The organism is Rhodoblastus acidophilus, assembly GCF_025961575.1.
Lineage (GTDB): Bacteria > Pseudomonadota > Alphaproteobacteria > Rhizobiales > Beijerinckiaceae > Rhodoblastus > Rhodoblastus acidophilus_C.
On sequence record NZ_JAOQNX010000023.1, the window covers coordinates 1 to 89,763 of the forward strand.

Genomic DNA, 89,763 nt, shown 5'->3' on the forward strand with positions numbered 1-89,763 from the left:
ATAGGCGCGCTCCTGTCAGCTTTCACGCCGCAAGAGTGCGCCAATTTCTTCGCCGCAGCAGGATATGATCCGGATTAAGTCGAATCCGCTCTAGATGCTTTAACGAAACCTGCGACGCCGCCTTTTCCCCTTGCGGGAGAAGGAGGCGCGCTCAGGCGCCGGCGCGTTGCTCCACCGCTTGCGCCACCGCCGCCAGGGCGGCGTCGGCGGCTGCGCCGTCGGGGCCACCGGCTTGCGCCATGTCGGGACGGCCGCCGCCGCCCTTGCCGCCGAGTTTTTCCGAGGCCAGGCGGACGAAATCCACCGCGTTGAATTTCTGCGTGAGATCGGGCGTCACCGCCACCACCACGCCGGCGCGGCCGTCGTCGGACACGCCGACAATGGCGACAATGCCGGAGCCGACGGATTGCTTGGCCTCGTCGGCGAGCGATTTCAGATCCTTCATCTCGACGCCGGTGACGGCGCGCGAGAAGAATTTGATGCCGCCGATTTCCTTGACCGGCTGTTCGGCGGAGGCGCCGCCGCTCATCGCCAGCTTTTTGCGGGCGTCGGTCAGTTCACGCTCGAGCTTTTTGCGCTCTTCCAGCAGGGCGGCGAGGCGCTCGGAGGCGTCCTCCACGGGCGCGCGGAGCAGGCCCGAGAGATCGCGCAGCACGCGCGCTTCGGCATTGAGATGTTTGCGGGCGCCGATGGCCGTTTTCGCTTCGATGCGCTGGACGCCGGCGGCGACGGCGCTGCGGCCGACGATCGAGACCAGACCAATGTCGCCGGTGCGGCGAACATGGGTGCCGCCGCACAGTTCCACGGAAAAGGCGTGGCGGTCGCCGTGGCCCATCGAGACCACGCGGACCTCGTCGCCGTATTTTTCGCCGAACAAAGCGCGGGCGCCGGATTTGATCGCCTGCTCCTGGTCCATGAGACGGGTTTCGACCGCCGCATTTTCCAGAATCACACGATTGGCGATTTCCTCGACTTCCGCCAGTTCCTGGTCGGTGACCGGCTTGGGATGGGCGAAATCGAAGCGCAACCGGTCGGCGGCGACCAGCGAGCCTTTTTGCGCCACGTGATCGCCCAGGACTTGCCGAAGCGCTTCGTGCAAGAGGTGGGTGGCGGAATGGTTGGCGCGGATGGCGGCGCGGCGCTCGATGTCGACCTCGAGCTCCAGCGCGGCGCCGACTTCAAAGGCGCCTTCCAGAACCTCGCCCTCGTGGACGAAGAGATCGCCGACTTTTTTCCAGGTGTTGTCGACGCGGAATTTCACGCCGGCCGCATGGAGAATTCCGGTGTCGCCGACCTGGCCGCCGGATTCCGCGTAGAAGGGCGTCTGGTTGAGGATGACAAACCCCTTTTCGCCCGCCGACAATTTTGTCTGCTCGGCGCCGTCGCGCACCAGCGAGACCACCACGCCCTCGGCGCGCTCGGTCTCGTAACCCAAAAAGTCGGTGGCGCCGACGCGGTCCTTGACGGCGAACCAGATGGTTTCGGTGGCGGCCTCGCCGGAGCCCGACCAGCTTTTGCGCGCCTCGGCCTTTTGGCGGGCCATGGCGGCGTCGAAAGCTTCCTTGTCCACGCCGATCTTGCGCGCGCGCAGGGCTTCTTGGGTGAGGTCGAGCGGGAAGCCGTAGGTGTCGTAGAGCTTGAAGGCGACTTCGCCGTTAAGGTTTTGTCCCGCGGTGAGGTCACGGGCTTCTTCATCGAGGATGGAGAGGCCGCGCGCGAGGGTGGTGCGGAACCGGGTTTCTTCCAGCTTCAGCGTTTCCTCGATCAGGGCTTGCGCCCGGACCAGTTCCGGATAGGCGGCGCCCATTTCGCGCACCAGCGCCGGGACCAGGCGCCACATCAGGGGATCGCGGGCGCCCAGCAATTGCGCGTGGCGCATGGCGCGGCGCATGATCCGGCGCAGCACATAGCCGCGGCCTTCGTTGGACGGCAGGACGCCGTCGGCGACCAGGAAGGCGGAGGCGCGCAAATGGTCGGCGATGATGCGGTGGCTCGCGCCCATCTGGCCGCCGGGCTCGACGCCGGTGGCGTCGGCGACGGCGCGGATCAGCGCGCGGAACATGTCGATGTCGAAATTGGAGTGCACGCCCTGCATCAGCGCGGCGATGCGCTCCAGGCCCATGCCGGTGTCGATGGAGGGGCGGGGCAGGGGGACGCGCTGGCCGGGCGCCACCTGCTCATATTGCATGAACACCAGGTTCCAGAATTCGAGGAAGCGGTCGCCGTCCTCGTCGGGGCTGCCGGGCGGGCCGCCCGCCAGCGCCTCGCCCTGGTCGTAGAAAATCTCGGAGCAGGGGCCGCAGGGGCCGGTGTCGCCCATCGACCAGAAATTGTCGGAGGTGGGGATGCGGATGATCCGGTCGTCGGAAAAGCCGGCGATCTTCTTCCACAGGCCGAAGGCTTCGTCGTCGTCATGGTAGACGGTGACCAGCAGGCGGTCCTTCGGCAGACCGAAATCCTTGATGATCAGCTCCCAGGCCAGCGCGATGGCCTGTTCCTTGAAATAGTCGCCGAACGAGAAATTGCCCAGCATTTCAAAGAAGGTGTGGTGGCGGGCGGTGTAGCCGACATTGTCGAGATCGTTGTGCTTGCCGCCGGCGCGCACGCATTTCTGCGACGAGGTGGCGCGCACATAGTCGCGTTTTTCCGCGCCGGTAAAGACGTTCTTGAACGGCACCATGCCCGCATTGGTGAACATCAGGGTCGGGTCGTTGCGCGGCACCAGGGGCGCGGATTCGACCTTGGTGTGGCCGTGCTTGGCGAAATGATCCAGAAATGCCGACCGTATCTCGTTGACGCCGCTCATGGACTGCCCAAACCTTTGCTTTCCGACTTGCCTCAACGTCGCGCCGGGCGGAACGGATGGCAAGCGGCTCTATCTAATGGAGGGGCGTCCTTAAGTCGAGAGGGGCGCGGCCGCGCATGGGCGGGATTTGCTGGCGGTTCAGGGCGGTGAGCGTGGGAGTGGGAAATTGCGCCCCCGGAAAGATGGAAAAGCCGACGCTTGTGGGCGTCGGCTCGGACTTTTGGGGATGGCCTATTCGTCGTCGGCGGAGGACGGGTCGGCGTTCTCCAGAATTTTTTCGGCGATCAGGCCGGCGTTCTCGCGAATGGTCTGTTCGATGCGCGCGGCGGCGTCCGGGTTCGCGCGCAAAAACGCCTTGGCGTTCTCGCGGCCCTGGCCGAGGCGCTGGCTGTCGAAGGAGAACCAGGCGCCGGATTTTTCGACCACGCCCGCCTTGACGCCGAGGTCGATCAACTCGCCCATTTTCGAGACGCCTTCGCCATACATGATGTCGAATTCGACCTGTTTGAACGGCGGCGCCACCTTGTTCTTCACCACCTTTACGCGCGTCTGGTTGCCCGTAACTTCTTCCCGATCCTTGATCGCGCCGATGCGGCGGATGTCGAGGCGCACGGACGCATAGAATTTCAGCGCATTGCCGCCGGTCGTGGTTTCGGGCGAGCCATACATCACACCGATCTTCATGCGGATCTGGTTGATGAAGATCACCATGGTCCGGGATTTGGAGATCGAAGCGGTGAGTTTGCGCAGCGCCTGGCTCATCAGGCGGGCCTGGAGGCCGGGCTGGACGTCGCCCATTTCGCCGTCGATCTCCGCGCGGGGCACGAGAGCCGCGACCGAATCCACCACTAGCACGTCGATTGCGCCGGAGCGGACCAGGGTGTCGGTGATTTCCAGCGCCTGCTCGCCGGTGTCGGGCTGGGAAATCAGGAGGTCGTCGAGCTGCACGCCGAGTTTGCGGGCATAGACCGGGTCGAGCGCGTGTTCGGCGTCGACAAAAGCGCAAACCCCGCCCTTCTTTTGCGCTTCCGCGATCGTGTGCAGGGCGAGCGTGGTTTTACCCGAGGATTCCGGGCCGTAGATTTCGATGATTCGGCCGCGCGGCAGGCCGCCGACGCCGAGCGCAATGTCGAGCCCGAGGGAGCCCGTCGAAATGGTCTCGATTTCCGTGGCCGGCTGGTTCTTGCCGAGCCGCATGATCGAGCCTTTGCCAAAAGCGCGTTCGATCTGCGACAGGGCGGCGTCAAGGGCCTTGGTCTTGTCCACGGAGGTTCCTTCCACGAGGCGAAGATTCGCTTGCGACATCGGACTGACCCTTCTGGCATGTTTGACGCGGCTGACGCAACCGCTGTTCAGGGCAATGTACAGCGTTTGTTCTGGTTCGCAAGTTCTTTTTTTGTTCGCGTTCAAGGTTGTGCGCCGCGGCCACCCGGCGGTTGCGGGCTCGCGCGACGGGTTCACGCGCGCTGTGGCGCGCGGAGGAATTTAAAGGCGCAAGGTCAGGCACTTGGCGGCGCCGCCGGCTTTCATGAACTGGGTGAGCGGCGCGCGCGCGAGCGTCAGGCCCTGCGCCTGAACCTTCTGCTCGAGCGCGGGGCTGGCGTCGTTGAGCAGCAGCATGTCGTCGAGCGCCACGGCGTTGCAGCAGAATCGCGTCGCGTCGGCCTCCTCGACGGCGATGCGCTGTTCGGGCGGGACGCGCGCGGCGATCGCCTCCTGCGACGCCTTGTCGAAGGCGGCGGGATAATAGAGCAGGGCGCCGCCCGGCAGCGGGCACAAGCAGGTGTCGAGATGGTAGAAGCGCGGGTCGATCAGGCGCAGGGGCGCGGTTTCACGGCCGAAGAGTTTGGTCAGCGCGGGCGCCATCCGCGCGTCCGAGCGAAAGCCATGGCCAAGCCAAATGAGATCGCGCGCCTCGTCGACGAGCGCGTCGCCGGCGCCTTCGAACTCTAAGGCTGGCTCGATCACTTCAAAGCCGGCTTTTTCAAACCAGGCGCGCCAAAAGATTTCTTCGCCCCGGCGCTGCGGACAGCGGAAGCGGCTGAGCAGGACTTTGCCGTCCAGCGCCAGGCCGGCGTTGGCGGTGAAGACCATGTCGGGCAGGCCGGCCTGCGGCGCGATCAGGCTGATGTCGGCCTTGCGCGCGATCAGGTTTTTCAGCGCGGTCCATTGCGCTTGCGCGGCCTCAGGCTGGGTGTGGCCCTGCTGGCCCTCCATCCAGGGATTGATGACATAGGACACGCCGAAAAAATCCGGCGGGCACATCAGGAACCGGGAGCGACTAAAGAGACGGCAGCTTCTCAAACCCGTACCACAAGGCTGACACCATCGGCATCAACAACTACTCGCAACCTTTTCCTTTAGTTTCGCTCTCCATGCGTCGCCACGGACGGATGCCGCTTCCGATGCGTCACGCGCGTCGACGACTCCCCGCTTGCTCGCCGGTGATTTCAGCCGTTCCTCTGTGCGACGTGCGATCTCCGCTCGGGCAGCTTCTGATAGTTGATGCGGACGATCGATTGGCATGTTCACCTCCCCTAAATAGTTCCGTTTAGCTTAGATTTAATTGCCTGTTCCATGACGCTACTTAACTCTAACGCATGCCGCTCAAGCGTTTGTATCAAGGATTGCTCTATGATGTAATTCACAGTTTCGTCAAAATCATGGTTAGCAAAAGCTATGCTCCCGTCAATTAAGAGAACAGCATGCACGAGGCCCGAAGCTCCGGTGTCGAAAAGATAGAGAAAGTCGTCATAACCATCGGTTGGGACTCTCTTGACATCACGTGGCTCGATTGTTGTGAAATGATAATCAAAAACGGGTAATACAAAGCAAAAATTTGGCCTATTATTGACAATCCTGCTTGCGTCGCAACTTAGGTGGGTAGGGTCCGATTGACGCACGGTTTGCATCAAGTCCATGCGGCAGTAAGCGGGAATTCCAGAATTCCGAATGATTCCGACAAGTTCTTCGTACAGCTTAATGATTGAAACATTCCGGCTTTGTGATACACATTGACGGCACTCGTAGCACAATATTGCGGGGGCATCGATTGAATTACGGTTCAGGTCCGTGTCTACGCACAGTATAACTCTAACGTAATCGTCTTTCGAGCCGTTCATCCGTTTAAGAACAGTGGAGTGAATTCGCGAAAATATATCATCGATAATCGCGCGAAAAGGCGCCAATTCAACGGTCGATCTCGTGCCAAAGGCGCAAGCGTGATCAACGGATTTTGTGTAAATCTCCTCGATAAGCTTACGGCATACCTTGTCAAATCGCAAATAGTGTGGCTGATCTGATGTATCTTGCTCGAGCAATGCAAAATAAGGCAAGTCGTTAGCTTGTGCCATTTCGACGCTATTCTTGGCGTCTCCACTAACAAGATGCCAGAGTTTCCTCATGTAAGTTGCCGAGGAGTCCGAGTCCTTCGTGGCTAAGCCGATTGTGACGAAGCTGGACGTTTTGAGGTCTCGAAACTCATCAGCATCAATCTCGGGATCGCTCAGGATTCTTCTTAGTTCGCTGTTGAGTTTCGCTGCTGGGAAATTCAGAAGAATGCCGCCATCTGAGTACCGTTTCGTTTTCCAGGCATCTCCGCGAGGTGACAATCGTTTTGGCCAAAATACCAGAGGATGACCAGCTGAAACCCGAACCAAACGAGATAATGGAATATCGAGGAAACGTTCTTCGAGGTTGTTGACAATAAGTAACTCTGCGCAATCGACACATGCTGCGGTAAGAAAGAAAGGTAAAAAGTAGGCGTCAGTAGCTGTAGGTTGATCATAAATCAGGTCAAAAATATTGTTTTTTCTTTCAAGATCGGGGGTGAATTTGATAGACTTCTTGTTTTTGTAAGCCTCCAGCTGGGGGTATCCGTCGAGCGCAAGTTGAAAGTCATTATGTTCAAAAGAAGAAATTGCATTTACCGTTCGAATCCAAACAACTACTTCTGCGATCTGCCTCAAAGTTAGATGTTTAGCATCTGGATGTATGTCGTGAACCAAATCTTTATGTATGTGTCTCCGCTCGAGGCCATACCAAACCATGTCATTGATAAAGCGCTCGAATTTTACGCCAGGGCAGCCAAGGTTCGCATTGAGTGACGGCGAGCGAAAATTATTGTTCGAGCCGAACGAGACAATACAAAATGTGTTTATTACCCAACCAACAAGGCTCAAAGTGGTATTTGCGATTAAAACTGCTGGTAATATAAGGATATAGCTCACGACGAGATGTAAAAAATCTCCGAGCGATAACATTGCAGGAAAAAGTCCAAAAAACCGGTTTGACCGCGATTTGATGAACTCAATTAGCTCTCGAGGTCCCAGGCCTGACCAAAGGCCAATGGCCACGAGCGCCCCGGCGGACGCGCCGCCGAGAGCAATGATCTTGTCCACACGATTCCGCGACAAACCGACGACATGGCCTGGAAAGAACAAGCCACGAATTCCCCCTCCCTGAAACACGAGAGCAGCGCGCAGAATAAAATTCGGATCCGGTTTCCAGTGAGTCATGTGAATGTGAGTCAGTTCGCAATTGAGCACGAACAGACGTCGTCGATTACGTATTGTCAAGTCGAAGTCGCTTGCGGCGATCACGCGGCTTCGGCTTGGGGGGCCATGCGGATCAGGTGGTCGAAGGCGGACAGCGCCGATTTCGCCCCGTCGCCCATGGCGATGATGATCTGCTTGTACGGCGAGGTCGTGCAATCGCCGGCCGCAAACACGCCCGGCAGCGAGGTCGCGCCGCGCGCGTCCACCTCGATCTCGCCGCGCGGCGACAGCGAAACCGTTCCCTTCAGCCATTCGGTGTTGGGGACCAGGCCGATCTGCACGAAAATGCCTTCGAGCTCGAGTTTTTGCGCGGCGCCGGTCTTTCGGTCCTTGTAGGAGAGGCCGACCACCTTTTCGCCGTCGCCATGGACTTCCGTGGTCTGGGCGGAGACGAGCACGTCGACGTTCTTCAGCGAGCGCAGCTTGGCTTGCAGCACCGCGTCGGCGCGCAATTGCGCGTCGAACTCGATCAGCGTGACATGCGCGACAATGCCGGCGAGGTCGATGGCCGCCTCGACGCCGGAATTGCCGCCGCCGATCACCGCCACGCGCTTGCCCTTGAACAGCGGGCCGTCGCAATGCGGGCAATAGGCCACGCCCTTGTTGCGATAGTCCTGTTCGCCCGGCACGTTCATCGAGCGCCAGCGCGCGCCGGTCGACAAGATCACGGTTTTTGCCGAGAGCGTCGCGCCGTTCTCCAGTTGCACGCCGACCAGGCCGTCGGCGCCGGCCGGGATCAGTTTTGACGCTCTTTGCAGGTTCATCACGTCGACGTCATAGGATTTGACGTGCTGTTCCAGCGCCGCAGCCAGTTTGGGGCCTTCGGTGTGCGGGACGGAGATGAAGTTTTCGATCGCCATCGTGTCCAGGACCTGGCCGCCGAAGCGCTCCGCGAGCACGCCGGTGGCGATGCCTTTGCGCGCCGCATAGATCGCCGCCGCCGCGCCGGCCGGGCCGCCGCCGACCACCAGCACGTCAAAGGGTTTTTTGTCCGCGAGCTTTTCGGCGGCTCTGGCGCCGGCGTTGACGTCGAGTTTCGCCAGGATTTCCTCAAAACCCATGCGGCCCTGACCAAAAGGTTCGCCGTTGAGGTAAATGGCCGGCACAGCCATGATTTTTCGGGCTTCGACTTCGGCCGGGAACAGCGCGCCGTCGATCGCCACATGTTTGACGCGCGGATTCAGGGAGGCGAGCAGGTTCAGCGCCTGCACCACGTCGGGGCAGTTCTGGCAGGAGAGCGAGAAGAAGGTTTCGAAGGCGAACTCGCCCTGGAGGCTTTTGGCCTGTTCGATGGCGTCAGGCGATTCCTTGGCCGCGTAGCCGCCGACATGGAGCACGGCGAGAATCAGAGAGTTGAATTCATGGCCCATGGGCAGGCCGGCAAAAGTCACGCGCGGCGTCTCGCCATCGCGGGCGATTCCAAAGCTGGGGACGCGGGGGTCGGCGCCGTCGAGCTTGAGCGTGATCTTGTCCGACTGGGCCTTGAGGTCTTCGAGCAGCGCCCGCATCTCTTGCGATTTTTCGTCGGCGCCCAGCGTCGCGGTGAGGGTGATCGGGGAGACGATCCGCTCGAAATAGGCGCGCAATTGGGTCTTGATGGCGTCGTCCAGCATGGTCCAGTCTCCAAAAGTTTTTCGCGTTTTCTTCTTGGATAAAAAGGCCCCCGGGCCATGGCCCGGGGGTTCTCAGCGCCGCAGGAGAGGGGAGACCGCGGCTCTGGAATTTCAGTCGATCAGATCTTGCCGACCAGGTCGAGCGAGGGGGCGAGGGTCTTTTCGCCTTCCTTCCACTTGGCCGGGCAGACTTCGCCAGGATGGCTGGCGACATACTGGACCGCCTTGATCTTGCGCAGCAGCTCCTTGGCGTCGCGGCCGACGCCGCCGGCGCTGATTTCGAGGATGGCGATCTTGCCGTCGGGGTCGACCACGAACGTGCCGCGGTCGGCGAGGCCGGCTTCCTCGATCAGCACGTCGAAGTTGCGGGAAATGACGTGGGTGGGGTCGCCGACCAGGAAGTAGTTGATCTTCTTGATGGCGGCGGAGGTGTCATGCCAGGCCTTGTGGCAGAAATGGGTGTCGGTGGAGACGCCGTAGATTTCCACGCCGAGCTTTTGGAATTCGGCATAGCTGTCGGCGAGGTCCTCGAGTTCGGTCGGGCAGACGAAGGTGAAATCGGCCGGATAGAAGAAGAACACCGACCATTTGCCCTTGAGATCGGCCTCGGAGATGTCAACGAATTTGCCCTGCTTGAACGCCGTGGCCTTGAAGGGTTTCACTTGAGTGTTGATGAGCGACATTTTGCGACCTCGAAATTGTTTATCCCGCCGTTCGGCTGGGGCTCGGCTTGTCGCCGGCAAACGCAAACTAGACGGAACCCATGATCGGGTAAAATGCAAAAAATGATTTTTATTGATCGAGAAAAACGATAATACGGATGGGTTCGCTCCTCGGCTATCCGTGGACCGCCCCCGCCCTTCGAGACGCTTGCTGCGCAAGCTCCTCAGGGTGAGGGCTACTGGGTGGCTCTTGCCCAGAGGGCGAAGCGAGAGGTCAAAAATGCGGAATCTGCCTACACTGCGCCAGCTTCGCTTCCTTGTCGCCGTTGTCGAGCGGCGGCATTTTTCCGCTGCGGCCGAAGAATGTCTGGTCAGCCAGTCCACGCTGAGCGCCGCCATTCAGGAGCTGGAGGAGCTGTTGGGCGTGCGTTTGCTCGAGCGCAGCCGGCGAAAGGTGATTCCGACCGCCATCGGGCTTGAACTCGCCGAGCGGGCGCAAAAATTGCTGCGCGACGCCGAGGAACTGGTCGAGGCCGCCGATTCCGCCCGCGATCCCCTGTCCGGCGCGCTGCATCTGGGGGTGATCCCGACCATCGGGCCGTTCCTCGCGCCGCGCATCATGCCGATATTCCGGGAGAAATTTTCGGAACTGAAGGTTTTTCTGCGCGAGGAGCAGAGCGCCCAGCTGTTGGCGCGGCTGAAGAGCGGGCAGATCGATGCGGCGATTTTCGCCTTGCCCTATCCGTGCGACGACATGGAGACCGCGGAATTCGCCAGCGACCGTTTTTATGTGGTCTGTCCGCCGCGCCACCGGCTCGCCGGGCGCATCACGGCGCCGCCGCAGGAACTGGCCGGCGAGGATTTGTTGCTGCTGGAGGAGGGCCATTGTCTGCGCGACCATGCGCTCGCCGCCTGCTCGCTGGAGGGGGCGCGGCGCAACGCCGGATTCCAGGGGACCAGCCTGCACACTTTGGTGCAAATGGCCGCCAATGGGCTGGGCGTGACGCTCGTTCCGGAAATGGCGGTGGTGTCGGGCATTTTGCGCGGGTTGGACCTTTCGGCGGTGCCGCTGGCGGAGGAGGGCGCCGCGCGGAAAATCGCGCTGATCTGGCGGCCGTCGTCGAATCGAAAGGTGTTGTTCCGCAGCCTTGCCGCCGTGCTGCGGCAGGAGTTGGCGGATGGCGCGGAGCAACGCTATGTCGCTGAAGCCCGCGCTCCAGCCCCTCACCTTCCGGCCTCTCCCCGCTAGAGCGCAGGGCTGTCCGGGGAAATTGTCGGTTCTACAGAGACGCGAATGTCCGCATTGCGATGCAACTCAATGTCATCATGGCCGGGCGTCGTCCCGGCCATCCACGCGGCGCCGCAATGCGAACTGCCGGAGGTTTTTCCCGGCGGGCCGGCGTGGATGCCCGGGACAAGCCCGGGCATGACGTTCTTGGGTTGAAATCGCGCTGGGAAACCAACCAATATTGTTTCCCTGGACAGCCGTGCGCTCTAGCGGGGCGAGTCGGGTCGAGGCTGCCGATCAGGCGGCGTCGCGGTTCTGCGCGGCTTCGGCAAATTGCGCCGCGGCGAAGCCCGGTTCGGTGCGCGCCACCTTGGCGCGCATTTTCGTCCCGTCCTCGAATTGCAGGGTGATGGCGTCGCCCGTCTTGAGGCGCCCCGACGCGGTGAATTTCGCGCCGTCGTCGGACAAATCCACCAATTGCGCCGCCTCGCTCTCGCCATTGGCGAAAATCACCAGCGCCTGGGTGGAGCGGCGGCGCAGGGCTTTGCGCCGCTCCTTGATGTCGCGGGTCAGGTCGACCAGAAACGTTTCGACCGTTCGCGTCAGCGTCGCTCCCGCATTCGCCAGTTCTTCCGTCACGGAGGCGACGCGCCCGGCCTCGACATTGGTCTCGCCGATCACCCGCGCCGCATGGGTGACGTTGTCGCTGGTCACCGTCGAGCTCTGCGCGGCGCGGGAGACGGCGCGGGCGATCTCCTCGGTGGCTTCGCTCTGCTGGCCGACCGAGGAGGCGATCGCGCCCGACAAAGCGTCAATGTCCTCGGCGGCGCGGGCGATCGCCTGGATCGCGGTTTCCGCCTGTTTGGTCGCCGCCTGAATGTCGCCGATCTGCGCGCCGATCTCGTCGGTGGCCCGCGCCGTATGCTCGGCCAATGTCTTCACCTCCGAGGCGACGACGGCAAAGCCGCGGCCGGCCTCCCCGGCGCGCGCCGCCTCGATCGTCGCGTTGAGCGCCAGCATGTTGGTCTGCTGGGCGATGCCGCGGATGATCTCGACAATGGCGCCGATCTTTTCGGCCAGGGCGACCAGCGCGCCGACGTGGCGATCCGTGTCGCGCGCCGAGGCGCTGGTCTGGTCGACGCGATGGCGCATGCCTTCGATCTGGCGGAGGATTTCCTGGATCGACGACGTCAGCTCCTCCGCCGCCGACGACACCGTCTGCATGTTTTCCGAGGACTGGCTGGCGGCGTCATGGGCCTCGCCGGCCGCGCCGCTGGCCTGGGCGGCGACGGAGCCGAGCTTTTTCGCGGTCTCGTCCATGTCGCCGGTGCGCGCGCCGAGCGTCGCGACAATGGCGTTCACGCTGGCGCGAAAACCGGCGCTCATCTGTTCGAGCGCGCGCTGGCGCTCCGCCTCGCGCGCCCGCTCGCTGCGGGCCTCGTCCTCCAGCCGGGCGCGCGCTTCCGCATTCTCGCGAAAGACTTTTACCGAGCGGGCCATTTCGCCGATCTCATTGGCGGAGTCGAGGCCTTGCAGGTCGAGCGCGGTGTCTCCCTTGGCGATGGCGTCCATGGCGGCGTGCAATCGGCCCAGCGATCCCGCGAGATAACGCCAGACCGCCACGGCGAGCGCGAAGGCCGCCGTCAGGGCAAGCGCGATGGTGGCGATCAGGATGCGAAGGCCATGGGCGGCCTCGGCTTCGTTTTCGGCGAATTTTTCCGCGCTGAGCGCGTCGGCGCGGGCGATGATGGCCTTGGCCCCGGTTTCGCAGCGCGTGTAATCCTCGACGACCCGCTTTTCCACGGCCTCGAGCGCCTGGGCCGCCTTGGCCCAGGCTTCGAAACGGGCGCTATAGACCTCGACGAGCGCGTCGAGCCTTTGCCGTTGCGAGTCCAGCTCCGCATCGGCGGCGATGGCCGTTTTCAGCTCCTGCGCGGTCTTGGCGTTGGCCGCGAGATATTTGTCCTGACGGCGCAGCATGAAATCCTTCTCATGGCGGCGCAGCGTCAGGACTTTGACGTTCAGCGTGGGGCGGTCCAGTTCGGTGAAGGCTTTTTCAAGCTCGTGCACGGCGGCGCGCAATTCGCCTTCGAGGCCCTTGTCGGGCGTGAGGCCCATGGTCCGCAGCGTCTCCGCCATATCAGCGAATGTGGCGATATATTGCCCGAGGGGCTTTTCGATCGAGGCCAGATCGCGGTTCAGCCCGGAATCGTCGAGCGGCTTGGCTTCCTCGGCGAGGGCGCGCCATTTTTCGCGCGCCGCCTGCGCCTGTTGGGCGTGCTCGGCGACCGCGGCTTCGTCGTGGCGCAGCAGGAAATCCTTTTCGCTGCGACGCATCTGCGACAGCAGCGCGCCGAATTGCGAGGCGTCGAGCGCGGTCTGCGCGGCGACGCGCGCCCGCGCCTGGGACACGCTTTGCGCCTGGAGAGTCCAGACCACGTTGACGAGGACGGCCCCGAACCCGAGCGCGGACACCAGCGCCATGGCGAGCAACAGGTGACGGATCTTGAAACGACCAAGCATAAGGAGCCCCAGAAATGCGACGGAACGGAGGCATCATTGTTTAATAAAATTAATGGACGAATAATGTGTTGGGCTTCGCGCGGTTTGTACGTAAATAGAGAGTGTATAGCTGACCTTGCGTCAGTAAAGATGTGCCGAAAATTGCACAAAAGACGTGCGAATTGAGCTGATCGTCAGCAATTGTGGTTGAGCAATTCCTCGGCATGGCCGTAGCCGCCGGCGTCGAGCAGCACGAATTGCCGCGCGCTGGCGTCGCCATAGCCGACCAATGCGATGGAATGCGCGCCCATATTGTTCCGCGCGCCCGGCGATTCCTCGGCGACGATCTTGAAAGGGTCGCGGTTCAGCCCGGCCTCGTCCAGGCGCTTGATCCGGTAGCGGTCGGCCCAGGGGGCGAGGTCGATGGTGGCCCATTTGCCGAGCGGCGGCGGCGGGTGGCGGGCGAGATAGCGCTTCAGCCGCGGGTCGATGCAGGAAATATGGATGTGCAGCTGGTCCTGGGTGCGCGCGCGGGCGGAATTGATCGCCAGGCCGTAATCGTCCCAGGCGAGCGGCTTGCCGGCGCCGTCGGAGACATAGCTGCGCTGGCTCCAGGCGTAGGCCCAGGGGTTGGGCGCGTCCGGCTTCAGCAGCAGCGGGCTCTCGATGCCGGGGATCTTGCGGATCGGCACCACCAGCACGCGGGCGTGGTCCATGGGGGCGCGCAGCACGATGAAGCCGGCGTCGCGATCGACCTTGAGGCAGGGCAGGGGCAGGCCGGTCAGCCGGTCCATCGCCGAGCAGAGATTGTGCGAGACCAGCCAGAGATCGCCGCGGTCGCTGGCGCGCGCGTCCTCGGCGCGGGTGACGCGATAGAAAGCCAGCCCGCCGAGCCCGACGACGGCGAGGAAGGACAGAAGGAAAGAGAGGCGAAGAAACCGCAGGAGCATGAAGTCGGGGCTATGGCTTAGACAAAGAGGAGCTTGACAGTTTGAACGGCGAAGCCGGCGAAAGTTTGGAGCTTCACCTTACTTCATATTGGCCTTCACCGTCTCGATCAGTTGTTTCAAGGTGAACGGTTTCGGCATAAAACCAAAATCCTCGCCCTCCGGCAGGTTTTTCGAAAACGCGTCCTCGGCATAGCCGGACACAAAAATCACCCGCGCCTTGATCCCGCGTTTGCGCAATTCTCCGAACATGGTGGGACCGTCCATTTCCGGCATGACCACGTCGGAGACGACAAGGTCGATGCGTCCGGGGTTCTCGTCGACGACGCGCAGGGCGTCGACGCCGCTTTCCGCCTCGAGCACGGTATAGCCGCGCGAACTGAGCGCGCGGGCGCCGAACGAGCGCACCGCCTCTTCGTCCTCGACCAGCAGGACGACGCCGGCGCCGGTATGGTCCGCGGCGGGCTTTTTCTCAGGGACCGCCGGCTTTTCCTCCTCGACGACGGTTTCGACGCCGGGGATGTGGCGGGTGAGGAAGATGCGGAAAGTGGTGCCGCGGCCGATGGTGGAATCGCAGTAAATGAAGCCGCCGGTCTGCTTGACGATGCCATAGACCATGGACAGGCCGAGGCCGGTGCCCTTGCCCACTTCCTTGGTGGTGAAGAAGGGGTCGAAAATCTTGTCGCGGATTTCGACGGGAATGCCGGTGCCGGTGTCCTCGACCTCGACCACGACATAATCGGCTTCGGGGAGCTGCTTGCAGGCATAGGCCGCGCATTCCGACGCCGCCACGTTTTTCACCCGCAGAAAAATCTTGCCGCCGTCGGGCATGGCGTCGCGGGCGTTGACGATCAGGTTCATGATGACCTGCTCGAACTGGTTGAGGTCGGCCTTGACCAGCCAGAGGTCGCGGGCCTGTTTGGAGCTGACCTCGATCTTTTCGCCGACCAGGCGCCGCGTGAGCATTTGCAGGTCGGAGAGCACGTCGCCGAGTTGCAGCACTTGCGGGCGAAGCGTCTGGCGGCGCGAAAAGGCGAGAAGCTGACGCACCAGGCCGGCGGCGCGGTTGGCGTTCTGCTTGATCTGCATGATGTCCTGGAAGGACGGATCGGTCGGCCGGTGGTTGGCCAGCAGCAGTTCGGAATAGCCCAGGATCGCCGTGAGCACGTTGTTGAAATCATGGGCGACGCCGCCGGCGAGCTGGCCCACCGCCTGCATCTTCTGCGACTGGTGCAGCTGCTCCTCGCGGTTGCGCTCTTCCGTCGTGTCAAGGACGAAGACCGAGGCGCCGCGCTCGCCATTCTCTTCGTTGGGGGTGACGAACAGGCGCGCGGACTTGCCGGTTTCGGTGAGCGCCGCATCGATCGGGGCGTTGTCCTCGCTGCCGCTGGAAGCATCCTGGACCGCGCGCAGAAGACCGCCGCGATGGGCTTCGGCGACGCCGGCCAGAACCGTGCCGACGCTGGCCGCGCCTGGCAGCAATTTGGCGAAGGCCGCGTTGGAGCGCTGGATTTTGCCCGCTCGGTCCACGGTGGCGATGGCCATCGGCGTGGAGTTGAAGAAGCGGGCGAAGCGCACTTCCGCCGCGCGCGCCTCTTCCGCCGGTTCGCCGCCGGGCGAACGGTTGAGCGCCAGGGTGCGCGAGGCGCCCGGCGCGCCGTCGACGCCGAAGGCGACGCGATGCAGCAGGCGCGAGGGCAGGCGCAGGCCGTCGCGGCGGCGCAGGTCGAGGTCGATCTGTTCGGTGCGCACCGTATTGGGCGTCCCGGAGCCGAACACCAGCAGCGAGGCGGAATCGTCGGCGACGATGTCGCGCAGGGCGAGGCCGCCCGCGCCCACCTGGGACAGGTCGAAATCCAGCCAGTCCGCCAAAGTGGCGTTCATGTAGGAAATATTGCCGCGCGCGTCGGTCGAGAAGAAGCCGGCGGGGGCGTGGTCGAGGAAATCGATGGCGTGCTGGAGCTCCTGGAAGACGTTTTCGTGGCGCTCGCGCTCGCGGGTGACGTCGGCGATGGTCCACAGGGCGAGCTTGCGCCCGTTGCGGCCCGCCTTGCCGAGCAGCCGGCCGGCGTCCGGGCGTTCGAGCGGGCGCACGCGAATCCGGTACCAGGCGACCTCGGCGTCGCCGATCAGGGCGGGGGTGACGCGCAATTCCTCGGCGCAGCGTTTTCCTTCGCGCGCGGCGGTCGCCAGACGGTAAAGCGGCTCCGCCACTTCGGGCGCGCCGGAAAACAGCCGGTCGACGGTGCGCGGGCCGCCGTTGCGCCCGCCCGTTCCCCCGGCCAGCGCCATATAGGCGTCATTGGCGTAAAGGATCGCGGATTCGCCCTCGGTCACCAGCAGGCCGTCGGGACTGGTGTCGGCGATGAGCCGGGCGATGTCGTCGCCGGCGCGCGCCGCGTTGGTGCGGAGAAAGCCGGCGGCGAAGCCGACCAGAGCCAGGACGCCGACGAAGGCCAGGCTCAGCAACAGGACAAGCAGGAGCATCGGGGTCTGTTCGTTGGGCAGCCAGGCAAAGCTCGCCATGATCGCGATGCAGGCGGCGGCCAGCGCCATGACCAGCATCGGCTGGCCCGCGCGTTCGCTCCGCTGCGCGGCGATGTGCATGGAACTTGGGCTCATGCGGGGCCTGTCGTAGGATGGTGGGGCGATGCCGCCGCTAACCGGAAAAAGCACCGGAATCGCGACGGGGTGACTGGAGTTTATAAGGATTCATCACAAATAACAGCTTAAGCCGGCCGAGGATTTCGTGGAAATTTGCTGCGGCCCGCAGCGAAAATTAACCAAACTTTAACCTTTGGCGCGCAGGCGCGCCGACGCTGCGTTATAGTTTAGGGTAAATGTGGCAAAGGAGCATGCGCCGCCAATGGACGAGTTTCTGCGTAGCCATCCCCTGGTGGCCTGGATCGGCGCCGGTCTTGCGTTCGTCGTCTTCGTCATTCTGCTCTTGCATATGGTGAAGATTCTTCTGGAATTGCGTCGCCGGATTCCGAGCGGCGAGCGCTCGCGGCAGCTGCGTCTGGGCTTTGTCGAGAATTTCGATCTCGACGGCGAGCGGCAATTGCTGCTGGTGCGCCGCGACAATGTCGAACATCTGCTGCTGATCGGCGGGCCGAATGACGTGCTGGTCGAATCCGGCATCGTCCGCGCCGAGGCCCGCGCGCCGCGCGGCGGCTTCGAGCCGGCGCAGGTCGCGCCGTCGCCGCCGTCCAGCCTGGTGCTCGCCCCGACGCCGGCCGCCGCGAACGAGGCCCGGCATGAGGCGCCCGCGCCGGAGCCGCGGCCCGAAGTCGTCCGCTTCGAGCCCAAGCCTGCTCCGCTCGCGACGCCGTTTGCGCCGAAGCCGCAGGCCAAGCCGGAGCCCGAGTCCGAGCCCAAGCTCGAGGAGCTGCCCGAGATCGATCTGGAGCAGGAGTTGAAGGCGGCTCTCGAAGCGGCGCCGCTGACGCCGCCCGAGCCCGAGGCCGAACCGGCCCCGGTCGAGCCGCCGCCCCCGCCGCCGCCGTCCCGGTTCGCGCCGCCGCCGCGCCCCACTTTCCGGGCGCCGCTGCCGCCGCGTATGCCGCAAGGCGGGTCCGGATTTCCCGGCGCCCCGGCGCCGGGCGGCGAGCAACGGCCGCGCTTCGTGATCCCGCCGCTGGCGCGCCGCACCCCGGCGCCGCCGCCGCCGCTCGAGCCGCCGCCGCTTCCGGTTGAACCGCAGGCCCCGGTCGAGCCGCCGGCCCCCGACCTGTTCGCGCCCAAGCTCGAACCGCATAGCCCTGAAGCGCACAAGCCCGAGCCGCATCAGCCCGAGCCGCCGCACAAGCCCGAGCCGGAGGCGCCGCAGGCTCCGCCGCCGCGCCCCGATCCGGAAACGCTGGAGTCGCTGGAAGAGGAAATGGCGAAGCTGTTGGGACGTCCGCCGAGACCCTGAGAAATCGAGACCCCGTGCGTTTGTATGGCGCCGGCCAGGCCGAACCCTCATCCGGCGCCATAGCCCGTCGAAAGACGGGCGTCTTTCGACGCCCTATGTCGCCACCTTCTCCCGCAAGGGGAGAAGGGCGGCGCTCCCGAGGCGCGAAAAAACAACGCCGCCTCGGGGGACCGGGGCGGCGTCTCTCGTGGAAAATCAGGCGCAAAAGAAAAAGATTTCGCCTGAAAATGTCTCAATCGTCGCGGTAGACGCGTTCGCGGCGCTCGTGGCGTTCCTGCGCCTCGATGGACAAAGTGGCGATGGGCCGGGCGTCCAGTCGCTTCAAGGAAATCGGATCGCCGGTTTCCTCGCAATAGCCGTAGCTGCCGTCGTCAATGCGCGCCAACGCCGCGTCGATCTTGGCGATCAGTTTACGCTGGCGGTCGCGGGCGCGCAATTCAATGGCGCGATCGGTCTCGGATGAGGCGCGGTCGGCGATATCGGCGTGATTCTCGCTCTCGGCTTGCAGGGCTGCGAGCGTTTCGCGCGCCTCCTGCAGAATTTCGTCCTTCCACTTCAACAGTTTTCTGCGGAAATATTCCTTCTGACGATCGTTCATGAACGGTTCGTCGTCGGACGGGCGGTAGTTCTCCGCTGCAATGTCCGCGGCCATGCTTGCATTCTCCCCAACCCTAAGGCGCGGCCTATATATATCGCGCTGTCTGCCGCGACAATCCGCGCTGGCGCCGGGGCTCGAGAAAAACGCCAAGGCCTGGCCTTTCCGGCTTGCCTCGCCTCAAAGGCCCTCGTTGCGCTCGTGCGCGCAAGGCTCGAACCGCAGCGCCACCCGGGCGCCGGGTTGCGGCAGGATCGACAGGCGCAGCGGCGGCAGGTCGTGGCCGCGGCGCAACCTTACGGTCCAGCCGAGCTCGCCATGGTCGAGCGCGCCGGAGGCGGCGACGGTTTTGGCGCGGATCGGCGGACTGGCGCGGAAAATCGGCGCGAGCAGGGCGAGAAGCTTGCTTTGTTTGCTTTCCCGGGGCTTGTTTTCGCGGGCCGGCTTCGGATTGATTGCGCCGAGTTCGGACTTGCTGCTCATCGACTGCCCCCCGCATGGCGCCGTTTGGCCGTAATTTGTAAAAATTGCGACCAATATGGTTAATTTACAGTTACCATCTTTAGTCGGAGGCGGGACGGCTGTAAAGATTACATTTGCGGATTGGCGCGGCGCCGCTAGGATTTTTTTCAAGGATTTTCCTGGCGGGGGTGCAGCTTAACCATAGGTCAGCTCCGGCCGGCGGAGGTCGAGGAGGGAAGGCAATGCGCGCGACATTCGAGCAGAACGGCGAATTCATCGCTTTGGCGGGGCGCGAGGCGCGGGAGGAGGCGCAGCGCCTGCTCGCCCGGCTCGAAATCCTCATCGCCGGCCTCGCCGCCAAGGACGCGCAGGCGGGCCTGGAGCTGCGCCGCGCCGCCGTTGAGTTCTTGGTCGCCTCGGGCGACCAGCCGCTGCGCTCCGGCCTGTCCGTGGTCGCCTCGGCGCGGCCCGCCGACCGGACCTCCGACAAGCACGGTGAACTCGAATCGTTTCTCCTCGAACTCGTCGAGGGCGAGGAGGCCGGCCTGCATGTCGACTCCTTGTTCGAATTGCTCACAGAAATGGGCGTCGAAGTGACCAAGGGAAATCTTTCTGTAAAATTACACCGCATGATCAAGGCGGGGCGGCTGGTGTCCACCGGCCGCGGCTGCTACGGCCTGTCCGCCATGGAGCGCGCGCGCCGCATGGCGGGGTGAGCGCCGGTCCCACGCTGCGCAGGCTAAAGCTGAGCTATTACAGATATTTGCGGGGTTGGGTCTGGCCTTTCTCATTTGCGGTCTCCCGCGGCTTCCGGCATGATCGCGCCACACGCCAACTCATGTGCGTGAGGAATGGGCGTAAGGGATGGGACTGCCGATGACCGGGCTGAATGCCGACGCAGATGCGGAACTCGCGCATTTGCGCCGCCGCGACCGCATGTTCGCGGAATTCGTCGAACATGCGCCGGCGGCCATCGCTTTGTTCGACTGCGACATGCGCTATCTCGCCGCCAGCGCCCGCTGGCGCGAGGATTACAAATTGCGGGACACGCCGCTCGGGCGCAGCCATTACGAGGTTTTTCCGGAAATCAGCGCGGCCTGGAAGGCGGTTCACCGGCGCTGCCTCGCCGGGGCCGAGGAAAGTTCTGATGGCGAGGCCTTCCTGCGCGCCGACGGCGCCGTGCAATGGGTCAAATGGCAGGTTCGGCCCTGGCGCGACGTCGACGGCGCGATCGCCGGGATCATCATTACGTCGGAGGACATTACCGCCCGCCATAAGGCCGAGGTGGGGCTGCGCGCCAGCGAGGAGGAGTTGCGCATCCTCGGCGACAATCTGCCGGGCCACGCCATCTACCGCTTTTCCCGCGCGCCCGACGGGACGCGGCGCTTTCTCTATTTCAGCGCCGGCATCGAGGCGATCAACGGCGTCGCGCTGGCGGAAATTCTCGCCGACCCCAACGCCGTCGACGGGCAAATCCCGCTTGAGCACCGCCGCCGGCTGCTGGCCGAGGAGGAGCGCAGCGCCCGCGAACTTAACGATTTCTTCCTCGAGGCGCCGTTCCATCACCCGGACGGGACGCAGACGCTGTGGCTGCGGTTCCGCTCGCGGCCGCGGCGGCTTGAGGACGGAACCGTGGTCTGGACGGGGGTCTGCGCCGACATCACCCAGGAACGCCGGGTCGAAGCCGAGTTGCGCGCCGCCTTGCGTGAGATCGGCGACCTCAAGGTGGCGCTCGACGAACACGCCATTGTCGCCATCACCGACCCGCGCGGCGTCATCACTTACGTCAATGACAAATTCTGCGCGGTTTCGGGTTTTTCACGAGAGGAATTGCTGGGCCAGACCCACCGCATCGTCAATTCCGGCGGCCATGCGAAGGATTTCTTCCAAAACCTCTGGCGCACGATCGCGGGCGGGCGCGTCTGGCGGGGCGAAATCCGCAACCGCGCCAAGGACGGTTCGTTCTACTGGGTGGAAACCACCATCGTGCCGTTTCTGGGCGAAGGCGGCCGTCCCGAGCGCTATGTCGCCATTCGCACCGACATTACCGCGCGCAAGGCCGCCGAGGCCGAGGCGCGCGACAGCCAGCGCCTGCTGGCAGCGACCTTCGAACATATGCCGGTCGCCATCGCCGTGCTCGACGCGCAGGGGCGAGTCCTGCTCAAGAACGCGCCCATGTCGCGGTTCGTCGGCGAGGTCGCGCCGAGCCGGGACGCGGAGGCGGCCGCGCGTTGGACTTCGTTCGACCCGCAGGGGCGGCGGGTCGCGGCTGCGGATTTCGCCTTCGAACGGGTGCTGCGCGGCGCGGACAGCGTGGCCTTCGAAGCTTTGTTCCAGCCGCCCGAGGGCGACCCCATCTGGACTCATGTCGCGGCAAAACCGCTGCGCGACGCCAGCGGCGGCGTGACCGGCGCGATCTGCGTGGTCCGCGACATCGATGCGGAGCGGCGCGGCGAAAATGCGCTGCGGGAGAGCCAGCAGCGCTTCCAGCTCGCCGCGGGGGCCGCGGGGCTTGGCGTGTGGGAATGGAACGTGAGCACCGGCGAGCTCGTCTGGGACGCGGAAATGTTCCGCATTTACGGGCTCGCGCCGACGCCGGACGGGCGCGCCCATTACGATCTGTGGCTCAAGGCGCTGCTGCCGGAGGAGCGGGCCGAGCAGGAGGCGCAGTTGTGGGCGCATGCGGAGAGGGGCGGCGTCGGCCGGCGCGAATTCCGCATTCGCCGCGCCAGCGACGGCGAAATCCGCGTCATCCAGGCGACGGAGACCTTGCGGGCCAATGCGCGCGGCGAAACCGAATGGGTGATCGGCACCAATCTCGACATCACCGAGCGCAAGCGCGCCGAACAGGCCCTGCTCGAAAGCGAGGAGCGGCTGCGCTTCGCGCTGGAGGGGGCGAGCGCCGGGGCGTTCCAGTGGGACATCCGCCGCGACGAGTCGGTCTGGTCGCCCGAATTTTTCGAACTGCATGGCGTCGATCCCGCGGAAAAGCCGGGTTATCAGGTTTGGCTCGACCGCGTGCTGCCCGAGGACCGCGCCCAGGCCGAGCAGGGCTTGCGCGACGCCCTCGCGCCCGGCGCCTCTTTGTGCGCGTTGGAATATCGGGTGGCGCTCCCCTCCGGGGACACGCGCTGGGTGGCCGCGATCGGCCGGATCGTGCGCGACGCCGACGGCGTCCCGCTGCGCATGTCCGGCATCGCCATGGACGTCACCGAGCGCAAGCGGGCGGAGCAGCGGCTGCGCGACAGCGAGGCCAATTTGCGGCTGAGCCAGAGCTATCTGAGCCACGCCGCCGACGCCGCGCGCCTCACCTATATCGAGATCGACCTGATCGCGCGGCGCATTCGTCCGGCGGAGAATTTCGAAAAGGTGATGGGCTATCGCCCGCTGACGCCGCTCGAGGGCGGCGCGTTCCAGGCGGGCTTCGCGCATTCGCTTGAGCGCATCCACGCGGAGGACCGGCCGGCCCTCCAGGCCTTTGTCGCCGCCTTGTTCGATCAGGGCGCCGATGGCCGGATCGAATTTCGCGTCGCCGGCGAGGACGGGCGCGAACGGGTGATCGATTGCAGCGCCCGGGTCGAAAGCGGCGCGGGGCGGCGGCCGGCGCGCGCCTTCATGACCTTCCTCGACATCACCGAGCGGGCGCGGGCGCGCGACGAGCTGGCCTCGGCCAAGCGCCGGGCGGACGAAATCCTCGACAGCATCACCGACGGGTTCTACGCGCTCGATGCGCAGTGGCGGTTCGTCTATTTCAACCGGCGCGCCGAGGCCATGCTGGAAAAAACCGCCGCGGAGGCGCTCGGTCGGGGTTTTTTCGATGTGTTCCCGATGGTCCGCGACTCCGAGGTCCACGCGCAATATCGGCGCGTGATGGCGCAGCGGCGGGCGGTCGATTTCGAGATGGTTTCGCCGATCCTCGGTCGCTGGGTGTTCTTTTCCGTCTATCCAACCCTCGAAGGCGGCCTTTCCGTCTATTTCCGCGACATTACCGCGCAGAAACAGGCCGAGGAGGCGTTGCGCGAGCGCGAGGCCGATCTGCGCGCCTTCGCCGACGCCCTGCCGCAGCTCGCCTGGATCACCGACGCCGACGGCTCCATCCGCTGGTACAACCGGCGCTGGTACGAATATACCGGGACCACGCCGGCGCAGATGGAGGGTTGGGGCTGGCAAAGCGTGCACGATCCCGAGGTGCTGCCGCAGGTGATGGAGCGCTGGTCGGCGTCCATCGCCACGGGAAAACCGTTTGATATGACCTTTCCGCTGCGCGGCGCGGATGGCAAATTTCGGCCGTTCCTGTCGCGCGCTGCGCCGCAATGCGATGCCCAGGGGCGGGTGGTGCGCTGGTTCGGCTCCAATACCGAAGTCACCGAGCAGAAGCGGCTGGAAGAGGAGATGCGGCTGGCCCGCGCCGAGGCCGAGCGCGCCAATGTCGCCAAGTCGAAATTTTTGGCCTCCGCCAGCCATGACCTGCGCCAGCCCGTGCAATCGCTGGTGCTGCTGCTGTCGCTGGTCGAGGGCCAGGTCAAGGACAATGCCCGCGCCGCCCGCACCGTGGACATGATGAAACAGGCGGTCGGCGGGCTGAACGGGCTGCTCACCGCCATTCTGGACATTTCCCGGCTCGACGCCGGCATTATCGAGCCGGTGCTGGAGCCGGTCGCCATTCCGGCCTTCATCGACCGGCTGGCGCGCGAATACCGCTCGAAAGCCGCGGCGCAGGGCTTGCGCCTTCGCGTGCGCGTGGCGCGGGGCGTGTGTTGCGTGCGCACCGACGCCGCTCTGTTCGAGCGCGCCTTGCGCAATCTGATCGAGAACGCCTTGCGTTATACGCCGCGCGGCGGCGTGCTGATCGGGGCGCGGCGGCGGGGCGACCGCATCCGCATCGACGTGATCGACACCGGCGTCGGCGTGCCCCGCGAGAAGCAGGCCGAAATTTTTGAGGAATTCCATCAGTTGCACAATCCCGGCCGCGATCTGGAGCGGGGGCTCGGGCTCGGGCTGGCGATCGTCGCCCGGTTGAGCGCGCTGCTCGGGGTCAAGGTCGACGTGTCCTCACGGGTCGGGCGGGGATCGCGGTTTTCGCTGAGCCTGCCGGAAGATGCGTGTCGGAGCGTCGAGCCGACGTCGCCCGAACCGTCGCCCTGTTATCGCGGCTGTGTGCTGATCGTCGAGGACAATGGGATCTTGCGGTTGAGCCTCGAGGAGACCGTGGCTGGGTGGGGCTACAAGACGCTGTCCGTCGAAAGCGGCGAGGCCGCAGTGGCGCAGGTGGCGGGCGGCGCCCATGTCGATGCGGTGGTCACCGATTATCGTCTGGGTGCGGGCCTCAACGGCATCCAGACCGCGCTCGAGGTCGAGCGCCTGTTCGGCCACGCCTTGCCGAAACTGATCGTCACCGGCGACACCGGTCGCGAGCGTCTGGAGGAAATTCGCGCCAGCGGCTGCGACTTCTTGCATAAGCCGGTGTCGGTGGAGGAGTTGCGGCGCAAGCTCGCCGGGATGTTCGCTGGCGTTTCAGTCGGAGGCTGAATCGTCCACGGGCTGCGGCGCCGGCTTCGGCGGCTTGATCCGCTTGCGGGTCTGCACCTCCTGGCGCGGGCCCTCGACCAGCCGCACCACCGCGCCCCAGAGCGTGCGCACGTCCTGCTGGGTGAGGTTCATGCGGTGGAACATGTTGCGCAGATTGCGCTGCATCACCGGGCGCTTCGAATCCGGCTTGAAGAATTCGGAAGCCTCCAGATGGCCCTCTAAAAATTCGAAGAAGGACAGGGTCATTTCGCGTTGCGCCGGGGGCGAACGCTCTTCCTGGGCGAAGGGGAGGACGCCGCCTTCGCGGGATTTGAAATATTCGTAGCCGCACAGCAGCACCGCCTGCGCCAGATTGAGCGAGCCATAGGCGGGATTGACCGGGAAGGTGAGGATGGCGCTGGCGAGCGCGACATCGTCATTGTCGAGGCCGGTGCGCTCGGGGCCAAACAAAATGCCGTGCTTTTCGCCTGCGAGCGTGGCGCGGGCGCATTCGGGCATGGCCTGCGCCGGCGTCTCCACGCGCTTGAACTGGCCGCGTTCGCGCGCGGTGGTCGCCCAGACGAAGTTCAGGTCGGCGACCGCGGCTTCGGTGCTTTCGTAGACGGTGGCCCGCTCCAGCAGATGCACCGCGCCGGCGGCGGCGGCATAGGCGCCTTTGCGGCGGGCGCCGGTGCGCGGCCAGCCCTCGCGCGGGCTGACGAGGCGCAGGTCGGAAAGGCCGAAATTGGCCATGGCGCGCGCGCACATGCCGATGTTCACGGCAAGCTGGGGCCGCACCAGAATGATCGACGGCCCGCCCTCGAACAAAGGCTTTGTGCGGTCCGTGCCTGCTCCAACCAAGATGGCCTCCAAACTATGCCGGGCGTCGTCAATCGGCCAACGAACTTGATGCCGTCATGGCCGGGCTTGTCCCGGCCTTCCACGCGGCGCCGCAGTGCGAGCTGGTGAAGAATTATTCCGGGCGGCCCGGCGTGGATGCCCGGCACGAGGCCGGGCATGACGTCCGCAGGTTGCGTCGGGTTTTAGGCGCGGGGGGAAGGGATGGCAAGGCGGGGTTGGTCGCGTCGGTTTCGGGGGTGTTCAACGTTCGCCGACCCAATTCTCAAAGATCAAGCCTTCAACGCGCTCGAATTCGCGCACATTGTTCGTGACCAGCACGCATCCCGCCGCCAATGCATGGCCGGCGATCATGGCGTCGTTGCCGCCGATCGGCGTTCCCTTGGCGGCGAGCGCCCGGCTGATGCGCATCGCCTGTTCGGCGGCCGAGCGGTCCCAGGGCAGGATGTCGGAGAGGCGGGCGACGAAGGCCGCGACCAAATCCGCATGCCGCGGCGACGCTTTTCGCCCGACGGTTCCGAGCAGCATTTCGTAATAGGTCACGACAGAAATCACGACGCTGTGCTGAGACTCGACGACCGTCTGCAAGCGCTCGAGAACGGCCAGGGGCCGCTCGCGCATGATGTAGGCGCAGATGTTGGTGTCGAGCATGAACACGGCGCTCATGCGTCGTCATTCAGCGAAAACCGCCCTTCTTCGATCACGTCGGGGCGTTCCCGCAAGAAATCTTCGCCCGCGGCGGGGGCGTCGCGAAATGAGGTCCAGCTTGGACGCAACGGACGCAGAATGATGGCGTCGCCCTGCTTCTCGATCGTCAATTCGTTGACGCCGGAGAATTCCATATCTTTGGGCAGACGAACCGCCTGGTTCCGATTGTTGCGGAAGATCGATACCGTTCTCAACGCCGCCTCCTGCTGGAGGTGATATAGCATATGCCAGGCATATGCTCAAGGCGCGCCGCGCTCTATCCGCCCGTCATCGGCGGGAAGAAGGCGATTTCGCTGACGCCCGCGATGGCCGTATCCGGCTTGGCGTGGCGCTTGTCCAGCGCGACGCGGGCGAGGCCGCTGGAAAACACCGCTTCGTAAATCTCGTCGCGTTTGGCGAGGAACGAAATCACGTCGGCCACCGTCCGCGCTTCGGGCGGCAGCTCAAGGTCTTCCTCGGTCAGGCCCAAGCGCTCACGCAGCGAGGCGAAATAGACGACCTTCACTCTTCCACCACATATTTGACCCCGGCCTTGAAATAATCGAAGCCGGTGTAGAGGGTGAGCAGCGCCGAAATCCACAAAAGGAACAGGCCGATCTGCACCGTGCCGGGCAAGACCAGCTCGCCCGCGCGGCCCGCGATCAGGAAGCCCAGGGCGATCAGCTGCACCGTGGTCTTCCATTTGGCCACCGCCGAGACCGGCACAGGCACTTTCAAATCCGCTAGGAATTCGCGCAGGCCGGAGACCAGAATTTCGCGGCACAGGATGATGATCGCCGCCCACAGCGACCAGCTTTTTATGGTGCCGTCCGCGACCAGAATCATCAGCACCGCCGACACCAGCAGTTTGTCGGCGATCGGGTCGAGCATGCGGCCGAGCGCCGACTGCTGGTCCCAGATGCGGGCGAGATAGCCGTCGAAGAAATCGGTGATCGCCGCCAGCGTGAACAGGCCGAGGGCCGTCCAGCGCAAGGCGTATTCGTCGGGCCAGAACAGGCAGGCCACCACCGCCGGGACGATCACCACCCGGCCGAAAGTGAGGATGTTCGGCAGGTTCATGGTGCGGGCGCGCGGGCGAGCGGCGTTGACGGTCATAGAGCGAGGAACACCTTTTTCGCGCGCGACGTCAAGAAAGAAAACAGTCACATCCGGCGGGAACTTCGCTCCAGCGCGGCCGGTTCAGCGCACCCCCAAAAACCGCTCCGCCAGTCCGATCAGCGGGTTGGTCAGGGGGGCCAGGGTTTTGCGCGCCTCGTCCAGACGATGCGTCAACATCTTGCCGCGCTCAAGCTCCTTGTCGAGCGCCGCCATGGTCCTGGCGAGGTCCTCGCTTTCGTCGGAGAGCCAGACATGGAAGACCCGCGACCACGCCATGGCGAGGCCTTGCAGTTTTACGGAGCCCAGCGGGCCCTCGCTGCTGCCGCCCGCGGCTTCGAGCATGAAACGCATGGAATTGACCGCGAGCCTGTTGATCTCGGCCAGCGCCAGGGGATCGCGCATCGCCCAGGCGTAAATGCTGTCCAGCGCGGTCTTGTAAGGCTTTAAGGCGTCGAAGCGGCGCATGAGCACGTCGAACAGCCGGTCCTTGACGCTCTCCGCGGCGAGGTCGTCGGTGGTCTCTTCGAGCACGATGCGGTCGATGCGGCGGGAAAAGCCGCCGAGAATCGCGCCCTTGGACGGGAAGGCGTCGCGGAACTGCGCCAGGGACAGTCCGGCTTCCTCGGCGACATCGGCGAGGGTGATGTCGGTCCAGGGCCGCTGCGCCGCCAGCGCCATCAGCGCGTCGATCGCGCGGTCGCGCGGGTTGTGCGACTTGTGATCGCCCTCGTCGTCCCTGTGCTTTTTCGAGTTCATGACCGGTCTCCTCGCCGAAAAATGGGGTCGTGCGGGGCGAGACGCAAGCCTGGAGTTTTTGCGCAGGTTCCTTTCGGGAAGATGCGCTGGAGCCTCCCCGGGTCAAGCCCGGGGCGGGCATGACGTCCGGGGTTAGCCGGACAAGTCCTCGGCGCGCTGGCGCGCCGCCGCCGTGGCGCGCGCCATCAGCGCGGTCAGGCCTTCGTCCGCCATTAACACGTCGAGCGCGGCCTGGGTGGTGCCGCCCGGCGAAGTGACGTTTTTCCGCAAAATCTCGGCGGAGGTTTCGGGCTGGCGGAACAACAGTTCGCCGGAGCCTTCGACCGTGGCGCGGGCGAGCCGCAGGGCGAGATCCGGGGGGAGGCCGAGTTCGGCTCCCGCTTGGGCCAGGGCCTCGACCAGATGGAAAACATAGGCCGGGCCCGAGCCGGAAATGGCGGTGACCGCGTCGATCAGCGATTCGCGCTCGACCCATTCGACGCCGCCGACGCCCGACAACAAGAATTCCGCCTTGGCGCGCTGGTCGGCGCTCACGGACTCGTTGGCGTAGACGCCGGTGACGCCGCGTCCGATCGCCGCGGGCGTATTGGGCATGGCGCGCAGGATGGCGGAAACCGGCAGGCGCGCGGCGAGATTGGCGACCGTCTTGCCAGCGAGGATCGACAGCAAAAACGTGTCGCGGCCGAACAAAGCCGAAATCCCCGACGCCACCGAATCCAGAACCTGCGGCTTGACCGCCAGGACCACGGCTTCGGCTGCGGCATGCGGCGGGTTCAGGGCAAATCCTTTTTCCGCCGCCAGGGTTTTCAGGGCGTCCGACGGGGCGGGGTCGTAAACGTTGACGCGCGCGGGGGCGAAGCCAGCTGCAAGCCAGCCGCCGAGCAGGGCCGAGCCCATTTTGCCGCCGCCCACCAGCGCCAGGGAATGCGGCGCGCTCATGCTTCGCCGCGCGTCTCGAACAGGGCGCTCGACAGCGCCTCTTCCGCCGTCTTGCCGGCCCAGACCACGAACTGGAACGCCTGATAATAGCGTTCGCAGGCGTCGAGCGCGGCCGACAGCATGGCTTCGCACTGGATCATGCTGGCCTGGACGCCGCCGGCGAGCGGCAGCGCATGGCGGAACATCACCACGCCGTCCTTCGACCAGACGTCGAAATGGCCGATCCACATCTGCTCGTTGATCTTCGAAACCAGACGCGCGGTTTCGGCCCGTCGCCGCTCCGGAACCTTTAAGTCGAACGCGCAGCCCAGATGCAGGGCCTCGCATTCGCCGAGCCACGTGAACGCAATATTGTAATCCGCCCACGAGCCCGCGACGGCCAGCGAAATCTCGTCCGCGTCGTCGCGGTCAAAAGTCCAGTCTTTCAAACAGGCGAGCCGTTCGATCACATCGACCGGATGTTCAATTCTCTCGCCATGGTCCAGTTCAGTAAGCAGCATTGATCGTTTCCGGCGCGCTGTGCGCGAAGGAGGGACAGACTGGCTATACTCGCGCCGATACTTTGTTGCCGCGCAGAACCCCGTGGCCACGCGGGAGAGCGGGGCGCGGGGCGGCGGCGAATCACCTGATGGGTTCAATATAGCTGCATTGAACCCGAAGGTGAATCGTCCCTAACGGCAGGACCAAACTGCTGGATTCGCGCTGCTTCGTCTACGCTGTCATAAAAAAGTCCACAGCTATCCTATAGTCAGCGTTTCAGGCGTCGCTCTCGCCGGCGGGTTTGGCGGCCAGTTTCGCCTCCAGTTCGGCGACGCGCTTTTCCAGGGAATCATTGGCGTTGCGCGCGGCGATGGCCATGTCGCGCACGGCTTCGAATTCCTCGCGGGTGACAATGTCCATGGTGGACAACAGCCGCTCCACCTGCGCCCGGATCATCGCTTCCGCTTCCTTGCCGATGGTCTTGGCGGCGCCGGCGGCGTCATTGAACAAGCGGGACATATCGTCGAAAATACGGGGGCGTTCCTGCATGGCGGGCTCCAAATTCTGATCCGGTTCAGATGGGGCTTTTCCGAGGGCAAAGCAAGTTTTTCGCGCGAGCTTCGCAAAAGCGGCCTAAGCTGGCCGCGCCGCGGGCTTGAGTCGCGCCGCGGCTTGTTTCCGGGTGACTTTTCGGTCGTATGCGCTAGGGATCGGTCATGCTCTACGTCCTTCCCTATCCCGTCATTGATCCGGTCATGGTCCAACTCGGGCCTTTGCCCATTCGCTGGTATGCCTTGAGCTACATCGTTTCGCTGGTCATCGGCTGGCTGATCGCGCGCCGGCTGGTGACGCGCGACGCGCTGTGGGGAGCGGTGGCGCGGCCCTCTGCGCAGAGCCTCGACGACCTCCTGGTCTATGTGGCGCTCGGCGCCGTGCTCGGCGGGCGGCTGTTCTATGTGCTGTTCTACAATTTCTCCTATTTTCTCGCCAATCCGCTGGAGATCCCGGCGGTCTGGCTGGGCGGCATGTCGTTTCACGGCGGCATGACCGGCGCGGCGTTCGGGGCGTTTTTGTTCGCGCGGCGCGAAAAAGTTTTGTTTCTGTCCGTGGGCGATCTGGTCTGTTCCGTCGCGCCGATCGGGCTTTTTCTTGGGCGGCTCGCCAATTTCATCAAGCCGGAGCTGTGGGGGCGCCCGACCGATGTGCCCTGGGCCATGGTGTTTCCCGGCGCCGGACCCGATCCGCGCCATCCCAGCCAGCTTTATGAGGCGGGGCTCGAGGGGATCGCTTTGGGCCTGCTGATGCTCGTCGCGGCGCGCGCCGGCGCGTTCAAGCGGCCGGGGCTGACCAGCGGGCTGTTCCTGACGGGATATGCGGCGGCGCGGATTTTCTGCGAGTTTTTCCGCGAGCCCGATCCGCAACTGGGCTTTCTGTTCGGCGGCGCCACCATGGGGATGCTGCTGTCGGCGCCGCTCGCTCTGGCCGGCGTCGCGCTGATCGTCTTTGCTTTGCGTCGGAATCGTTTTGCGCGTTTGGAGGCGAACCATGGATGATGCGCGCGACTCCGACGCTCACGCCCCCGGCGACCTCTTGGACGACATCCGCGACATCATCATCCATGACGGCCCGATCTCGGTCGAGCGCTTCATGGCGCTGGCGCTGACCCATCCGACCAAGGGCTATTATACCGCCCGCGATCCGTTCGGCGCCGCCGGCGACTTCACCACCTCGCCGGAAATCTCGCAAATGTTCGGCGAGCTGGTCGGGCTGTGGGCGGCCGATTTCTGGGAGCGCATCGGCGCGCCCGCCCAGGTGCGGCTGGTCGAACTCGGGCCGGGGCGCGGCGCGCTCATGTCCGATTTTTTGCGCGCGGCGCGGGTGGCGCCGGGGTTTTTCGCCGCGCTCGACGTGCATCTGGTCGAGGCCAGCCCCAAACTCGCGGATCGGCAGAGCGAGGCGCTGGCCTCGTGCGGGCGTCCGGTGAGCTGGCATCGCACCATCGACGACATTCCGCCTGGACCGGCTTTGTTCATCGCCAACGAGTTTTTCGACGCCCTGCCGGTGCGCCATTTCATGAAGACGCATGAGGGCTGGCGCGAACGCTTGATCGGCCTCGACGACGACGGGCGCCTCGCCTTCGGGCTCGGACCGGAGGTCGAGCCTTTTCTGCGCGCCGAGGCGGAGGAGGGGGCGATCCTCGAAATCAATGTGGCGGCGCAGCGGGTGATGTCGCAGATCGCGTCGCGCATCGTCGAACAAAATGGCGGCTTGCTGGCCTTCGACTATGGCTATCTGCAAACCGGCTTCGGCGAGACCTTGCAGGCGATCCGGGCGCATCAGTTCGTCGATCCCCTTGATGAGCCGGGGCTCGCCGACCTCACCACCCATGTCGATTTCGCCGCGCTGTCGCGCGCCGCCCATGCCGCGCATGCGCAGGTTCATGGGCCGGTGACCCAGGGCGATTTTCTGGTGAATATCGGCATTGTCGAGCGCGCCGAGGCTTTGCAGGGGCGCGCCAATTCGGACCAGAAGACCCAGATCGACACCGCTTTGGGGCGGCTGACCGATATGAGCGAGACCGGCATGGGGGCCATGTTCAAGGTTTTGGCGGTGACGCGCCGGGGCGTGGCCGGACTGCCGGGTTTTGAGGGAACGCATGACGGGACAGATTGAGGCGATCCAGGCGCAGGCGCTCGACGGCGTGCGCCACGGTTTTTTCACGCGGCGGGGCGGCGTGTCCAGGGGCGTTTACGCGTCGCTGAACGGCGGCGTCGGCTCGCAGGACGATCCCGCCGCCGTGGCGGAGAACCGCGCGCGCATGGCTGGTTTTTTGGGGGTCGCCGCGGAAAATTTTCTGGTGCCTTACCAAATCCATTCGGCGGATGCTTTGGCTGTTTCCGGGCCTTGGGCGCCCGAGGCGCGGCCGCGCTGCGACGGGCTGGTGACGGCGACCCCCGGCCTCGGGCTTGGCGTCACCGGCGCCGATTGCGGCGTGCTGCTGATGGCCGACGCCCAGGCGGGGGTGATCGGCGCCGCCCATTCCGGCTGGAAGGGGGCGCTGACCGGCATGGTCGAGGCTTTGGTCGCCGCCATGGAGGGTTTGGGCGCGCGGCGCGAAAATATCGCCGGCGCGCTGGGGCCGACCATTGCGCAAAAATCCTACGAGGTGGGGCCTGAATTTTATGCGCGCTTCCTCTCGGAGGATCTGAGTTTCGGGCGCTTCTTCCTGCCGTCCGTGACGGCGGGGCATTTCATGTTCGACCTGCCCGGCCTGATCGGCAAGCGGGTGGAGCGCGCGGGGATCGGGCGATTCGAAAACCTGCGGCTCGACACTTATTCGGACGAGGAACGGTTCTTTTCCTATCGCCGGGCCACCCATCGCCAGGAGCCGGATTACGGGCGGCTGGTGGCGGGGATTTCGCTGCCGGCGTAACGGCCGCGGCAAGCCCGGCGCGAGCGCCGGGGTTTATGAGGCGAGCGCGCGCCGCCCGTCTGGAATGAGGGACGTCATGGCTCTTCAAATCAATACTTATGCCGCGCTTGGCGTCGCGATCACGCTCGAAGTGGTCGCGACCACGAATTTGCAGCTGTCGGAGCAGATGACCAAGCTTGTTCCGACCGTCATCATGGCGATCTGTTATATTGGAAGCTTCTATTTCCTTTCGATCGCCCTGCGGACCATCCCGATCGGCATCGCCTATGCGATCTGGAGCGGGCTTGGCATCGTGCTGATTTCCGCCATCGGCTATTTCCGGTTCCGGCAGGTTCTCGATCTGCCCGGGATGATCGGCGTCGGCCTGATCGTGCTCGGCGTCGTCGTCGCCAATGTGTTTTCGAAATCCATGACCCATTGAGGGCAAGCGGGAGCGCCCATGTCCATCGTCAGGAGTTTTTGGATCGCCAGCGTCGTCGCGGCCTCGCTCGGCCTTGGCGTGACGGCGGCGCAGGCGCGACGCGCGCTGCCATTGCAGGAGGGGCTCTATGTCGAGGCGGCGCGGGCTTGTCCCACGCAGACGCTGCGGCGGATTTCCATGCCGCATCTGATTTTTAGGGATGGCGCCTTCGACGATGGCCATAGGGTCTGGCGCATAAGGGCGGTCCGGCGGTTCGAAGGCGCTTTTTTCGTGACCCTGGCCCGCGCGGCCGATGGCGGCGCTCATGGCCATAGGACCTCCGTGATTTGGCGGATCACCGTCGCCAATCCCAGCCATTTTTCGCTCAGCGGCCGGGACCACGGACATGATTGGAGCGGTCGCTACCGCTTGTGCGGCGGCGCCTGAGCGCCGCCGCCTCGGCTTTGGTCAGAGCGGCGGCACGACCACGTAATGCACGCCGCCGCCGCCATATTGCGGCTGCAGCCACTGGCCGCCGCAGACGTAATAGCCGGCGCCGTTGACGACCCGATAGCTGCAGGCCGGGGGCAGGGTGGCCAAAGTGGCGCCGACCACCAGGGCCGCGGCGGCCGCGCCGCCGACAATGGCCGCGCCGCAGCCGTAGCAGCCGCCGCCATAATAGCTGTTGACCACCGCCGGGCCGTGATAGCCGTAGCCGGCGCCCCAGGCGCCGCCGGCATGATAGCCGTCGGCGTGCCAGGTGCCGCCATTGCCGCCGACGCCCGCCGCGTGCCAGCCGCCCTCCGGGCCCCTGACGACGGCGCCTTCGCCGCCCGCCGCGCCATGGAAGGTGGCGCCCTCGACACCGCCGGCGTGGAAGCTGTCGAAGCCGCCGGCGTGGAAGCCGCCGAAACCGCCGCCGCGCCACGCCAGGGCCGGGGTCAAGGCCAGAGCGGATACGGAAGCCGCGAGAACGACGGACAAAATTTGACGTTTGATCATGGTGTTTTCGTCCCTGGCCCGAGTCACTTTTCCGACGACGCTTCAGCGCCGGCGGGCTTGGCGAATTTGATCCTTGCGGCCTTGGCCGCGGAGGCCGGCCGGAAGGCTTCGGCGGTGACCGGCGCGTTCAGCTTCCAGTTGGAGAATTCGATGACGCTGCGCGGCTTTTCCACGCCCTTGACGGGGTTGAGCCAGACCTGGCGCGGCAGCTTGTCTTCCGAGCCGATCCAGATTTGCGCCTGGATGTCCTTGCTGGCGATGGCGACAATGTCGGTCTCGACGCCGCCGACGACCTTGGACTTGCCCATGACGAAGGCCGATTTCAGCCCCTCGGTGATCGCCGCATAGGGATCGGCGACGATGAAATCGACGAAGGGAAAGTAGATGCCGGCCTTGGTGTAGGCGGCCTCGAGCATGTCGTCGAGCTTCGGCGGCGCGATTTCGACCGCGAGCAGGTTGTCGCTCGGCAGGAACACCGCCATTTCCTTGCCGTCGTAATAGAATTCCGACGCCGGTCCGTCACCGGGGGTGATGATCCTCAGCTTGTCCGGGCGCTGCAAATCGACGTTGGACGAGATCGTGTAGATCAGGGGCTGGCCGTTGGCGGCCGGCTCGTCGAAGGCGCGGCGCACATTGAAGGAGAGCGAATTCGCCTTGGCCAGGGTCTCGCTCATGTCCTTCAGAAGGGTCAGGGCCTTGGGGTCGACCGCCGGCGCTTTGACGCCGTGCTCATGCGCCGCCGGCGCATGTTCGGCGGGCTCTCCGGCAAAGGCGGGCCCGAAGGCGCAGACGCTGGAGAGCGCCAGCGCGGACAACCAAACCGATGATTTCAATGTCTTGACCATTCCATATTCTCCAGGACGATTTTGTTCGGCAAAGCTCAAGAAGTGCGGTTGAACGAACCCTCCACGAAAACGCGGCCTCTCCCTGTTTCTCAGCGATGTGGGTGAAGGCGCGTCGAAAACAATGCTGAGGCGGTGGCGATGACCGTCCGCTGGCGCCGCATCCGGCAATCCAACCAAGTTATGCTTTTATGAACAAAATAAAGCTCGTTCGTTTGATCTGAACCTGGCTGCGACTCGGATCGGCACGCGATTTTATAGCTGAGGTTGGGCCATGGCCTTTATCCTTTTACGACAGTCTCCGGTCACAAAAATATGATCCCCCGGAGTTTGGGCAAGGCCGTAAGCTGCAAAAGATTCGGCCTTTTTGAGCCGTAAAGTGAATCAAAGCTTTAGGACGCGCCGAGACGGGATCGCTGCAAGTTTTCATTGCGACGTTCATCTGCAAAACGGTCGAGACGGCGGCGGAGCCGCCAAGAAAAATTGATTAAGGACTTCATCAGGGAGTGCTGGCGATCCGCCGGCTTGCGCCGAATAATCGAAAAAATCTCTGTCCGTTCTCGCGGTCCGTCGTTCAGGAGAGTTCCATGTGCCGTGCTTGCGTCAGCACTCTGATCACCAACGCCCTGAATTCCGGATTTCAGGCGGCGACGCCCAGCCGGCGCCAGTTCATGGCCTATTCGGGCGCAGCGGCGCTGACGATGGCGGCCAGCCGCACGGCTTTCGCCGCCGAGGGCGGCGCCGACACGATCTTTAAAAACGGCACGATCCTGCCGATGGCCGGGCGCCATCATGCGGTCGAGGCGATCGCCGTCGGCGGCGGAAAAATTCTCGCGGTCGGGTCGGCCGCCGAAATCGACGGACTCAAGACCGGCGCGACAAAAATCGTCGATCTGCAGGGGCGCACGCTGCTGCCGGGCTTCGTCGATCCGCATCATCACACCTGCGGCGCGGCGCTGTTTGCGGAGCTGCTCACCGATGTCGGCTATGCCAAATATCCGACCCGCGCGGCGCTGACCGACGCTTTGCGGGCGATGGCGGCAAAAACCCCGCCCGGCCAATGGATCGTCGGCTGCAATTTCGACAATCTGCTGCAGGGCGGCGATTTCTCGATGGCGGAGCTCGACGCGATCTCCAGGGATCATCCGATCTTCATCTGGTATGTGAACATGCATGACGGCGCCGCCAATGCGGCGGCGTTCCGGCTCGCCAAAATTCCCGAAGACGTCGGCGTTCTGCCCGGCGGCGGCCATTTCGGCCGCGGCCCCGACGGCAAGTTCAACGGCCTCGTCTACGAGGAGCCGGCGATGCTGAAATTCGTCGAGATCGCCGTGCCGCCGATCACGCCGCAACTGGTCGGCAAGGCGCTGGTCGATTACACCAGGCAGGTCGCGGCGGCCGGCAACACCACTTTGCACGAGCCCGGCACGATCAAGCCGGAATGGGCGGAGCCGCTGGCGAAACTGTCGAATTCTTTGTCCATTCGCATGAGCGCCAGCCTGATGGCCGACGCGATCGAGGCGAGCAAGGCCTTCGCGGCGCTGGGCGTCGGCGCGAAGGCGACGCATTTCCCCAACAGCCGCTTTTCGCTCTACGGCATCAAAATCGTCGGCGACGGGTCGAACCAGACCAAAACCGGGGCGCAGACCAAGCCCTATCTGAACAGCGCGTCCAAGGGCGCGACCAATTTTTCGCCGGCCGAATTTAAAAACATGTGCGCGCAGGCGAAGGCGGTCGGCTGGCCGATCCAGATTCATTGCAATGGCGACGCCACCATCGACGCGGCGCTGGACGCGATCGAACAGGTTTATGGCGCGCATGCGCCGCACGGGATCAACCGGATCGAGCATGCGACCATGGCGCGTCCCGACCAGATCGCGCGCATGAAGGCGCTCGGCGTCGAGCCGAGTTTTTTGATGAACCACGTCTTTCTCTATGGCGCGGCCTATCGCGACCAATTGTTCGGGCCGGAACGCACGGAGTTCATGGACCCCGCGGGCGCCTGCGTGCGCGAGGGCGTGCCGTTCACGCTGCACACCGACGCGCCCTGTTCGCCGGTGGGACCGCTGCGGCTGATCCAGACGGCGGTGACCCGGCGATGCGAGGTCGACGGGTCGCGCGTCGGCCACGCCCAGGCGATTTCCGTCGCCCACGCGCTGAGGGCGACGACCATCGACGCCGCCCGGCAGATCGGGCTGCACGACAGGATCGGCTCGCTGGAAAAGGGCAAGGAAGGCGATCTCGTCATTCTCGAGAGCGATCCGTTCAAGGTCGATCCGGAAAAAATCATGGCGATCAAGGTCAGCGAGACCTGGGTCGCGGGGGAGAAGACTTTTGGGTGAGAGGGCGGGCCCGATGGGAGCAGGGGACAGGACCGCGTTGCGCCCACGGATCCTATCAAATCCGGAAGACCGGGAGCGCAACGCGATCCAGTCCCCGACCGAGCGCGCGACCCAAGCTTAGTTCTGCTTGCGCCAGCGCTCCAGCGCGGCTTCGTCGGCGTCCTTGGCCTCGACCCAGGCGCCTTCGGTTCCGTCGGCGCGGTGCTCCTTCTTCCAGAAGGGCGCGCGGCTCTTGAGGAAATCCATGATGAATTCGGCCGCCGCGAAAGCCGCGCCGCGATGGCTGCTGGTCGCGCCGACGAAAACGATGGGTTCGCCGGGCGCGATCTTGCCGTAGCGGTGGATCACTGTGAGCCCGAGCAGCGGCCAGCGGGCTTCGGCTTCCGTTGCGATGCGCTCCAGTTCGGCTTCCGCCATGCCGGGATAATGCTCCAGCTCCAGCGCCGCCAGGGTTTGCGCCTCGTCGCGGCACAGGCCGACAAAGGTGACGAGCGCGCCGACATCTTTGCGCCCAAAGGTGAGGGCGGCGGCGGCGTGGCCGGCGTCGAAGGCGTGGGGCTGAACGCGAATGTTTTTGGGGATCGACATCTGGCCTCGGTCAAAAAGCTGCGCGACTATCGCGCAATCGCCGGTTTCGCTCAATCCGCTTAACCCTTGGGCAAGCCGTGTCGTCTAGCGTAAAAAACTCCCTTCAGGACCGCCGATGACCGACACACCCGACGCTCTGCGCCTGCGCAATCTGCAAAAATCCTTTGGCAAAAAGGCCGTCGACGGGCTCGATCTGACAATCCGGCCGGGCGAGTTCTATGCGCTGCTGGGGGCCAATGGCGCGGGCAAGACCACGACCTTGCGCATGGTCGCCGGCCTGTTGCAGCCGGATGCGGGCGAGATTTTCGTCGACGGGATCGATGCGCGCAAAAATCCGATCGAGGCCAAGCGGCGCATCGCCTGGCTGCCGGACGAACCGCTGCTCTACGACAAGCTGACGCCGCTTGAATATCTGGAATTCGTCGCGGGCCTGTGGGGCATGCAGGCCGAGGAGGCCGGGCCTCGCGCGGAAAATCTGTTGCGGCGGCTGAACCTCTGGGAGCAGCGCAACCAGCGCTGCGAGGGGTTTTCGCGGGGGATGCGGCAAAAAACCGTGCTCGCCGGCGCGCTGATCCATGCGCCGCGCCTGCTGATGCTGGACGAGCCGCTGACCGGGCTCGACGCCGGGGCGGCGCGGCAGGTGAAGGACATTTTGCAGGAACAGACGCGGGCGGGCGTCGCCGTGGTGCTCACCACCCACATTTTGGAAGTGGCGGAAAAGCTCGCCGACCGCATCGGGATCATCGCCGACGGCAAACTGATCGCTGAGGGCGACCTTGCGCATCTGAAATCGCTGGGCGCGGCGCAGGCGGCCAGTCTGGAAGAGGTTTTTCTCGATCTCACCGCCCGGGGGGCCGCCGCGTGAGCCTGTCGCTGCCGCGCCTGCTGCGCCATGATCTGCGCCTGTCCTGGCGGCGGACCTGCGCTTTTTTGCGCGTGAAGAGCGATCTGCAGGGCGTGCTGGTGATCGCGGCGATTGTCGTCGTCCTCCATGTCGTGGGCTGGTGGTTCGCCACTTCGCTCACGCAATGGGCGCAGGAGGGCCGCATGGTCCAGCTGACCGCGATGGGCGTGGTCATCATCCTGCCCTGGCTGTTTTCGCAAGGTTTGACCGGCGCCACGCGCGCGCTCTACTCGCGCGGCGATCTGGACCTGCTGTTCGCCTCGCCGCTGCCGCCGTCCAAAATCCTGACGTCGCGGGCTTTTGCCGTCGCGCTCGAAAGTTTTGGCGCGGTCGGCATTTTTCTGCTGCCCATCGCCGTCGACGCGGCCTTGCAGGGCCAGCCGGCGTGGCTGGCCGCGGCGCCGGCGCTCGCCGCCACCGCGCTGCTCACCACCGGACTGGCGATCGCCGCCACGCTCGGCCTGTTCGCGCTGCTCGGCCCCAAGCGGACCCGCAGCGTCGGGCAGGTCTTGGCCACCCTGGTCGGCGCCTGGTTCGTGGTCTGCGCGCAGATTTTCAATTTTCTGCCCACCGACTGGCGCGCCGCCTTGAGCGCGCAGATGGACCATCCGGCGCCCGGCGGCTTATTTGACCCGGCCACGCCGCTGTGGCTGCCGGCGCGCGCGGCCGCAGGCGAGGGGTTGGCCCTGGCGCTGTGGAGCCTGCTCGGGCTTGGCGTGTTCGTCGCGGCCGTCGCTCTGCTCGGCCGCGCCTTTGCCCGCGGAGCCCTGAGCGCGGCCGGGGAGGCTCAGCTCGTTCAGGTCGAGCGGCGTGATCAAAAATTTCGCTGCGACCGCGCCGGCGCCCTGCGGCGAAAGGAATGGCGGCTTTTGGCGCGCGATCCCTATCTGGTTTCGCAAGTGCTGCTGCAATCGCTCTACACCCTGCCGATCGCGCTGGTGATCTGGAAGGCGCTCGGCGCGGGCGGGATCGCCGTTTCGGTGTCGCCGGCTTTGGTCGCGGTGGCCGCGCAGATTTCCGCGGCGCTGGCTTTTCTCGCGGCCTCAAGCGAGGAGGCCGGCGATTTCGTCGCGACGGCTCCGGTTTCGCCGCGCGAGCTGTTGTTGCGCAAGCTGGAGGCGGTGGCCGCCCCCGTCGCGCTGTTCCTGGTCCTGCCGCTGGCGGGTTTGGTCTGGGCCGACGCCTTTGTCGGCGCGGTGACGATCGTGTTCGCGACCTTGGCGGCGGCCTCGACGGCGGCGCTCAATTTCTTGAAACCGCTGCAAAACCGGCGCGGCGACCTGATCAAGACCCATGCGCAGAACAAGCTGGTCGGTCTCGTCGAGCACGGGCTGGCGCTGTGTTGGGCGATCGCCGCCCTGCTGGCCTGCCTGCGCCAATGGGAGGCGGCGCTCCCGGTTGGCGCGGCGCTGGTGCTGCTGGCGCTCAACGCGCCGCGCAAGCCGCGGACCGCGCCCCAGCCCGTCTGAGAGTGCAGCTCCCTGAAAATGAAAGCGCTTCGCGCCCGCCTCTCGCGCGGGTTCGCGCCAGTTAACGTAGCGTTATCTATTCGCGACATTCGAACGAATTCGGCAAGACCTCGTTAAGCTCGGCAGTCGATGTTGACGTGCGTCAACTACCAAAGCCATCGATCGGATTGCGCTATGAAAATCCATGCCGCCCCCCTCCTGCTCCTGTCCCTGGGCTTGAGTCTGGCGGGCGTGAGCGGCGCCGGCGCCGTGGACTGGTACACGGGCGACAAGACCTCGGAGCCCGACTACGCGCCCTCGATCGTGATCGACACGTCCGGCTCCTTCGCCAGCACCAGCGATTTCGGCGCGGTCGCCGTCACCGGCGCGATCGACGGCAACCTGCGCCAGAGCGGCTTTCTCGGACGCGCGGAATTCGTCGGCGGCGGCTATCGCTACGACGCCACCAATGCCGGCGTCACCCAGCTCATCCACGCCACGCAGATTTCCGGCGGCGCGCTGGTGGGCTACAATTGGGTGTCGCCGAACTGGACCTTCGCCTTGTTCGGCGGCGCCCAGGTGGTCAATACGTCGCTGAATCCGTTCGACCCCAATAACGCCACCAACGGAACCCATGTCGGCGCGAAATTCGTCGGCGAGTTCTATGGCAATCCCACGGATAAAACCATGTTCAGCGGCTACGCCTCCTATGGCACGGCCATCAACGATTATTACACCCGCTTCAAGGCCGGCTTCGCCATTGCCCGCCAGGTGTTCATCGGTCCGGAATTCCTGGCCTTGGGCAACCAATTCTACAACGAATACCGCGGCGGCCTGCACCTGAGCGGTTTTACCCTGGGACAGTTGACCTTCGGCATTTCCGGCGGCTTCTCCAGCAACAGGGTGACGGGATCGGGCGCCTACGGCATCGTCGATGCGCGTCTGGGTTTCTGACCGTTTATATCGAAAACATTGAAGACGCGCCGACGCATGATAGTCGGCGCTTTTATTTTGAGGCGAATGCGGAAGAAATAAATTATTAATTATAACGCCGATACACATTTTAGGCTAACCATCAAATTAACCAACAAATAATTGTCACCCTCTAGGTTGCTGACCTAGGGGAATGCAATGTCCGTTAAGTTACGTGTCCTGACCTGGCTTTCAGCCGCCTGTGGCGCCGCGCTGGTGCTGACCCAACCGGTCAGCGTCGAAACCGAGCGCGTCTTTGGTCTCTCCGCGCTCGCGGCCATGGCCGGCGTGTGGATGTTCATGCGCGGCGCCCTGGCGCGGCAGCTGTTCATCGGGCTCGGCGTGTTCATCGTCGCCCGCTATTTCGTCTGGCGCGTCACGGAAACCCTGCCGCCCGCCTCCGATCCGGTCGGGCTGTTCTTCGGCCTGATCCTGCTCGCCGCCGAAGCCTATTGCGGTTTCATCTTCGCCATCAGCCTGACCGTGAACGTCGATCCGCTCAAGCGCAAGGATCTGCCGCGCGATCCCGACCAGGACCTGCCCACCGTCGACGTGTTCATTCCCACTTATAACGAGACCCGCGACATTATCGCGGTGACCGTGGCGGCGGCGAAGTCGATGGACTATCCCGCGGAGAAGCTGAAGGTCTATCTGCTCGACGACGGCGGCACCGACCAGAAGTGCAATGACGAAAACGCCGAAAAAGCCGCCGCGGCGCGCGAAAGACGCGCCGAATTCCAGAAATTGTGCAAGGAGATGGGCGCGACTTATCTCACCCGCGCCCGCAACCAGCACGCAAAAGCTGGCAATCTCAACGCCGGCCTGAAACATTCGTTTGGCGAAATCGTCGTGGTGTTCGACGCCGACCACGCGCCGTTCCGCGCCTTCCTGCGCGAGACCGTCGGCCATTTCCAGCGCGACGAAAAACTGTTCCTGGTGCAGACGCCGCACGTCTTTCTCAATCCCGACCCGGTCGAGAAGAACCTGCGCACCTTCCACGAAATGCCGTCGGAGAACGAAATGTTCTATTCGACGACGCAGCGCGGCCTCGACAAATGGAACGGCTCGTTCTTCTGCGGCTCCGCGGCGCTGTTGCGGCGTTCGGCGCTGGAGGAGGCGGGCGGCTTTTCCGGCGTCACCATCACCGAGGATTGCGAGACTGCCTTCCATCTGCACGGGCGCGGCTGGACCAGCGTTTTCGTCGACAAGCCGCTCATCGCCGGCCTGCAGCCCGAGACCTTTTCCTCCTTCATCGGCCAGCGCTCGCGCTGGTGCCAGGGCATGATCCAGCTCATGCTGCTGAAGAATCCCTTCTTCGCCAAGGGTTTGGCGCCCATGCAGCGGCTCGCCTATCTGTCGAGCATGACCTTCTGGCTGTTTCCGTTTCCCCGCCTGATCTTCATGCTGGCGCCGCTTCTGTATATTTTCTACGACGTCAAAATCTTCGTCGCCAATGTCGAGGAGGCCATTGCCTATACGGCCATCTACATCGTCGCCAATATGATGATGCAGAACTATCTCTACGGTTCGCTGCGCTGGCCCTGGGTCTCGGAAATCTACGAATATGTGCAGGGCGTCTTCCTGTTCCGCGCGATCATTTCGACCGCGATGGCGCCGCGCAAGCCGACCTTCAACGTCACCGCCAAGGGCGAGACGCTCGACCACGATTTCCTCTCCGAACTGTCCTGGCCGTTCTTCCTGATCTGGGGGTTTCTCGTCGCCGGCGAAGCGGTGGCGATCTGGCGCTACATCTACGATCCCGACGCCAATTCGCTGATGCTGGTGGTCGGCCTGTGGACCGCCTTCAATCTGGTCATCGCCGGCGCGGCGCTGGGCGCGGTCTCCGAGCGCCGCCAGCCCGACCGCTACCCGCGCTTGGGCGTTGACCGCCAGGGGGCGCTGGAGGTCAATGGCGAACTCCATCCCGTCCTCGTGAAAAACGTGTCCGCCGGCGGCTGCGCCTTCGCCTTCGCCGACGAGGCGCCCTATCGCTTCGGCGCCAGCGCCGCCCTCGCGCGGCTCCATGTCAAGCCGATGCCGGGGGCGCCCCTGCCGGCGCAGGCGCTGAGCCTGCCGTTGCGCATCACCCGCGGCGGTCCCGGACCGGACGGGCTCCATGGCGCCGTTTTCGACACGCTGCGCGACCGCGACTATTTCGCTTTGGCCGAATTGATGTACGGCGATTCCGAGGCGCTGCCGCGCTTCCTGATGAGCCGGCGCCGCCACAAGACCATTCTCGCCGGCACGGCGCGGGTGATGCTGTGGGGCGTGCGCGAACCGTTCCGCGCGCTGCGCTATGCGATCTGGCCGTCTGGGGAGAGCAGCGGCCAGGAGGCGCCCGCGCCGTCGCCCGCGCCCAATCCCGGCCGGCGCGCGCCGGTCGACGCCGCCTATGCTTCGGAAATTTCCGCCGCTCTGTTGCGCCAGACGCTCGATCTCGCCGCGGCGCGCATGGCGCGCGAGGCGCCGCGCAAGAAGGGGGAGGCGGCCTGATGTTGTTCCCAGCCAAAAAGCTTTCTTTTTCCGCGCTGGCCGCCGTCCTCTCGCTCGCCGCCGCGGCCGCCCAGGGGCAAAGCCTGATGGCGCCCGCGCCGCTGTCGCAGCTTCCGCTGATCGGGGCCGCGCCGAAATGGGCGCCCGCGCCCAGACCGCCGTCCGCGCCTTCGTCGCAACAAATCGATTACGCGCCGGTCTCCGCGATCCTCGACCCGCATGTCGGCGAGGCCGTGCTGCGCCATCTGCCCAACAACATCCAGGGGTTTCGCCTGCAAGGCGAAAGCGGCGCCTCGGAATGGCCGATCTATCTGTCGGAAACTCAGGCTTTGCGCAAACTGTCGTTCCGCATCGGCTATCTCTCCGCGGTTTCGGTGATGCCGGAGGCCTCGACCCTCACGGTGTTCATCAATGACGTCGCCATCGGCCAGACCCATATCAACGCCCCCAACAAGGCCGAGCAGGTCGATTTCGCCGTGCCCCCGGAACTGCTGCGTCCCGGATTCAACGCAGTGCGCGTCGGCGTCGACCAGCGCCACCGCGTCGATTGCTCGCTCGCCGCCACCAATGAATTGTGGACCCAGATCGACCCGTCGCGCACCGGCCTGCTGATTCCCGGCGCCGAGGCCGGCGTGCGCGACATCGCCGATCTGCCCGCGCTGCCGCCGGACGCGCAGGGCGCCCTGCCGATCCGCGCCGTGCTGCCGGGCCGCACCAGCGCCGCCAATGTCGAGCGCATGATCCGCGCCGTCCAGTTCATCTCGACCCACGGCCGCTTCGAGCAGCCCTCGGTCGATGTCGGCCCGATGGCCTCGGGCGACTATGGCGTCAATCTCGTGGTCGGGCTCTACGAGGATGTGGCGAAACTGGCCGATCTCGACGGCGATCTCTCCGGCCTCGGCCCCGTCGAAGGCCCACGCCTCGCGCTGCTGGCGGCCACCCCGTCGCGTCGCGCCACCATCGTCATCACCGGCTTGACCGAGGATGACGTCAACCACGCTTTGGCGGATTTCGCCCGTGAACCGCCGCGCAAGGGTTCGCCGGAAGGCTTGCGCGCGGCGCAGAGTTTTCCCGGCTATCGCATCGGCGGCGGCCAGACTCTTCGCCTGCGCGATCTCGGCCTGCACAGCCAGGAGTTTTCCGGCCGGTTCTTTCGCGCGGGTTTCAATATCGTTCTGCCCGCCGATTTCTACCCCGCCAATTACGCCAAGGTTCCGCTCAATCTCTCCGGCGGCTATGTGGCCGGCCTGTCGCGCGGCGCGCAAATCCTGATCTCGATCAACGGCCGCGACGCCGTGAGCGCGCCTTTGCCGGCGAATGGCGGCGGCGTGTTCAAGGACAAGACCCTGCCGCTGCCGCTCGGCTTTTTCCGGCCGGGATTGAACCGTATCGAAATCGCCGCGCAGGCGCCAACGCCCGAGGACGCCGTCTGCGACCCGGTGAAGATGCTGGATGCGAAAAAGCGCTTCCTGCTGCTGGATTCCACGCAATTGCGTCTTCCCGATCTCGCCCGCATCGGCCGCTCCCCCGATCTGGCGGTGACCGCGACTGGCGGCTTCCCGTTCATCGGCGCGGGCAAGCAGCCCAAAATGTTCCTGCCCGCGCCCGACCGCAATTCCATCGCCGCCGCCGCGACGCTCGCCGGGCGCATGGCCGCCTCGGCCGGGCGCCCGATCGACTTCCGCCTGACCTTGACGCCGCCGCCGGAAGGCTCGGGCGCGACGCTCGCCATTCTCGACGGCCGAACCCTCGACGACGAGACCGCGCAAAAATTCGGCGTCGACGGCGCGCGCCTGCGCGAGGCCTGGCGGGAGCGGTTCGACGCCAGGGCGTCCGTGGCGGAGGAAAGCCTGTCGGATTTTGAATCGCGGGCGCGCAACCGGTTGGTGCTGCAGAAAAACCTGCCGGCCGCATGCCATATGAGTAAGCGCGCGGTCGCGGCGGCCAGCGCCGCGGCGCCGCCGGAGCCGCCGCCGACGATGGAGGACGCCCATGCGCAGGGCGGCGACGGCGAGCGCGATCTGGTCGCCGCCTGGGCGCGCGACGGGGCAACCGAAGATTTCTGGCGCCGGACCGGCGCGGTTTTCGGCGCCGCGAGCGATGGTCTCGCCCGGCTGACGCGCGGCGCCTGGAACGGCGCCCGCCATTTCGCCGCCGGGGGCGGGGAGGAGCGCGCCGCCAAGCGTGTCTACCGGCCGAGCAATTCGCTGGTCATCGCCCAGGTTCCGCTCGGCGCCGGCGCCGACGACATCTGGACTTTGGTGACGGCGCCCAATGCCGCGTTGCTCGCGGAATCCGTCAATTGCCTGTCGGATCCGCGCGTGTGGCGCCAGGTCGAGGGCCGGGTGGCGGCGCTCGACGCCTCGAGCGGCGAGATCGCCCATCTCGAGCCGGGAAGCCTGCGCTTCGTCGCCACACAGCCGCTGTCGGTCTCCAACCTGCGCCTGATCGCGGCAAGCTGGCTGTCGCTCAATTCCGCCGCCTATGTCGCGCTGGCGCTGCTCGCGGCGCTGCTGTTCGGCGTCGCGACCTTCGTTTTCGTCCGCTCGGTCGGCAGGAGGCAGGAATGCGACTGATCCGCCTGGCCATGCTGGCGCTCGCCGCCGCGCTGGCGTTTTCGCCCGCCCACGCGCAACCCGTCGAAGACGCGCCGCTCGATCTCGACGCGACGGAAAAGAAACTCGGCGGCGCGCTGAAGGCGCCGGAGCTTTGGGCGCTCTACAAGGCGCGGTTCATCTCCGAGAGCGGGCGCGTCATGGACAGCGCCAATGGCGGGATCAGCCACAGCGAGGGCCAGGGTTATGGCATGCTGTTCGCCGTCGCCGCCGACGACCGCGCCGCCTTCGACCGCATCTGGGGCTGGACCCGCGCCAATCTGATGGTGCGCGACGACCAGCTGCTGGCCTGGCGCTGGGAGCCCAATGCGCGCCCGGCGGTCGCCGACATGAACGACGCCTCCGACGGCGACATTTTGGTCGCCTGGGCGCTGGTGGAGGCGGCCGAGCGCTGGAACGATCTGTCCTACCGCATCGCCGCCCGGCGCGTGGCGGTTGAGGTCGGCCGCAAATTGCTGTTGCTCGGGGGCAAGGACGGCCCGCTGCTTTTGCCTGCGGTCGCCGGTTTTTCCAAAGAGGATCGCGCCGACGGACCCATCGTGAACCTGTCCTATTGGGTGTTCCCCGCTTTCGCCCGGCTGCCGCGCGCCGCGCCGGAAGTCGATTGGGCCGGCCTGACCCAGTCGGGCCTCGCCCTGTTGCGCGCGTCAAAATTCGGCGCCGCCGGACTGCCCGCGGACTGGCAGAGTTTTGTCGACGGCGTCCCGGCGCCCGCAAAAGGCTTTGCGCCCGCCTTCTCCTATGATGCGATCCGCATTCCGCTTTACATGGCCATGGCCGGGGTGGGAGAGCGCGCCGCCTATGCGCCCTTCCTGGCGTCGTGGGAGCGGACCGGCGCCGTGGCCGCCGTCGATCTCGGCGGCGGCGGCGAACGGGCCTTTGGCGAGCCCGGCTATGAGGCGGTCGCGGCGCTCGCCCAATGCGCCGTGCAGGGCAAGAAACTGCCGGGCGATTTCGCCGCGCCGCGCCCGGGCCAGAACTATTACCCGGCGACCCTGCAAATGCTGGCGGTGATCGCCGCGCAGACGAGGTACGCATCATGCGCAAGAAGCTGACTCTTCTCGCGGGCGTCGCGCTCGCGCTGCTGGGCGCATCCCCGTTCGCCAGCGCCCAGGGGTCACGGGTCGAGGGATCGCGCGTCGAGGGGTCGCGGGTCGAGGGGTCGCGGGTCGATGAGAGCGCGCTGCGCTATTACGCCTCGACCGGGCAGGCCGAGCGCGCCCAGGCCGAAATACGCCGGCTGCGCGCGCTCTATCCCGCCTGGACGCCCCCCGACAATCTCTCGGAAAAGACGGCGGCCGGCGGCGCCGAAGAAGATGATTTGTGGGACCTGTTCGCCGCCGACAAGCTGCCGGAACTGCAGGCGGCGATCCTGGCGCGCCGCGCCGCCGAACCGGGCTGGGAGCCCTCCGCCGACCTGCGCGCCAAATTCCGCGCAAAATTGTTTCGCGCCCGCGTGCTCGGCATGGCCCGCGACGGCCGTTACCTCGACATCGTCCGCGAGCTGAAGAGCGGCGGCATGCGCATCGAGGGCGCCGATGTCGAGACGCTCTGGGCGGTGGCCGACGCCTGGCGCGCCAACAGGCAGAACGGACAGGCGCTCGAGATCTACAAGGGTATTCTCAGGGATGCGGTCGAGCCCGGCCCGCGCCTCGCCACCGTGGAGAAGGCGATCGCCGGCCTGCGCATGGAGGAGGCGGAACAGCTGATCGCTTTGGCCAAAAAGGGCGAGCTGGAGCCGATCTCCGTCGACATCGCCCGCGCCCGCATCGCCGCCTTTCTGCATGACGAGCGCAAGCCGGCGGTGGAGGAGGCCGATCTCAAGCTGTTCGCCGACTACGCCAAGAGCGACAAGGGTTTGAAGGATTCAAACCAGCCGGCGCTGCTCGGCTGGTATCATTACAAGCTGAAAAGCTACCAGGAGGCGCTCGACTGGTTCAAACTGTCGCTCGAACATGGCGGCGACGCCATGGTGGCGCATGGCCTGGCGCATGCGCTGCGCTATCTCGGCATGAAACGCGAAGCCGAGGAAGTCGCCTATGCCTGGCGCGAGCCGCTGGTCAACAATTCCATCCTGTTCATCGACATTCTCGAGCGCGACCTGACCCGGCCGATCCCGCCCTATGTCGAGCCGGAGCGCCTCGCCCGCTATGGCGAGGTCACCCTGCAGACGGCCTCGGGCGAGGGGGCGCAGGCGCTGGCCTGGTACGCCTATAATTCCTGCCAATATGACGCGGCGCTGCAATGGTTTACGCGCGCCGTCGCCTGGCATCCCAAGGAGCCGACCGTCTACGGGCTGGCGCTGACGCTGTCGCGGCTGAAGCAGGAGAAGGAGGCGATGGTCTGGATCAACCGCTATGACGGGCTGTTCCCGCTGGCGGTCGAGATCATTTTTCCGACGACGGCCAAGCCGCCGACGCCTTGCGACCAGCGGCTGGACCAGGTCGCCGCCTTCCGCTCCGGCGCTCCGGGCGTTCCGGGCGATCGGGGCGCGCCGCTTCCCTATGGCGCCGATCCGCGCGCCGTCTCCGATCCCACGGGACGCTATGCCTGGGGGCGCGTGACGCTCCCCGGCGCCGCCGGCGCCACGGGCGCGCCCGTGGCCAAACTCGCGCACGCCTTCCCGATCGCGGTCGCGGCGGAAAATCCGCTGCGTTTCGCCGCGGCGGGGCAGGGCGCGCCGCTCGGGCCCGCCGGCAGGGTTTCGGGTTTTGCGCAGGACCGCTTTGCGCAAGACCGCTTTGCACAAGACCGCTGGCAGACTGGCTTTCCCCTGGTCGCGCGGCGTGTGCCCGGCGTCGGCGCTATGCCCTACGAGCGCTACGGCTACGCGCTGCTGCCCGGCTACAATGGCGTGACGACCTCTTCCGCGCCCAAAGCCTCGGATCAGCTCGCGCCCGCGGGGACGCTGTGGTCGAAGGAGCCGCCCGACGAGTCCGCCTCCGACACGCCCGCCGCCGCGCGCGTCGACCCGCGTCCGCCCGTCGAAACCCGCGCCCCGCGCAACGGTTAAGGAAGATCAGACATGAAAGCCAAACTCGTCCTTCCCCCGCTGCTCCTTGCGTTGGCCGGCTGCAACACCTCCTCCTCCGGTCCGAGCCTCGACATGATGGCGCAGGCCGCCGGGCCGGCCGCCCTGGTCCACGCCACGCCGCCGCGCGCCGCCTCGCCCGACAGCGCGCTGGCGCGCCTGCCCGACGCGGCGGGCGCGATCAAGGCGGTGCGCGAGCGCCACTACCCCAACGGTTATGGCCAGGACATCGTGCTGGCGAGCGATGCGCCGGGCGGGGCCAGCCATATTGCGGTCTCCATCCAGAACGGCCCCGCTTCTGCATCGACGGAAAAGGCGCCGGTGTGGAAGCCGGGCGAGGCCGGAATCAAGGCCGAACTGGCGCGCGAATTCCCGGGCCTGGCGATGCGGGTGGTGGTCAACGGCGGCTATGAGAACCGCTATGGCCGGTTCGGCGTCGCCGTCGGGCGCGACGGCGAGGCCCTGCGCTGCATCTATGCCTGGCAATATGTCGACGACGCCCGCCGCAGTTTCGGACATGGCGCGCGCATCACCCTGGCGGGCGGCGAGGCCGCGCCGGCGGCGATGCGCATAAAACTCTGCCGGACCGATCTCACGGTGGACGAGCTGGTGGCCCAGGTCCAGGCGCTGCAGGTCGATATTCCCGAGGGGTACGAATCGGCGCCGGTGGCGCTGCGCATCGCGCCGGAGCAGGCGCCGCGCCTGCGGGTCGCGCGCGCGCCGGCGCGCCCGGCCGCAGCCCGGCGTCCCGCCCGCCCGGCGCAAGAGTCGCCGAGCCAGGAGCCCGTCGGCTATCAACCCTACGCCACACAGCCGGCGCCGGCCTATGCGCAGGCTCCGATGGCGGCGCCGGCCGCGCCCAGCTATGGCGGGGTTCCGCCGGCCCCGGCGGCCTCTGGGGGGCCGCGCTATCTGGCGCCGGTTCCCGCCGCAATCGTGGGAACGGGCGCCGCCAATCTCAATCCCAGCCTGCCGCCGCAAGCCTATCGGGGGCCGACCTCGCGCGGAACGGGGGAGGCCGCGGCGTCGACGCAGAATCCCTATCGGCGCGACGGCGCCCAGAGTTATGACGGCGCTCCCGTCAGCGCCATCGCGCCGGTTCGCGCCGCTGAAGGCGCCCCGCGCGTGCTCCCCCTGGCGGCCGGCGACAACTGAATTCGCGCATTGACGGACAGATCATGTGCAGGACGCGCGGCCGAAAAGTCCGCGCGTCCCTGTCTTGTCGCGGCGGAAGGTCCGCCAATGCATGGAAAGAAACCATGCATAAATCATTTTCACTACGTAATAGAGTGATTGTTGCGAATATGAACATTTTAATATAATCTATACATTGATTGCAGGCGCGATTAAAGTGTTGTTTAGGGCTACATGCCTAGTCTTCGGGCGCTTTCATGAGGAAGGCGCCACGAAGGAGCAGAGCATGAAGCTCGCCTACTGCAAACCGGCCGGTGCAGCGCCGGACTTCAAGCCGCACCAGTGGACCGACGTCCGGCTTTGCCTCGAACAATGTCGCGCCAGCGCAGCGCACCAGCCTGAACGGGTGGCGCGGCGCCTGGAGCAGATGTTGCGGCGTTTCGCCGGCGCCCTGGAAAAGGACGCCGTGGAGCAGAACGGCCATGACCTGTTCGCGCAGGCGCGCCGTCTCGAGGAAATGGTCGCCTGGCTGGTCGACATGCGCCGGACGCACGAGGAAACCCTGTGTCTCCAGCGCAATCTGACCCGATTGATGCACGAAGTGTTCCGCACGCCGGAATGGCGGCGGTCGCAGATCCAGGGCCTGTGACGCAGATTTCCCTCTCCCCGTCGCCGGGGAGAGGGACGAAGTCCGCCCCTGATCATAAAGCTGATGGAAAAACGTCTCGGCTCAGCTGCGCGAGGCCATGAACAGCAATTGGGTGTCGAAGGCCGGCACCTTGGTGTAGCCGAGCGCGCGCAGGGCGCGCGGCGCCTCCACGTCGACCACGGAATAGCCTTCCGCCGCGCTGCGCTGCGTCAGTTCGCTGGTTTCCTGCGCAAAGCTGCGCACGGGATCACTCACATTGGTCAGGTCGTCGGGCGACCATTTGGCCGCCCATCCCCATACGGTGTCGTGCCCGGGGGGCAGGTCGTGAGAAATGAAGTCCTGGGGCCGCGACGCGCCCCGGGCGAAAATGTTCATAATGTCCTCCCCTCCACGTCCGGTCCGGGTCGCCGTCTTGCGGCCGCCGCTTTTGCGGCTGTCCCGATCCTGACCTTGGAAAGGATAGGCCTTTAGCACTAGACGCGCAACCGGGAATTGATCTGCCTCAAGAGGGCGCCGACAAGGTGCCGTGCGTCACGCGTCGGAGGCTTCGGGGGCGGGGATGCGATAGACGGTGGTCGCCTTGATCCGCTCCATGGCGAAGCGCGAGGTGACCTTCTTCAGCGGGACGGCGGCGATCAGGCGCTGGTAGAAGGCGTCATAGGCGGCCGTATCCGGAACCACCACGCGCAGCAGATAATCGACGTCGCCGGCCATGCGATAGACATCCATCACCTCGGGCATGGCCGAGACGGCGGAAGCGAATTTCCCCAGCCAGGGCTGCGAATGGTCGTCGGTCTCGATCGAAACGAACACGGTCAGGCTGAGCCCGACCTTTTTTGGATCGAGCAGGGCGACGCGCCCGGTGATGACCCCCGCCTTCTCAAGCTTTTGCACCCGCTTCCAGCAGGGGGTCTGCGAAAGGCCGACGCCGCGTGACAGATCGGCGAGCGCGATGGTGGCGTCCTCCTGGAGCAGTCCCAGGATTTTCCGGTCGATGGCGTCGAGGCCCTTCATCCTACTGCTGGGTCTGCCAGCTGGCCTGTCGGGCGGCGGTCACTTTCAGGCGCGTCTCCACCGTCGGCTCGGCATAGCCGGAAAAGGCCTGGCGCCAGGGCGCCGCGGCCCAGTAATCGACGCCATGGGCGAGGCGCAAATGGGCGTCGCGCGGGCAGAACCCCAGCGCCGCGTCGAAAGCCACCCAACCGATGTTTTCGACATGGGCTTCCGCCCAGCCATGAAAGGCGGCGCCTTCGGCGCCGTCGAGCAACAGGCCCGAGACGAAACGCGCCGGGATGTTTTGCGCCCGCGCCGCCGTCACAAAAATCTGGGCGATCTCGCGCGCGCAGCCCTTGCCCTCGGCGAACACCTCCGCGGCGGCGCGCGGCGCCGAATCCGTCGGCGCGAAGGCGATTGTTTCGTTCAGCGCGCCCATCAATTGGTGCAGGCGGCTCAGCCGGTCGGCTCCGTTGATGGTCTTGGCGAAGTCGACGATCTCCGCGCCGGGCCCATCGTGGCAATGGCGCAGGAACAGATCGAGCGGCTGCTTTTCGTGCAGCCCGTGGGCCACGCCCGCCGCATCCTGGGTTTCGACCTGGCCTTCCGCCGTAAGGACGATTCGCTCCAGCGGCCCCGCATGGGAGCAGCTGTGCGACAAATTGCCATAGCCGTCCTCGCTGCGGCGCAGGGTGGCCACGGGCTCGACGCCGACGAACCAGTCGAGCACATGCAGGCTATCGAACGACCGCGGCGTCAGCCGCAGCAGCGTGTTCGCCGACCGCACCGGTTCGGAAAAAGCCACTTCGATTTGCAGGGTCACTCGCGCGCGCATGGTCGCACCTTATCCGAGGAGATATTGTTCGGCTATGGCGTTGGCGAGGCCGTTGTTCTCGGTGATGAAGCCATCGACGAATTCATGCAGCCCCGACTGGAAGATCTCCTTGATCGAGGCGTTCTCCAGCTTGCGCTGGATGGCGCGCGCCTGGCGCTGGGCATTGCCGTGGCGGCCGTACTGGTTGCCGATCGCGTCGAGCCAGCGCACCACCTCGCTGGTGCAATGGATCAGCGAGCGCGGCATTTCCTGGCGCAGGATCAAGAGGTCCGCGACGTTCCACGGCTTGATGCTCTCGCGATAGACCCAGTGATAGGCGGTGAGCGCCGACACCGAACGCAAAATGGCGCTCCACTGGAAATAGTCGACGGAGCCGCCGAGCGGCTCATGCTCCGGCAGCAGCAGCTGATATTTCACATCCAACACCCGCGCGGTATTGTCGGCGCGCTCCAAGGACACGCCGAGCCGGGCGAAATAATAGATGTCGTTGCGCAGCATGGTGCGATAGCCGAAGCCGTCATAGAGGCTCGAGGTCTCCTTGACGAAGTCGAGGAAGCCGATCAGCGCTTCGCGGTCGATGGCGGTGGGGTCGCTGTGCCTTTGCTCGAAGGCCTTGAGCTTGATCCAGGCGCTGTTGATATGCTCCCACATTTCCACCGTCAGCGCGGTGCGCACGGCGCGGGCGTTGGTGCGGGCGAATTCGATGCAACTGCGGATGCTGGAGAGATTGCGCGGGTCGAACGCCAGATAGGCGATGACATTGGCCTCGTTGGCGACGTCGAAATGTTTGGGAAAGGTTTCGTCGGCGCCGGAGGCGATCAGCACGCTGGTCCATTCGTCCTGCTTGGCCGCATAGGTGGTCGGCAAAGCGGAAATGCGGTTCGACGCTTCGATCAGGCGCGCCAAAAAGTCGGCGCGCTCCAGATAACGCGAAACCCAATAAATATTGTCGGCGGTGCGGGCGAGCATTTGTGATCCTATTTCGCGTTGGTCGCCAAAACCCAGGTGTCCTTGGTGCCGCCGCCCTGGCTGGAATTGACCACGAGCGAGCCCTCCTTCAGCGCCACGCGGGTGAGGCCGCCGGGGACGATGCGCACGCCATCCGCGCCGGAGAGCACGAAGGGGCGCAAGTCGACATGGCGCGGCGCAACGCCGCCCTGGAAGGAGGTGGGGCAGGTCGACAGCGACAGAGTGGGTTGCGCGATGAATCCGTCGGGATCGCTGAGCAGCTTTTGCCGGAACGTCTCGATCTGCTCCTTGCTGGCGTGCGGGCCCACCAGCATGCCATAGCCGCCGGAGCCGTTGACCTCCTTGACCACCAGTTCGGACAGGTGCTCGAGCACATATTTGAGCGCGTCCTGTTCGCGGCAGCGCCAGGTCGCGACATTCTTCAGCTTGGGCTCCTCGCCAAGGTAGAAGCGGATGATGTCGGGCATATAGGTGTAGACGGCCTTGTCGTCGGCGACGCCGGCGCCGGGCGCATTGGCGAGCGTGACATTGCCGGCGAGATAGGCGCCCATCAGACCGGCGGCGCCCAGTACGGAATCCGGCCGGAACACCAGCGGATCGATGAAATCGTCGTCGACGCGGCGGTAGATGACGTCGACGCGTTTCTCGCCTTCCGTCGTCTTCATATAGACGATGTCGTCGCGCACGGTGAGGTCGCGGCCCTCGACCAGTTCGACGCCGAGCTTGTCGGCGAGGAAGGAGTGCTCGTAATAGGCGGAGTTGAACTGGCCGGGCGTGAGGATGACGATGCGCGGATCGTCGGCGCAATGGGGCGGGGCGGCGGAGCGCAGCGAAGCCAGGAGGTTGTCGGGATAATTGTCGACCGGCAGCACCGCATGGCCGGCGAACAGGCCGGGCAGCAACCGCATCATCATCTCGCGGTTTTCCAGCATGTAGGACACGCCGGACGGGGTGCGGCAATTGTCTTCGAGGACATAGAAATCCTCGTCGTCGACGCGGACGATGTCGATCCCCGCGATATGGGTCCAGATGTCGTGCGGGGCGCGGTGGCCCTGCATTTCCGGCCGGTAGCATTCGTTGCGGAAGACGAGGTCCGGCGGAATGATTCCAGCTTTCAGCACCTCCTGGCGGCCGTAGATGTCGGTCAGGAACATGTTCAGCGCCTTGACGCGCTGGATCAGCCCGGCCTCGAGCCGCGCCCATTCGTCGGCGCCGAGCAGGCGGGGGATGATGTCGAACGGGATCAGGCGTTCGGCCGCCTCCTTGTCGCCATAGACGGCGAAAGTGATGCCGATCTTACGAAACAGCAATTCCGCCTGTTCGCGGCGGGCGTCGAGAATTTCGGGCGGCGCGGCGCGCAGCCAGTCGGCGACCCCGCTGTAGATGGCGCGCGGGTCCGTCGCGCCGTTGGTCATTTCATCAAAAAAGCCCTGGGACATCGGCCGCATCGCCCTCGGAAAATCATTGTTTTGCAAGGAAGGCGCCGCGCGAGTCGCCTTGATCCCCTTGCGCTTGAACCTAGCTTAAATGTCTTGGGAGAGGCTGTGGTGTCTAAATTTTATGCAGATTGCGCCGAAACGGCGCAATTCGTGAGCGAATGCTCGGAATTGCCTAATCGTCAGGCTTAACCTAAGTCAAGACGTTTGCCGCGAACTCCGTCGTCACGGCGCGTTGGCGGCGCGCCGGGTCGCCAGCAGCTCGCCGCGCCGGTCGAGGATCGGATAGGCGGCGGCGATGATGTGGCCGTTGACCTGTTTCAGGCCGCGCACCAGTTCGAGCCGCAGCGCGCTGGCCTCGGCGGGATCGTCGGTTCGCGCCGCGAGCGCGTTGAAATGGGCTTGCGTCGCCTGCGCCTCCAAATCGCGGAACAAGGTTTTTTCGTCGAGCAGCAGATGGGCGGCGCGAACGTCGTCACTCATCAGCAGCGCGCAGGCGGCGCGCACATTGGCGGCGGTGCGGTCGAGCATGGCCAGAATTTCGCCGCGCAGCGGTTCGGGGACCGCGACGGTTTTCTTCAGATGTTTTGTCACGGCGCCGATCAGGTTTTTCGATAATCCCGCGCTCGCCTGCTCCATTTGCGCGACAAAGGTGAGGAGGATGCGCAGGCGCTCTTCGTCCTCGTCTCGCGAGTCCTCGCTGTCGAGCGAGGCCAGATAGGCGCGGATGGCGGCCGCCAGGCGCGCAACCGTCGCGGCGCGCCGGCGCGTGTCCGCGAGTTGGCGCCGGTCGCTGTCGCGCAGGCCCGCCTGGGCGCCGGCGATCATCTCCGTGACCAGATCGGCGAGACGGAGCGCTTCGCGCGCCGCGGCGCTCAGCGCCAGGGCCGGGGACTCGCGCGAGGGCGCGTCGAGATAGAGCGGCAAAGCGGGATCAGCGGGATCGGATTTTTGCGGCAGCAGGCGGCGCAACAGCGCGGCAAAAGGGGTCAGCAACGGGAAGACAACGAGGGCGATCGCGAGATTGAACAAAGTGTGGAAATCGACGACGACGCGGGCGATGTCGGGCTGGAGCGTCACCATGAACCGCCCCAGCGGCGCGAGCAGCGCCAAAGCCAATGTCCCCCCGACGAGCCGGGTGAGCAGATTGCCGACCGGAAGCCGCCGCGCCGCGGGGTCGTCGCCGCGCACGCCTTCGACCAGCGGATTGATCGCCGCGCCAATGTTGGCGCCGATCACCAGGGCGAAGGCGGCGTCCGGCGGGACGACGCTGCGCGCGGCGAGCGACATGGTGAACAGCACGGTGGCGACGCTCGAATGCGAGGCCCAGGTCAGCGCCGCGCCGAGCAGGACATCGACTGCCGGCTCCGCGCCGATGGCGCCGAACAGCAGGCGCAGATTGGGTGAATCCTCATAATGGGTCATGATGTCGAGCAATTGCCCGAGGGCGAGGAACATCAGGCCAAGGCCGATCAGGGCGCGGCCGGCGTCGCGGTTTCGGCCGCCGTCGCGCCGGAACAGCATCACGCCGATCAGCAGCAGCGCCGGCGAGACAGCCGCGATGTCGAAGGAAAAAGCTTGCGCCACGACGGTCGTGCCGACATTGGCGCCCAGCATCACCGCCAGCGCCGCCTCCAGTTCGACGGCGCCGGCGGCGCACAGGCCCGAGGTCATCAGCCCGGTCGCGGTGCTGCTTTGCAACAGGGTGGTCACCCCGAGGCCGGCGGCGAAGGCGCGGAAACGGTTGCGCAGCGCCGAACTCAAGACATCGCGCAGGCGCGGCCCAAAGGCGCGCTGCACGCCGGACTGCACCATATGCGAGCCCCACAGCAGCAGGGCGACGGCGCCGGCGAGATTCAACAAGGTCAGCGGAAAGGTCATCATGTCCTCCGCGCGGAAAAGTCTAGTTGTGCTGTAGACTATTCGCAAACAAGCCCAGCATCAAACCGGGCCTGTCGCCGAAAGTTTCGCGCGGAATGGATCGGCCTTAACCGCGGGCCGCTTTTCGGTCCCGCTGCTCGCTCTTCGGCTTGTCGGTCTTCGTCTTGTCGGTCTTGGCGTCCGGCGCGGCGAGGCCCCAGCGCATCAGCATGATGAGCGTGCCCGCCGCCGCCGCGATGCAGACCAAAGTGGCGAACAGCGAGCCGTGGTCGCTCTCGGCAAAGGGCAGGTTTTTGGTGTTCATGCCGAAATAGCCGGTGACAAAGGTCGCGGGCAGCAGCACGGCGGTGACCAGGGTCAGTAGATACAGCCGGTCGTTGGTCTCGAGCGTCAGAATGGCGTTGATCTCGTCCTGCAACATGCGGGCGCGATCCTGGAGGTTGTTGACGTCGCGGGTCAGCGAGGCGGCGCGCTGGCCCAGGCCCGAGGCGATGGCCGCGAATTCCTCGTCGCGTTGCTCGTCCGCTTCCTCCTCCATGCGCTCGAAGGTCGAGTGCAGGCCGCTGACCTGCCGCGCCATGCGCACCGCCTGGCGCCGCGCCCGGCCGAGCCCGGCGCGCTGGTCGCGACCGCGTCCCTCGATCACCACATTGTCCTCGATCTGGTCGAGGGTCTTGGCGATGGCGCGGCACATTTTCATCGTGCAGTCGCAGATGTGCGACGCCAGCATCTCCAGCAGCACGCCCGGGCTTTCGACCTTGGCGCCCTGGGCCAGCGCCCGGCGGGTGGTCTGCGCCGAATAGAGCGCGGCGCGCCGCGCCGTGATGAGAAAGCGCGGACCGCAGGCGAAGCGCAGAAAATCGGAGTCCATCCGCGCGCCGTTGATGTCGATCTGATGGTCGATGATCGCGCCGGAGACGACGCCCTCGGCGCGTTCGACGAACTGGTGGTCGACCTGACCGCTGAGCGCGTCGCGCGCTTCCTGCGACAAAGTGGGGATGTGGTGGAGAATGTCGTCGATCCGCCGGTCGACATGGTCGAGATGCGCCCAGATGAACCCTTCGGCGTCCGACGTGCCGAGACCGCGCAGGTCGTCGGCGGTTCCAGGCTCGGCATGGCCGGAGGCGTCGAAGCGGATGATCCAGACGCAGCCGGGAAGGCCGGTTTCCAACGCGGGTTTTAGTCGGTCGACGGACATGGATTTGCGCCTTTGATGGCGGGCGCGCCGGGCTTGAGGCCCGGCGCGAAACAAATTTTCAGCGAACCAGGATGTTGCGGAACTGCCAGGGATCGCTCTCGTCGATGTCGTCGGGGAAGAAGCCCGGACGCCCCTTCAGCGGGGTCCAGTCGGTGTAGACGCCGATGACCGGGCCGAGATAGGGAGTCTGGACTTCCAGGCAGCGCTTGTAGTCGAGTTCGTCGGCCTCAAGAATGCCGGCGTTGGGGTTTTCGAGGGCGTAAACCATGCCGGCGAGCACGGCCGAGGAGACCTGCAGGCCCGTGGCGTTCTGGTAGGGGCACAATTGCCGGGTCTCTTCCACCGAAAGCTGCGAGCCGTACCAATAGGCGCCCTTGGCATGGCCGAACAGCAGCACGCCGAGTTCGTCAATGCCGTCGACGATCTCGTGCTCGTCGAGAATGTGATGCTTCTCCTGCACCACGCCGCCGGCGCCGAACATTTCGTGCAGCGACAGCACCGCATCATCGGCGGGGTGATAGGCGTAATGGCAGGTCGGGCGATAGACCGCCTCGCCCTTGGCGCCGCGCACCGTGTAATAATCCGAGATCGAGATGGACTCGTTGTGGGTCACCAGAAAACCATATTGCGGGCCGGGGGTCGGCGCCCAGCTGCGCACGCGGGTGTTGGCGCCGGGCTGCAGCAGGTAGATGGCGGCGCCGCAGCCGGTCTCGTGCTTGCGGCCGTTGTCCGGCATCCATTTTTCATGCGTGCCCCAGCCCAGTTCCGCCGGCTGCATGCCTTCGGAAACAAAACCTTCCACCGACCAGGTGTTGACGAACACGCCGCGCGGTTTGGGATTGCGGGCGCGCTGGGTGTCGCGCTCGGCGATGTGAATGCCCTTGACGCCGAGACGCTGGGCGAGCGCCGCCCAGTCTTCGCGCGTCTTCGGCTCGGGCGCCGTGTCGCCCAGATCCTTGGCGAGGTTCACAAGAGCCTGCTTGACGAACCAGGAGACCATGCCCGGATTGGCGCCGCAGGTGGAAATGGCGGTGGGGCCGCCGGGGTTTTCGCGCTTGGACTTCAGCAAGGTCTCGCGCAGCGCATAATTGGTGCGGTCGCTCGCGCCGAGCGTCTTGTCGAAATAGAAGCCGGCCCAGGGCTCGACCACCGTGTCGATGTAGAGCGCGCCGATCTCGCGGCACAGCTCCATGATCGCCACCGAGGAGGTGTCGACCGACAGGTTGACGCAAAAGCCCTGGCCGCCGCCCTTGGTCAGCAGCGGCGTGAGCAATTCGCGATAATTGCACTTGGTGACGGCGCTGTGGACGAACTCATAGCCGCGCTCGTCCACCAGCTTGCGATCGGCGTCGGACGGATCAATGACCGTCAGCCGGGCGTGGTCGAATTCGAAATGCCGCTCGATCAGGGGCAGGGCGCCCTTGCCGATGGAGCCGAAGCCGATCATCACGATCGGGCCGCTGATGCGGCCGTGGATGGGCGATTTGGTCATTTTTCGTCCTTGTGCGGGAAAGTTTGCCGGCTAGATGGCAAAGGCGAAGGCTGGAGTCAAACTCCAGCCTTCGCCCCTGTTGCACAGCTTTGCGACAGTTCCGTGAGAGTTTTAGGCCGCCTTGCGGCGCGCCGCGACCGGCGCCGGTCGCCCCGTGGCCCGCAGCACGCCGGAAGCGCCCTTGAGCGCGCCCTCGCGCAGCTCGAGGCCTAAAAAACGCGCCTTGTCGACGGGACCCGGCATGTCCAGCGCCTCCATCGGGGCGCAGGAAAAACCGAATTTTTTGTAATAGGGCTCGTCGCCCACCAGGATCACGGCGTCATGGCCGAGCGCCGCGGCCTTCTCCAGCGCCATGCGGATCATCCGGCCGCCAAGCCCCTGCGAGCGCATCGAGGCGGAAATGGCGATCGGGCCGAGCAGCAGCGCCTTGCGGCCGTCGCCGGTCTCGATGTCCCACAGCCGCAGCGTGCCGACCAGCACATTGTCGCGCATGGCGGTGAAGGCGAGGCCCTCGGCGGGCAGGCGGTTTTCGCGCAGCCTCTCGCTGGACTTGCGGGCGCGGGTGAGGCCGAACGCTTTGTCCAGCAGGACTTCGCGGGCGAAGACGTCGCGCGGGACTTCGTCCCGGATCAGGATTTTTTCGCCCTGGGGCAGGGGGAGCGGATGCATGGTGACCTCCCAAGGTCAATGTGGCGTCGAGAGTGCGCTCCGACGGCCCAAGAGCCGGCGGGAGGAGGCGTCACGCGAACTGAAATGTCAGATTCGGGAGGGGCTCATCGAGAGCAGGTCGGTCTTGCGATGGCGCGAGTCATCGCGCGCATCGCCATCGTCGCGACCTCGGGAGGTAAGACAGTTCATGCATCGCGGCATCCCTTCGAAGGGCGCTTGAGCGCCACAGACCAACTTCGAGCGGATGAGCCCTGAGCCTTAATCTGCCCGCGCGATGGAGACGCGAACGCATTGTTTTCAAGGTCATCCAGGGTTTCCCTGGCGGAAAACCCGGTGCTGCGCCGTGTGCGATGGGAGGACCCACGCGCGTGCGGCAAGAGAGACAAGCCTCTTCGGTACGCCGGCTTTGGAGGCCGACAGAGACGAAAAAGCCCGGTCCGTCGTTGCTTCAAGTCGCGATCCCCCGAGGGGTCCGCCGGTTCGCATCCGGCCGCCGGTTTTTCAACCGACGCGCAACCACAGGCACGTGCGATTTGGGCAAGCGGAGAGATAGTCCAAATGCGCTGGGATGCAAGGGAAAAAATGCCGCAGCCGCAACTCTTTCGCGCCGCCGCCGCCCGCGCGCGCGGCAGGACGGCGCGGTATGGAGAAAATGTCATCCCCAGGGCTGCGCGTGCGGGCGTCAACGCCTTGCCGAACGCCGAAAAGCCCGCTACCAGCAAGACAATAGTATTGTATTGCCCCCGAGTCGCACATGCCCTCCCTTGATCGCCGTTTCGTCCTCAGCGTCCTCGCCGCCACTGGGGCCGCCGCGCTGGCGCCGCCGGCTCTGGCCAAGCCCGCCTATGCCCAGCTCGGCCCCTCGGACAAGGGCCAGCCGCCGCAGCCGCAGAAATTCACTTTCGAGGACGTGCTCAAACGCGCCAAGGAACTGGCCGCCGCCCCCTATGACGCCATCCCGCCGAAATTGCCGGAGGCTCTGGGGAAGCTCGATTTCGACTCCTATCGCGACATTCGCTTCAAGGCGGAGAAATCGCCGCTCAATGTCGGCCCGTTCCGCCTGCAGCTGTTCCATCCCGGCTTCATTTACACGCGGCCCGTGGTGGTCAACACCATCCGCGACGGCATCGCCACGCCCATTCCCTATTCGGCCAACCTGTTCGACTACGGCCGCAACAAGTTCGACCACAATCTGCCGGTGAATCTGGGGTTTGCCGGCTTCCGGCTGCACTACCCGCTCAACTCAGCCAAGGGTAATGACGAACTCGTCTCCTTCCTCGGCGCCACCTATTTCCGTTTCCTGGGACGCGGCCAATCCTATGGGCTTTCCGCGCGGGGGCTCGCGGTCAATACCGGCGGCGACGACGAGGAATTTCCGCTGTTCCGCGAGTTCTGGATCGACGTGTCCGACGGGGCCGAGCGGGCGACGATCTACGCGCTGCTCGACAGCGCTTCGGTGACGGGCGCCTACCGCTTCGACCTCTATCCCGGCGTGGAAAGCGTGATGGAAGTGACGGCGGCGATCATTCCGCGCCGCCCCGACGTCAAATTCGGCCTGGCGCCTCTCACCTCCATGTTCTTCACCGGCGAGGACAGCCCGCGCCCGCCCGAGGAATACCGGCAGGAGCTGCACGATTCCGACGGACTGCTCATGCATACCGGCGTCGGCGAATGGATTTGGCGGCCGCTGCGGGCGCCGCGCATCGGCGGCATGTCGACTTTTGAGGACAAGTCGATCAAGGGCTTTGGCCTCGTCCAGCGCGACCGCAATTTCGACCGCTACCAGGACATCGAACTGTCCTATGAGACGCGTCCGACCTATTTTGTCGAGCCGCACGGCGACTGGGGCGAGGGCCGCATCGAACTGCTGGAGCTCGCGACCAAGGACGAGACGGCGGACAATATCGTCGCCTACTGGACGCCGCAGAATCGCCCGGAAGCCGCAAAACCGTTCTACTATTCCTATCGCATCCGCTCGCTGCTCGAAGCCGCCGATCTCTCGCCCAACGGCCGTCTGGTCAATGTGTGGAAGACGGTTCCCAAGGCTTTGGGCTCGTCGGAGCAGGTCGGCGTGGGCTCGCGGCGGTTCATCCTCGATTTCGCCGGCGGCGACCTCGCTTATTTCCTCAGCGATCCCAGCCAGGTTGAGGTGTCCGCGACCGCATCGCGCGCAAAAGTGTTGCGCACGTTTATTGCGCCCAACCCGCATGTGCAGGGGTTTAGAGCGATGATCGACGTGCAGACCGATCCGGGCGTGTCCGTGGAAATCCGCGCCTTTTTGCACGCGGGGCCGCGCGCGCTCACCGAGACCGCGCTGATTCCCTGGATCGCGGAATAGGGCGGCTTTTTCCGGGAGCCTCGATCCTTGCCCTGGTTGCGGCGCGGCTTCCACGCCGGCCCGCCAGGAAAAACCCTCCGGCAGGTCGCATTGTGGCGCCGCGTGGATGGCCGGGACGACGCCCGGCCATGACGACATAGAGTTGCATCGCAATACCGACATTCGCGTCTCTGTGGAACCGACACTTTCCGCGGGCAGCCGTCCGCCCTGGCGCAACTTGCGGATCAGCGGTCATTCAAGGCAATTTATTCTCAAGCTCATATCTCGCTTGCAAGACGCGCGATCACATCGGCCATTCTGGTCGGAATGGAACTGGAGCCGGGCGCCCACTTGAGGCGCCCGTCAATGTATTGGAAGCCTGTCAGGCGCTCCCGCTCAGCGCTTGCTGAGTTTGTCGCGCAACACGGCGCGCACGACGCGGCCAAATTCGCGATCCTTGCGCCGCCGTTCGGCCAGACTGGCGGAATTGAACGCCTCCTCTGCGACCAGCTTTCTCCAGCGCGCAAGCCGTGCGGAATCGACTTGGCCCGCGTCGATTGCGGCGCGGACAGCGCAACCGGGCTCCGTTTCGTGCCGACAATCCGAAAACCGGCAGTGGCGCGCGGCCTCATCTATGTCCGCGAAAACCTCCGCGAGGCCGGCGTCGACGCTGGTCAGTTGCAGCTCGCGCAGGCCTGGGGTGTCGAGCGCCGCCGCGCCGCAGGCCAGAAAGCGCAACCGTCTGTGCGTGGTGGTGTGACGTCCCGTGTCGTCCCTTTCGCGCACCCCGGAGACCGCCGCGACCGGCTCACCGCAGAGCGCGTTGACCAGTGTCGATTTGCCCACGCCGGAGGAGCCGAGAAACGCCAGCGTGCGCCCCGGCCTCAGCCAGGGGGCGAGTTTTTGCGCAGGGTCCGGCCCGCGCGCGTCGAGCGCGACCACGCAGGCGCGCGGATCGATCGCCGCCGCCGCATCGGCGAAGGCGCGGGGATCGGCGATCAGGTCCGCCTTGGTGAGCAGGAGGACGGGCTCGATCTTCGCCTCGAAAGCCAGCGCGAGATAGCGTTCGAGCCGGGCGACGCTGAAATCCTGATTGCAGGAGGTGACGACGAAAAGCGTGTCGATGTTGGCGCCGATGAGCTGGACATCGCGACCTGTGCCGGGCGCCCGGCGCGCCAGAACGCTTTTTCGTTCAAGCAGACGGCTCGCCATCGGCCGACCCCGGTCGACCAGCAGCCAGTCGCCGACTGTCACATCCGGGCGCGGCGGCAAAAAAACCTCGAAATCGTCGCCGCGCGCTTCGAGGCCACTGCGGTGAACGGCGACGACGCGGGCGGGCGGCATGCGCGCCAAAACCTCGATGTCGATCTGGCTGGAGAAACTGGCGCTCCAGCCCAGCCGCTGCAAGGCCGTGGGCTCTCGATCCAGAGTGTTGCGATGAAGCGTTGATGGAAATGTGCGAAAAACGTCTCGCGCCATGGCGGCGAACTTTCAACTCTGGGCAACGCGCCGATGTCGGACCGGCGGTGCGGCTCCGAGGCGGTTGCGGCATGGGGGGATAATGGAAGGACACAAACGATCTCGAGCTCGCAGATCAGCGAACGTCACGATCCGATCGTCTTGATGTCTTGGGAGGACCCTCGTCCTCCCCGCCTCAGCGGGCCATACAATCTCCACAGGCAGAGTTGGACTGATTCTGTTCCTGACTACGCGCGAAGTCAATTGCTTCATACGCGCGGGCAGGACGTTTCCCATTTCTCCGACCTATTGGGCGTTTGGATCATCCTGTGAGCTGAACGCCATGAACAGGACGAGCGAGCGGATGTGCTGCGGCCAATCCGCAAGCTCTTGCGAACGCCACCGACGAAGGTGTTGCCGTCGAACATTAACCACGACGTTCTCGGCAGCGTTTCTTCTGTCCGCTTACGTCCACAACACCCCGTGAGCTTCCATTAAGCCACCGCCCGCAAACCGCCGATCAGGAGCGTAGAGCCTTGAGCGTCGCGGGGTCGTTGCCACGGTGACGGTTCTACGTTCGAGTCCGGCTCGAAGGGGACATTCCTGATAGGATCGGTGAGCGTCTCGTCGTGAGCCGAGATCTGCCGGTCGTATGGCAATCTGTAAGATACCCACGAGGCGCTGGCGAATGGCGCTGCGACGCAGGCCGATCTTGTGCGCCGGTTCAACGTGTCGCGCAGCACGACTTCGAGGTTAGTCCAATAATCTCGCGCTCGGCGTATCCAATCGACAAAATCGCTTGCGAAAATGACAAAATGTCGTCATGAATCGCCTGATTTGACGAAAGAGAACGACATGCTGGCAGAAAATGAGATTGACGAAGGCGTAGGCTTCTTCAAGGAACCTCTAACCCACGAGGAAATCGCCGAGGAATGGCGGACAGCGCTTGCCGAACTCGGATTAAGCCCAGTCGAGCTTGCTGATTACATGAAGAAACAGGGAGGGGATTACAGGCCCTATCAAACCATCCTGCGCGGCATACAGCGGATGATCGCCGGTGAAACGCGTGTCTCAGGCGAAATGTTCGTCATCGTGCGCATGTTGCTCAGGCAACATCGCCGCCTCAAGGCGCGACATCCGAACGTGGAATGGAGCCGAGTTCCGACCGGCGCTGTTTCTGCGCAGGTCGAGGGCTACACCGTGTTCTTGTCGCCGCAGAGCAAAGGACGTTGGATTGTCAGCTGCCGTGACGAGGCAGGTTTCAGCCCCGAATTCGGGCGTTGGCAGGATAGTCTACAGGCAGCAAAGAACAAGGCGCTCGTCTGCGTTGAAGAAGGCATGAGCGACATCGCTTATCTAAGGGCGGAGCAAGCAAAGGAATGACAAGGGCGGCCTGCGCCTGAGACCTGGGCTAGCTATCACGAACGGAGCGGACGCGGAGTTTCCAGTCTGGCTTACGGATTTCTCGCTTGCAAGAGATAGACCTTTTGCAAGCCGACGGGGCACCATGACGAAGGACGGTTTACGGTGGCAAACTGACCTGTTGCGGTGGCGCTCCTGTTCGTCCGCTTCCCGCCGATTCCAGACCGGCGCCCAAAGCTTTTCTGTGATCTTGTTTTGGCGCTGTTCGCTGGCGCTCCGAGAGGCTGTTTTTTGGGAATTTCTACCAAAAGTTGAAATCCGCACGAAAGAATTGATCGGAAATCGTGTTGTTTTCCGCATTTTCATGCAAAAAACGCGCAAAAAACGTCGGTTTTCGCGCATGCAACTCCGAGGTTGTTGCGGCGACCGGGGTGTGGCGGTTTCGGTGGGCGTCGAATAAAGCTTATATTATTCAATGGATTATGCAAAAACGTTTCACGTGGAACATAACAGGAACAAAAAAATTGCGTTTGTCAAGCGTGGGGGATTGGTTTTCACTTTTTACAAAATTGCGGGTTTTGGGCCCGTCTTTCGCGAAACGCAGTCGTCGCTCGCGTGATGCCTGGATTGCTTCGTCGCTGCGCTCCTCGCAATGACGGCGTCGAGGTCTTAAGCGCTCCGCGTTTGGTCGCGCGGCTTGGCGTCGCGGCTTGGCGTGGATGCCCGGCGCGAGGCCGGGGCATAGGACGGGAGTTAAAACCCGATCGCCAGCAGCAGGCCGATCGTCGCCAGCGTCACGGCGGCTGCGACGCCATAGGTCCCGAGTTTCAGCACGAGGCTCGGCCCGGCCTTCATGTCCTTGAGCGTCAAAAAAAGCCTTTCCGCCCCGTGCCAGAAAAACAGGGCGATCACCGCCAGCAAAACCAACTTTCCGATCGGGTTTCGCGCGAAGGCGAGCGCGTGGTCGTAGCTCAAAAAACTTTCGGGAATCCCTGTTCCGGTCGGCGCGAGCAGGCCGGTGATGAGAATGAGGGCCGGTCCGAACAGAGCCGAAACCATGCCGCCCGCGCCGAACAGCAGCCAGAAGATCGGCGAGATGCTGCGGGGATTGTCTCTGGCGGGTCCGCTCATCGAGTCACTCCCAGCACAACGAGCACCAGAGCCAGCGAGGTCGCGCCGGCGAGCAGGGTGGCGAGTCCCGTGATCTTTTTCGCCGGAACCGCCTCGCCGTTGACGATCAGCTTCGGCATGGTTTTGGGGAGCGTCTGGAACCAGGTGATCACGTGATAAACCACAGCCGCCAGCAGCAGCACATGCAGCGCCAGCGAGGTCGGGCTTTTCAGAAAGCCGACATAACCCGCCCAATTCTCCGGGCCGCGCGCAAGGCTCACGAGCCCCGCGAACAGCACGCCGCCATAGATCGCGACCGCCACCCCGCTCAATTCGCGCGCGGTATAGGCGCGATAGGGCGGCTTGGCCCACCAATTCCCCGGCTGCGGGCGCCGGTAGGGTCGGCTCTCGTTCATGGGGCTATTCCTTTCGCAGGAAGCGGAGAAAAAAGTCGAAGGCGCTGTTGGTCTTGTTCTGATTGACGGCATTGGCGGGGTCCACGCTCTTCGGGCAGACTTCCGAGCAAATGCCGACGGCGGTGCAGGACCACACCCCGTCCTCGCCATGAATGGCGTCGAGGCGCTTTTGCCGCCCGGCGTCGCGCGAATCCCCGTTGTAGCGCTGCAGCAGCGCCATCGCCCCGGGGCCGATGAAATCCGGGTTCTCGCCGAACTGCGGACAGGCGGCGTAGCACAGCATGCAATTGATGCAGTCGCTGAAGGATTCATAGGCCGCCAATTGCGCCGGCGTCTGCAGATACGGACCCTGCGCGATGGTCCGCGGCTCCTTGGGGATGATGTAGGGGTAGATGCTCTCGATCTTTTTGACGAAGCCGCCGACGCTGATGACGAGGTCGCGCTCGATGGGAAAATTGTTGAGCGGCTCGACGGTGACCGGGCCGGGCGGCAGGTCGCGCAAAAGCGTGGAGCAGGCGAGTTTGGGCGCGCCATTGATCATCATGCCGCAGGAGCCGCACACCGCCATGCGGCAGGACCAGCGGAACGCCAGCGAGCCGTCGAGCGTGTCCTTGATGCTCTGCAACGCCTCCAGCACCGACAGGTTTTCGGCGTTTTCGACCCAAAAGGTTCCGAAGGCCGGCGCCGCGTCGACGCCCGGCTGGTAGCGCAGGATGCGCAGCTCTCTCTTGGCGGGGTCAGGCATGGGTCCCGTCCTTTTCCAATTGTTCGCCCAGCGCGCCATAGGCGCGCGTCCCCGGCTGAGATTTGGTGATCTTGACCGGCCCATAGCTGATCTCGGGCGGCCCGTCGCCGCGGTAATGGGCGAGGCTGTGCGCCAGATATTTGTCGTCGTCGCGCTTTTCGAACCCGTCGAGCCGCTGGTGGGCGCCGCGCGATTCCTTGCGCTCCAGCGCGCTATGGGCCATGGCCTGGGCGACGTCGAGCTGGTAGCCGAGTTCGATGGCGGCGAGCCAGTCGGTGTTCCAGACGTCGGAATGGTCGTCGAGCGTGATCGCCTTGGCGCGCTGCTTGAGTTCGGCGAGTTTGTCGCAGGTCTCCTGCATTTCCGTCCCGAGACGATAAATGCCGCAGCCCCGCTCCATGGTCGCCGCCATTTCCTTGCGCAACACGGAATGGCGCTCGCCCCCGCCTTTCTGATCGCGCAGCGCCACGGCCTTGGCGGCGGCGGCCTTGGCCTGATCGACGAGTTTGTTCGCAACGACCGCCGGCGCCTCCTTGGCGAATTTCACCGCCTGCTCGCCCGCGACCCGGCCGAATACGGTGAGTTCGCCCAGGGAATTGGAGCCGAGCCGGTTGGCGCCGTGGATGCCGACGCTGGAACATTCGCCCGCCGCGAACAGGCCGGCGAGCGGCGTGGCGGTCTGGATGTCGGTGATGATGCCGCCCATGGTGTAATGCACGGCGGGACGCACCGGGATCGGCGTGTCCGCGGGATCGATCCCCATGAATTCCATGGCGAGGCCGCGAATGAGCGGGAGGCGCTCCTTCAATTTCGCCAGTCCGAGATGGCGGAGGTCGAGATGAACCGCGGATTCGCCGTTCGGCGTGGTCAGGGTGCGGCCCTTGCGCTCCTCCTGCCAAAAGGCCTGGCTGAGCCGGTCGCGCGGGCCGAGCTCCATGGTCTTGTTGCGCGGCGTGGTCGTGACCGGGCCGAGACCGTAATCCTGCAGATAGCGATAGCCGTCCTTGTTGACGAGGTAACCGCCTTCGCCGCGGCAGGCCTCGCTGAACAGGATGCCCGAGCCCGGCATGCAGGTCGGATGATATTGCACGAATTCCATATCGCGCAGCGGCACGCCATGGCGGTAGGCGAGCGCCATGCCGTCGCCGGTGACGATGCCGCCATTGGTGTTTTGCCGGAACACGCGTCCGGCGCCGCCGGTCGCCAGAATGACGGAGCGCGCCAGGATCGTCGTGAACGCGCCGGTCGAGGGCGACAACAGGACCGCGCCCTGCGCGCGCCCGTCGGCGACCAGCAGGTCGAGACAGAAGGCTTCGTCGAAACGCTTGATCTGCGGATATTTGGTCGAGGTCTGGAACAGCGTGTGGAGGATATGAAACCCGCTGCGATCCGCCGCGAACCAGGTGCGCTCGATCTTCATGCCGCCGAAGGCGCGCACGTTGATCTCGCCGTCTGGCTTGCGGCTCCAGGGACAGCCCCAATGTTCGAGCTGGATCAGTTCGGGGGTCGCCTGGCTGACGAAATATTCGACCACATCCTGCTCGCACAGCCAGTCGCCGCCATGCACGGTGTCGTTGAAATGGTTCTCCAGGGAATCGTGCGCCTGGATCACCCCGGCGGAGCCGCCTTCGGCGGCGACCGTGTGGCTGCGCATCGGCAGCACTTTCGAGGCGAGCGCGATGGTGAGCGAGGGATCGGCGAGCGTCGCGGCGATCGCCGCCCGCAGGCCGGCGCCGCCCGCGCCAATGATCAGGACGTCAGCCTCAAAGATCTCCACGGCGGGCTCCGTTCACAAAGGGAAGGCGCTGTCCCGCGGAGCGGGCAGTGACCGGGCGATCATAACAGGCCTTTCCGGTTTCTCCAGAAGGCTGAGACAAATGAAAAAGGTATTTCTACAAAAATTCACGTCGCTCACGCGCTCAAAAGGTGTCGGCGGTTTTCATGAAGGCGCGCAGCAGGCGGCGCATCGGCACCAGGGCGGACAAAGCGTTCTTTTGAATTTCGGCGAGGCTGGGCGGCTCCGAGGCCTGCAATCCCGTGGAGGAATGCGACGCCGCCACCACCGCCGCCGCGCGCAAGCCAAGGGCGCGCGCCACGATGATTTCGGGCGCGACGCCGAAGCCGATGGCGTCGGCGCCCATCTGCCGCGCCGCGCGCGCTTCGGAGGGCGTGGGGAAGGTCGGCCCGGTCGTCCAGAGGAACACGCCCTCCTGGATCGGCGCGCCCGCGGCGGCGGCGGCGCGCTTGATGCGCCGTTGCAGGCGGGCGTCATAGGCGTCGTGCAGCGAGAACACGTTGTCGTGGCCGGCGAGGCCGATCAGCGGATTCAGGCCGAACAGCGCGATATGGTCGGTGACCATCATCAGATTGCCGGGATAAAGGTCGGCCCTGGAGGAGCCGGCCGTGGCGAAGATCAGGAGATATTTGGCCCCGAGCGTTTTCGCGGTTTCCAGCGGCGTCAGCATGCAGGTGGGGTCGCCGGCGCCGTAGAAATGCGCCTGCCCGTGCAGCATCATGACATTGGCGCCCTCGACCGCGCCGATGCTCACGCGTCCGGTCACGCCGGGTTCGTCGGCGGGGGAGAAACCGGGGAGTTCGGCATAGTCGACGCTCACCCCCCCGGTCGGCGTTTCGGAAAATCCCCCCAGCCCGAAGCCGAGGAGAACGGCGAAATCGACGGGCGCGACCGCTCCACGCGCGCGCAAAATGGCTGCGGCCTGTTCAGCGTTATTCGACATCGGCGTTCCCGTTGAGATCCTCCGGCCCGAAAGCGTGGGGCAGCAGTTCGGAAAGACTGTGACGGCTGCACGCCCCAGACGCGTCCGCGAGATAGACTAGCATCGAACCCTTAGCGAATTCGGACATGCGCTGCCGGCAGGCGCCGCAGGGCGCGATCCGTTTGGGCCCCAGAACCAGCATCTCCAGAATCTCCCGGTCGCCGCCGGCGACCATGGCGGCGATCGCCGAGGTTTCGGCGCAAACGCCCAAGGGGTAAGCGGCGTTTTCGACATTCGCGCCGGAATAGACGGCGCCGCTCGCCGCGCGCAGCGCCGCGCCGACCTGGAAACGCGAATAGGGCGCATGGGCGCGTCCGCGCGCCTGTTTCGCTTGTTCGAACAATTCAGCCAGAAATTCGTTCACGCGCAAATCCCGTCAGAATCGGCGCCACAGTCCGATCAGCGCGCCATATTCGCGATAGGCGTTGACGCCGGCAAGGGTGGCGAAGCCGCCGAATTGCACGCGCCAATTTTCGTTCAAGGCGTAGACGAGGCTCAGTTGCGCCTTCGACTGCGCCCAGCGCGGATAGGACGGGCTGCTGGAGGGCCCCGACACAACATTGAAACTCTGCGCCAGCACCATCAAATCAGGGCGCGCGTAAACACCCAGGCTGACATCGGCATGGACTTCGTTGGGCGGCGGACCGCCGCGAAAGCGATAGCCCAGGGCGACATCGACGAAGGCCGGCAGCGCGCCGATGGAGAAATTCTTGCCGCCGAGAAAACGAAAATCGAAATCGACGTTCTGCGAACCGCTGAGCGAGGCGTTGGCGGCCCCGCCTGTGCCGGGAATCTGCGCCTGGGCCTGAACCGAGATCACCGAGACATCGTTCCGCCAGACCCGGCCGCGCACGCCGATTTCGCTGTTGCCCAGGCCGGTGAATGTCTGGTTGTCCGGCGCGCCGAGCGTCGAGCTCTGCACCGAGGGCTTCACCGTCGCGGCGAGCCAGTCGGCGAGCCCGTAATCCAGATAGATCGACGCCTGCAACGAGCGGTATTTTGGCGTCGGCGTGAATTGGCCGACCTGGTTGAAGCCGGCGTTCGACTGGTCGAACAGGGTGGTGACGATCACCTCGCCATGCCCGGCCTCCGGGGTCCAGGCCCCGGCGAGCGCCGGCGCCGCGGCGAGACAAAGGGCGCACGCACAGACGGGCGCGAACACTTTTCCACGTGAGCGCGGATCGCCAAGGCGCATGGGTCGCGTCCTGTCTTGGTGACGCAGGTGAAAGCGTCTACAGAACTATGGGCTTCCCTGAAAAACGGACAAGCGTGAATGCAACCTGTTTTTGCAAATGCGCGCAATACAACCTTGCGATGCGTAATCCAAAGGCGCGCCTGCGGCCTTTTCGACCTTTGCTTCGCGCGCCTGCGCCGCTATGGTTTCTGGTCGCGGAGCTGGGGGGCCGTTGCGCGCGGGGCGATCTCGCGCGCGCAGGTTTCGCGCGTCCGGCGATGGTTTGCAGCGCCCCGGCTTGTCTCAGGTCCGGCGCGGGTATTTCGGTCGGGTGGACGCACATGGCGAGCGGGACGCGAAAGGCCAGAAAGCCTGAGGCAAACGGCGAAGACGTCGTCTACGGGTTCGGCGATACGGTTCTGGGTTCGGCGCTGGCGGCCGTTTCGCCGCGCGGCCTCTGCGCCCTGCTGTTCGGCGAGCAGCCCAAGAAACTGACGAAGGAATTGCGCGCGCTCTATCCCGGGGCGCAGCCGGCGCCCGAGGCGACGCTGCAACCGGCCATCAAGGCCGCCCGCGACATCGCCGAGCAGCCCTGGCGTCCCTTCGCCCTACCGCTGGACATAGAAGGCACCGAGTTTCAGCTTCGGGTCTGGACGGCGCTGCGCGACATTCCTCCGGGCATGACCGTCAGCTATGCCGAAGTGGCGCAACGGATCGGCGCCCCCAAGGCCTTGCGCGCCGTCGCCGGCGCCTGCGCCGCCAACCATCTCGCCATCGTCATCCCCTGCCACCGGGTGCTGCGGCTCAATGGCTCGCTCTCCGGCTACCGCTGGGGCCGGGAGCGCAAGCTGCGCCTGATCGAACTGGAGAAAGGCGCGGGCCCGCCTGCGCCGGAGGCGCGCGTCACCGCAAGTCCATGATCGAGCTTGGGCCGGTTTTCCGCCCGCGCGCGCCGAGCACCACGGACGCGGAGGCGGGATCGGCGGCGGCGCCCGCGGCGTCCTGTTCGTCTTCGGGCCAGGGCAAGCGGACGAACGAACGCCAGGATGGGCCGGCGTCGACGAATTCGACGCTTCTGTCGGTGAGGCGCGGCCGGGCGCATTGTTCGGCGCGCGGCGCCTCCTCCGTTTCAGGTTTTAACGCGCGACAGACCAACTCGCCTTGTCGGCGCCACTCGCCCATCCACAGGCTCACCGTATGGCGCGCCAGCCGGGAGGCCTGGAAAACCTGCCCGTTCGGCGCGAAAAAAGTCACCTGACGGTCCGCGTCGCGGCGTTGACGCGCGAGCAGGACGCCGACGAAGCTGCGCGCGCCAGCAGCCGCGTCCGGCTCCTGGGTCCATTCGGCGCCGGGCTTGCCTTCGAGCAGCGGGATGAAGCCGGGGACCTCCAGGAGGTTGCCGCGCAACAATTGCGCGGTCGCGCCCAGGCCCTCGACCGAGCCGATCGGCTCGCCCTCCTTCAAGGCGGCGATCCTCTCCGGCAATTCGCTCGGGGCGCCTTTCTGGAGCTGTTCGTTCAGGCGAACGACGAGATAGAAACATTCGCGCTTGTCGTCGCCCAGGCTGCGGCACAAGCGGTCGTCGTCCCGGCTCCAGAGCCGCGCCTCCAGGTTCTTGCCGCCGGATTCGGCCACGATTCCGCGCGAGGCGAAATAAAGACTGCGATTCTCGTCGTCGGGGGCGGCGAATTCCAGCGTATTGTCGACGACGATCCCGACGGCGTCGGCGCCCTGCAGCGTCGCGGGCGTGACCTCCTGGGGCGACGCGAGCTTGGCCTTTTCCGCCTCCGCCTTTTTCGCCGCTTCGTCGTCGCGCGGTCTCGGCTCGGCGGCCGCCTGAGCGGGCGGCGGCGCCTCGGCGGCGCCCCCCGCCGGTCCCGCCTCCTCGCCCATGAAAGCGTCCGCGTTGCCGGCCGCCCTCGCGCCATGCTTTTTCTTCGGCTCATGCGACGCCAAGACGAAGGCGCCGGGCGCCTGGTATTGCAGGAACATGCCGCCGACAAAGCCGACGGCGAGCAGCAGGGCGACGGCCCGGAGCTTGTAGGGGTCTTTCTTCATGCTCCCCTGTCCCGAAGAGGCGATTTCCAAGCCCAAACTAGTTCCCAAGCGTAAAATTTGGGTTGAACGCGCCGTTTGGCGCCCGAGGCGAGAGGCCTTAAAATTAATTTCAGCTTTTGACGGTTTTCTTGGGCAAGCCCGAAGAGGAACCTGCCGTGGACCAGCCTCAGACCGCAACGACCAATGATCTCGCCCTCATCCTGCCCTTGATCCTGCTCGCCTTATTGGCCGTCGGTTATGCGCTGAACGCCGTTCTGCGCGACAAGGGGCTCGGCATTTTCGGCAATGGCGCGGTGATGATGGTTGGCATGGTGGGCGGGGTCCTGTTCATGAACTACATCCAGTCCTTAGGCTGAAGATATTGGGCTGAAGAGCCGAAAGCGCCGTCGCTTTCCCTCGGCGGCGATTTCCTGTAGACGCGCAGGCAATGTCTCGTGTCTGCGGAGAAGATCGTTGAGCTCCACCTCACGCCACGCCAAGGTCATCATCATCGGCTCCGGGCCCGCCGGCTATACCGCGGGCATCTACGCCGCCCGCGCCATGCTCAAGCCGCTGCTGATCTCCGGCTATGACGCCGGCGGACAGCTCATGATCACCACGGATGTCGAGAATTATCCCGGCTTCGCCGAGCCGATCCAGGGCCCGTGGCTGATGGAGCAGATGCGCGCGCAAGCCGAGCATGTCGGCGTGGACTTCGAATCCGACCATATCGTCGCCGCCGATTTCTCCAGCCGGCCGTTCCGGCTCACCGGCGATTCCGGGACCGTCTACACCGCCGATGCGGTGATCATCGCCACCGGCGCCAAGGCGCAATGGCTGGGGACGCCGACCGAAGAGAAATTCAAGGGGTTCGGCGTGTCGGCCTGCGCCACCTGCGACGGTTTCTTCTTCCGGGGCAAGCCGGTGATCGTCGTCGGCGGCGGCAATTCGGCGGTGGAGGAGGCGCTCTACCTCGCCAATATCGCCTCGAAGGTCACTCTCGTTCATCGCCGCGACTCCCTGCGCAGCGAAAAAATCCTTCAGGAGCGGCTGTTCGCGACGAAAAACGTGGAAATCCGCTGGAACCGGGTCATCGACGAGATCATCGGGTCGGAGTCCCCGCTTTCGGTCGAGCGCGTGCGGCTGCGCGACGTCGTCAGCGGCGCGACGGAGGAGGTCGCGGCGGAGGGCGTGTTCGTCGCCATCGGCCACAAGCCGGCGACCGAGCTTTTCGCCGGCCAACTGGCGCTCAAGCCCGGCGGCTACATCAAGACGGCCCCGGATTCGACCGCGACCAACATTGCGGGCGTGTTCGCCGCCGGCGATGTCGCCGACGACAAATACCGCCAGGCGGTGACGGCGGCCGGGCTCGGCTGCATGGCGGCGCTGGAGGCGGAGCGGTGGCTGGTGGCGCAGGCCTGAGGTCACTGAGTCGACGCTACGTCAAGTGGCGAAGGTTAGGAATATTCTGGTTTCTTTAACGGTTCTTCGCGCATGATCGCGCCAGAATAGCGCGGAAATCCGCGTGAAAGGCATGCGTCCAGCGAGGCGCGTGCGGGGCAAGCCGGGGCGCACGTGATGAAACAGGGGCTGGTCGTCGACGATTCCGCCGTCATCCGCAGGGTGACGGGCCGCATTCTCGAAATGATGGGCTTCGACAGCACGGAACTCGACGATGGGGCCAAGGCGCTGGACCATTGTCTGGCCGCCATGCCCGACGCCATTCTGCTCGACTGGAACATGCCCAATGTCGACACGATCGAACTGTTGCGCAAGCTGCGCCGCGTGCCCGGCGGAAACCAGTGCAAGATCCTGTTCGTCGTCACCGAGAACGATCCGATGCTGATCGGCCGGGCGCTGCGCGCCGGCGCCGACGACATTTTGCTCAAGCCCTACGACCATCACGCGGTGCAGGAAAAATTCGAGGAGCTGGGTCTGATCGAGCGTCAGGCGCAAGCCTCCTGAATTTTCGCGGGTCGCGCGCAAAACCTTGGCGCTTGCGCCGAAGCTTCCTATCTGTGCTTTAATGCCCGGGCGCGTGGCGCATCGGCGCGCGGTCAGGAGGCTGTCATGATCGGATTTCTGCTTCGCGCCCTCGTGGTCGCATTCGGCCTGGCGGTCGCCTCGCGGATCATTCCCGGCGTATCCTACAGTTCCACGGAAAGCCTGCTGTGGGCGGCGGTGCTGCTCGGCGTCGCCAACGCCATCATCCGGCCGATCCTGGTCGTCCTCACCATTCCCATCACCATTCTGACGCTCGGCCTGTTCCTGGTCGTCATCAATGGTCTGATGATCGAACTGGTCGCCCATTTCCTCGACGGTTTTGCGGTCGCCGGGCTGGGCTCGGCCATTCTGGCGTCGCTGGTGGTGAGCGTGGTCAGCTGGCTGGTCTCCTGGTTCGTCGGCCCGCGCGGGCAGGTCGAGATCATCGTCGTGCGGCGCTGAACGGTATGGACGCCTATCTCGTCAACGGCGTTCTCGCCGCGGGCCTGGCTGTGATCCTGGCGCTGGTCGTCAGCTCTTTCTTCACCGTGCAGACGGCTGAAATGGCGGTGATCACCCGGTTCGGCCGTTATGTGCGCAGCGCCGAGGCCGGCCTCAACTGGAAGATTCCGCTGATCGAGAGCGTCGCCGGGCGCATGAGCCTGCGCGTCAACCAGATCGCGCTCACCATGGAGACCAAGACCCGCGACAATGTCTTCGTCACCATCCCGATTTCGGTGCAGACGAAGGTGCGCGCCGAAAAAGTCTTCGCCGCCTTTTACAGCCTGTCCGACCCGGAAGCGCAGATCCGCGCCTATGTCGAGCAGGTGGTGCTCGGCCACGTCCCCGGCATGACGCTCGACGAGGTGTTCGCCAGCCAGTCCGGCATTGCGGCGGCGGTGAAGCGCGAACTCGATGTCGACATGGCGGCGTTCGGCTTCGAGATCATCAATGTGCTGGTCACCGACATCATTCCGGACGCCAAGGTGAAGTCGGCGATGAACGATATCAACGCCGCCCAGCGCGAGCAGGTGGCGGCGGCGGCGCGCGGCGAGGCCGAGAAGATTCTGGTGGTGAAGAAGGCGGAGGCCGAGGCGGAATCGAAAGCCTTGCAGGGCGAGGGCATCGCCAACCAGCGCCGGGCGATCATCGAGGGTTTGCGCGGCTCGATCGAGGATTTCCAGAAATCGCTCGGCGACACCAGCGCCCGCGAAGTCATGCAACTCGTTCTGGTGACCCAATATTTCGATACGTTGAAATCCATCGGCGAGCTGAACAAGACCAACACTTTGTTCCTGTCGCATTCGCCGAGCGCGGTGCAATCGGTCTCCGACCAGATCCTGCAGGCGATCCTGGCGGGGGAGAAGGCGAAGGGCTGATTTCGCGCGCGACTCTATGCCATTTGAGACAATCGGACGGAAAACGTTCCTGCTAAGCTCGGACGATGTGTTTGCGCGAAGGAGGACGAGCGATGCACGCTGTCGGCGGAGCCGAGCACGGTGAAAAATCGGACGAGCGATATTTTGTTTGCGACGGCGGCTATCGCGTGGGCGAGGCTGCGACGTTCGAGGAAGCCGTGACGCTCGCGAAAAGATTGCGTTGGTTGTCGCCGGACGGCGCATTTTCCATCTATGAAGTTCGCACGGGGATACATTTCGAAGTCCCGAGAAGCACGTTCACCGACGATCTCGCTCGTCTCGCCTCGCCGAGCCCATGGCTCCGCGACAGGCCGGTCGCCGACGGCGCGGCCTGACGCTCAGCCCTCGAAGCGGCTGACGAACGCCGCCAGTTCGACCTGGCTGTGCACGCCGCATTTTTGCATCGCGGCCTTCAAATGGTTGCGCGCCGTCCCTGGGCTGACGCCAACATGGTCGGCGATCGCCGCGATGGAAAGACCGGCGGAAATCAGTCCGGCGACCGTCGTCTCCCTGTCGGTCAAACCGGCGGCCATTTGCACGCGCTGCAAAATAGCGGGATCGAGTTGGCTCTTCCGCGAGGGGTCGATCAGCACGCCAATCGCCGCCACCGGCGCCATGACGTCTACGGCATCTCCCCGAATGGGCGTGACCATCAGGAAAAACGGCGCGCCATCGCGTCGACGCGTCAAGCGCGTGGCGCCAGCGACCGGGTCGGGCGCCACGGCGCGCGCGATGACGGCTTCGAGTTGGCGCTGTTCGGCCGCCATGGCGCAGACCAGGCGGCCCCGGAGGATGGAGAGGGGATCGCCATGCGCGACGATGTCCTGGGCGCCGGCCTCGGTCGGCCTGCCGGCAAAATCAATGTCGAACATGAATTCGCCGCGCCGCCGGAACAGCACGGATTGTTCGCGCGCCTGTTGGCCAAGGCCGAATACGGCGAGCTGAGCCGACGACCGGATCGAGGGAAGCACGGAATTCAACCGCTCCACATCCCGCGCATCGAACGCGCCTTCCTTGTCGCCGCGCCAGAACGATAATTTCAGGCCGGTGCTGTCACGCGGCCCGAGCAGCGAGGCCGAGGCCCGATAGGGCACGTCGGCGATCGGCTTCATATACTCGCGGAAGAACCGTTCCCGCTCCAGCCGCTCCCGAATGCGCGCATGTCCGTCCGAGACGAATCCCTTGGCGTTGGAATTGAGAATCAAGACTTTGGAGCTGTAGGGCGGCGTTCTCCGCGACCTGATGTCCTGATAGGGCTCCGCCAGCCCCAGGGATGGCAGCATTCTCAGGTCCGTTTCGGTCGACCGGCTGAAGCAGACCGCTTTGGCGCCTGCGGCGGTCGCAAGCTGTTCAAGCGCTTGCGCCCAGGAACGCCCCAAAATGATGGCGGAATTCAATTCATCGCTGGCGCGAATCAATCCCGCGACGTCAACCGTCACCTCATGCCGCCTTTTCAAGAAAATAGAAAAATTTTCTTTTGGTCATGTTGGCCTGTGCGACGGCCATATATCCTTAAACGCATGCCGTCAACGCGGCTGCTTGTCGCGCATTGCGGGGCGCGCCGGCGCGGCGGCCGTCACTTGCCCTTGACCACCACCCCGATCATCGGCCCCAGCGGCAAGGTGAAATCGTCGCGGCCGAGTTCCGGCGCATAGAGCGCGGAGACCGAGCCGTCGAGAAACAGGGCGTTGTCGCAGCGTAGCGTCTCGCGGAACAGATCGGCGAAGGCGTGGAAGGTCACGGGTTCGTTGGAAATGGCGAAGACGGCGAGCCCCTCGTGATCCACGCCCACCCCGTTGCGTGACTTCTCCGAGACCCCGTCGGCCTGGATCTTTGGGTGGATTTTGCCGGAGACCACCAGCATGGGACCGGACTGGGTGGCATAGTCGGCGGCGGGGTGCTCCTTGAGGAAGGTCGAGGTTTCGACAACGCCGGCGCGGCCGTGGCCGACGAAAAACACGCCATTGGGCTTGAGGTGAAAATTCCCTGCGCCGGCGCGGGTGTTGGCCCTGCGCAGCTCCTCGCCCCTTTCGATGTACAGGCCGACCGGCGCGTTGTCCCTGTCGTACATGCCGGCGTTCATGGCGAAGACCAGCTTTTCGCCGGATTTGAGCGAGGCGGCGACGCCCGAGAACGAACCGAGCGGGGCGCCATTGTCGCCGCGCCAGAACGTCCGGATGTCGTCGCGACGCGGATCGAACTTGCAGACGGTGTAGTGCTTGCCGTCGCGACTCATGTCCTCGCAGGCCTTGGCGAGGGCCGGCCCGGCGCTCAAGCCGGTTGCGAGGCAGAAAAAAACCGCTCTGTGCAGATGGGGCCTGTCGAACAGCGATTTTAGTATTGCTAAAATCGGCAAAAGCTCTAGCCTCTTGCGCCATGAAACTGGCGGATTGGTTGCGCAAATCCGGCGTGAGCCGAATCGAATTCTCCAGGCGGCTCGGCCTGACCCCTGGCGCCGTGAGCCAGTTGTGCAATCAGGAGAGCGTGTGGATGTCGCGCGAAACGGCGCAAGCCATTGCGCGCGAGACAGGCGGCGCGGTGACGCCGAACGACTTTCTGCACGAATTCTCGGCAGACAACAAGAGGATGGCATCAAGCATGACTCATTCGGTGAATGAGGCGATCGAGGCGATCAAGCGCGGCGAAATCGTGATCGTCACCGACGATGACGACCGCGAGAACGAAGGCGATCTGGTGATGGCGGCGAGCCTGTGCACGCCCGAGAAAATGGCCTTCATCATCCGCAATTGCTGCGGCATCGTCTGCGCGCCGCTGACGCTCCAAGAGGCGCGCCGCCTCCATCTGGCGCCGATGGTGGCGGAAAACGACGCCCCGCTCGGCACCGCCTTCACCGTTTCGGTGGACGTGAAGCACGGGCTGACCACCGGCATTTCGGCGGAGCAGCGCGCCAACACCGTGCGCGGCCTCGCCAACAACAATCTCGGCTCCAATGATTTTGTGCGCCCCGGCCATGTGTTTCCGCTGATCGCCCGCGAGGGCGGCGTGCTCATGCGCTCCGGCCACACCGAGGCCGCCGTCGACCTTTGCAAGCTCGCCGGCCTGCCGCCGGTCGGCGTGATCTGCGAACTCGCCAATGACGACGGCACGGTGATGGTCGGACCGCAGATCGCTGAATTCGCTGAGAAGCACAAGCTCAAGCAAATCTCGGTCGCGGAGCTGATCGCCTACCGCCAGGCGCGCGAGCATCTGGCGCAGCGCGTCGCTGAATTCCCGGTTCAAACCAAGTTCGGCACGTTCAAGGGCTACGCTTACGTCACCCCGTTCGATCAGGTCCAGCACTTCGCCCTGGTGGTCGGCGATGTCGGCGACGGCCGCGACGTCTGCGCGCGCCTGCATCGCGCCGACCTGCTCGGCGACGTGTTCGGCGGCGGCGCGATGATCAATGCGGCGCTGGAAAATTTCGCCAAACAGGGTCGCGGCGTGCTGGTCTATCTGCGCGACGGCGCCGTGGGCGTGCCCGCGAATATTTTGGGGCAGAAGGAAGAGACGGCGGCGGAGAGCCAGCGGACCAAGAACTGGCTCGACATTGGCCTGGGCGCGCAGATCCTGCGCGATCTCGGCGTGGTCTCGATCCGCCTACGCACCAAGGCCCCGCGCCGTTACGTCGGCCTGTCCGGCTTCGGCATCGAGATCACGGCGTTCGAGGAATGACAGGCGGATTCCGCCCCAATTCTCTCGCATGTGTGGGCCGTCATGGCCGGGCTTGTCCCGGCCATCCACGCGGCCCCGTGGCCGCAATGGTCGACGTTTTTCGCAGGCGGAGGGGCGTGGATGCCCGGCACAAGGCCGGGCATGACGCGCGTGAGGTTGAAAGGCGGAGGCGATGACCCCCGCCCTCATGTTCCAGGGCACCGGCTCCGATGTCGGCAAGTCGCTGCTGGTCGCCGGCTTTTGCCGGGCCTTTGCGCGCAAAGGTCTGCGGGTCGCGCCGTTCAAGCCGCAGAACATGTCCAACAACGCCGCCGTGACGGCGGACGGCGGCGAAATCGGCCGCGCCCAGGCGCTCCAGGCCCGCGCCTGCGGCCTGCCCCCCAGCGTGCACATGAACCCGGTGCTGCTCAAGCCGCAAAGCGAGATTGGCGCGCAGGTCATCGTGCAGGGAACAATGGCCGGCGAGGCGCGGGCGCGCGACTATCAGGACCTCAAGCCGAAGCTCGCGGGGGCGGTTGCGCACTCCTTCAATCTGTTGCGCGAAAAGGCCGATCTGATCCTGGTCGAGGGCGCGGGATCGCCGGCCGAGGTCAATCTGCGCAAAGGCGACATCGCCAATATGGGCTTCGCCCGCGCCCACAATGTCCCCGTCGTGCTGATCGGCGACATCGACCGCGGCGGGGTCATCGCCCAGATCGTCGGCACCAAAAACGTGCTCGACCCCGAAGACGCGGCCATGGTGCGCGGTTTTCTGGTCAACAAGTTTCGCGGCGACCCGCGACTGTTCGACGCCGGCCTCACCTTTATGGCGGAGCGCACCGGCTGGGCCTCGCTCGGCCTCATCCCGTTCTTTCCCCGCGCGGCGCAATTGCCCGCCGAGGACGCTTTTGCCTTGGGCGGGAGCCGTCAGGGCGCCGGCAAGCGCATCGTCGTCCCGTTGCTGCCGCATATCGCCAATTTCGACGATTTCGATCCGCTCAAGACCGAGCCGGGGGTCGAACTCGTCATGGTCGCGCCCGGCCAGCCCTTGCCGCTTTGCGACCTCGTCATCCTGCCCGGCAGCAAGACGACCATCGCGGATCTCGCCTTCTTCCGCGCCCAGGGCTGGGACATCGACCTGTTCGCCCACGCCCGGCGCGGCGGCAAAATTTTCGGGATTTGCGGCGGCTACCAGATGCTCGGTGAAACCATCGCCGATCCGCTCGGTCTCGAGGGGCCGCCGGGCGTGGCGTCGGGGCTCGGGCTGCTGGCGGTTGAAACCGAATTGGCGGGGACCAAGACTTTGGCCGCCTGTTCCGGCGTCTCGGCTGGCGGCGCCGCATTTTCGGGCTACGAAATGCATGTCGGCGTCACCAAGGGCGCGGATTGCGCCCGGCCCATGCTCCGCTTCCCCGGCGGTCGGGTCGATGGCGCGCAAAACGGCTCCGGCGCCGTGCGCGGCGCCTATGTCCACGGCCTCTTCGGCTCGGACCCGTTTCGCGCGGAATTCTTGCAGTGGATCGGGGCTGAGAGCGCCGGACGCGATTACGAAGCCGAGATTGACCGCATTCTCGATGAACTCGCGGATCATCTCGCCGCCCAGGTCGATCTCGACGCCTTGCTGGCGCTGGCGCGGTAAGCCCCAAAATAAAAGAGCCGGCCCAGGGGCCGGCTCCTCAAGATGGAATGTCGGTTTCTTAGAAAACCAGCACCAGCAGGATCGCCAGAACGCCGATCTGCACGAAGCAAGCCTTGCGATACAGCGTCAAAGCGCGCTTGACGTCGGCGAAGTTCAGCTCCGATCGGCCATTGCCCATGGTGGCGTCTTCAATGGTCTCGCCATTGTAAACGCGCGGTCCCGCGAGCTTGTAGCCGAGCGCGCCCGCGACGGCCGCTTCCGGCCAGCCGGCGTTGGGCGAACGATGGCGGTTGGCGTCGCGCAGCACGGCATCCTTGGCGCCGCGCCAGTCGGCGCCGGGGGTCAGCGCCGCCGCGATCGACAGCCAAACGGCGGAGATGCGGGAGGCCGGCAGGTTCAGAATGTCGTCAAGCTTCGCCGTGGCTTCACCGAAGATGCGATACTTGTCGGTCTTGTGGCCGATCATCGAGTCGGCCGTGTTGACCGCCTTGTAGACCGCGCCGCCGAGGACGCCGAACAGAACCGTGTAGAACGCGGGAGCGACCACGCCGTCCGAGAAATTCTCGGCGAGGCTTTCGATCGCGGCGCGGGCGACGCCGGCCTCGTCGAGATCGGCGGTGTCGCGGCCGACAAGCTTGCCCACTTTTTCGCGGGCGGCCGGCAGGCCTTCAAGCTGGAGCGCGCGGGCGACGTCCTCGACGTGATCGTAGAGGCTGCGCTGCGCGACCAGGCTCGAGGCGACGGCTGCCAGCAGCACGAAGCCGATGATGCCATGACCGGCCCAATCCGAGAAGAAATAAGCAACGGCGCCGGTGACGATGACGACGATCGCAATGGTGGCGATGCCGCCATTGCGCTTGGCGTCGGGCGTGGCGCTGGACGTGTTCAGCTTGTCGTCAAGCAATTTAATGAGCGCGCCGATCCAGCCGACCGGATGACCGATTGCGGCGTAAACTTTTGGCGGATAGGAGAAGAAGCCCTCGAGCAGCAATGCGGCGAGGGCGAGGGCTAGAGTGAAGGCGGATATTATCATGGCGAATCCCTGTGACGCGCCTCATTATCATGGCGGGAGACTTTTCGCCGCAACAAAAAAATACCCTCTTGCCCCCAAGCCCTGGCTTGACCTTTCGACGGGAATCAATTGCGTTGCTTATCCGTTCGTTACGCCAGGCCCCGAAGCCTACGCTCGGCTGCCCGAACCGGAGGCTGCGGAGGCCCTCGAATCAGCCGCGGCGCGGTTTTTCGGCTTGGGTGATTCGCAGTGCTGCGTCGCCGCTCCGGGCACGCAGGCCCTGCTTCAGGCGCTGCCCCGGCTGATTCCGGCCAAAACCGTGGCTGTGCTGGGCTTTTCCTACGCCGAGCATCGCCGCTGCTGGGCGGCGAGCGGCGCCGAGGTTTTTGTCGTCGAACATTTCGACGGCCTGCTCGCGGCGGAGGTCGCCGTGATCGTCAATCCCAACAATCCCGATGGAAAACTGCGGCAATTAGCCGCGCTTCGCGATCTCGCCAGCCGGCTGGCGGCGCGGGGCAAATGGCTCGTCATCGACGAGGCTTTCGCCGATCTCCTGCCCGGCGCCAGTCTCGCCCCGGACCTGCCGCTGCCCGGCGTGGTCGTGCTGCGCTCCTTCGGCAAATGTTTTGGCCTCGCCGGGGTGCGGCTCGGTTTTGCTTTGGGTCCGCAGCCTTTCGTTCGGCGGTTGCGGCAGGCCCTGGGGCCCTGGGCGGTGAGCGGCCCGGCGCTCGAGATCGGCCAGCAGGCCTATGCCGATTCCGACTGGATCGCGCAAAGCGCCGCGCGGCTGGCGGAGGACGGCGCGGCGCTCGATTCGGTGCTGCGCGACGCCGGTCTCGAGACGATCGGCGGAACGCCTTTGTTCCGACTGGCGCGCCACGAGCGGGCGGCGGAGATTTTCGAAAAACTCTGCGGCGCCGGCGTTCTCGTTCGGCCCTTCGAGGAAAAGCCGGGCTGGCTGCGCTTCGGCATCCCTCACGGCGCGCAGGATTTTGCGAGGCTGCGGGCGGCTTTGGGCTAGCCTTGGGCTAGTCCTCGCTGTCCTTGTCTTCCAGCGCCTCGGTCAGCTTGCCGATCAGGGTCGCGCCGGAGCCGAGATCGGTGGGCGCGTAGCGCATGACGACGCGCATGTCGACGCGGGTCTGCTCGTCCGCCGGCTTGATGCGAATCGAGACGGCGATGGGAATGTGCAGCGCGGGCGACCAGGTGAGGGCCTCGAGCCGGCCCTCCGGCCGCGCCTCGCCGCCGGGACGGACCTCGTCGAGCACCGTCCAGCCCAGGGCCGTCACCGCCTCGCGGGTGGCATTAAAGGCTTCGTCGGTTTCGAGATCGAGCAGCACCGGCTTCACATCCGGATAGGCGGCGACCTGCTCCTGCGCCCGGCCGGGGTCGAGCGGTTTCGGCGCCCAGCCGCGCGCCTTTTCGATCGCCGGATCGGCCGAAAACGCCGGAGGATCGACGTAATCGGTCGAAATGTCGGCGAGCAGCGCGGGCGAGCCGGTGGAATAGGCCAGCCAGGCGGGATAGGGGATGAACAAAGTGAGCAGCAGCAGGGCGACGATGATCTGCTTCGCCCCGCGCCGGCCATTGACCCAGATCGAGCCCATGGCGGCGAAGGCGGTCAGCAGGGCGCCGGCCGCGATGACCAGCGCGATCAGGAACAGCAGCAGGCCGAGCCCTGGGGAGGGCGCGCGGGTCGGGCTGAAGGTGAGCACGGCGACAAAAGCCGCGAGCGGGCCGCGCGCGTGGCTCGCGGCCAGCGCCAACAGCGCCACGCCGATCGACGCCAGCGCGAGTTTTTTCGCCAAGATCGCCGTCCGCGACACCGGCTGATCAGACGCCAGCCGCCGCAATGCGCTTCCCGCCATGGCTCCCCCTTGTTCGGGAAGGGGTAACAAGGCTTGGCGTTCCCCGCAATCCATGATTATTACGGCGCATGTCTCACAACACTTTTGGACATTTGTTCCGCGTCACCACCTTTGGCGAGAGCCACGGCCCCGCGCTTGGCTGCGTCGTCGACGGCTGCCCGTCGCGCCTGCCGCTCGAAGCCGCCGAAATCCAGAAATTTTTGGACCTGCGCCGCCCCGGCCAGTCGCGCTTCACCACCCAGCGGCAGGAGCCCGACGCGGTCAAAATTCTGTCCGGCGTGATGACCGATGAGACGGGCCGGCAACTCACCACCGGAACCCCGATCGCGCTGATGATCGAAAACACGGATCAGCGCAGCAAGGATTACGGGGAGATCAAGGATTCGTATCGGCCGGGACACGCCGATTACGTCTATGACGTCAAATATGGCATCCGCGATTATCGCGGCGGCGGGCGTTCCTCCGCCCGCGAGACCGCGGCGCGCGTCGCCGCCGGCGCCGTCGCGCGCAAAGTGATCCCGGGCGTGACCATCCGGGCGGCGATGATCCAGGTGGGGCCGCACAAGATCGATCGCAGCCGCTGGGACTGGGCCGAGGTGTCGAACAACAGCCTGTTCTGCCCGGACGCGCAGGCCGCCGCTTTGTGGGCCGATTATCTCGACGACATCCGCAAGAAGGGCTCGTCCATTGGCGCGGTGCTCGAAGTGGTTGCCGAGGGGGTTCCTCCCGGCTGGGGCGCGCCGATCTATGGAAAACTCGACGCCGATCTCGCGGCGGCGCTGATGTCGATCAACGCGGTCAAAGGCGTGGAGATCGGCGACGGCTTTGACGTCGCCGCGCTCACCGGCGAGGACAATGCCGACGAAATGCGGGCCGGCAATGATGGGCCGCATTTTCTGGCGAACCACGCCGGCGGCATTTTGGGCGGCATTTCGACCGGCCAGCCGATCGTCGCCCGTTTCGCGGTCAAGCCGACCTCCTCGATCCTGACCCCGCGCCTGTCGGTGAGCCGTTACGGCGACGAGGTGGAATTGCGCACAAAAGGCCGGCACGACCCCTGCGTCGGCGTGCGCGCCGCGCCGATCGCCGAAGCCATGGTCGCCTGCGTGCTCGCGGACCATTTTTTGCGCCATCGGGGCCAGCAGGGCGACGGATTCTCCTGGCCGTTCCCGCGATGAGCATGGCGCGCCGCCCCCAGAGGCGGCGCGGCCGCGTTCTCTGAGCTTCATGCGGATGTCACCTAATTTTCATAGGCAGTCGAAATTGCCTCGGTTATCGGGAGTTCGACATGTCGCATATGCTGGCGTCGGCGGAGCAGCTCAACGCGCGAAAAACTTACGAACGCATCGCGTTTCTTTATGATCTGCTGGATGCGCCCTACGAGATCGGCTGGAAGCGCGCGCTGCGCCGCCGCATGTTCGAAGGCTTGACGGGCGCCATTCTCGACGCCGGCGTCGGCACGGGCTGCAATTTCGTCGCCTATCCCGCGGGCGTGCGCGCCTCGGGCTGCGACGCCAGCGTCGCCATGCTGGAGCGCGCCCGCGTCCGCGCCGAAAAACTCGGCGTCGATGTCGAACTGCGCCGCTCCGATCTCACCCGCCTTGACTGGCCCGACGAAAAATTCGACGGCATCGTCGCCACTTTCGTCTTCGCCTGCATCGAGGACCATGAACAATTGGCGGCGCTCAAGGAATTGCGCCGCGTCTGCAAGCGCGGCGGCGAAATCCGCATCGTCGATTACCGCCTCTCCGCGCGCCCGCTGGTGCGCAAGCGCCAGCAGGTGATGTCGCGCTGGCTGAGCGGCGCCTTCGCCGCCACCTATACCCCGACCACAGAATCCTATTTCGCCGAAGCCGGGCTTGAAGTGATCGAGGAGAAATTCCTGCGCGGCGACATCCTCAAGATGATCCGGCTGCTCCCGCGCCAATTGTCATGAAACTGTCGTCGGCGCGTCCGATGAAGCGGCATGTCCTATCTTCGCGCGCTCGCCTTCGTCCTCGCCCTGACCCTCTCGCTGATCTTCGCCGCGCCGCTGCAATGGCTGGCGCGGCGTTATAACTGGCCGCTCCAGCATCGCATCCAGATGGCGTTCTGCCGCCTGATGCTGGCCGCCATGGGCGTCCGCGTCGAGGCCCATGGAACAATGCCCAGCGCGCGCCCGCGCTTCGTCGTCGCCAATCACGTGTCCTGGACGGATATTCTGGCGCTGGCGAGCCTGCATCCGCTGGTCTTCCTCGCCAAGAAGGAAGTGTCGAGCTGGCCGGTGCTGGGTTTTCTCGCGCGCCTGCAAGGCACTTTGTTCGTCGAGCGCGAGAACCGGCGCGCCATCCCGCTCGTCAATGCGGCCTTGTCGGAAAAGATGCGCGGCGGCGAGGATGTCGTCGTCTTCGCCGAGGGCACGTCCAGCGACGGATCGACGGTCCTTAAATTCAACGCCGCGCATTTCGCCATGCTCGCCGATATGCAGGCGGCGGGCGAGGCCTTTGTCATCGCGCCCGTGGGGATCGCCTATTCGCAGGATGTCGGCTGGTACGGCGACATGACTTTTTTGCCCCATCTGTGGAGCCTGATGAAGACGCGCGGCGGCGTCTCCTGCCAAATCTTCTTTGGCGATGCGGTCGACGCGTCAGGCCGCGACCGCAAACAACTTGCGGCCGAGACCGAGGCGCGGGTGCGCGACCTGCTTCAGGCCGCGCGTTCGGAATCGCCGAAAAATTCGAGATAGCGCGTGTCCATCTCGGCCACCGGCATGACGACAAAGACGTCGGTGGTGTTGAATTTCTTGTCGACCACGGCGCCGTCGCCGAATTTTGCGCCGACGCGCAAATAGCCCTTGATCAGCGGCGGCAGGCCGGCGAGCGCCTTGCGCTGGTCCAGCGCCGACTGCTCCAGCATGGCCATGGGCACATGCAAGCCGTTGCGCGCGCAAACCCTCCAGTCCTCGCCCGCGCCGGCGTGATGCGCCAGAAAACTCAGGGACACCGCATGTTTCAGCGGATTCGCGCCCTCAAAGCTGGCGCAGCCGATCAGCGCGTCCATGTCATAGGCGCGGATATAGGCGAGCAGGCCGCGCCACAGCAGTTCGATGGTTTTTTTCCCGCGATAGGGTTTGAGGACGCAGGAGCGGCCCAGCTCCAAAAACCGCTTGTCGGGATGGCGGGCCAGAAGCGGCGCCAAATCGTATTCGCCGGATGAGTAAAACCCGCGTTTCTTCGCCGCGACATCGCTGCGCAGCAGGCGATAGGCGCCTACGACGGTCGGCTTCTTCTTGCCGGTGCGGCTGCGCCCCTCATGGTCGATGACGATGAGATGATCGCAAAAGGCGTCGAACTTGTCGGCGTCGCGCCGGGTGAGCGCCGCCCTGGCGTCGGGAATCGCGCCGCCTTCCTCGAAAAAAACCTTGTAGCGCAGGCGTTGCGCCTTGGCCACGTCCTTGCGGGTGGTGGCGAGGCGGACCTCCAGCGAACCGATGCGGCCCAGCGATCCCGACAAAGTCACGGGAAGGACGCGGAACGGTTTTCGGAACGCGCCGGCTATTATTTTCTTGCCGACTACGGGCGCTAACCCCCACATCGCGACTCTCCAAAGCTAGAACCAAGTATTCGCTTCAAAGATCACATTGGGGCGAAGCTTTTGTGACGATTAGAGCATTTAGATCGAAGCGGATTCCGGTTCGCGTGAAGGAAATGCGTCAAATCAAAGAACTAGATCGCGTTCGTAACGTGAGTTCGCGGAACGTGCTCTAGAGCGCGTTCGGCGGCTTCAGATTCAATGGGGGATTCCCAACTGGCTTGAACAATGCGATTCTTTCTTCGTGATTGCGAGGGAGGAATCCC

81 protein-coding genes are annotated in these 89,763 nt (G+C 65.1%); 35 read left to right on the plus strand and 46 right to left on the minus strand.

The features are described 5' to 3' along the window. Window positions 1–151: 151 nt before the first annotated feature. The 6 genes from alaS to ahpC all read right to left on the minus strand — a co-directional run bounded on the left by alaS (window position 152) and on the right by ahpC (window position 9,658). A complete protein-coding gene (alaS, locus tag M2320_RS15985; RefSeq protein ID WP_264598128.1) occupies window positions 152–2,806 on the minus strand; it encodes an alanine--tRNA ligase in 2,655 nt (884 codons plus the stop codon). 231 nt (window positions 2,807–3,037) lie between these two features. Continuing rightward, the gene (gene recA / locus M2320_RS15990) at window positions 3,038–4,111 is read right to left on the minus strand and encodes a recombinase RecA (protein ID WP_264598129.1); all 1,074 of its coding nucleotides are present in this window, start codon (window positions 4,109–4,111) and stop codon (window positions 3,038–3,040) included. 180 nt (window positions 4,112–4,291) lie between these two features. Continuing rightward, the gene (locus M2320_RS15995; protein WP_264598130.1) at window positions 4,292–5,047 is read right to left on the minus strand and encodes a dimethylarginine dimethylaminohydrolase family protein; all 756 of its coding nucleotides are present in this window, start codon (window positions 5,045–5,047) and stop codon (window positions 4,292–4,294) included. A gap of 296 nt (window positions 5,048–5,343) precedes the next feature. After that, window positions 5,344–7,323, minus strand: coding sequence for a patatin-like phospholipase family protein (locus M2320_RS16000; protein ID WP_264598131.1), 1,980 nt, complete (start codon window positions 7,321–7,323; stop codon window positions 5,344–5,346). 80 nt (window positions 7,324–7,403) lie between these two features. Continuing rightward, window positions 7,404–8,975 carry an alkyl hydroperoxide reductase subunit F gene (ahpF, locus tag M2320_RS16005; protein WP_264598132.1) on the minus strand — a complete coding sequence of 524 codons (1,572 nt, stop codon included), beginning with the start codon at window positions 8,973–8,975 and terminating at the stop codon, window positions 7,404–7,406. 119 nt (window positions 8,976–9,094) lie between these two features. After that, on the minus strand, window positions 9,095–9,658 hold the full coding sequence (gene ahpC / locus M2320_RS16010; RefSeq protein WP_184427183.1) for an alkyl hydroperoxide reductase subunit C: 564 nt from the start codon (window positions 9,656–9,658) through the stop codon (window positions 9,095–9,097). Between the two features lie 259 nt (window positions 9,659–9,917). Between ahpC and M2320_RS16015 the strand changes: the two genes are divergently transcribed. After that, window positions 9,918–10,886, plus strand: coding sequence for a hydrogen peroxide-inducible genes activator (locus M2320_RS16015; protein ID WP_264598133.1), 969 nt, complete (start codon window positions 9,918–9,920; stop codon window positions 10,884–10,886). 276 nt (window positions 10,887–11,162) lie between these two features. Here the strand turns inward: M2320_RS16015 and M2320_RS16020 are convergent, their stop codons facing one another. The 3 genes from M2320_RS16020 to cckA form a co-directional block, all read right to left on the minus strand. Beyond that, window positions 11,163–13,388, minus strand: a complete 2,226-nt coding sequence (locus M2320_RS16020; RefSeq protein WP_264598134.1) for a methyl-accepting chemotaxis protein — start codon at window positions 13,386–13,388, stop codon at window positions 11,163–11,165. Window positions 13,389–13,561: 173 nt separating this feature from the next. Further along, window positions 13,562–14,317 (minus strand): CDP-diacylglycerol diphosphatase, encoded by a 756-nt coding sequence (locus tag M2320_RS16025; protein ID WP_264598135.1) that lies wholly within the window; start codon window positions 14,315–14,317, stop codon window positions 13,562–13,564. Window positions 14,318–14,395: 78 nt separating this feature from the next. Next, entirely contained in the window at window positions 14,396–16,936 is a 2,541-nt protein-coding gene (cckA, locus tag M2320_RS16030) for a cell cycle histidine kinase CckA (protein WP_264598136.1), read from the minus strand. Window positions 16,937–17,180: 244 nt separating this feature from the next. Between cckA and M2320_RS16035 the strand changes: the two genes are divergently transcribed. After that, entirely contained in the window at window positions 17,181–18,230 is a 1,050-nt protein-coding gene (locus M2320_RS16035) for a hypothetical protein (RefSeq protein WP_264598137.1), read from the plus strand. A 232-nt stretch (window positions 18,231–18,462) separates the two neighbouring features. On the opposite strand, the gene dksA is transcribed toward M2320_RS16035, so the two are convergent. After that, complete coding sequence (gene dksA / locus M2320_RS16040; RefSeq protein WP_155447150.1) at window positions 18,463–18,882, minus strand: RNA polymerase-binding protein DksA; 420 nt, start codon at window positions 18,880–18,882, stop codon at window positions 18,463–18,465. Between the two features lie 123 nt (window positions 18,883–19,005). Next, on the minus strand, window positions 19,006–19,308 hold the full coding sequence (locus M2320_RS16045) for a hypothetical protein (protein WP_264598138.1): 303 nt from the start codon (window positions 19,306–19,308) through the stop codon (window positions 19,006–19,008). A gap of 221 nt (window positions 19,309–19,529) precedes the next feature. Here M2320_RS16045 and M2320_RS16050 point away from each other — a divergent pair, with 221 nt between their 5' ends. Then, window positions 19,530–20,003, plus strand: coding sequence for a hypothetical protein (locus tag M2320_RS16050; protein WP_264598139.1), 474 nt, complete (start codon window positions 19,530–19,532; stop codon window positions 20,001–20,003). Between the two features lie 160 nt (window positions 20,004–20,163). Further along, window positions 20,164–24,816, plus strand: a complete 4,653-nt coding sequence (locus tag M2320_RS16055) for a PAS domain S-box protein (RefSeq protein WP_264598140.1) — start codon at window positions 20,164–20,166, stop codon at window positions 24,814–24,816. Here M2320_RS16055 and M2320_RS16060 read toward each other — a convergent pair. The 9 genes from M2320_RS16060 to M2320_RS16100 all read right to left on the minus strand — a co-directional run bounded on the left by M2320_RS16060 (window position 24,802) and on the right by M2320_RS16100 (window position 30,183). Next, window positions 24,802–25,656: an RNA methyltransferase gene (locus M2320_RS16060; protein ID WP_264598141.1), complete on the minus strand. Its 855-nt coding sequence runs from the start codon at window positions 25,654–25,656 to the stop codon at window positions 24,802–24,804. The genes M2320_RS16055 and M2320_RS16060 overlap by 15 nt on opposite strands. A 240-nt stretch (window positions 25,657–25,896) precedes the next feature. Then, window positions 25,897–26,319, minus strand: coding sequence for a type II toxin-antitoxin system VapC family toxin (locus M2320_RS16065; RefSeq protein WP_264598142.1), 423 nt, complete (start codon window positions 26,317–26,319; stop codon window positions 25,897–25,899). After that, a complete protein-coding gene (gene vapB, locus M2320_RS16070) occupies window positions 26,316–26,555 on the minus strand; it encodes a type II toxin-antitoxin system VapB family antitoxin (protein ID WP_264598143.1) in 240 nt (79 codons plus the stop codon). Before vapB ends, M2320_RS16065 begins: the two co-directional genes overlap by 4 nt. A 62-nt stretch (window positions 26,556–26,617) precedes the next feature. Beyond that, complete coding sequence (gene moaD, locus M2320_RS16075) at window positions 26,618–26,866, minus strand: molybdopterin converting factor subunit 1 (protein WP_264598144.1); 249 nt, start codon at window positions 26,864–26,866, stop codon at window positions 26,618–26,620. Then, the gene (pgsA, locus tag M2320_RS16080) at window positions 26,863–27,456 is read right to left on the minus strand and encodes a CDP-diacylglycerol--glycerol-3-phosphate 3-phosphatidyltransferase (RefSeq protein WP_264598145.1); all 594 of its coding nucleotides are present in this window, start codon (window positions 27,454–27,456) and stop codon (window positions 26,863–26,865) included. The genes moaD and pgsA overlap by 4 nt, the downstream gene beginning before the upstream one ends. Window positions 27,457–27,540: 84 nt before the next feature. Further along, complete coding sequence (locus M2320_RS16085; RefSeq protein ID WP_184427196.1) at window positions 27,541–28,215, minus strand: TetR/AcrR family transcriptional regulator; 675 nt, start codon at window positions 28,213–28,215, stop codon at window positions 27,541–27,543. A 132-nt stretch (window positions 28,216–28,347) separates the two neighbouring features. Then, window positions 28,348–29,154 carry a pyrroline-5-carboxylate reductase gene (gene proC / locus M2320_RS16090; RefSeq protein WP_264598146.1) on the minus strand — a complete coding sequence of 269 codons (807 nt, stop codon included), beginning with the start codon at window positions 29,152–29,154 and terminating at the stop codon, window positions 28,348–28,350. Beyond that, window positions 29,151–29,654, minus strand: a complete 504-nt coding sequence (locus tag M2320_RS16095) for a YbjN domain-containing protein (RefSeq protein ID WP_184427198.1) — start codon at window positions 29,652–29,654, stop codon at window positions 29,151–29,153. The genes proC and M2320_RS16095 overlap by 4 nt, the downstream gene beginning before the upstream one ends. A 256-nt stretch (window positions 29,655–29,910) precedes the next feature. Beyond that, the gene (locus M2320_RS16100) at window positions 29,911–30,183 is read right to left on the minus strand and encodes an accessory factor UbiK family protein (protein WP_264598147.1); all 273 of its coding nucleotides are present in this window, start codon (window positions 30,181–30,183) and stop codon (window positions 29,911–29,913) included. Window positions 30,184–30,350: 167 nt separating this feature from the next. Between M2320_RS16100 and lgt the strand changes: the two genes are divergently transcribed. The 5 genes from lgt to M2320_RS16125 all read left to right on the plus strand — a co-directional run bounded on the left by lgt (window position 30,351) and on the right by M2320_RS16125 (window position 33,914). Further along, complete coding sequence (lgt, locus tag M2320_RS16105) at window positions 30,351–31,187, plus strand: prolipoprotein diacylglyceryl transferase (RefSeq protein WP_264598148.1); 837 nt, start codon at window positions 30,351–30,353, stop codon at window positions 31,185–31,187. Continuing rightward, the gene (locus tag M2320_RS16110) at window positions 31,180–32,307 is read left to right on the plus strand and encodes a class I SAM-dependent methyltransferase (RefSeq protein WP_264598149.1); all 1,128 of its coding nucleotides are present in this window, start codon (window positions 31,180–31,182) and stop codon (window positions 32,305–32,307) included. The genes lgt and M2320_RS16110 overlap by 8 nt, the downstream gene beginning before the upstream one ends. Continuing rightward, complete coding sequence (locus tag M2320_RS16115; protein WP_264598150.1) at window positions 32,291–33,067, plus strand: polyphenol oxidase family protein; 777 nt, start codon at window positions 32,291–32,293, stop codon at window positions 33,065–33,067. The genes M2320_RS16110 and M2320_RS16115 overlap by 17 nt, the downstream gene beginning before the upstream one ends. Window positions 33,068–33,143: 76 nt before the next feature. Then, window positions 33,144–33,488 carry a DMT family transporter gene (locus M2320_RS16120; protein WP_264598151.1) on the plus strand — a complete coding sequence of 115 codons (345 nt, stop codon included), beginning with the start codon at window positions 33,144–33,146 and terminating at the stop codon, window positions 33,486–33,488. Between the two features lie 18 nt (window positions 33,489–33,506). Then, the gene (locus M2320_RS16125) at window positions 33,507–33,914 is read left to right on the plus strand and encodes a hypothetical protein (protein WP_264598152.1); all 408 of its coding nucleotides are present in this window, start codon (window positions 33,507–33,509) and stop codon (window positions 33,912–33,914) included. A gap of 21 nt (window positions 33,915–33,935) precedes the next feature. Here M2320_RS16125 and M2320_RS16130 read toward each other — a convergent pair whose 3' ends face one another. Further along, entirely contained in the window at window positions 33,936–34,469 is a 534-nt protein-coding gene (locus M2320_RS16130) for a hypothetical protein (RefSeq protein WP_184427205.1), read from the minus strand. Window positions 34,470–34,492: 23 nt separating this feature from the next. Further along, on the minus strand, window positions 34,493–35,314 hold the full coding sequence (locus M2320_RS16135; RefSeq protein WP_264598153.1) for a DUF2092 domain-containing protein: 822 nt from the start codon (window positions 35,312–35,314) through the stop codon (window positions 34,493–34,495). 584 nt (window positions 35,315–35,898) lie between these two features. Here M2320_RS16135 and M2320_RS16140 point away from each other — a divergent pair. Further along, a complete protein-coding gene (locus tag M2320_RS16140) occupies window positions 35,899–37,653 on the plus strand; it encodes an amidohydrolase (RefSeq protein ID WP_264598154.1) in 1,755 nt (584 codons plus the stop codon). 117 nt (window positions 37,654–37,770) lie between these two features. On the opposite strand, the gene M2320_RS16145 is transcribed toward M2320_RS16140, so the two are convergent. Next, window positions 37,771–38,241 (minus strand): molybdenum cofactor biosynthesis protein MoaE, encoded by a 471-nt coding sequence (locus M2320_RS16145; RefSeq protein WP_264598155.1) that lies wholly within the window; start codon window positions 38,239–38,241, stop codon window positions 37,771–37,773. Window positions 38,242–38,356: 115 nt separating this feature from the next. Here M2320_RS16145 and M2320_RS16150 point away from each other — a divergent pair, with 115 nt between their 5' ends. The 9 genes from M2320_RS16150 to M2320_RS16190 all read left to right on the plus strand — a co-directional run bounded on the left by M2320_RS16150 (window position 38,357) and on the right by M2320_RS16190 (window position 51,487). After that, window positions 38,357–39,106 (plus strand): ABC transporter ATP-binding protein, encoded by a 750-nt coding sequence (locus M2320_RS16150; protein ID WP_264598156.1) that lies wholly within the window; start codon window positions 38,357–38,359, stop codon window positions 39,104–39,106. After that, window positions 39,103–40,614, plus strand: coding sequence for a hypothetical protein (locus M2320_RS16155; protein WP_264598157.1), 1,512 nt, complete (start codon window positions 39,103–39,105; stop codon window positions 40,612–40,614). Before M2320_RS16150 ends, M2320_RS16155 begins: the two co-directional genes overlap by 4 nt. 174 nt (window positions 40,615–40,788) lie before the next feature. Then, window positions 40,789–41,547 (plus strand): cellulose biosynthesis protein BcsS, encoded by a 759-nt coding sequence (gene bcsS, locus M2320_RS16160; protein ID WP_264598158.1) that lies wholly within the window; start codon window positions 40,789–40,791, stop codon window positions 41,545–41,547. 177 nt (window positions 41,548–41,724) lie between these two features. Beyond that, complete coding sequence (gene bcsA, locus M2320_RS16165; protein WP_264598159.1) at window positions 41,725–44,058, plus strand: UDP-forming cellulose synthase catalytic subunit; 2,334 nt, start codon at window positions 41,725–41,727, stop codon at window positions 44,056–44,058. Beyond that, window positions 44,058–46,634, plus strand: a complete 2,577-nt coding sequence (locus M2320_RS16170; protein ID WP_264598160.1) for a cellulose biosynthesis cyclic di-GMP-binding regulatory protein BcsB — start codon at window positions 44,058–44,060, stop codon at window positions 46,632–46,634. The genes bcsA and M2320_RS16170 overlap by 1 nt, the downstream gene beginning before the upstream one ends. Next, a complete protein-coding gene (locus M2320_RS16175; protein WP_264598161.1) occupies window positions 46,625–47,728 on the plus strand; it encodes a glycosyl hydrolase family 8 in 1,104 nt (367 codons plus the stop codon). Before M2320_RS16170 ends, M2320_RS16175 begins: the two co-directional genes overlap by 10 nt. Next, window positions 47,713–49,686 (plus strand): hypothetical protein, encoded by a 1,974-nt coding sequence (locus tag M2320_RS16180; RefSeq protein ID WP_264598162.1) that lies wholly within the window; start codon window positions 47,713–47,715, stop codon window positions 49,684–49,686. Before M2320_RS16175 ends, M2320_RS16180 begins: the two co-directional genes overlap by 16 nt. Before the next feature lie 12 nt (window positions 49,687–49,698). After that, window positions 49,699–50,859: a cellulose biosynthesis protein BcsN gene (gene bcsN / locus M2320_RS16185; protein WP_264598163.1), complete on the plus strand. Its 1,161-nt coding sequence runs from the start codon at window positions 49,699–49,701 to the stop codon at window positions 50,857–50,859. A gap of 265 nt (window positions 50,860–51,124) precedes the next feature. Further along, window positions 51,125–51,487, plus strand: a complete 363-nt coding sequence (locus M2320_RS16190) for a hypothetical protein (protein WP_264598164.1) — start codon at window positions 51,125–51,127, stop codon at window positions 51,485–51,487. Window positions 51,488–51,568: 81 nt separating this feature from the next. Here M2320_RS16190 and M2320_RS16195 read toward each other — a convergent pair whose 3' ends face one another. The 9 genes from M2320_RS16195 to M2320_RS16235 form a co-directional block, all read right to left on the minus strand. Next, entirely contained in the window at window positions 51,569–51,862 is a 294-nt protein-coding gene (locus M2320_RS16195) for a hypothetical protein (RefSeq protein ID WP_184427218.1), read from the minus strand. Window positions 51,863–52,018: 156 nt separating this feature from the next. After that, entirely contained in the window at window positions 52,019–52,501 is a 483-nt protein-coding gene (locus M2320_RS16200; protein ID WP_184427219.1) for an Lrp/AsnC family transcriptional regulator, read from the minus strand. Window position 52,502: 1 nt separating this feature from the next. Continuing rightward, the gene (locus M2320_RS16205; protein ID WP_264598165.1) at window positions 52,503–53,315 is read right to left on the minus strand and encodes a transglutaminase family protein; all 813 of its coding nucleotides are present in this window, start codon (window positions 53,313–53,315) and stop codon (window positions 52,503–52,505) included. A 9-nt stretch (window positions 53,316–53,324) separates the two neighbouring features. Beyond that, window positions 53,325–54,284: an alpha-E domain-containing protein gene (locus tag M2320_RS16210; RefSeq protein ID WP_184427221.1), complete on the minus strand. Its 960-nt coding sequence runs from the start codon at window positions 54,282–54,284 to the stop codon at window positions 53,325–53,327. An 8-nt stretch (window positions 54,285–54,292) separates the two neighbouring features. After that, window positions 54,293–55,723: a circularly permuted type 2 ATP-grasp protein gene (locus tag M2320_RS16215; protein WP_184427222.1), complete on the minus strand. Its 1,431-nt coding sequence runs from the start codon at window positions 55,721–55,723 to the stop codon at window positions 54,293–54,295. A 222-nt stretch (window positions 55,724–55,945) separates the two neighbouring features. Further along, window positions 55,946–57,601: a Na/Pi cotransporter family protein gene (locus M2320_RS16220; RefSeq protein WP_264598166.1), complete on the minus strand. Its 1,656-nt coding sequence runs from the start codon at window positions 57,599–57,601 to the stop codon at window positions 55,946–55,948. Between the two features lie 106 nt (window positions 57,602–57,707). Beyond that, the gene (locus M2320_RS16225) at window positions 57,708–58,799 is read right to left on the minus strand and encodes a CorA family divalent cation transporter (protein ID WP_264598167.1); all 1,092 of its coding nucleotides are present in this window, start codon (window positions 58,797–58,799) and stop codon (window positions 57,708–57,710) included. Window positions 58,800–58,857: 58 nt separating this feature from the next. Continuing rightward, complete coding sequence (locus tag M2320_RS16230; protein WP_264598168.1) at window positions 58,858–60,291, minus strand: homospermidine synthase; 1,434 nt, start codon at window positions 60,289–60,291, stop codon at window positions 58,858–58,860. A 111-nt stretch (window positions 60,292–60,402) separates the two neighbouring features. Continuing rightward, a complete protein-coding gene (locus M2320_RS16235) occupies window positions 60,403–60,960 on the minus strand; it encodes a GNAT family N-acetyltransferase (RefSeq protein ID WP_264598169.1) in 558 nt (185 codons plus the stop codon). A 754-nt stretch (window positions 60,961–61,714) separates the two neighbouring features. Here M2320_RS16235 and M2320_RS16240 point away from each other — a divergent pair. After that, window positions 61,715–63,298 (plus strand): glucan biosynthesis protein, encoded by a 1,584-nt coding sequence (locus M2320_RS16240; RefSeq protein WP_264598170.1) that lies wholly within the window; start codon window positions 61,715–61,717, stop codon window positions 63,296–63,298. A 375-nt stretch (window positions 63,299–63,673) separates the two neighbouring features. Here the strand turns inward: M2320_RS16240 and rsgA are convergent, their stop codons facing one another. Then, the gene (gene rsgA / locus M2320_RS16245; protein ID WP_264598171.1) at window positions 63,674–64,756 is read right to left on the minus strand and encodes a ribosome small subunit-dependent GTPase A; all 1,083 of its coding nucleotides are present in this window, start codon (window positions 64,754–64,756) and stop codon (window positions 63,674–63,676) included. 834 nt (window positions 64,757–65,590) lie between these two features. Between rsgA and M2320_RS16250 the strand changes: the two genes are divergently transcribed. Further along, window positions 65,591–66,118, plus strand: coding sequence for a hypothetical protein (locus tag M2320_RS16250; RefSeq protein WP_264598172.1), 528 nt, complete (start codon window positions 65,591–65,593; stop codon window positions 66,116–66,118). Between the two features lie 124 nt (window positions 66,119–66,242). Beyond that, window positions 66,243–66,557, plus strand: a complete 315-nt coding sequence (locus M2320_RS16255) for a hypothetical protein (RefSeq protein ID WP_264598173.1) — start codon at window positions 66,243–66,245, stop codon at window positions 66,555–66,557. 293 nt (window positions 66,558–66,850) lie between these two features. On the opposite strand, the gene frdD is transcribed toward M2320_RS16255, so the two are convergent. The 7 genes from frdD to M2320_RS16290 all read right to left on the minus strand — a co-directional run bounded on the left by frdD (window position 66,851) and on the right by M2320_RS16290 (window position 72,340). Next, window positions 66,851–67,228, minus strand: coding sequence for a fumarate reductase subunit FrdD (gene frdD, locus M2320_RS16260; RefSeq protein WP_264598174.1), 378 nt, complete (start codon window positions 67,226–67,228; stop codon window positions 66,851–66,853). Further along, window positions 67,225–67,623, minus strand: coding sequence for a fumarate reductase subunit C (locus tag M2320_RS16265; RefSeq protein ID WP_184427230.1), 399 nt, complete (start codon window positions 67,621–67,623; stop codon window positions 67,225–67,227). The genes frdD and M2320_RS16265 overlap by 4 nt, the downstream gene beginning before the upstream one ends. Window positions 67,624–67,627: 4 nt before the next feature. Continuing rightward, window positions 67,628–68,368: a succinate dehydrogenase/fumarate reductase iron-sulfur subunit gene (locus M2320_RS16270; protein ID WP_264598175.1), complete on the minus strand. Its 741-nt coding sequence runs from the start codon at window positions 68,366–68,368 to the stop codon at window positions 67,628–67,630. After that, window positions 68,361–70,145 (minus strand): fumarate reductase (quinol) flavoprotein subunit, encoded by a 1,785-nt coding sequence (gene frdA / locus M2320_RS16275; protein ID WP_264598176.1) that lies wholly within the window; start codon window positions 70,143–70,145, stop codon window positions 68,361–68,363. Before frdA ends, M2320_RS16270 begins: the two co-directional genes overlap by 8 nt. Before the next feature lie 142 nt (window positions 70,146–70,287). Then, a complete protein-coding gene (locus M2320_RS16280; protein ID WP_264598177.1) occupies window positions 70,288–71,106 on the minus strand; it encodes a purine-nucleoside phosphorylase in 819 nt (272 codons plus the stop codon). Continuing rightward, complete coding sequence (locus M2320_RS16285) at window positions 71,096–71,509, minus strand: cytidine deaminase (protein WP_264598178.1); 414 nt, start codon at window positions 71,507–71,509, stop codon at window positions 71,096–71,098. Before M2320_RS16285 ends, M2320_RS16280 begins: the two co-directional genes overlap by 11 nt. Before the next feature lie 12 nt (window positions 71,510–71,521). After that, a complete protein-coding gene (locus M2320_RS16290) occupies window positions 71,522–72,340 on the minus strand; it encodes a hypothetical protein (protein WP_264598179.1) in 819 nt (272 codons plus the stop codon). Window positions 72,341–72,660: 320 nt separating this feature from the next. Here M2320_RS16290 and M2320_RS16295 point away from each other — a divergent pair, with 320 nt between their 5' ends. Beyond that, the gene (locus M2320_RS16295; protein WP_264598180.1) at window positions 72,661–73,239 is read left to right on the plus strand and encodes a methylated-DNA--[protein]-cysteine S-methyltransferase; all 579 of its coding nucleotides are present in this window, start codon (window positions 72,661–72,663) and stop codon (window positions 73,237–73,239) included. On the opposite strand, the gene M2320_RS16300 is transcribed toward M2320_RS16295, so the two are convergent. Next, entirely contained in the window at window positions 73,223–74,377 is a 1,155-nt protein-coding gene (locus M2320_RS16300) for a hypothetical protein (protein ID WP_264598181.1), read from the minus strand. The genes M2320_RS16295 and M2320_RS16300 overlap by 17 nt on opposite strands. 155 nt (window positions 74,378–74,532) lie before the next feature. On the opposite strand from M2320_RS16300, the gene M2320_RS16305 reads away from it, so the two are divergent. The 6 genes from M2320_RS16305 (at window position 74,533) to M2320_RS16330 (ending at window position 78,092) form a co-directional block, all read left to right on the plus strand. Next, window positions 74,533–74,733: a hypothetical protein gene (locus M2320_RS16305; protein ID WP_264598182.1), complete on the plus strand. Its 201-nt coding sequence runs from the start codon at window positions 74,533–74,535 to the stop codon at window positions 74,731–74,733. Between the two features lie 97 nt (window positions 74,734–74,830). Continuing rightward, entirely contained in the window at window positions 74,831–75,778 is a 948-nt protein-coding gene (gene trxB / locus M2320_RS16310) for a thioredoxin-disulfide reductase (protein ID WP_264598183.1), read from the plus strand. A gap of 156 nt (window positions 75,779–75,934) precedes the next feature. Continuing rightward, entirely contained in the window at window positions 75,935–76,321 is a 387-nt protein-coding gene (locus tag M2320_RS16315) for a response regulator (protein WP_184427240.1), read from the plus strand. Window positions 76,322–76,426: 105 nt separating this feature from the next. Next, window positions 76,427–76,801 carry a phage holin family protein gene (locus M2320_RS16320; RefSeq protein ID WP_184427241.1) on the plus strand — a complete coding sequence of 125 codons (375 nt, stop codon included), beginning with the start codon at window positions 76,427–76,429 and terminating at the stop codon, window positions 76,799–76,801. 5 nt (window positions 76,802–76,806) lie between these two features. Continuing rightward, window positions 76,807–77,718: an SPFH domain-containing protein gene (locus M2320_RS16325; protein WP_264598184.1), complete on the plus strand. Its 912-nt coding sequence runs from the start codon at window positions 76,807–76,809 to the stop codon at window positions 77,716–77,718. A gap of 65 nt (window positions 77,719–77,783) precedes the next feature. After that, window positions 77,784–78,092, plus strand: a complete 309-nt coding sequence (locus tag M2320_RS16330) for a hypothetical protein (protein ID WP_264598185.1) — start codon at window positions 77,784–77,786, stop codon at window positions 78,090–78,092. A gap of 3 nt (window positions 78,093–78,095) precedes the next feature. On the opposite strand, the gene M2320_RS16335 is transcribed toward M2320_RS16330, so the two are convergent. Both M2320_RS16335 and M2320_RS16340 read right to left on the minus strand, forming a co-directional pair. After that, on the minus strand, window positions 78,096–79,040 hold the full coding sequence (locus tag M2320_RS16335; protein ID WP_264598186.1) for a helix-turn-helix transcriptional regulator: 945 nt from the start codon (window positions 79,038–79,040) through the stop codon (window positions 78,096–78,098). Between the two features lie 293 nt (window positions 79,041–79,333). Next, window positions 79,334–79,993: a phosphodiester glycosidase family protein gene (locus tag M2320_RS16340; protein WP_264598193.1), complete on the minus strand. Its 660-nt coding sequence runs from the start codon at window positions 79,991–79,993 to the stop codon at window positions 79,334–79,336. A gap of 140 nt (window positions 79,994–80,133) precedes the next feature. On the opposite strand from M2320_RS16340, the gene ribB reads away from it, so the two are divergent. Both ribB and M2320_RS16350 read left to right on the plus strand, forming a co-directional pair. Next, entirely contained in the window at window positions 80,134–81,429 is a 1,296-nt protein-coding gene (ribB, locus tag M2320_RS16345; RefSeq protein ID WP_184427244.1) for a 3,4-dihydroxy-2-butanone-4-phosphate synthase, read from the plus strand. 172 nt (window positions 81,430–81,601) lie between these two features. Beyond that, entirely contained in the window at window positions 81,602–83,047 is a 1,446-nt protein-coding gene (locus tag M2320_RS16350) for a cobyric acid synthase (RefSeq protein ID WP_264598187.1), read from the plus strand. Window positions 83,048–83,105: 58 nt separating this feature from the next. Here the strand turns inward: M2320_RS16350 and cbiB are convergent, their stop codons facing one another. After that, a complete protein-coding gene (cbiB, locus tag M2320_RS16355; protein ID WP_184427246.1) occupies window positions 83,106–84,080 on the minus strand; it encodes an adenosylcobinamide-phosphate synthase CbiB in 975 nt (324 codons plus the stop codon). Between cbiB and cobD the strand changes: the two genes are divergently transcribed. Beyond that, window positions 84,079–85,080, plus strand: coding sequence for a threonine-phosphate decarboxylase CobD (gene cobD / locus M2320_RS16360; RefSeq protein WP_264598188.1), 1,002 nt, complete (start codon window positions 84,079–84,081; stop codon window positions 85,078–85,080). The two genes, cbiB and cobD, sit on opposite strands and share 2 nt — an antisense overlap. A gap of 7 nt (window positions 85,081–85,087) precedes the next feature. Here cobD and M2320_RS16365 read toward each other — a convergent pair whose 3' ends face one another. Next, entirely contained in the window at window positions 85,088–85,927 is an 840-nt protein-coding gene (locus M2320_RS16365; RefSeq protein ID WP_184427248.1) for a DUF1499 domain-containing protein, read from the minus strand. 68 nt (window positions 85,928–85,995) lie between these two features. On the opposite strand from M2320_RS16365, the gene aroC reads away from it, so the two are divergent. The 3 genes from aroC to M2320_RS16380 all read left to right on the plus strand — a co-directional run bounded on the left by aroC (window position 85,996) and on the right by M2320_RS16380 (window position 88,652). After that, on the plus strand, window positions 85,996–87,105 hold the full coding sequence (gene aroC, locus M2320_RS16370; RefSeq protein ID WP_264598189.1) for a chorismate synthase: 1,110 nt from the start codon (window positions 85,996–85,998) through the stop codon (window positions 87,103–87,105). 110 nt (window positions 87,106–87,215) lie between these two features. Beyond that, window positions 87,216–87,863, plus strand: coding sequence for a class I SAM-dependent methyltransferase (locus M2320_RS16375; protein WP_264598190.1), 648 nt, complete (start codon window positions 87,216–87,218; stop codon window positions 87,861–87,863). A 30-nt stretch (window positions 87,864–87,893) separates the two neighbouring features. Continuing rightward, entirely contained in the window at window positions 87,894–88,652 is a 759-nt protein-coding gene (locus M2320_RS16380) for a lysophospholipid acyltransferase family protein (RefSeq protein WP_264598191.1), read from the plus strand. Here M2320_RS16380 and M2320_RS16385 read toward each other — a convergent pair. After that, the gene (locus M2320_RS16385) at window positions 88,613–89,500 is read right to left on the minus strand and encodes a GNAT family N-acetyltransferase (protein ID WP_264598192.1); all 888 of its coding nucleotides are present in this window, start codon (window positions 89,498–89,500) and stop codon (window positions 88,613–88,615) included. The genes M2320_RS16380 and M2320_RS16385 overlap by 40 nt on opposite strands. Window positions 89,501–89,763: the final 263 nt, after the last annotated feature.

Coding starts and splice junctions, on each gene's coding strand:
- alaS (WP_264598128.1), bottom strand. CDS start 2,806: ATGAGCGGCGTCAACGAGATACGGTCGGCATTTCTGGATCATTTCGCC.
- recA (WP_264598129.1), bottom strand. CDS start 4,111: ATGTCGCAAGCGAATCTTCGCCTCGTGGAAGGAACCTCCGTGGACAAG.
- M2320_RS16000 (WP_264598131.1), bottom strand. CDS start 7,323: ATGACTCACTGGAAACCGGATCCGAATTTTATTCTGCGCGCTGCTCTC.
- ahpF (WP_264598132.1), bottom strand. CDS start 8,975: ATGCTGGACGACGCCATCAAGACCCAATTGCGCGCCTATTTCGAGCGG.
- ahpC (WP_184427183.1), bottom strand. CDS start 9,658: ATGTCGCTCATCAACACTCAAGTGAAACCCTTCAAGGCCACGGCGTTC.
- M2320_RS16015 (WP_264598133.1), top strand. CDS start 9,918: ATGCGGAATCTGCCTACACTGCGCCAGCTTCGCTTCCTTGTCGCCGTT.
- M2320_RS16020 (WP_264598134.1), bottom strand. CDS start 13,388: ATGCTTGGTCGTTTCAAGATCCGTCACCTGTTGCTCGCCATGGCGCTG.
- M2320_RS16025 (WP_264598135.1), bottom strand. CDS start 14,317: ATGCTCCTGCGGTTTCTTCGCCTCTCTTTCCTTCTGTCCTTCCTCGCC.
- cckA (WP_264598136.1), bottom strand. CDS start 16,936: ATGAGCCCAAGTTCCATGCACATCGCCGCGCAGCGGAGCGAACGCGCG.
- M2320_RS16035 (WP_264598137.1), top strand. CDS start 17,181: ATGGACGAGTTTCTGCGTAGCCATCCCCTGGTGGCCTGGATCGGCGCC.
- dksA (WP_155447150.1), bottom strand. CDS start 18,882: ATGGCCGCGGACATTGCAGCGGAGAACTACCGCCCGTCCGACGACGAA.
- M2320_RS16045 (WP_264598138.1), bottom strand. CDS start 19,308: ATGAGCAGCAAGTCCGAACTCGGCGCAATCAATCCGAAGCCGGCCCGC.
- M2320_RS16050 (WP_264598139.1), top strand. CDS start 19,530: ATGCGCGCGACATTCGAGCAGAACGGCGAATTCATCGCTTTGGCGGGG.
- M2320_RS16055 (WP_264598140.1), top strand. CDS start 20,164: ATGACCGGGCTGAATGCCGACGCAGATGCGGAACTCGCGCATTTGCGC.
- M2320_RS16065 (WP_264598142.1), bottom strand. CDS start 26,319: ATGAGCGCCGTGTTCATGCTCGACACCAACATCTGCGCCTACATCATG.
- pgsA (WP_264598145.1), bottom strand. CDS start 27,456: ATGACCGTCAACGCCGCTCGCCCGCGCGCCCGCACCATGAACCTGCCG.
- M2320_RS16085 (WP_184427196.1), bottom strand. CDS start 28,215: ATGAACTCGAAAAAGCACAGGGACGACGAGGGCGATCACAAGTCGCAC.
- proC (WP_264598146.1), bottom strand. CDS start 29,154: ATGAGCGCGCCGCATTCCCTGGCGCTGGTGGGCGGCGGCAAAATGGGC.
- M2320_RS16095 (WP_184427198.1), bottom strand. CDS start 29,654: ATGCTGCTTACTGAACTGGACCATGGCGAGAGAATTGAACATCCGGTC.
- M2320_RS16100 (WP_264598147.1), bottom strand. CDS start 30,183: ATGCAGGAACGCCCCCGTATTTTCGACGATATGTCCCGCTTGTTCAAT.
- lgt (WP_264598148.1), top strand. CDS start 30,351: ATGCTCTACGTCCTTCCCTATCCCGTCATTGATCCGGTCATGGTCCAA.
- M2320_RS16110 (WP_264598149.1), top strand. CDS start 31,180: ATGGATGATGCGCGCGACTCCGACGCTCACGCCCCCGGCGACCTCTTG.
- M2320_RS16115 (WP_264598150.1), top strand. CDS start 32,291: ATGACGGGACAGATTGAGGCGATCCAGGCGCAGGCGCTCGACGGCGTG.
- M2320_RS16120 (WP_264598151.1), top strand. CDS start 33,144: ATGGCTCTTCAAATCAATACTTATGCCGCGCTTGGCGTCGCGATCACG.
- M2320_RS16125 (WP_264598152.1), top strand. CDS start 33,507: ATGTCCATCGTCAGGAGTTTTTGGATCGCCAGCGTCGTCGCGGCCTCG.
- M2320_RS16130 (WP_184427205.1), bottom strand. CDS start 34,469: ATGATCAAACGTCAAATTTTGTCCGTCGTTCTCGCGGCTTCCGTATCC.
- M2320_RS16135 (WP_264598153.1), bottom strand. CDS start 35,314: ATGGTCAAGACATTGAAATCATCGGTTTGGTTGTCCGCGCTGGCGCTC.
- M2320_RS16140 (WP_264598154.1), top strand. CDS start 35,899: ATGTGCCGTGCTTGCGTCAGCACTCTGATCACCAACGCCCTGAATTCC.
- M2320_RS16145 (WP_264598155.1), bottom strand. CDS start 38,241: ATGTCGATCCCCAAAAACATTCGCGTTCAGCCCCACGCCTTCGACGCC.
- M2320_RS16150 (WP_264598156.1), top strand. CDS start 38,357: ATGACCGACACACCCGACGCTCTGCGCCTGCGCAATCTGCAAAAATCC.
- bcsS (WP_264598158.1), top strand. CDS start 40,789: ATGAAAATCCATGCCGCCCCCCTCCTGCTCCTGTCCCTGGGCTTGAGT.
- bcsA (WP_264598159.1), top strand. CDS start 41,725: ATGTCCGTTAAGTTACGTGTCCTGACCTGGCTTTCAGCCGCCTGTGGC.
- M2320_RS16170 (WP_264598160.1), top strand. CDS start 44,058: ATGTTGTTCCCAGCCAAAAAGCTTTCTTTTTCCGCGCTGGCCGCCGTC.
- M2320_RS16175 (WP_264598161.1), top strand. CDS start 46,625: ATGCGACTGATCCGCCTGGCCATGCTGGCGCTCGCCGCCGCGCTGGCG.
- M2320_RS16180 (WP_264598162.1), top strand. CDS start 47,713: ATGCGCAAGAAGCTGACTCTTCTCGCGGGCGTCGCGCTCGCGCTGCTG.
- bcsN (WP_264598163.1), top strand. CDS start 49,699: ATGAAAGCCAAACTCGTCCTTCCCCCGCTGCTCCTTGCGTTGGCCGGC.
- M2320_RS16190 (WP_264598164.1), top strand. CDS start 51,125: ATGAAGCTCGCCTACTGCAAACCGGCCGGTGCAGCGCCGGACTTCAAG.
- M2320_RS16195 (WP_184427218.1), bottom strand. CDS start 51,862: ATGAACATTTTCGCCCGGGGCGCGTCGCGGCCCCAGGACTTCATTTCT.
- M2320_RS16200 (WP_184427219.1), bottom strand. CDS start 52,501: ATGAAGGGCCTCGACGCCATCGACCGGAAAATCCTGGGACTGCTCCAG.
- M2320_RS16205 (WP_264598165.1), bottom strand. CDS start 53,315: ATGCGCGCGCGAGTGACCCTGCAAATCGAAGTGGCTTTTTCCGAACCG.
- M2320_RS16210 (WP_184427221.1), bottom strand. CDS start 54,284: ATGCTCGCCCGCACCGCCGACAATATTTATTGGGTTTCGCGTTATCTG.
- M2320_RS16215 (WP_184427222.1), bottom strand. CDS start 55,723: ATGTCCCAGGGCTTTTTTGATGAAATGACCAACGGCGCGACGGACCCG.
- M2320_RS16220 (WP_264598166.1), bottom strand. CDS start 57,601: ATGACCTTTCCGCTGACCTTGTTGAATCTCGCCGGCGCCGTCGCCCTG.
- M2320_RS16225 (WP_264598167.1), bottom strand. CDS start 58,799: ATGTCCGTCGACCGACTAAAACCCGCGTTGGAAACCGGCCTTCCCGGC.
- M2320_RS16230 (WP_264598168.1), bottom strand. CDS start 60,291: ATGACCAAATCGCCCATCCACGGCCGCATCAGCGGCCCGATCGTGATG.
- M2320_RS16235 (WP_264598169.1), bottom strand. CDS start 60,960: ATGCATCCGCTCCCCCTGCCCCAGGGCGAAAAAATCCTGATCCGGGAC.
- M2320_RS16240 (WP_264598170.1), top strand. CDS start 61,715: ATGCCCTCCCTTGATCGCCGTTTCGTCCTCAGCGTCCTCGCCGCCACT.
- rsgA (WP_264598171.1), bottom strand. CDS start 64,756: ATGGCGCGAGACGTTTTTCGCACATTTCCATCAACGCTTCATCGCAAC.
- M2320_RS16250 (WP_264598172.1), top strand. CDS start 65,591: ATGCTGGCAGAAAATGAGATTGACGAAGGCGTAGGCTTCTTCAAGGAA.
- M2320_RS16255 (WP_264598173.1), top strand. CDS start 66,243: ATGACGAAGGACGGTTTACGGTGGCAAACTGACCTGTTGCGGTGGCGC.
- frdD (WP_264598174.1), bottom strand. CDS start 67,228: ATGAGCGGACCCGCCAGAGACAATCCCCGCAGCATCTCGCCGATCTTC.
- M2320_RS16265 (WP_184427230.1), bottom strand. CDS start 67,623: ATGAACGAGAGCCGACCCTACCGGCGCCCGCAGCCGGGGAATTGGTGG.
- M2320_RS16270 (WP_264598175.1), bottom strand. CDS start 68,368: ATGCCTGACCCCGCCAAGAGAGAGCTGCGCATCCTGCGCTACCAGCCG.
- M2320_RS16280 (WP_264598177.1), bottom strand. CDS start 71,106: ATGTCGAATAACGCTGAACAGGCCGCAGCCATTTTGCGCGCGCGTGGA.
- M2320_RS16290 (WP_264598179.1), bottom strand. CDS start 72,340: ATGCGCCTTGGCGATCCGCGCTCACGTGGAAAAGTGTTCGCGCCCGTC.
- M2320_RS16295 (WP_264598180.1), top strand. CDS start 72,661: ATGGCGAGCGGGACGCGAAAGGCCAGAAAGCCTGAGGCAAACGGCGAA.
- M2320_RS16300 (WP_264598181.1), bottom strand. CDS start 74,377: ATGAAGAAAGACCCCTACAAGCTCCGGGCCGTCGCCCTGCTGCTCGCC.
- M2320_RS16315 (WP_184427240.1), top strand. CDS start 75,935: ATGAAACAGGGGCTGGTCGTCGACGATTCCGCCGTCATCCGCAGGGTG.
- M2320_RS16320 (WP_184427241.1), top strand. CDS start 76,427: ATGATCGGATTTCTGCTTCGCGCCCTCGTGGTCGCATTCGGCCTGGCG.
- M2320_RS16325 (WP_264598184.1), top strand. CDS start 76,807: ATGGACGCCTATCTCGTCAACGGCGTTCTCGCCGCGGGCCTGGCTGTG.
- M2320_RS16330 (WP_264598185.1), top strand. CDS start 77,784: ATGTGTTTGCGCGAAGGAGGACGAGCGATGCACGCTGTCGGCGGAGCC.
- M2320_RS16335 (WP_264598186.1), bottom strand. CDS start 79,040: ATGCTGCCATCCCTGGGGCTGGCGGAGCCCTATCAGGACATCAGGTCG.
- M2320_RS16340 (WP_264598193.1), bottom strand. CDS start 79,993: ATGAGTCGCGACGGCAAGCACTACACCGTCTGCAAGTTCGATCCGCGT.
- ribB (WP_184427244.1), top strand. CDS start 80,134: ATGAAACTGGCGGATTGGTTGCGCAAATCCGGCGTGAGCCGAATCGAA.
- M2320_RS16350 (WP_264598187.1), top strand. CDS start 81,602: ATGACCCCCGCCCTCATGTTCCAGGGCACCGGCTCCGATGTCGGCAAG.
- cobD (WP_264598188.1), top strand. CDS start 84,079: ATGGCGAATCCCTGTGACGCGCCTCATTATCATGGCGGGAGACTTTTC.
- cbiB (WP_184427246.1), bottom strand. CDS start 84,080: ATGATAATATCCGCCTTCACTCTAGCCCTCGCCCTCGCCGCATTGCTG.
- M2320_RS16365 (WP_184427248.1), bottom strand. CDS start 85,927: ATGGCGGGAAGCGCATTGCGGCGGCTGGCGTCTGATCAGCCGGTGTCG.
- aroC (WP_264598189.1), top strand. CDS start 85,996: ATGTCTCACAACACTTTTGGACATTTGTTCCGCGTCACCACCTTTGGC.
- M2320_RS16375 (WP_264598190.1), top strand. CDS start 87,216: ATGTCGCATATGCTGGCGTCGGCGGAGCAGCTCAACGCGCGAAAAACT.
- M2320_RS16380 (WP_264598191.1), top strand. CDS start 87,894: ATGTCCTATCTTCGCGCGCTCGCCTTCGTCCTCGCCCTGACCCTCTCG.
- M2320_RS16385 (WP_264598192.1), bottom strand. CDS start 89,500: ATGTGGGGGTTAGCGCCCGTAGTCGGCAAGAAAATAATAGCCGGCGCG.